The sequence below is a fragment of the Lentzea sp. CA-135723 genome (assembly GCF_050936595.1).
Lineage (GTDB): Bacteria > Actinomycetota > Actinomycetes > Mycobacteriales > Pseudonocardiaceae > Lentzea.
The window spans coordinates 961405-1071885 of sequence record NZ_JBNJMK010000002.1; the positions used below are offsets into that span (position 1 = coordinate 961405).

The 110481-nt window shown below is 69.8% G+C and carries 108 protein-coding genes, 6 tRNA genes and 1 pseudogene (2 of these 115 cut by a window edge); 67 read left to right on the top strand and 48 right to left on the bottom strand.

Annotated features, from left to right (window positions below; translation table 11 throughout):
* Window positions 1–221, top strand: partial view of a DNA-methyltransferase gene (locus ACQEU1_RS40320; protein ID WP_433214512.1) — the 3' end only. Its footprint begins 616 nt before the window's first position; only the last 221 of its 837 coding nucleotides appear in the window; the start codon falls outside the window, past its left edge; it ends in the stop codon at window positions 219–221.
* Window positions 222–356: 135 nt separating this feature from the next.
* Here ACQEU1_RS40320 and ACQEU1_RS40325 read toward each other — a convergent pair whose 3' ends face one another.
* Complete coding sequence (locus ACQEU1_RS40325; protein WP_433214515.1) at window positions 357–632, bottom strand: helix-turn-helix domain-containing protein; 276 nt, start codon at window positions 630–632, stop codon at window positions 357–359.
* Between the two features lie 239 nt (window positions 633–871).
* Between ACQEU1_RS40325 and ACQEU1_RS40330 the strand changes: the two genes are divergently transcribed.
* Genes ACQEU1_RS40330 through ACQEU1_RS40340 form a run of 3 tightly spaced genes read left to right on the top strand, consistent with a single transcriptional unit; the run spans window position 872 to window position 2588 of the window.
* Window positions 872–1033, top strand: coding sequence for a hypothetical protein (locus ACQEU1_RS40330; protein WP_433214518.1), 162 nt, complete (start codon window positions 872–874; stop codon window positions 1031–1033).
* A 20-nt stretch (window positions 1034–1053) separates the two neighbouring features.
* The gene (locus ACQEU1_RS40335) at window positions 1054–1236 is read left to right on the top strand and encodes a helix-turn-helix domain-containing protein (protein ID WP_433214521.1); all 183 of its coding nucleotides are present in this window, start codon (window positions 1054–1056) and stop codon (window positions 1234–1236) included.
* Window positions 1233–2588: a tyrosine-type recombinase/integrase gene (locus ACQEU1_RS40340; protein ID WP_433214524.1), complete on the top strand. Its 1356-nt coding sequence runs from the start codon at window positions 1233–1235 to the stop codon at window positions 2586–2588. The genes ACQEU1_RS40335 and ACQEU1_RS40340 overlap by 4 nt, the downstream gene beginning before the upstream one ends.
* Window positions 2589–2708: 120 nt before the next feature.
* On the opposite strand, the gene ACQEU1_RS40345 is transcribed toward ACQEU1_RS40340, so the two are convergent.
* From ACQEU1_RS40345 to ACQEU1_RS40360, 4 genes are all read right to left on the bottom strand, one after another.
* A tRNA-Val gene (locus ACQEU1_RS40345) sits at window positions 2709–2780 on the bottom strand.
* Between the two features lie 57 nt (window positions 2781–2837).
* Window positions 2838–3260 (bottom strand): TIGR02611 family protein, encoded by a 423-nt coding sequence (locus ACQEU1_RS40350; RefSeq protein WP_433214527.1) that lies wholly within the window; start codon window positions 3258–3260, stop codon window positions 2838–2840.
* A gap of 21 nt (window positions 3261–3281) precedes the next feature.
* The gene (locus ACQEU1_RS40355; RefSeq protein WP_433214530.1) at window positions 3282–4064 is read right to left on the bottom strand and encodes an anti-sigma factor domain-containing protein; all 783 of its coding nucleotides are present in this window, start codon (window positions 4062–4064) and stop codon (window positions 3282–3284) included.
* On the bottom strand, window positions 4061–4681 hold the full coding sequence (locus ACQEU1_RS40360; protein ID WP_433214533.1) for an RNA polymerase sigma factor: 621 nt from the start codon (window positions 4679–4681) through the stop codon (window positions 4061–4063). Before ACQEU1_RS40360 ends, ACQEU1_RS40355 begins: the two co-directional genes overlap by 4 nt.
* Window positions 4682–4937: 256 nt before the next feature.
* Here ACQEU1_RS40360 and ACQEU1_RS40365 point away from each other — a divergent pair, with 256 nt between their 5' ends.
* The 10 genes from ACQEU1_RS40365 (at window position 4938) to ACQEU1_RS40410 (ending at window position 12159) form a co-directional block, all read left to right on the top strand.
* On the top strand, window positions 4938–5363 hold the full coding sequence (locus ACQEU1_RS40365) for an SsgA family sporulation/cell division regulator (RefSeq protein ID WP_030477975.1): 426 nt from the start codon (window positions 4938–4940) through the stop codon (window positions 5361–5363).
* Window positions 5364–5470: 107 nt separating this feature from the next.
* Window positions 5471–5543, top strand: a tRNA-Gly gene (locus ACQEU1_RS40370).
* A gap of 42 nt (window positions 5544–5585) precedes the next feature.
* Window positions 5586–5657 (top strand) — tRNA-Cys (locus ACQEU1_RS40375).
* Between the two features lies 1 nt (window position 5658).
* Window positions 5659–5730, top strand: a tRNA-Val gene (locus ACQEU1_RS40380).
* Window positions 5731–5938: 208 nt separating this feature from the next.
* A tRNA-Gly gene (locus tag ACQEU1_RS40385) sits at window positions 5939–6011 on the top strand.
* A gap of 1 nt (window position 6012) precedes the next feature.
* Window positions 6013–6084, top strand: a tRNA-Val gene (locus ACQEU1_RS40390).
* Window positions 6085–6248: 164 nt separating this feature from the next.
* Entirely contained in the window at window positions 6249–6839 is a 591-nt protein-coding gene (locus ACQEU1_RS40395) for a TIR domain-containing protein (RefSeq protein ID WP_433214537.1), read from the top strand.
* Entirely contained in the window at window positions 6839–8476 is a 1638-nt protein-coding gene (locus ACQEU1_RS40400) for a KGGVGR-motif variant AAA ATPase (protein WP_433214540.1), read from the top strand. The genes ACQEU1_RS40395 and ACQEU1_RS40400 overlap by 1 nt, the downstream gene beginning before the upstream one ends.
* 12 nt (window positions 8477–8488) lie before the next feature.
* Window positions 8489–9091, top strand: coding sequence for a hypothetical protein (locus ACQEU1_RS40405; RefSeq protein ID WP_433214543.1), 603 nt, complete (start codon window positions 8489–8491; stop codon window positions 9089–9091).
* Window positions 9088–12159 carry an ATP-binding protein gene (locus tag ACQEU1_RS40410; protein WP_433214546.1) on the top strand — a complete coding sequence of 1024 codons (3072 nt, stop codon included), beginning with the start codon at window positions 9088–9090 and terminating at the stop codon, window positions 12157–12159. Before ACQEU1_RS40405 ends, ACQEU1_RS40410 begins: the two co-directional genes overlap by 4 nt.
* Before the next feature lie 48 nt (window positions 12160–12207).
* Here ACQEU1_RS40410 and ACQEU1_RS40415 read toward each other — a convergent pair whose 3' ends face one another.
* The gene (locus ACQEU1_RS40415; RefSeq protein WP_433214549.1) at window positions 12208–12789 is read right to left on the bottom strand and encodes a hypothetical protein; all 582 of its coding nucleotides are present in this window, start codon (window positions 12787–12789) and stop codon (window positions 12208–12210) included.
* Window positions 12790–13006: 217 nt separating this feature from the next.
* Between ACQEU1_RS40415 and ACQEU1_RS40420 the strand changes: the two genes are divergently transcribed.
* Complete coding sequence (locus tag ACQEU1_RS40420) at window positions 13007–13183, top strand: hypothetical protein (RefSeq protein ID WP_382443006.1); 177 nt, start codon at window positions 13007–13009, stop codon at window positions 13181–13183.
* A 104-nt stretch (window positions 13184–13287) separates the two neighbouring features.
* Window positions 13288–14481, top strand: a complete 1194-nt coding sequence (locus tag ACQEU1_RS40425; RefSeq protein WP_433214552.1) for a helix-turn-helix domain-containing protein — start codon at window positions 13288–13290, stop codon at window positions 14479–14481.
* Window positions 14482–14485: 4 nt separating this feature from the next.
* Here the strand turns inward: ACQEU1_RS40425 and ACQEU1_RS40430 are convergent, their stop codons facing one another.
* Window positions 14486–17377: a tetratricopeptide repeat protein gene (locus ACQEU1_RS40430; RefSeq protein ID WP_433214555.1), complete on the bottom strand. Its 2892-nt coding sequence runs from the start codon at window positions 17375–17377 to the stop codon at window positions 14486–14488.
* Between the two features lie 120 nt (window positions 17378–17497).
* Between ACQEU1_RS40430 and ACQEU1_RS40435 the strand changes: the two genes are divergently transcribed.
* Window positions 17498–18070, top strand: a complete 573-nt coding sequence (locus ACQEU1_RS40435) for a vWA domain-containing protein (RefSeq protein WP_433214558.1) — start codon at window positions 17498–17500, stop codon at window positions 18068–18070.
* A 79-nt stretch (window positions 18071–18149) separates the two neighbouring features.
* Window positions 18150–19079: a hypothetical protein gene (locus tag ACQEU1_RS40440; RefSeq protein WP_433214561.1), complete on the top strand. Its 930-nt coding sequence runs from the start codon at window positions 18150–18152 to the stop codon at window positions 19077–19079.
* On the opposite strand, the gene ACQEU1_RS40445 is transcribed toward ACQEU1_RS40440, so the two are convergent.
* Window positions 19074–19475 carry a PPOX class F420-dependent oxidoreductase gene (locus ACQEU1_RS40445; RefSeq protein WP_433214564.1) on the bottom strand — a complete coding sequence of 134 codons (402 nt, stop codon included), beginning with the start codon at window positions 19473–19475 and terminating at the stop codon, window positions 19074–19076. The two genes, ACQEU1_RS40440 and ACQEU1_RS40445, sit on opposite strands and share 6 nt — an antisense overlap.
* A 32-nt stretch (window positions 19476–19507) precedes the next feature.
* Window positions 19508–19999, bottom strand: coding sequence for a hypothetical protein (locus tag ACQEU1_RS40450; RefSeq protein ID WP_433214567.1), 492 nt, complete (start codon window positions 19997–19999; stop codon window positions 19508–19510).
* A gap of 46 nt (window positions 20000–20045) precedes the next feature.
* On the opposite strand from ACQEU1_RS40450, the gene ACQEU1_RS40455 reads away from it, so the two are divergent.
* From ACQEU1_RS40455 to ACQEU1_RS40480, 6 genes are all read left to right on the top strand, one after another.
* Window positions 20046–20447 (top strand): hypothetical protein, encoded by a 402-nt coding sequence (locus ACQEU1_RS40455; protein ID WP_433214570.1) that lies wholly within the window; start codon window positions 20046–20048, stop codon window positions 20445–20447.
* Window positions 20448–20536: 89 nt separating this feature from the next.
* Complete coding sequence (locus ACQEU1_RS40460; RefSeq protein WP_433214573.1) at window positions 20537–21658, top strand: ABC transporter substrate-binding protein; 1122 nt, start codon at window positions 20537–20539, stop codon at window positions 21656–21658.
* A complete protein-coding gene (locus ACQEU1_RS40465) occupies window positions 21655–22578 on the top strand; it encodes an ABC transporter permease (RefSeq protein WP_433214576.1) in 924 nt (307 codons plus the stop codon). Before ACQEU1_RS40460 ends, ACQEU1_RS40465 begins: the two co-directional genes overlap by 4 nt.
* A complete protein-coding gene (locus ACQEU1_RS40470; protein ID WP_433214579.1) occupies window positions 22566–23348 on the top strand; it encodes an ABC transporter permease in 783 nt (260 codons plus the stop codon). Before ACQEU1_RS40465 ends, ACQEU1_RS40470 begins: the two co-directional genes overlap by 13 nt.
* 4 nt (window positions 23349–23352) lie before the next feature.
* A complete protein-coding gene (locus ACQEU1_RS40475; protein ID WP_433214581.1) occupies window positions 23353–24384 on the top strand; it encodes an ABC transporter ATP-binding protein in 1032 nt (343 codons plus the stop codon).
* A complete protein-coding gene (locus tag ACQEU1_RS40480; RefSeq protein ID WP_433214584.1) occupies window positions 24381–25511 on the top strand; it encodes a low temperature requirement protein A in 1131 nt (376 codons plus the stop codon). The genes ACQEU1_RS40475 and ACQEU1_RS40480 overlap by 4 nt, the downstream gene beginning before the upstream one ends.
* On the opposite strand, the gene ACQEU1_RS40485 is transcribed toward ACQEU1_RS40480, so the two are convergent.
* Window positions 25493–26611, bottom strand: a complete 1119-nt coding sequence (locus ACQEU1_RS40485) for a hypothetical protein (RefSeq protein WP_433214587.1) — start codon at window positions 26609–26611, stop codon at window positions 25493–25495. The two genes, ACQEU1_RS40480 and ACQEU1_RS40485, sit on opposite strands and share 19 nt — an antisense overlap.
* A 70-nt stretch (window positions 26612–26681) precedes the next feature.
* On the opposite strand from ACQEU1_RS40485, the gene ACQEU1_RS40490 reads away from it, so the two are divergent.
* Window positions 26682–27077, top strand: a complete 396-nt coding sequence (locus ACQEU1_RS40490; protein ID WP_433214590.1) for a VOC family protein — start codon at window positions 26682–26684, stop codon at window positions 27075–27077.
* Window positions 27078–28238 (top strand): MFS transporter, encoded by a 1161-nt coding sequence (locus ACQEU1_RS40495; RefSeq protein WP_433214593.1) that lies wholly within the window; start codon window positions 27078–27080, stop codon window positions 28236–28238.
* Between the two features lie 12 nt (window positions 28239–28250).
* On the opposite strand, the gene ACQEU1_RS40500 is transcribed toward ACQEU1_RS40495, so the two are convergent.
* Window positions 28251–29522 carry an LVIVD repeat-containing protein gene (locus ACQEU1_RS40500; protein WP_433217021.1) on the bottom strand — a complete coding sequence of 424 codons (1272 nt, stop codon included), beginning with the start codon at window positions 29520–29522 and terminating at the stop codon, window positions 28251–28253.
* 422 nt (window positions 29523–29944) lie between these two features.
* Between ACQEU1_RS40500 and ACQEU1_RS40505 the strand changes: the two genes are divergently transcribed.
* Window positions 29945–30550 carry a DUF305 domain-containing protein gene (locus ACQEU1_RS40505; RefSeq protein WP_433214596.1) on the top strand — a complete coding sequence of 202 codons (606 nt, stop codon included), beginning with the start codon at window positions 29945–29947 and terminating at the stop codon, window positions 30548–30550.
* 6 nt (window positions 30551–30556) lie between these two features.
* Here the strand turns inward: ACQEU1_RS40505 and ACQEU1_RS40510 are convergent, their stop codons facing one another.
* Window positions 30557–30883 carry an antibiotic biosynthesis monooxygenase family protein gene (locus ACQEU1_RS40510; RefSeq protein ID WP_433214599.1) on the bottom strand — a complete coding sequence of 109 codons (327 nt, stop codon included), beginning with the start codon at window positions 30881–30883 and terminating at the stop codon, window positions 30557–30559.
* A gap of 80 nt (window positions 30884–30963) precedes the next feature.
* On the opposite strand from ACQEU1_RS40510, the gene ACQEU1_RS40515 reads away from it, so the two are divergent.
* The gene (locus ACQEU1_RS40515) at window positions 30964–31554 is read left to right on the top strand and encodes a TetR/AcrR family transcriptional regulator (protein ID WP_433214602.1); all 591 of its coding nucleotides are present in this window, start codon (window positions 30964–30966) and stop codon (window positions 31552–31554) included.
* Here ACQEU1_RS40515 and ACQEU1_RS40520 read toward each other — a convergent pair.
* Window positions 31547–32371, bottom strand: a complete 825-nt coding sequence (locus ACQEU1_RS40520) for an SDR family NAD(P)-dependent oxidoreductase (protein WP_433214605.1) — start codon at window positions 32369–32371, stop codon at window positions 31547–31549. The two genes, ACQEU1_RS40515 and ACQEU1_RS40520, sit on opposite strands and share 8 nt — an antisense overlap.
* Complete coding sequence (locus ACQEU1_RS40525; RefSeq protein WP_433217024.1) at window positions 32368–33276, bottom strand: SDR family NAD(P)-dependent oxidoreductase; 909 nt, start codon at window positions 33274–33276, stop codon at window positions 32368–32370. The genes ACQEU1_RS40520 and ACQEU1_RS40525 overlap by 4 nt, the downstream gene beginning before the upstream one ends.
* Before the next feature lie 74 nt (window positions 33277–33350).
* On the opposite strand from ACQEU1_RS40525, the gene ACQEU1_RS40530 reads away from it, so the two are divergent.
* The 7 genes from ACQEU1_RS40530 to ACQEU1_RS40560 all read left to right on the top strand — a co-directional run bounded on the left by ACQEU1_RS40530 (window position 33351) and on the right by ACQEU1_RS40560 (window position 38296).
* Window positions 33351–34283 carry a LysR family transcriptional regulator gene (locus ACQEU1_RS40530; RefSeq protein WP_433214608.1) on the top strand — a complete coding sequence of 311 codons (933 nt, stop codon included), beginning with the start codon at window positions 33351–33353 and terminating at the stop codon, window positions 34281–34283.
* Window positions 34284–34340: 57 nt separating this feature from the next.
* Window positions 34341–35234: an ABC transporter ATP-binding protein gene (locus ACQEU1_RS40535; RefSeq protein WP_433214611.1), complete on the top strand. Its 894-nt coding sequence runs from the start codon at window positions 34341–34343 to the stop codon at window positions 35232–35234.
* Window positions 35218–35943, top strand: coding sequence for an ABC transporter permease (locus ACQEU1_RS40540; protein ID WP_433214614.1), 726 nt, complete (start codon window positions 35218–35220; stop codon window positions 35941–35943). Before ACQEU1_RS40535 ends, ACQEU1_RS40540 begins: the two co-directional genes overlap by 17 nt.
* 9 nt (window positions 35944–35952) lie before the next feature.
* On the top strand, window positions 35953–37104 hold the full coding sequence (locus tag ACQEU1_RS40545) for a sensor histidine kinase (RefSeq protein ID WP_433217027.1): 1152 nt from the start codon (window positions 35953–35955) through the stop codon (window positions 37102–37104).
* Window positions 37101–37226, top strand: coding sequence for a hypothetical protein (locus tag ACQEU1_RS40550; protein ID WP_433214617.1), 126 nt, complete (start codon window positions 37101–37103; stop codon window positions 37224–37226). Before ACQEU1_RS40545 ends, ACQEU1_RS40550 begins: the two co-directional genes overlap by 4 nt.
* 174 nt (window positions 37227–37400) lie before the next feature.
* Window positions 37401–37673 (top strand): hypothetical protein, encoded by a 273-nt coding sequence (locus tag ACQEU1_RS40555; protein ID WP_433214620.1) that lies wholly within the window; start codon window positions 37401–37403, stop codon window positions 37671–37673.
* Complete coding sequence (locus ACQEU1_RS40560) at window positions 37670–38296, top strand: response regulator (protein WP_433214623.1); 627 nt, start codon at window positions 37670–37672, stop codon at window positions 38294–38296. The genes ACQEU1_RS40555 and ACQEU1_RS40560 overlap by 4 nt, the downstream gene beginning before the upstream one ends.
* Window positions 38297–38380: 84 nt before the next feature.
* On the opposite strand, the pseudogene ACQEU1_RS40565 reads toward ACQEU1_RS40560, so the two are convergent.
* The 9 genes and pseudogenes from ACQEU1_RS40565 to uraH all read right to left on the bottom strand — a co-directional run.
* Window positions 38381–38698, bottom strand: a pseudogene (locus ACQEU1_RS40565) (allophanate hydrolase-related protein); the annotation flags it as partial.
* The gene (locus tag ACQEU1_RS40570) at window positions 38595–39677 is read right to left on the bottom strand and encodes an XdhC family protein (RefSeq protein WP_433214626.1); all 1083 of its coding nucleotides are present in this window, start codon (window positions 39675–39677) and stop codon (window positions 38595–38597) included. The gene ACQEU1_RS40570 and the pseudogene ACQEU1_RS40565, both read right to left, overlap by 104 nt.
* Before the next feature lie 59 nt (window positions 39678–39736).
* A complete protein-coding gene (locus tag ACQEU1_RS40575) occupies window positions 39737–41143 on the bottom strand; it encodes an NCS2 family permease (protein WP_433214629.1) in 1407 nt (468 codons plus the stop codon).
* Between the two features lie 95 nt (window positions 41144–41238).
* The gene (locus tag ACQEU1_RS40580) at window positions 41239–41700 is read right to left on the bottom strand and encodes a nucleoside deaminase (RefSeq protein ID WP_382442978.1); all 462 of its coding nucleotides are present in this window, start codon (window positions 41698–41700) and stop codon (window positions 41239–41241) included.
* A 21-nt stretch (window positions 41701–41721) separates the two neighbouring features.
* Complete coding sequence (locus tag ACQEU1_RS40585; RefSeq protein ID WP_433214633.1) at window positions 41722–43908, bottom strand: molybdopterin cofactor-binding domain-containing protein; 2187 nt, start codon at window positions 43906–43908, stop codon at window positions 41722–41724.
* Entirely contained in the window at window positions 43905–45257 is a 1353-nt protein-coding gene (locus ACQEU1_RS40590) for an 8-oxoguanine deaminase (RefSeq protein WP_433214636.1), read from the bottom strand. Before ACQEU1_RS40590 ends, ACQEU1_RS40585 begins: the two co-directional genes overlap by 4 nt.
* On the bottom strand, window positions 45254–45715 hold the full coding sequence (locus tag ACQEU1_RS40595) for a (2Fe-2S)-binding protein (protein WP_045312948.1): 462 nt from the start codon (window positions 45713–45715) through the stop codon (window positions 45254–45256). Before ACQEU1_RS40595 ends, ACQEU1_RS40590 begins: the two co-directional genes overlap by 4 nt.
* A complete protein-coding gene (locus tag ACQEU1_RS40600; RefSeq protein WP_433214640.1) occupies window positions 45706–46566 on the bottom strand; it encodes an FAD binding domain-containing protein in 861 nt (286 codons plus the stop codon). Before ACQEU1_RS40600 ends, ACQEU1_RS40595 begins: the two co-directional genes overlap by 10 nt.
* 2 nt (window positions 46567–46568) lie before the next feature.
* Entirely contained in the window at window positions 46569–46883 is a 315-nt protein-coding gene (uraH, locus tag ACQEU1_RS40605) for a hydroxyisourate hydrolase (protein ID WP_433214643.1), read from the bottom strand.
* A 128-nt stretch (window positions 46884–47011) separates the two neighbouring features.
* On the opposite strand from uraH, the gene ACQEU1_RS40610 reads away from it, so the two are divergent.
* The 3 genes from ACQEU1_RS40610 (at window position 47012) to ACQEU1_RS40620 (ending at window position 50897) form a co-directional block, all read left to right on the top strand.
* Window positions 47012–48451: a PucR family transcriptional regulator gene (locus ACQEU1_RS40610; RefSeq protein ID WP_433214646.1), complete on the top strand. Its 1440-nt coding sequence runs from the start codon at window positions 47012–47014 to the stop codon at window positions 48449–48451.
* A gap of 87 nt (window positions 48452–48538) precedes the next feature.
* Complete coding sequence (locus ACQEU1_RS40615) at window positions 48539–48862, top strand: hypothetical protein (protein WP_433214649.1); 324 nt, start codon at window positions 48539–48541, stop codon at window positions 48860–48862.
* Window positions 48863–48911: 49 nt separating this feature from the next.
* Window positions 48912–50897, top strand: a complete 1986-nt coding sequence (locus ACQEU1_RS40620; RefSeq protein ID WP_433214652.1) for an ATP-binding protein — start codon at window positions 48912–48914, stop codon at window positions 50895–50897.
* Between the two features lie 73 nt (window positions 50898–50970).
* Here the strand turns inward: ACQEU1_RS40620 and ACQEU1_RS40625 are convergent, their stop codons facing one another.
* Window positions 50971–52041, bottom strand: a complete 1071-nt coding sequence (locus ACQEU1_RS40625) for a hypothetical protein (protein WP_433214655.1) — start codon at window positions 52039–52041, stop codon at window positions 50971–50973.
* On the bottom strand, window positions 52038–53243 hold the full coding sequence (locus tag ACQEU1_RS40630; RefSeq protein WP_433214658.1) for a nucleotide sugar dehydrogenase: 1206 nt from the start codon (window positions 53241–53243) through the stop codon (window positions 52038–52040). The genes ACQEU1_RS40625 and ACQEU1_RS40630 overlap by 4 nt, the downstream gene beginning before the upstream one ends.
* Window positions 53244–53508: 265 nt before the next feature.
* Between ACQEU1_RS40630 and ACQEU1_RS40635 the strand changes: the two genes are divergently transcribed.
* The 7 genes from ACQEU1_RS40635 (at window position 53509) to ACQEU1_RS40665 (ending at window position 62864) form a co-directional block, all read left to right on the top strand.
* Window positions 53509–56397, top strand: a complete 2889-nt coding sequence (locus tag ACQEU1_RS40635; protein ID WP_433214661.1) for an AfsR/SARP family transcriptional regulator — start codon at window positions 53509–53511, stop codon at window positions 56395–56397.
* A 676-nt stretch (window positions 56398–57073) separates the two neighbouring features.
* Window positions 57074–57913 carry a helix-turn-helix domain-containing protein gene (locus ACQEU1_RS40640; RefSeq protein ID WP_433214664.1) on the top strand — a complete coding sequence of 280 codons (840 nt, stop codon included), beginning with the start codon at window positions 57074–57076 and terminating at the stop codon, window positions 57911–57913.
* 108 nt (window positions 57914–58021) lie between these two features.
* Window positions 58022–58921 carry a superoxide dismutase gene (locus ACQEU1_RS40645; protein ID WP_433214666.1) on the top strand — a complete coding sequence of 300 codons (900 nt, stop codon included), beginning with the start codon at window positions 58022–58024 and terminating at the stop codon, window positions 58919–58921.
* Between the two features lie 224 nt (window positions 58922–59145).
* A complete protein-coding gene (locus tag ACQEU1_RS40650; protein WP_433214669.1) occupies window positions 59146–61509 on the top strand; it encodes a nitrate- and nitrite sensing domain-containing protein in 2364 nt (787 codons plus the stop codon).
* Entirely contained in the window at window positions 61506–61937 is a 432-nt protein-coding gene (locus ACQEU1_RS40655) for a roadblock/LC7 domain-containing protein (RefSeq protein WP_382442966.1), read from the top strand. Before ACQEU1_RS40650 ends, ACQEU1_RS40655 begins: the two co-directional genes overlap by 4 nt.
* Window positions 61937–62302, top strand: coding sequence for a DUF742 domain-containing protein (locus ACQEU1_RS40660; protein ID WP_433214672.1), 366 nt, complete (start codon window positions 61937–61939; stop codon window positions 62300–62302). The genes ACQEU1_RS40655 and ACQEU1_RS40660 overlap by 1 nt, the downstream gene beginning before the upstream one ends.
* Window positions 62283–62864, top strand: coding sequence for a GTP-binding protein (locus ACQEU1_RS40665; RefSeq protein WP_394617450.1), 582 nt, complete (start codon window positions 62283–62285; stop codon window positions 62862–62864). Before ACQEU1_RS40660 ends, ACQEU1_RS40665 begins: the two co-directional genes overlap by 20 nt.
* On the opposite strand, the gene ACQEU1_RS40670 is transcribed toward ACQEU1_RS40665, so the two are convergent.
* From ACQEU1_RS40670 to ACQEU1_RS40695, 6 genes are all read right to left on the bottom strand, one after another.
* Window positions 62861–63088, bottom strand: coding sequence for a hypothetical protein (locus ACQEU1_RS40670; RefSeq protein WP_433214676.1), 228 nt, complete (start codon window positions 63086–63088; stop codon window positions 62861–62863). The genes ACQEU1_RS40665 and ACQEU1_RS40670 overlap by 4 nt on opposite strands.
* Window positions 63089–63179: 91 nt before the next feature.
* Window positions 63180–64043 (bottom strand): 3-hydroxybutyryl-CoA dehydrogenase, encoded by an 864-nt coding sequence (locus tag ACQEU1_RS40675; protein ID WP_433214679.1) that lies wholly within the window; start codon window positions 64041–64043, stop codon window positions 63180–63182.
* The gene (locus ACQEU1_RS40680; RefSeq protein ID WP_433214682.1) at window positions 64036–64347 is read right to left on the bottom strand and encodes a hypothetical protein; all 312 of its coding nucleotides are present in this window, start codon (window positions 64345–64347) and stop codon (window positions 64036–64038) included. Before ACQEU1_RS40680 ends, ACQEU1_RS40675 begins: the two co-directional genes overlap by 8 nt.
* The gene (locus tag ACQEU1_RS40685) at window positions 64344–65054 is read right to left on the bottom strand and encodes an RNA polymerase sigma factor (RefSeq protein ID WP_433217030.1); all 711 of its coding nucleotides are present in this window, start codon (window positions 65052–65054) and stop codon (window positions 64344–64346) included. The genes ACQEU1_RS40680 and ACQEU1_RS40685 overlap by 4 nt, the downstream gene beginning before the upstream one ends.
* A gap of 99 nt (window positions 65055–65153) precedes the next feature.
* Window positions 65154–66017, bottom strand: a complete 864-nt coding sequence (locus ACQEU1_RS40690; RefSeq protein WP_433214685.1) for an NAD-dependent epimerase/dehydratase family protein — start codon at window positions 66015–66017, stop codon at window positions 65154–65156.
* A 14-nt stretch (window positions 66018–66031) separates the two neighbouring features.
* Complete coding sequence (locus ACQEU1_RS40695; protein ID WP_433214688.1) at window positions 66032–67570, bottom strand: amino acid permease; 1539 nt, start codon at window positions 67568–67570, stop codon at window positions 66032–66034.
* Between the two features lie 126 nt (window positions 67571–67696).
* Between ACQEU1_RS40695 and ACQEU1_RS40700 the strand changes: the two genes are divergently transcribed.
* From ACQEU1_RS40700 to ACQEU1_RS40725, 6 genes are all read left to right on the top strand, one after another.
* Window positions 67697–69037, top strand: coding sequence for a glutamine synthetase family protein (locus ACQEU1_RS40700; RefSeq protein WP_433214691.1), 1341 nt, complete (start codon window positions 67697–67699; stop codon window positions 69035–69037).
* Entirely contained in the window at window positions 69024–69716 is a 693-nt protein-coding gene (locus ACQEU1_RS40705; protein WP_433214694.1) for a gamma-glutamyl-gamma-aminobutyrate hydrolase family protein, read from the top strand. Before ACQEU1_RS40700 ends, ACQEU1_RS40705 begins: the two co-directional genes overlap by 14 nt.
* On the top strand, window positions 69713–71065 hold the full coding sequence (locus tag ACQEU1_RS40710; RefSeq protein WP_433214697.1) for an aldehyde dehydrogenase family protein: 1353 nt from the start codon (window positions 69713–69715) through the stop codon (window positions 71063–71065). Before ACQEU1_RS40705 ends, ACQEU1_RS40710 begins: the two co-directional genes overlap by 4 nt.
* 26 nt (window positions 71066–71091) lie before the next feature.
* On the top strand, window positions 71092–71859 hold the full coding sequence (locus ACQEU1_RS40715) for a 3-oxoacyl-ACP reductase (protein WP_382442955.1): 768 nt from the start codon (window positions 71092–71094) through the stop codon (window positions 71857–71859).
* A 3-nt stretch (window positions 71860–71862) separates the two neighbouring features.
* On the top strand, window positions 71863–72561 hold the full coding sequence (locus tag ACQEU1_RS40720) for a FadR/GntR family transcriptional regulator (protein ID WP_433214700.1): 699 nt from the start codon (window positions 71863–71865) through the stop codon (window positions 72559–72561).
* Between the two features lie 187 nt (window positions 72562–72748).
* Window positions 72749–74392, top strand: a complete 1644-nt coding sequence (locus ACQEU1_RS40725) for an AMP-binding protein (protein ID WP_433214703.1) — start codon at window positions 72749–72751, stop codon at window positions 74390–74392.
* 138 nt (window positions 74393–74530) lie between these two features.
* Here ACQEU1_RS40725 and ACQEU1_RS40730 read toward each other — a convergent pair whose 3' ends face one another.
* Together ACQEU1_RS40730 and ACQEU1_RS40735 are read right to left on the bottom strand one after the other, a co-directional pair.
* On the bottom strand, window positions 74531–75127 hold the full coding sequence (locus tag ACQEU1_RS40730; RefSeq protein WP_433214706.1) for a hypothetical protein: 597 nt from the start codon (window positions 75125–75127) through the stop codon (window positions 74531–74533).
* Window positions 75124–75438 carry a hypothetical protein gene (locus tag ACQEU1_RS40735; protein ID WP_433214709.1) on the bottom strand — a complete coding sequence of 105 codons (315 nt, stop codon included), beginning with the start codon at window positions 75436–75438 and terminating at the stop codon, window positions 75124–75126. Before ACQEU1_RS40735 ends, ACQEU1_RS40730 begins: the two co-directional genes overlap by 4 nt.
* Window positions 75439–75540: 102 nt before the next feature.
* On the opposite strand from ACQEU1_RS40735, the gene ACQEU1_RS40740 reads away from it, so the two are divergent.
* The 8 genes from ACQEU1_RS40740 (at window position 75541) to ACQEU1_RS40775 (ending at window position 84478) form a co-directional block, all read left to right on the top strand.
* Window positions 75541–76032, top strand: a complete 492-nt coding sequence (locus ACQEU1_RS40740) for a GNAT family N-acetyltransferase (RefSeq protein WP_433214712.1) — start codon at window positions 75541–75543, stop codon at window positions 76030–76032.
* A 76-nt stretch (window positions 76033–76108) separates the two neighbouring features.
* Window positions 76109–78115, top strand: coding sequence for a threonine--tRNA ligase (gene thrS, locus ACQEU1_RS40745; RefSeq protein WP_433217033.1), 2007 nt, complete (start codon window positions 76109–76111; stop codon window positions 78113–78115).
* Complete coding sequence (locus tag ACQEU1_RS40750) at window positions 78112–78657, top strand: HIT family protein (RefSeq protein ID WP_433214715.1); 546 nt, start codon at window positions 78112–78114, stop codon at window positions 78655–78657. The genes thrS and ACQEU1_RS40750 overlap by 4 nt, the downstream gene beginning before the upstream one ends.
* 370 nt (window positions 78658–79027) lie before the next feature.
* On the top strand, window positions 79028–79867 hold the full coding sequence (locus ACQEU1_RS40755) for a helix-turn-helix domain-containing protein (RefSeq protein ID WP_382442948.1): 840 nt from the start codon (window positions 79028–79030) through the stop codon (window positions 79865–79867).
* 1053 nt (window positions 79868–80920) lie between these two features.
* Window positions 80921–81523 carry a phosphatidylinositol phosphate synthase gene (gene pgsA / locus ACQEU1_RS40760; protein ID WP_382442947.1) on the top strand — a complete coding sequence of 201 codons (603 nt, stop codon included), beginning with the start codon at window positions 80921–80923 and terminating at the stop codon, window positions 81521–81523.
* Window positions 81520–82422, top strand: coding sequence for a phosphatidylinositol mannoside acyltransferase (locus ACQEU1_RS40765; RefSeq protein WP_433214720.1), 903 nt, complete (start codon window positions 81520–81522; stop codon window positions 82420–82422). The genes pgsA and ACQEU1_RS40765 overlap by 4 nt, the downstream gene beginning before the upstream one ends.
* Entirely contained in the window at window positions 82419–83531 is a 1113-nt protein-coding gene (locus ACQEU1_RS40770) for a glycosyltransferase family 4 protein (protein ID WP_433214723.1), read from the top strand. Before ACQEU1_RS40765 ends, ACQEU1_RS40770 begins: the two co-directional genes overlap by 4 nt.
* The gene (locus tag ACQEU1_RS40775) at window positions 83528–84478 is read left to right on the top strand and encodes an NUDIX hydrolase (RefSeq protein WP_433214726.1); all 951 of its coding nucleotides are present in this window, start codon (window positions 83528–83530) and stop codon (window positions 84476–84478) included. Before ACQEU1_RS40770 ends, ACQEU1_RS40775 begins: the two co-directional genes overlap by 4 nt.
* Here the strand turns inward: ACQEU1_RS40775 and ACQEU1_RS40780 are convergent.
* The 8 genes from ACQEU1_RS40780 to ACQEU1_RS40815 all read right to left on the bottom strand — a co-directional run bounded on the left by ACQEU1_RS40780 (window position 84475) and on the right by ACQEU1_RS40815 (window position 93437).
* Complete coding sequence (locus tag ACQEU1_RS40780; RefSeq protein ID WP_433214729.1) at window positions 84475–86529, bottom strand: tetratricopeptide repeat protein; 2055 nt, start codon at window positions 86527–86529, stop codon at window positions 84475–84477. The genes ACQEU1_RS40775 and ACQEU1_RS40780 overlap by 4 nt on opposite strands.
* 16 nt (window positions 86530–86545) lie before the next feature.
* Entirely contained in the window at window positions 86546–87538 is a 993-nt protein-coding gene (locus ACQEU1_RS40785; RefSeq protein WP_433214732.1) for a TIGR03842 family LLM class F420-dependent oxidoreductase, read from the bottom strand.
* A gap of 14 nt (window positions 87539–87552) precedes the next feature.
* A complete protein-coding gene (hydA, locus tag ACQEU1_RS40790; protein ID WP_382442942.1) occupies window positions 87553–88938 on the bottom strand; it encodes a dihydropyrimidinase in 1386 nt (461 codons plus the stop codon).
* Window positions 88935–89777 (bottom strand): nitrilase-related carbon-nitrogen hydrolase, encoded by an 843-nt coding sequence (locus ACQEU1_RS40795; protein ID WP_433214736.1) that lies wholly within the window; start codon window positions 89775–89777, stop codon window positions 88935–88937. The genes hydA and ACQEU1_RS40795 overlap by 4 nt, the downstream gene beginning before the upstream one ends.
* A complete protein-coding gene (locus tag ACQEU1_RS40800) occupies window positions 89774–91282 on the bottom strand; it encodes an NCS1 family nucleobase:cation symporter-1 (RefSeq protein ID WP_433214739.1) in 1509 nt (502 codons plus the stop codon). Before ACQEU1_RS40800 ends, ACQEU1_RS40795 begins: the two co-directional genes overlap by 4 nt.
* 260 nt (window positions 91283–91542) lie before the next feature.
* Complete coding sequence (locus ACQEU1_RS40805; RefSeq protein WP_433214742.1) at window positions 91543–92052, bottom strand: hypothetical protein; 510 nt, start codon at window positions 92050–92052, stop codon at window positions 91543–91545.
* 47 nt (window positions 92053–92099) lie between these two features.
* Window positions 92100–92711, bottom strand: coding sequence for a class I SAM-dependent methyltransferase (locus ACQEU1_RS40810; RefSeq protein WP_433214745.1), 612 nt, complete (start codon window positions 92709–92711; stop codon window positions 92100–92102).
* Window positions 92712–92729: 18 nt separating this feature from the next.
* Complete coding sequence (locus ACQEU1_RS40815; protein WP_433214748.1) at window positions 92730–93437, bottom strand: MerR family transcriptional regulator; 708 nt, start codon at window positions 93435–93437, stop codon at window positions 92730–92732.
* Between the two features lie 129 nt (window positions 93438–93566).
* Between ACQEU1_RS40815 and ACQEU1_RS40820 the strand changes: the two genes are divergently transcribed.
* Window positions 93567–94025, top strand: a complete 459-nt coding sequence (locus ACQEU1_RS40820; protein WP_433214751.1) for a hypothetical protein — start codon at window positions 93567–93569, stop codon at window positions 94023–94025.
* A gap of 33 nt (window positions 94026–94058) precedes the next feature.
* On the opposite strand, the gene ACQEU1_RS40825 is transcribed toward ACQEU1_RS40820, so the two are convergent.
* Entirely contained in the window at window positions 94059–95651 is a 1593-nt protein-coding gene (locus ACQEU1_RS40825; RefSeq protein WP_433214754.1) for a PucR family transcriptional regulator, read from the bottom strand.
* Window positions 95652–95755: 104 nt separating this feature from the next.
* Between ACQEU1_RS40825 and ACQEU1_RS40830 the strand changes: the two genes are divergently transcribed.
* Entirely contained in the window at window positions 95756–97039 is a 1284-nt protein-coding gene (locus ACQEU1_RS40830) for an aspartate aminotransferase family protein (RefSeq protein ID WP_433214757.1), read from the top strand.
* On the top strand, window positions 97036–98517 hold the full coding sequence (locus ACQEU1_RS40835) for a CoA-acylating methylmalonate-semialdehyde dehydrogenase (RefSeq protein ID WP_433214760.1): 1482 nt from the start codon (window positions 97036–97038) through the stop codon (window positions 98515–98517). The genes ACQEU1_RS40830 and ACQEU1_RS40835 overlap by 4 nt, the downstream gene beginning before the upstream one ends.
* Window positions 98518–99065: 548 nt before the next feature.
* On the opposite strand, the gene ACQEU1_RS40840 is transcribed toward ACQEU1_RS40835, so the two are convergent.
* Window positions 99066–101120: an elongation factor G-like protein EF-G2 gene (locus ACQEU1_RS40840; RefSeq protein WP_433214763.1), complete on the bottom strand. Its 2055-nt coding sequence runs from the start codon at window positions 101118–101120 to the stop codon at window positions 99066–99068.
* 236 nt (window positions 101121–101356) lie between these two features.
* On the opposite strand from ACQEU1_RS40840, the gene pdxS reads away from it, so the two are divergent.
* Together pdxS and ACQEU1_RS40850 are read left to right on the top strand one after the other, a co-directional pair.
* A complete protein-coding gene (gene pdxS, locus ACQEU1_RS40845) occupies window positions 101357–102250 on the top strand; it encodes a pyridoxal 5'-phosphate synthase lyase subunit PdxS (RefSeq protein ID WP_382442927.1) in 894 nt (297 codons plus the stop codon).
* Window positions 102251–102458: 208 nt separating this feature from the next.
* Window positions 102459–102713: a hypothetical protein gene (locus ACQEU1_RS40850; RefSeq protein ID WP_433214766.1), complete on the top strand. Its 255-nt coding sequence runs from the start codon at window positions 102459–102461 to the stop codon at window positions 102711–102713.
* Here ACQEU1_RS40850 and ACQEU1_RS40855 read toward each other — a convergent pair.
* From ACQEU1_RS40855 to ACQEU1_RS40875, 5 genes are all read right to left on the bottom strand, one after another.
* Window positions 102700–102837: a hypothetical protein gene (locus ACQEU1_RS40855; RefSeq protein ID WP_433214769.1), complete on the bottom strand. Its 138-nt coding sequence runs from the start codon at window positions 102835–102837 to the stop codon at window positions 102700–102702. The two genes, ACQEU1_RS40850 and ACQEU1_RS40855, sit on opposite strands and share 14 nt — an antisense overlap.
* Window positions 102838–102949: 112 nt before the next feature.
* Window positions 102950–103489, bottom strand: a complete 540-nt coding sequence (locus ACQEU1_RS40860) for an LppU/SCO3897 family protein (protein WP_433214772.1) — start codon at window positions 103487–103489, stop codon at window positions 102950–102952.
* A 414-nt stretch (window positions 103490–103903) separates the two neighbouring features.
* A complete protein-coding gene (gene helR, locus ACQEU1_RS40865) occupies window positions 103904–106075 on the bottom strand; it encodes an RNA polymerase recycling motor ATPase HelR (protein WP_433214775.1) in 2172 nt (723 codons plus the stop codon).
* 231 nt (window positions 106076–106306) lie between these two features.
* Window positions 106307–106465 (bottom strand): hypothetical protein, encoded by a 159-nt coding sequence (locus ACQEU1_RS40870; RefSeq protein WP_433214778.1) that lies wholly within the window; start codon window positions 106463–106465, stop codon window positions 106307–106309.
* Window positions 106466–106873: 408 nt separating this feature from the next.
* On the bottom strand, window positions 106874–107428 hold the full coding sequence (locus ACQEU1_RS40875; RefSeq protein WP_433214781.1) for a helix-turn-helix domain-containing protein: 555 nt from the start codon (window positions 107426–107428) through the stop codon (window positions 106874–106876).
* 58 nt (window positions 107429–107486) lie between these two features.
* Here ACQEU1_RS40875 and ACQEU1_RS40880 point away from each other — a divergent pair, with 58 nt between their 5' ends.
* The 3 genes in view from ACQEU1_RS40880 to ACQEU1_RS40890 are tightly spaced (at most 53 nt apart) and all read left to right on the top strand, a layout consistent with a single transcriptional unit that may run on beyond the window.
* Window positions 107487–108185: an AzlC family ABC transporter permease gene (locus ACQEU1_RS40880; protein ID WP_433214784.1), complete on the top strand. Its 699-nt coding sequence runs from the start codon at window positions 107487–107489 to the stop codon at window positions 108183–108185.
* The gene (locus ACQEU1_RS40885) at window positions 108164–108472 is read left to right on the top strand and encodes an AzlD domain-containing protein (RefSeq protein WP_433214787.1); all 309 of its coding nucleotides are present in this window, start codon (window positions 108164–108166) and stop codon (window positions 108470–108472) included. The genes ACQEU1_RS40880 and ACQEU1_RS40885 overlap by 22 nt, the downstream gene beginning before the upstream one ends.
* A gap of 53 nt (window positions 108473–108525) precedes the next feature.
* A protein-coding gene (locus ACQEU1_RS40890; RefSeq protein WP_433214790.1) for a helix-turn-helix transcriptional regulator crosses the window boundary here: on the top strand, window positions 108526–110481 show its 5' portion. The gene runs 438 nt beyond the window's last position; the window shows 1956 of its 2394 coding nt (coding positions 1–1956); the start codon lies at window positions 108526–108528; its stop codon lies off the right edge, out of view.

Below are 110481 nucleotides of genomic sequence, written 5' to 3' on the forward strand. Positions count from 1 at the left end.
TTCGCGGCCACACAGCAGTGGGGCCGGTCGAGATCGCGCGGCGAGCGATCGAGCTCGGGTGTCCACAGGGCGGCGTGGTGCTCGACCCATTCAGCGGAACAGCGACGACAGGCCTTGCCGCTCGCCAGCTTGGACGTTCCTACGTCGGGGTCGACCTCAACCGCGCGTTCCACGACCTCGCGATCGCTCGCTTCGCCAGGCAGGAAGAGGGGTCACGGTGACAGCGAAACCGTTGACCGTCGCCGAAGTCATGGCGCTCTCCCGGCCGTCTGCGACATCGTTCTGGCCAGCTGAGCCTTCGGTCTCGGACGCACTGCTCGACGTTGAATGTCGAGCTCGTGTGGGGCGGACTGCTTTCAGTCGGGGGGCGACGAAGCTGCCGAGTCGTCCGCCAGTGACACCTCGCGCGGCGAGGTCACGCCGTACAGCTCGTTCGGCGTACACCGCAGTGCGGTGCACAAGGCTTGCAGGGTCTCGGTCTTCACCTGGGCCGGCTCTTTGTTCAGCAGGGCGTACACCGACGGGGGAGAGATGGAGAAGTCGGCGCGTTGGGCCAGCAGCTCTCGAAGCTCCTTGCCCGTCCACACCTCGCGGGAGGCCATCACCTGCCGGAGGCGCCATCGAAGCTCCACCGTCACGCCCTTCGTCTTCGCGTGTGAGGTGCTCTTCCTGAGCGCCACGTGCCGCTCAGTCTTCCCGATGAGCGCCTAGAACCTCGTCACGCCAGGCCACCTCGATGTCCACGGTTAGCTCGCCGCTGCCTGAGTAATGTAATGACTTATCCAGTTAGGTGCTACCTTACTGGGTGTGCGGCGTTCGGCTCCGACGCAGGAGCCATCGCCACTTCGATCAAGAGGGATGGTTCAAATGAATGGAACTGCAGGAGATCGAGACGGCCTGTCTGTCGCCCGCTTTGCGAGGACAGCTGCACGAGCTGGTGATGGTGCTCGCCACGGCGAGGTTCGTGAGCTGTCAGCTCTCGGGGTTGCGGCTGATCGTGCGCATAGCCTTGACGCGGAGAGCGCCTCGGTGAGCGATCGGGGGCCAGCTCTCGTGTCGGTTCCGGAAGCGGCACGGATGCTCGGCATCAGCAGGGCATCGGCCTACCGGTACGCCGATGCCGGCCTGTTGCCGGGTGTCCGTCGGCTGGGGCGGCGGGTGTATGTCGTGCGCGCTCGGCTCATCGAGTTCCTCGAGGCCGAACAGGATGGCGTTGCTCGGGATGTAGCCGCATGACCGGCAAGAGCAAACGGCGGCGCAAGCCACCCGCTCCCGAAGGTTCGGTGTTCCAGCGGGGCCGTAAGTGGGCGTATGCGTTTCCAGGGCCGCCGCACCCTCTGACTGGGGTTCGGGACCGCATCACCAAGAGCGGCTACGAGACTGAAGACGAGGCGTACGAAGGGATGGCGGAGGCCCGCAAGGATCTCGTCACCGAGACCTACGTGAAGCCGTCTCGCGCCACGATCAACGACTTCTTCGAGGCCTACTTCCCCTACATCCGTCTTACCGTCGAAGCCACGACCGCTTCCAACTACGAGGTGGCGGCGCGGACCTACGTGATGCCGATCGTGGGGAAGCGTCTGATGCAGGACTTCGTGCCGTCGATGGTGGCTGCCCTCTACGAGTACCTGCTCGCCGAGGGACGTCAGAAGCGCGACACTAACGGTGAGATGTACGCCTTGTGGAAGGCAGCCCAAGCCGAGGGGCGGGAGATCCGGCCGCGGGAGATCGCGGACAAGGTCGGTCTGACGTATGCCGCTGCGCGGCGCGCGGTTCGGCGCTATGAAGTCGGCCGAATTCCCAAGCCGTACGAGCCGGGGCTCTCGGCGAAGACGGTCAAGACCGTGCACATCATGCTCGGCGCTGCGATGAACGTGGCGGTGGTGTGGAAGTACATCAGCGTAAACCCGATCCGGAGTGTCAAGGCTCCGTCGGTGCCGAGGCGGAACCACAACACGTGGACGCCGGAACAGATGGTGGTGTTCCTCGACTACGTGCAGCACCACCGCTGGTACGCGCTGTGGGTTCTTGAAGCCTCGACCGGCGTGCGGCGTTCAGAGCTGTGCGGTGTGGAGCTCGCGGCGTTCGATCTCGCGAAGAAGCTCGTGCGCATGGCTATCACCACGCGGGTCATCGCCGGAGGGAAGGCAGTCAAAGGTACTGGCAAGAGCAAGAAGAGTCGTCGACCCATGGCGCTGGACAGCTTCACGTGTGGCGTACTGGCCGTCCACTTTCACCAAGTGGAGAGGGAGAAGGAGGAGTGGGGCGACTCCTATCAGGACCACGGTCTGGCGTTTTGCTGGGCGGACGGGCGGCCGATCTACCCGGACACCATCACCGAGGAGTTCAATCGGATCGTCGATTTCCTCGGGCTGCCGAAGATTCGATTTCATGACCTGCGCCACACCTACGCGACGATCGCGCTTCGGACGGGCGTGCACCCGAAGATTGTCAGTTCCCGCTTGGGGCACGCGACCGTGGCGTTCACGCTCGACACCTACTCCGCGGACATCGAGGACCTCGACCGCGACGCTGCCGAGGCAGTGATTGGTCTGTTCCTGCCGTCCTCGGCGAGAGGGCTGATCTGACGTGCGAAAACACCGATCTGCTACCAGATCTGCTACCGATGCACCCAAAACAGGTGTTTCACGGTATGCAAAAAACCTGAAAGCCCCCGACCTTCGCAGGTCAGAGGCTTTCAGGTTGTGTGGGCGATACTGGGATCGAACCAGTGACCTCTTCGGTGTGAACGAAGCGCTCTCCCGCTGAGCTAAACGCCCGTGTTCTGTTGTGTTGCTTGCCCCGCTCTCGCGGTGTGGGGATAGCTTACAACATCATCAACGAGAACCAAAAATCGGGCTCTGCAACCAGGGCCAGTCGACGCCTAGCCAGCCTCCTACCAGGGCGAACACGTTGAGGAGGTAGCAGGTGACCAGGACGATGGCGCAGACGCCTGCCATCACCAGGCCTCGGACCCAGCCCGGCTGGCGCTTGAGCCACTCGACCCAGCGGTCGTAGTAGCGCTTGGCGAACTTGAGGACCTTGCCCGCCCACTCGAACTCCGTGGCGAGGATGGCGAGGCCCGCGAAGACGACCAGCCAGCCCGGGCCCGGGTACGGGATCATGATGATGCCCGCGATCAGCACGATGCCGCCGATCACGCCCACGCCGATGCGGTAGGCCAGGTTCAGCGCCGGGTTGCGGTGGAACCAGTGGCGCCAGCCCTTGTGTTCGTCGGGCTTCGCCTTGGGCTTCGTCATGTGTCGATCATCCTGGTTGGACTAGGCGGGTGCCACCTGGCCGCCTGCCAGCACTTCCGACGGGGTTGTCGGTGCTTGGCGGCCTGGTTCCAGGGACACCGCGAAGGTCGTGTGTTTGTGGGCGTCGGCGGACCAGGCCAGCAGTTGCGGGTCTGTTGAGCCGGCTCGTACGTCGAACACCGCCAACGGTACCGGCGCTTTGGTGCTCGCACCCCAAACTACGTAAACGTGGCCCTGGTCGTTCGGTTTCAGGTTCATCGGCATCACCGCGCCCGAGGTGGGGTTGGAGAGGATGACGGCCACCTCGTTGCCCGCCGTGGTGCGGAGGATGGCCCTGTTGGTGGCCGGGTTGGCGGCCAGGGAGAGGGCCTTGTTCAGGTCGTCGGTTCTGGCTTCTGAGGCTGCTACCTCGGTGGAGAGCTGGTTCACGCGCACGGTCAGGTAGCCGCCGCCTGCCAGGACGAGGGCTACTGCTGCCGCGGCCAGGAGGGCCCTGCCTGTGCGGCGGCGGTGTTGGGGGCGTAGCGGGGTCACGACCGCGTGGCGTGGCGTGTGGGCGATCGGTGGGTCTTGGGGGATGTGCTGGATCTGGTCCATCAGCCTCGCGCGGAGGTGTGGTGGTGGTTGCTCCTGGCGGACGGCGCCGCCGATGCCCGCTAGTACCTCCTCCGTTGCCTGCACGGTGTGTTGGCACGTCGTGCAGGTCGGCAGGTGGTCGCGGACCAGTGCTTCCTCGTCGGGCTCCAAGGAGTGCATCGCCCAGCCGACGGCGAGCTCCTCGTGAGCGCACAGGTCGCCGTTCACCGGTGGACTCCTGTCGTCTCGCCGGTTTCTCCGGCCCACAAGTTCCCCAACGTGCCTCTCAGACGTCTTATCGCTGCGAACGTGCGCGATTTCACAGTGCCGAGGGGTACGCCTGTCAGTTTTGCCACTTCGCACTGCGTGTAGCCACCTAGATAGGCGAGGGCTATCACCTGGCGCTGTTCTTCCGGCAACGTGTGGAGCGCCGCTCTGACCTCGGCGCTCACCACGCTGACCAATGCCGCGTGGTCCGATCCCTCCGCCGGCGGGGAGACGTCGTCGGTGAGGGGAACAGTCCGGCGGCGTTGGGTGTTCTCCTTACGTACGGCGTCTACCGCGCGGTGGTGCACCAAAGTCATCAACCAGGTGCCGAAACTGCCGCGGGCGGGGTCGAACCTGGCGGGGTGCCGCCAGAGCGCGAGGAAGGCCTCCTGGACCACGTCCTCGGCGAGTTCCGGGTCCACGCAGATGCGCCTGGCCAGGGAATAGGCTGGTGTGCCGTACCTGTCGTACAGCTCACCGAACGCCGTCCGATCGCCCTGTGCGAGTCTGTGCACGAGCTCGATGTCGGTCGGCCGGCCGTCGCGCGACGCAACGGCTGGGCCGGGCGAGTCAGCCACCAGAGATGTCCTCACGTCCAACATTCGCGCAACAGCCGGTACCGGGTTCAGGTTAGACCCAGCAAGATGGGGGGCGCTGGACATCCGCCGAGGAGCGAGGGGGGCACGGAGTGCGTGCACGCGGTCGCGTTCCGGAGTCGAACTGACCCGATGGGGTGATCTGACCCCGTTTCGCGAGCGTTCCTCGCCACAGGCACGTCACAACTGAGGTGCTCGGTCGTTTCACTGACCGGGAAGGGAGAAGAGGGTAACGACGATGCGCAACGATCACGTGACGCTCCGCTCGACAGCGGTCTTCGACCTGCTGGCGCCGAGGACCCCCGCGGTCCCGGTTCAGGTGGAGCTGCGATATGACACAAAGGACCCGTACGCGGTCGTCGCCGCGTTCCGCACCGGCCGCGCCGGTTGGGTCGAGTGGGTTTACGCCCGCGACTTGCTCGCCGACGGCCTGATCGCCGACGCCGGTGACGGTGACGTCCGGATCCGCCCCGCCGCCGACGACCCCGAGGTCGTCGTGATCGAGCTGAGCTCGCCGTCCGGACACGCCATGTTCGAGGCGTCCGCCCAGGAGCTCGCCGACTTCCTCGACCGGACCTACGACGTCGTCGTGCCGGGCAACGAGCACCTGTGGGTCAACGTCGACGAGGCGCTCACGCACCTCATCTCCAACGACCTCAGCTGAATAACCCGAGGTAGGGGGCCCGCGAAGGCGAAGCGGGTACCCCCGGTGAAAACCGCTTGAACCCCTCGTATAAGGTTTGTTTCAACATCACGAAGTCAGTGATGTACGCGGATGTAGCGCAGTTGGTAGCGCATCACCTTGCCAAGGTGAGGGTCGCGAGTTCGAGTCTCGTCATCCGCTCTGTGGTTCCACGGCGTTCACGCGTCGTGGGGTCATGCTCCTGGCGGAGTGGCCGAGTGGCTTAGGCAAGGGCCTGCAAAGCCCTGTACACGGGTTCGATTCCCGTCTCCGCCTCGGACGATTAGCTCAGCGGGAGAGCACTACCTTGACACGGTAGGGGTCACAGGTTCAATCCCTGTATCGTCCATGTGGGACTCGGGGCGAGTTGTGTTCGCGGAAAGCGCGAACCAGCTCGCCCCGCAGTGTTTTCTGGGGGTGCAACCCCCAGACCCCGCCCGGCGGGCTCCGCCCCCGGACCCCCGCAGGTGCGCCTCGGCCTCAAGATCAGCCGATTTGGAACTTCGGGGGACCGTCGGATAAAGTTCACCTCGCACCACGGGAAACCGGGGAGCAACGCGGATGTAGCGCAGTTGGTAGCGCATCACCTTGCCAAGGTGAGGGTCGCGAGTTCGAGTCTCGTCATCCGCTCGGACGATTAGCTCAGCGGGAGAGCACTACCTTGACACGGTAGGGGTCACAGGTTCAATCCCTGTATCGTCCACTCAGGACAAGAAGCCCTCGATCATCATGATCGGGGGCTTCTTGCTGTGCGGGGACAAAGGGCGCCGGCCGCCCAGTTATTGTCCATTTTTTGGTCCGAAGCCCCGAAAATGCCCACTTTTTTGTCTTTTATCGACGGTGTGGTCGCATCTACCGTGATGCGCTGTGTCCTACAAGTACGATTTCTTCATCAGCTACAGCCGCAAAGGCACTGTGCAGAAGTGGCTGTTGACGCACTTCCACAAGAAGCTCGTCGAGTACCTCGCTGACGAGTGCGCTCCTGCGCCGCGGGTGTACGTGGACCGCACCATGCCGAGGGCCGTGGAGTGGGCGTACAACCTGGAGAACTCGCTGCGCTACAGCAAGATCATGATCCAGCTGCTGACGCCGCCGTACTTCGAGTCCGACTGGTGCATGGCGGAGCTGGAGAGCATGCACCAGCGCGAGGCGATGCTCGGCCTGGCCGGCGCGGACATCTCCCAGGGACTCATCTACCCGATCCTCTACTCGGATTCCGACAACTTCCCGGACATCGGGCGAATGCGTTCCTGGCAGGATTTCAAGGAATACGCGCACCCGGACGCCGTTTATCAGGACTCCGTCGACTACCTCGCTTTCTGCCGCCAGGTGCGGGTGCTGGCACGCGACCTCGTGCAGCTGGCGAAGCAGGTGCCGCCGTGGAGTCCTGACTGGCCGATCGTCGAACGGCCGAATCCCGTGATCATCCCGCCGCCCCCGTTACCGAGGTTCGAGTGATGACCGGAACCGTGATCACGTTCTACTCCTACAAAGGTGGCGTGGGACGCAGTTTCACGCTGGCCAACACCGCGGTCCTGCTCGCGCGCTGGGGATATCGCGTGCTCGTCGTCGACTGGGACCTCGAAGCGCCCGGCCTGCACCTCTACTTCGGACCTCACCTCGCCACGACGCCGCGCAGCGGGGTCGTCGACATCGCGCAGGAGTTCCTCAACGGCGTGCGGACGCCGAGCGCGCACGAGGTCAGGGTCCAGGTCGACGGCGTCCTCGACCTCATCGCGGCCGGCGGCGTCGACGAACGCGGCCTCGACGACTCCTACGCCCGCCGGATGCAGGCGCTCGACTGGGAGGAGCTCTACCGCAGGGGGTTCGCGGCCCACCTGGAGGAGTACCGCGAGGAGTGGACCGCCAAGTACGACTTCGTCCTGATCGACAGCCGCACCGGCGTCTCGGACATCGCGAGCATCTGCACGGCCCAGCTGCCCGACCGCCTCGTCGTCGTGTTCACCGCGAACGACCAGAACCTCAACGACGTCGTCGGCGTCGCGCGCCTCGCCGACCGGGCCAGGGACCGGCTGCCCTACGACCGGCCGCGGCACCAGGTGATGCCGGTGCTGTCCCGGCTCGACAACCGCATGGAGTACGAACGCGCCGAGACGTGGCAGAAGAAGTGCGCCGAGGTCGTCACGCCGCTGTTCCGCAACTGGCTGGTCAAGTCGGTGACCCCGGAGCAGATGCTGCGGCACGTCACCGTCCCCTACATCTCCTACTGGAGCTTCGGCGAGCTGCTGCCGGTGCTGGAGGAGCTGCAGCCGTCGTCCGACCAGATCTCGTACGCGCTGGAGACGGTCGCCGCGGTGATCGCGCAGGAGTTCGACCGGACCGACCTGCTCACCGACAACCGCGACGCCTACGTCACGGCCGCCCGCTCCCAGCGCCGCAAGTTCGACCTGGAGCTCCTCGTGTCGAGCCCGCGGACGTTGTGGAGCACGGGGACCGAGCTGATCACCGAGCTGCGGCTGCTCGGCGTCAAGGCGGACCGGTCGGTGTCCGGCGACCCGGAGATCCTCGACCAGGCCGAGGACGTCGCCGAGCACCTCTGCCTGGTGGTGGCCGGCGAACTGAGCCGCTGGCAGCTGACCGAGGCCGAACGGTTCGTGCGCCGCACGCTCGGGCCGGACGGCGCGCAACGGCAGATGTTCTGCCTGCTCACCCGCGGCACGGACCGCGACCGGCTGCCCGGCTTCCTGCGCAGCCTCCAGCACCTGGAGTTCGACCCCGCCATCAGGCCCGTGCGGGTCGCACGGGCGTTGCACGACCTCATCAAGACCACCCCGGCGGCCGAGACCGAACCCGACCACGAGGCGTTGCTCAGCGCTGAGGCCGCCCTGCGGGAGCTGCCGGAGCAGCTGCCGTACGCCGGGCGGTTCGCGCTGGTCGAGGAGACGGTCCGGGGGATGGCCGGGGCGCTGGACGACGGCGACATGGAACTGCTGCGGGACCGGTCCGCCGACCTGCTGCTGCTCAGCAAACCCCATCGCAACGGGTCGGGGGCGACCGTGCCCGCCCGGTTGCGCGGCGAGGCGAGCGCGTTGCTCGCCCGCATCGAGCGACGAATCACCGCGTTCACCGACTGAAAGGGCGGCGTGATGCCGGAGACGTACGCACCCAGCGCCAGAGCGGCACTGGTGCAGCTGATGCTGGAGGACCGGATGGTCCCCAACGTCGAGCTGCTGAAGGAGCACAAGATCGAGCTCGGGAAGGACGACCGGGAGGCCCTCAACGACGACGGTCTCATCGAGACGGTCAAGGAGGGGCGGCGGCTCGTCCACCGCATCACGGACAAGGGCACCGCGTGGTGCCTGAACGACCTCATGGAGGGGGAGGCGTCGGTGCGGGGACCGCTCGCGAGGGTGCAGGCCGCCGTGTTGAAGCGGGTGCTGCGGTTCCTGAACGGCAGGGGGTCGCTCGCGGAGGCGGTCAGGACCGAGCAGGACCTGGAGGACGTGATCCGGGGGGTCTACCTGGAGCTGGGGGACGGCTACCAGGACTGGGTCCGGCTCGCGAAGTTGCGGCCACGGCTCGAAGCGGGCCGCGACGAGGTCGACGAGACGCTGCTGAAGATGGTCAAGGGCGGTGACGCCCACCTGGTTCCCGACTCGAACCGCAAGGTGCTGACGGAGGAGGACCACCAGGCCGCGATCCGGATCGGCGACGAGGACAAGCACCTGCTGGCGATCGAGGAATCATGACCGAGCACCTGCGCGAGGCGCTGGCGGTCGTGCGCTTCAACTCCGCCGAGACACCCGACGACGTGTGGCACGCCTCGCCCTTCCACGTCGAGGGCTTGCACACCAGGGCCGAACACCGCCTGAGAGCCGGCATCGCCGACGCCAGGGCGAGTGCGGGGCCGAGCATCGGTGGGCTGGTGCTGCAGGGGGAGAAGGGCGTCGGCAAGACGCACCTGCTCGGGTCGGTGCGCAGCACCGTCCAGGAACACGGCGGCTACTTCTTCCTCGTCGAGGTCACGTCGGGCAAGGCGTTCTGGGACGACATCGCCGACGCCATGCGCAGCGAGCTGCGGCGTGCCAACGACGGGGGCGACATCCAGCTGGCCGTGTTGCTGAGGCAGCTGTGCACGGGGGCCGACGTGTCCGCGGACGTCGCGCGGGCGGTGACGGGCGAGGCGCCGCTGACGCCCGAGCACCTCCGGACGTTCCTGCACGCGCTGAGGACGGTGGACAGCAGGATCGCCGTCGAGTGCGGGGACGCGATCCGGGCACTCGTGCTGTACGCGTCGGAGTACTCCGACGTCGGCAGGTCCTACCTGAAGGGCGTGGACGAGTCGAGCGACGAGCGGCGGCGCTGGGGGCTGCCGGTCGAGGCCAACCCGTCCCGGACGCTGGTCAGGGACATCTCGCGGGTGCTCGCGATGACGGGGCCGTGCGTGATCGCCGTCGACCAGCTGGACACACTGGTGAACAAGGGCCAGGACGTGACCGGGGAGGCGGTGACCAACCCCGAGCTCGTGCAGGAGATCGCCGAGATCGCGGACGGCCTGATGCAGCTGCGCGAGACGACCAGGCGGACGATCACCGTGGTGGCGTGCCTGCCGAACACGTGGAAGCTGCTGAAGTCGATCGCGAGCGACACCGTCGAGGACCGCTTCACCACCACGCCGATCCTCGCGTCGATCGCGGATCCCGTGCTGGGCAAGCGGTTGCTGGAGAAGTGGCTCGGCGTCATGTACCAGCGCAACGGCATCACGCCGCCGCACCCGACCTGGCCCGTGGCGCCGAGCGCGTTCGAGCCGGCGAACTGGTCGGCGCGCACGCCGCGGCAGCTGCTCAAGCGGGTGCATCAGCACGCGGAGGCGTGTCTGTACGGGGAGATCCGGGAGCTCGTATCGTTCGACGAGCCCCAGCAGGCCGAGGTCGTCGCCCCGGTGGTGGTTCAGACCGGGCCGGAGCCGGACTACCTGGCCGAGTTCGACGCGCGGTTCGCGCAGCTGAAGAAGACGGCCGGGATCTCCGCCGCGGACGTCAGGCCGCACAACGAGGACGAGGTCGTGCCGGCGTTGTTGCTGGCCGGGCTGAAGTCGTGGATCACGGAGGTGGGCAACGACGAGCTGAAGTGGCATCCGGAACCCCATTCGGACGACATGGGGTTGCACGCCGGGTTGCGGCTCACGGTGAACGAGGAGCTGGACACGCAGGAACGGTGGGGGTTGCGGTTCATCGCCAGCAGCCACGGGAACCGGGTGCTGCGGAAGCTGCGGGACGCGCGCGCCGCCGCCGAGGGATCGCACGGCGCGAGGGGACGGCATCTCGTCATCATTCGCAACGGCGCCAAGGGGTGGACCGGGGCGGTGACGCGCCGGCAGGTCGCCGAGTTGGAGGAGGCGGGCGGGCGGTGCGTCGACATCACGGACGACGACCTGCGGACGTTCAGCGCTCTCAAGGAGATCTGCGCGGTGCACACGCATCAGCTGCTGGCGTGGCTGGTGGCGCGGAAACCCGCCAGTGGCACGACTTTCCTGCGCGCGGTGCTGCCCGACCAGGAGCGGACGGCGGCGGGTCACCAGGAGACGCGGCCGCCGCCGCGGGCCGGCGAGATCGTGCTCGGGATGGACGGGGAGGTCCGGATCGAGCTGGAGTCGTTGCGCAAGCACGTGATCGTGTTCGCGGGGTCGGGGAGCGGGAAGACGGTACTGCTGCGGCGGATCGTCGAAGAGTGTGCGGTGCAAGGGGTTTCGGCGATCGTGCTGGACCCCAACAACGACCTGGCACGGCTGGGTGACGCGTGGCCGGAGGCGCCGGGGGACTGGCGGGACGGGGATGCGGAGCTGGCCGCCGAGTACCTCGCCGGCACGGAGGTCGTGGTGTGGACACCGGGACGGGCCAGTGGGCGGCCCTTGAGCTTTCACCCCCTGCCCGATTTCGCTTCGGTGCGCGGGGATGAGGACGAGTTCGAGGCCGCGATCGAGGCCGCTGTCGCGAGATTGGTGCCGCACGCTCGCATCGCTAGTGGGACGAAGTTCGCGGTGCGTGCGCGGGCCGTGCTCAAGGAGGCGTTGCGGTACTACGCGCGCAAGGACCGGCGGGACCTGAACGGGTTCGTGGACCTGCTCGCCGAACTGCCGGAGGGTGTCAGCAAGCTGCACTCGGCGGAGGCCACGGCGGCCGATCTCGCCGAGACGCTCCGCGCGGCCACGGTGAACGATCCTCTCCTCGCCGGAGAAGGGGAACCGACCGATCCCGGTGAGCTGTTCCAGCCGCGGCAGGGGAAGAAGGCGCGGATCTCCGTCGTCAGCTTCGTCGGGTTGCCGTCCGACGAGCAGCGGCAGGGGTTCATCAGCCAGCTGCAGCTGGAGGTCTTCGCCTGGATCAAGAGGAATCCCGCGAGTGATCGGCCGCTCGGCGGGTTGATGGTGATGGACGAGGCGCAGACGATCGCGCCGTCGGGGCAGGCCACGGCGAGCACGCAGACGACGATCCTGCTGGCGTCGCAGGCCCGCAAGTACGGGCTCGGGCTGGTGCTCGCCACGCAGGCGCCGAAGGGCGTGCACAACCAGGTGACGGGCAACGCGACCACGCAGTTCTTCGGGCGGCTGAACAGCCCTGCGCAGATCGCGGCCGCCACGGAGATGGCGCGGGCCAAGGGAAGCAGCATCGCGGACATCTCCCGGCTGGAGCGCGGGCAGTTCTACGTCACCGGTGACGGGTTCGGGTTCCGGCGGATGCTCGCGCCGCTGTGCCTGAGCCATCACCCGCCCAGCCCGTTGCGGCTGGAGGAAGTGGTCGAGCGGGCCAGGAGATGAGCAAGGGCGGTGTCCCCCGGGCAGAAGGGGGACACCGCCCTTTTCGCGTCAGAGCGACGAGAGCATGGTCTCGATCCGCTGCCACAGCGCCGGGAGCTGGACGTCTCCCAGGACGACGAAGTTCACCGGTTCGTCGTCGCGGACCTCCACCGCGTAGACCGCGTTGTCCGCGCGGTCGACGCTCACGGTGACGGTGCTGCCACCGAGGTGCACCGTGCCGGCCAGGCCGCGCCGGGTGAGCGCGGGTGGTGCGGCGGCGAACTGCTCCGCCAGCTGCCGCAGCGAGGTGTCCGCGGTGCCGATGGACACGCGGTCGCGGCCCTCGGTCTCGGCGGCCTCCACCCGCGACACCAGGATGTCGACCAGGTGCTCGTCCGCCCGCAGGTAGGCGACCTGCGGGTTGTCGGGCTCCGCACCGGTCAGGACGGGCAGGACGTGCCCGTCACCGTTGCGCACCTCGTCCACAGTGGACACGAACGGGACGACGAAGCGCACCTGGGCCGGTGGCGGGTTGTTGCCCTCCAGCACGGTCAGGCCTCGCTGACGGCACGCCTCGGCCACCTCGGCGGCCACGGCGCGCTGGTCCTCGGCGAACGACACGGCGATGTCGTAGGTCGCGGATTCGATCACTCCACCCTCCTCGCGGAAAGCCGGCCGGCGGCCGGGTGCGCGCAGCCTCCGGCACGGGTGTTGACCAGAAGTGGATGAGGAGTGGACGTGTTGACCACTTCGGTGGGCAACGGGAAACACCTGGTTCGGGGCTTTTCGAAGACGAATGCTCGAAGGGTGCTCGCAAACGGCGAGCGAAATCCGGAAATCAATTCCGAACACCTTCGGGAGATTCGCCATGTCCAAAATCGTGTCCTCTTTCGTCGCGGGTGGCGCCACCCTGGTGACCGCGCTGGCCGTCGCCGCCTCCCTTTCCGGTGGTGTCGCGGCCAACGCCGACGACACCCCGCCGCCGCCCCCCACCACGACCACCACGGAGACCCAGGACGGCCACGGCAACCCGTGGTTCGGCTGATCCGACGCGGAATGCGCCCCGGCCATTTCCAGGAATGGCCGGGGCGCATTGCGGAGGAACATGCGGGATGATGTACTCGGTGGACGCCGGAGCGGGAGGCAATCGTGTCCGAGAGTTTTGGTGAGCTGCTGCGCGCGCACCGCGTCGCGGCGGGGTTGTCGATGGGCCAGCTGGCCAAGCTGATCCATTACAGCAAGGGTTATCTCAGCAAGATCGAGAACGATCTCAAACCGCCCACGCCGACGGTGGCACGACTGTGCGACGGCGTGCTCGACGTCGGTGGCCTGCTGGTCGAGGCCGCCACCAGGGGACCGCTCCCGGGCGACGTCAGGGGACTGGGCCGGCGCCAGGTGCTGGTGGCCGGAACGATGCTCGGCGTCGGCGCGTTCACCGGCGGCGCGCGCACGGTGCCGGACGAGCAGGTGATCGTCGGCATGCGCACGTCGTTCGAACAGCTGCGGGGCATCGGGCTGCACGCCAGTCCGCACGTGGTGCTCGACCCGTTGCACGCCCTGCAGCAGACGGTGCACGGCCTGGCGCGGGAGAACTCCGGCCCCGTGGGCGACCGGCTCTTGCAGCTCGCCGCGCGCATCGCCGAGTACACCGGCTGGATGTGCCAGGAAGCCGGCGACGAGCAGGGCGCGCTGTGGTGGACCCGGCACGCGTCCGAACTCTCCCGCGCCGCGGGGGATCCGGACATCGCGAGCTACGCGTTCGTGCGGGAGGCGGGCCTCGCGCTCTACCGGCAGGACGCGGCCGCGACGATCAACCTCGCTCAGCAGGCGCAGTGGATCGGACGGGCCGGCTCGCGCGTCCTCGCCCTGGCCGCGCGGCGGGAGGCGCAGGGCCACGCGCTCGCGGGCGACCGCACCGCGGCGGAACGCGCGTTCGGCCGTGCCGCCGACCAGATGGAGTCCGCTGTGGACGGTCCGTACCCGGTGCTCGGGTCGACCGCGCCCGACCCGCTGGAACTCGCCAGGGGGTGGGCGCTGTCGGACCTCGGGCTCAACACCGAGGCCGCGGAGCTGCTGGAGCGCCAGCTCGCCCTGGTGCCGGCCACGTCCCGGCGCACCCTCGCCCGGTTCCGCGTGCGGCAGTCACTCGCCCTCGCGTTGTCGGGAGAGGTCGACGAGAGCTGCCGCGCGCTCGCCGCGGCCCTGGACGACGCGGCCCACGTCGACTCCGCGACGGTGCGGACCGACCTGCGGCAGCTCGCCAGGACCCTCGGCCGATGGCACAACCACGGCGCCGTGCGCGAGATCTACCCGGACCTGAGGCGCCAGCTCAGCCACCGCTGACCGGTCACCCCTGACCGCACCCGCACGTCAGCGCCTCCCGTTCCCGCCGCACCTGCTCGGCCTCCGGCTGTTCCAGGTCGCGGAACACCGCCTCGGCCGCGTCCCAGTGGGGCGCGGCCCGCGTGTGTTCCCCCATGGCGTGCAACGTTCGTGCGGCACCGATCTCCGCGTCGGACTCGTGCGTGCGGTCGCCGGTCTTCGTGGCCAGGTCCAGCAACGACCGGTAGAGCCGCAGTGCCACGCCGAGGTTGCCGCGGTCCCTCTCCGTGGCGGCCCGGTCGCGCAGCAGACCTCCCCGCAGGATCATGTCGTTGAGTCCCGCGGCGGCCTGGTCCGCCAGGTCGTGGTGGTGCATCGCCTCGGGGAACCGGCCGGCGAGCCGGTGCGCGTCCGCGATGTTGGTCAACGCGTAGGCGGCCACGCAGTCGTCCTCCAGCTCGACCGCGATCTCGTGCGCCTCCAGGTGGTGGGGGATGGCCTCGTCGAACTTCCCGAGGTGCTGCAGGTTCGCGCCGAGGTTGTTCAGCGCGTGGGCGAGTCCCTGGTGGTGCCCGATCTGCCGCAGGAATCCGGTCGCGGCCGCCTGCTGCCGCATCGCTGCCTCGTACCTGCCGTGCAGTTCGTTGAGGTAGCCGAGCGAGCTCAGCGCGTGCGCCTGGCCGCGCAGGTCCCCGCACTGCTCGTACTTCGCCCGTGCCGCCTCGAACACCTCCAGGGCGTCGTCGTGCGCACCGAGCTGCATCGTCGGGAGACCGATCGCCAGCAGCGCCGCGGCTTCACCGGCCACGTCACCGACGCGCGTCCAGCACGCCAGCGCCTGCTCGGCGAGGTCGCGGGCGACGGCGTGCCGGCCGCGCCGGCAGTGGGCGAACGAGAGCCGGTACGACACGTGGGCGCGGCCGTGGTCGTCCTTCGGCTGCACCGGACCGACGGCCTCGATCCAGTCGTCGAGCCTGTTGGCGGTGTTGAAGTACCGCCAGATCAACGAGGCGAGCAGCCACCCGCGGTCGGAGTCCGCCTGGCTGATGGCCGCCATCAGGTTGTCGCGTTCGGCGGTGATCCACGCCAGCGCCTCGTCCTCGTCCGCGAACCGCAGCGCCTGCGGGCTCGTGGCCTCGACGGCGGGCAGCGCGGCGCGGTCGAACGGGTACGCGACGCGCACGGCGTCCGCCAGCGTCACGAGGTAGAAGTCGAGCAGCCGCTCCAGTGCCCCGGCAGCGGGAGGTTCGAGCGAGGCGAACTCCTTGATGGAGTCCAGCATCTGGTAGCGCTCCGGTGCGACCTCCTCGAGCAGGCATACCTCGTGCAGGTCGTGCAGCAGCCTGCGGGTGACAGCGATGTCGCGGCCGATGAGGGCGGCGGCGCCGACGAGGTCGACGTCGGGGCCCGGCAGGTGTCCGAACAGGCGGAACACCAGCTGCTGGCCGGCGTCGAGCTGCCGGTAGGAGGCGTGGATCGCGGCGCCGTCGCCCTGCCACGACCCGGTGTCGTCGAGCTGGCCGAGCAGGTAGTCGAGCGACCACCTGTCGTGCTTGCGCAGCATGGCCGCCGCGACCGTGATCGACACCGGCAGGTAGCCGCACCGGGCGACGAGCCCCGCGACGTCCGCGGACCTCGCCCGCACCCGCGACGACGGGCCGATGAGCCGCTGGAACAGCGCGGAGGCGTCGTCCGCGGGCAACGGCGCCAGCCGCACGTGCTCGGAGATGTCCGGCTCGCCCATCCTGCGGCTCGTGACGATCGCGAAGCAGTCGGGGTTCTCCGGCAGCAACGGCCGGATCTGCTCCGGCGACAGCGCGTTGTCCAGCACCACCAGCGTTTTCGTGCCGTAGAGGTGGGTCTGGTAGACGGTCGCCTTGCGTCCCACCGTGTCCGGGATCTGCTCGGCGGGCACGCCGAGCTCGGTCAGCAGCTGGGTCAGCGCCTCCGAGACCGACAGCGGCGCCACGCCGGGCGTGAAACCGTTGAGCCGCACGAGGAGCTGCCCGTCCGGGAACCGGTGGCGCAGCTGGTGCGCCGACTCCACGGCCAGGCCCGTCTTGCCGACGCCGGGCGGGCCGCTGATCCACACGGCCCGTCGTTCGTCGGATCCCGCCGCGGCCGCCGCGATCGTGGCGAGCTCCTCCGTGCGGCCGGTGAACCCGCCGGGACGCGACGGCAGCGAGCTGCCCGGTTCGCCTCGCCGGGCGCGTTCCGCGAGGTTGCGCAGCACGGTTCCCGGCTCGAGCCCGAGACCGGCGAGTGCGGCGGAGGCGACGTCGAACGCCTTGATCGCGCCCACCCGGTCGCTGCCCGCGATCAGCGCCCGCATCAGCAGTTCCGCGTACTTCTGGTTCTCCGGGGTGGTGCGCACGGCGCGGCGCATGCGGTCGCGCGCGGAGCGGTGGTCGCCGGAGAGCAGTTCCAGTTCGGCGAGGTCGCCGAGCGCGTCGAGGTAGGTCTCGTCCGGCAGGATGACGTCGGCGCCGCCGACCCTGTCGATGTCGATGTCCGCGAGGAAGTCGCCGCGCCACAACGCCACCGCGTCGCGCAGCAGGTCGATGGCCCGGCGCTGGTCGTTGTCCTGCAGGGCCTGCGCCGCCTCGGAGCGCAGGCGCTCGAAGCGCCGCACGTCGACCGCGTCCTCGTCGACCCGCAGCACGTACCCGGTGGCGGTCCGCTCGATCTCCGCGTCGGTGCCGTCGAACGCCTTGCGCAGCTTGTTGATGTACCCGCGCACCAGCGTCCGGCGTTCCGGCTGATCGGGCCAGACGACCTCGGTGATGCGTTCGGGTGACACGGGTCTGTTGGCGTTGAACAGCAGTACGACGAGGATGAAGCGTTGTTGCTGGTCCCCCAACGGTACGGCGGTGTGGTCGTGCCACGCCTCCAGCGGTCCCAGCATCCGAAATTCCACGCCGCCTCCTGGTCTGAAGCTTCCGTCTTGGGGGGAATGTCGCGCAAGGCCCCGTTGGTGTGTCAGCGAATCAGCTTTTTGTCCACGTTTGATCAACGCGATTCCGTAACGGTGCACGTCATGGAACCGGACGTGTTGCCGTGCTACCTGGTGTGCGACGTGTCGTTCTCGATGGGCGACCACCTCGACGAGGTCAACGCGGGCCTGCGCGAGTTCCGCGGTGTGGTGCACGCGGACCGGCGTGCTCCCGCGCAGGTCCTGCTGTGCGTGGTGGTGTTCGCGGACAGTCCGCTCGTGGTGCGTCCGTTGCGGCCCGCGCTCGATCCGGCGACCGATATTCGCCCGCGCCAGGAATCAGGTTCCGACTTCGGTTCCGCGTTCACGTTGCTGCGGACCGTCATAGAGACAGATGTGCGGTTGCTCAAGTCCGAACGCGTGCGGGTGCGGCGCCCGATGGTGTTCTTCGTGTCCGACGGCAGGCCGACCGATCCGGCGTGGCCCGCCGCGCTGGCCAGGCTGACGGCGACCGCCGCGTGCCCGGAGATGATCGCGTTCGGGCTCGGCACCGTCGACCAGCCCACCCTCGGCCGCATCGGCACGTCGCGGGTCTTCCTCGGCGGCGACGGCGTCCGGCTGGGCAACGCGCTGGCCTCTTCGGTCGCGCGGACCGTCCGGCGACCGGAGCACGTGTGACCGATCCACGGCGTGTCCACTTCTCGTCCACACGCCCGCCGCACGCTGCCCGCGCCGCACCGGAGAGGGGAGACCCGAGATGATGACGAACCTGGTCAGGGAGCTGAAGACGCTGCGCAAGGGACGGGGTGTGCACGCGGGCCGGATCGTGGACCGCATCGGCCCGTCGCTCGCCGCCGCCTGCGGGATCACCAGCGCCGACGGGTCGGTGGCCGCGAAGCAGAAGCTCGTCACCCGGCTCACCGAGCTGGTCGAGCAGCTGCCGGAGGACCTGCAGTTCGCGGCGCGCGCGGCGTTCGGCCTGATCCCCGACGTCCGCCAGCCGCTCTACCAGGAACGCGTCACGTGGGTGGCCGCGCGGATCGACCGCGACTCCCGCACCGTGCGGCGTCGTGTGGACGAGGCCGTCGACCAGCTCGCGGAACTGGCCGCGACGACGGCCCCGCGCACCGACGGCAGCTGGCACACCGCGGAGCTGAGCGTCGCCGTCGTGCTCGACCAGGGGCAGCCGGAGGTGATCGAGCGCTACCAGGTCGTGGTCGACCAGGACGGCGTCGAGGCGCTGGACTTCGCCTCGGTCTTCCCGGTGCGCCGCCGCGACGTGGACGTGCACCTGCTCTACGGCGGCACGCTGCGGGACCGCTCCGACGCGGACCGGCCGGGGTTCACGCTCGTGCCCGCCGAGCCGCTGACCCGTGGCGTCACGCACGACTTCGCGTTGCGGTACCGGCTGTCGCACCGCGACGCGATGCACCCGTGCGTGCTGCACGTGCCCGAACGGCCGTGCGAGGTGTTCGACCTGCGGGTGCGCTTCGAACACGACCGCAAGCGTTTGGTGCGGGCGTTCGACGGCGTGCTGCGGTCCGATGCGGAGCCGAACGGCGTGCAGCGGACCGTGGACCGGGCGGGGGAGATCCACCTGCGGTTCCGGCGGCTGCTGCCGGGGCTCGTGTACGGGGCGCGGTGGGGGTCGGCGACGGCGGTGTGCTCGACCCGCAGGGCGTCATGAGCGGCGGGGTTCGTACCAGGTCTCGCCGGCCGGGGCGCCCGCCATGTTCCACGCCCAGGCGCGGGTCGGCGTGATGCGGCTGTAGAGGCCGGGGCCCATCATGCCGACCCGTTCGGCCGGGTCGTCCGCCGTGCCGTAGACGCGGATCGCCCGCGCGACGAACGGGGTGAACGACACCAGGTCGTCCACGACCAGCGACACCTGGCGGCGGCCGGCGGTGATGTTGCGGAACTTGCGGGTGCCCAGGACCTGCTCGCCCACGCCGCCGACCCAGAAGTGCGTGCCGTCGTACTCGAACGCCAGCGGCACCACGTCGGGCCACCCGTCCTCGTTGATCGTGGCCAGGCGGGCGAGGGGCTGTTCGCGCAGGTAGGCGATCTCTTCGTCGGTGAACATGCCCCTATACGAACAGGAACGCGCGCTTTCGACTACTGGTGCGGGTAGAACGGCGGCGGCATGCGGCGCCGTCGGGTGCGGCGCACGAGGAACACGATCAGGACGATCACGCCGATGACGAACAGCACGAACACGACCGCGGCCACGATCAGCCACGTGACGATCGTGCGGCCCACGTCGGCGTCGTCGTCCGCCTTCTCGGTGACCCCTCGCTCACCGAAGGTCGCGCGCAGTTCGTCCTCGGTGTAGTTGCCGTAGATGCCGTTCACGGACACGGACAGCTCGTCGACGTGGCGCGGGTAGGTGTCCCAGACGATCTCGGCGACGTCGTCGGGGACCTTCGTCTCGTCCTGCGCGGTCGCGCTGACGTCCACGCGGTCGACGCCGTTGGTCGAGCTGTGGTTGGTGGAGACGCTGCTGAAGCCCGCGTCCGTCAGGCGGGTCTGCAGGTCGGCGATGTCGCCGAGCACGCCGCAACCCGCCAGCGCGGCGCACAGGAGGACGAACAATGCGAGGCGTCTCATGGATCGAGGTTAGGGAAGGTCCGGCCGGTCCGCTCGCTCTTCCGGCATGCCGGTCGGCTGGAGGCGCAAGCTCCGGGTCTGGCTCGACCCCGGACACGGGCACCAATTGAGACAGCTGGCGGAAGACACCGGCGCCGAACTCGCGTGGGCCACGACGTGGCTGCACCGCGCGAACACCGAGATCGGACCGCGTCTGGGGCTGCCGGAGCTCAAGGTGGTCGAGTTCCATGACGAAACCGGCTGGAAGTACCCCGCGGTGGCGCGCTACGCCTGGGAAAGGCCCCTCGTGTGGTTCGACGACGACTTCGGTCTGCACCCGGCCCGTCGCGATGCGTTCGTCCACAAGCGACGGCACCTGACCACCGCGCTCGTCCACGTCGATCCCGGTACCGGGATCTCGGTACAACATCTGAGCGAAGCTCGGGAAGCATTCGGCCGCAACCCTTAGGACGCCAAGAATTCATGCTTGGAGTCGAGAAGGTCTCAACCGGCGCGGCTGGCTTGACAACGAAAGCGGTCCGAGCCAATCCTCCGCTCGTGCTGAAGCGAGGGAACGTCACCACGAAGATCATTGGTGTCGGTGCGTTGGTGCTGGCGATGGCCGCTTGTGGCGCCCCGCCCGCCAAGGAGACGCCGGCCGGTGCCGCCGGGACCGCCAAGTCGGCGAGTGAGCTCGGCGGCATGGACAAGCTGGTCGAGGCGGCCAAGAAGGAGGGCAAGCTCAACGTCATCGCGCTGCCCCCGGACTGGGCCAACTACGGCGAGATCATCAAGGCCTTCGAGGCCAAGTACGGCATCAAGGTCGACTCGGCCCAGCCGGACGCCTCCAGCCAGGAGGAGATCAACGCCGCGAAGCAGCTCAAGGGCAACGACCGCGCGCCCGACGTGTTCGACCTCGGTCTGAACGTCGCGCTCGCGAACAAGGACCTGTTCGCCCCCTACAAGGTCAGCACCTGGGACGACATCGCCGCGGAGCTCAAGGACGCGGACGGCGCCTACTACGGTGACTACGGCGGCTTCATGTCGATCGGCTACGACGCCGCCAAGGTGCCGGCGCCGGCGAGCGTGAAGGACCTGCTCAAGCCCGAGTACAAGGGCAAGGTCGCGCTGAACGGCGACCCGACGCAGGCGGGCGCCGCGTTCTCCGGCGTCATGATGGCGGCGCTCGGCAACGGCGGTTCCGCCGACGACGTCGCGCCCGGTGTCGAGTTCTTCAAGCAGCTCAAGGCCGCCGGCAACTTCCAGCCGGTCGACCCCTCGCCCGCGACGATCGAGTCGGGCCAGACGCCCGTCGTCATCGACTGGGACTACACCAACGCCGCCCAGACCGAGAAGCTCAAGGGCAAGCTCGACTGGAAGGTCGTCGTCCCGGCAGAGGCCCAGATCGGCGCCTACTACAACCAGGCCATCAGCAAGGACGCCCCGCACCCCGCGGCGGCGCGCCTGTGGCAGGAGTTCCTCTACTCCGACGAGGGCCAGAACCTCTACCTGAAGGGCATGTCCCGCCCGGTCCGCCTCGACAAGATGGGTGACAAGGCGGACAAGGCCGCCAAGGACAAGCTGCCCAAGACCGACGGCAAGCAGGTCTTCCAGACGCAGGCCCAGGCCGACAAGGCCAAGGCCGTCCTGACCGCGACGTGGGCTCAGGCCATCGGATGACCGCGGTCGCTCCCGTAGCGACGACGCCCGGCGGCTCCACTCCTTCTGCCAAGAAGGGTGGGGCCGCCGGTCGGCCATCTGCGGCCGCCTGGCTGGTCGCGGTGCCGTTCCTCGCGTTCGTCGGCATCTTCCTCGTCTACCCCACGGTGCTCGTGCTGGTCGGTGCCTTCCAGGACACCAACGGCGCGTTCACGTTCGAGAACCTCTCGTCGCTGTTCACCGGTGTCGTCTTCGACGCCTTCGTGCGCAGCATCGAGCTCTCCGCGCTCACCGCGGTCATCGGCGCGATCTTCGGAGCGCTGCTCACGTGGGCGATCGCGGTCGGCAACCCGGACGGGATGCTGCGCCGGATCGTCGTCGCGGGTAGCGGTGTGCTCGCCCAGTTCGGTGGCGTGCCGCTGGCGTTCGCGTTCCTCGCGACGGTCGGCTTCGAGGGCCTGGTCACGAAGTTCCTGCGTGACAACGTTGGCATCGACCTGTTCGCCGGCAGCGCGTGGCTGTTCGACCTGCCGGGCCTGGTCCTCGTCTACACGTTCTTCCAGATCCCGCTGATGGTGATCGTGTTCCTGCCCGCGCTCGACGGCCTGCGCCCGCAGTGGCGCGAGGCCAACGCGTCGCTCGGCGGCACGAGCTGGACGTACTGGCGGCACGTCGGCGGCCCGATCCTCACGCCGCCGTTCCTCGGCGCGCTGCTGTTGTTGTTCGCCAACGCCTTCAGCGCGTACGCCACGGCCGCGGCCCTCGTCTCGCAGGGCAGCCCGATCGTGCCGCTGCAGATCCGCGGGTTCCTCACCGGCGAGGTCGTGCTGGGCCAGGAGAACCTCGGCAAGGCGCTCGGCCTCGGCATGGTGATCGTCGTGAGCATCGCGATGGGCGTGAACGTGCTGCTGCAGAAGAGGGTGGCCAAGTGGGTTCGCTAGTGAAGCAGCGCGTCCTGCGCACGATCATCCTGCTGGTCCTCGGCGTCTACTTCCTGCTGCCGTTGGTCGCGATGGCCGAGTTCTCCACGCGGGGGATCGGCGGTTCGCGCAGCCTCGACTCGTGGACGTCCATCGTCGACGACGACGGGCTGATGGAAGCGCTCGTCAACTCGTTGTTGTTGTCGGTGACGTCAGCCGTGCTGATGCTCGTGCTGCTGGTGCCGACCATGGCGTGGATCCGGTTGCGGCTCCCGCAGTTGCAACGGTTCGTGGAGTTCCTCTGCCTGCTGCCGCTGGCGATTCCCGCGATCGTGCTCGTCGTCGGCATGGCGCCGTTGTACGCGTGGGTGAACTACTTCTTCGGCAACTCGGCGCTGACGCTGACGTTCGCGTACACGATCCTCGTGCTGCCGTTCGCCTACCGCGCGATCGACGCCGGTCTCGCCGCGATCGACCTGAAGACGTTGTCCGAGGCCGCGCGCAGCCTCGGTGCCTCGTGGGTCACGGTGCTGTGGAAGATCGTGGTGCCGAACATCCGCGTGGCGCTGATCGGCGCGTCGTTGCTGTCGGTCGCGTTGGTGCTCGGCGAGTTCACCATCGCGTCGTTGCTCAACTTCGACACGTTGCAGGTGCAGGTCAACCTCCTGGGCAAGCGCAACGCGGGCGTGTCCGTCGCGGTGTCGCTGCTGTGCCTGCTGTTCGCGTTCGTTCTCTTGTTCGCACTCTCGTATGTCGGCCAGCGGCGCCGTCAGACCGTGGTCGAGGAGTAATCAGATGGGTCACCTGGAACTCAAGGGGCTGCGCAAGACGTTCGGCGGCAACACCGCGCTGGACGGTCTTGACCTGGAACTGGCCGAGGGCGAGCTCGTGTCGCTGCTCGGCCCGTCGGGCTGCGGCAAGACGACGGCGCTGCGCATCGTGGCGGGCTTCGAGACGTCCGACTCGGGCACGGTCACGGTGGGCGGCAAGGACATCACCGGTGTGCCCGCGAACAAGCGGGACATGGGCATGGTGTTCCAGGCCTACAGCCTGTTCCCGAACATGACCGCGGCGCAGAACGTCGCGTTCGGCCTGAAGATGCGCAAGGCGGACGCTCGGAAAGCCGGCGAGCTGCTGGAGCTGGTCGGGCTCTCGCACCTGGGCGGCCGGTTCCCGCACCAGATGTCGGGCGGTCAGCAGCAGCGCGTCGCGCTGGCACGTGCTTTGGCGATCCAGCCGCGCGTGCTGCTGCTGGACGAGCCGCTGTCCGCATTGGACGCCAAGGTCCGCGTGAACCTGCGCGACGAGATCCGCCGCATCCAGACCGAGCTCGGCATGACGACCCTGTTCGTCACGCACGACCAGGAGGAGGCGCTCGCCGTCTCCGACCGCGTCGGCGTGATGTCGCACGGCCGCCTGGAACAGCTCGACTCGCCGTCCGTCGTCTACCGCGAGCCGAAGACGGCGTTCGTGGCGCAGTTCGTCGGCGTCACCAACTCGGTCGAGGCGAAGGCGGAGGGGCAGACCGTCGTGGTCAACGGGGTCACCGTGGCCGCGACGCACGACCAGCCGTCCGGCAGCGACGTCAGGCTGATCGTCCGCCCGGAGGACATCGGTGTCTCCGCGCACGACGGCGACGCCGGTGGCAAGATCGTGGGCGACGTGCTGACCCAGTCGTTCCTCGGGCCGGTCACGCGGATCTCGGTGAGGGTGGGTGAGCAGGTGCTGCGGATCGACCAGCCCTCCAACACCGCGTCCGCGTACCAGCCGGGCACGCGGGTCGCACTGGACCTCAGCGAATCACGGATCATGGTGGTGCCTGGATGATCAGGAAGCTCCTCGCGCGCGACACGGCGGAGGCCCACCGGGTCGCGACGCCGTTGGAGCTGTTGTTCGACCTGAGCTTCGTGGTGGCGGTCGCCCAGGCCGCCGCCTCGTTGCACCACGCCGTCTCCGAGAACCACGCCGGGGCGGGCGTGCTGGCGTTCTGCATGTCGTTCTTCGCGCTCTGGTTGCCGTGGCTCAACTTCACGTGGTTCGCCAGCGCGTTCGACAACGACGACACGCTGTACCGGGTCATCACGATGGTGCAGATCGCCGGTGTGCTCGTGGTGGCGGCGGGCATTCCCGCCGTCTTCGAGCACCAGGACTACCGGATCGTGGTCGGCGGGTACGTCGTCATCCGGCTCGCGATGGTGGCGCACTGGCTGCGGGCGTCGATGGACAACCCGGACCACCGGGCCTGCACGCGCCGGTACGCCGGTGGCATCGCGTTCATGCAGGTGCTGTGGATCTTGTGGGTGCTGGTGGCGCCGCCCGCGCTGCAGGTGCCGCTGTGGGTCCTGTTCATGATCGGTGAGCTGCTGGTGCCCGCGTGGGCGGAACGCGCGTCGGCCACGACCTGGCACCCGCACCACATCGCCGAACGGCACGGGCTGTTCACGCTGATCGTGCTCGGCGAGTCGATCCTCGCGGCCACCCTGGCGTTCCAGAAGGGCTTCGACAGCGGCGAGAACCTCATCTCGCTGGCGGCCGCGTCGCTGATCATCGTCTTCTCGGTGTGGTGGATCTACTTCGAGGCGCCGGCGCACCTGCACAACCTGAAGAAGGCGTTCCTCTGGGGCTACGCGCACCTGTTCATCCTCGGCGCGATCGCGGCGCTCGGGGCGGGGCTCGCCGCCTCGGTGGACTACGACCTGCACATCTCGCACGCGCCGGGGATGACGGTGGCGGCGTTCACGACGGTGCCGCTGGCCGTGTTCCTCCTGTGCGTCTGGTACGTGCAGGACTGCCCCGGGCAGGACGGGCTCCGCAAGTACCTGCTGCCGATCGGGGCGGCGCTGGTGCTGGCGGCGACGTTCGGGCCCGCGCCGATCCACGTCACGGCGGGGATCACGTTGCTGCTGGTGGTGGCGACCCGGCTGACGCTCGGAGCTCAGCGCGTCGAGGTGTAGTCGCGCAGGGCGGCGGGTGAGGTGGGCAGGCCGTGCCTGTCCATCAGGTTCATGAAGCTCGCGAAGTTCCGCCCCTCGATGAGCCACGTGCCGGGGGAGTCGGCCAGCGCGTCCAGGAGGCGGCGTCGGCGTTCGCCCGGGCCGTCGGGGAACGCCAGGTGGAGCGCCTCGCCCACGACGTGCAGCGCGCTGTAGCCGGAGACGGTGGGGATGCGGGAGAGGATCGTGTCGAACGTCCGGTCCGCGTCCCGTTCCCCTGCCAGCCGCAGCACCCTGGCCGCGTAGGCGGCCAGGTCGCCGTTGAGGAACGGGATCCTGTCGTCCGCGGGCAACGCGGTGGCGGTGATCAGGTCGTCGGCGGAGGCCAGCGCGATCGCGGCGCCCCAGCGGGCGAGCGGGCGCGGGTCGTCGAGCGCCACGGTCGGACGGCCGCCGAGCAGGCCCGTCGCGACCGACGCGGTGGCGGCGAGCACGCCGTCTTCGCCGCCGGTCACCTCCGCGAGCGCGGGCAGGCTTCCGGCCGCGTCCTCGGGGAACCAGGCCAGGGTGTACGCGGCCATGCGGGCGACCGGCGGTTCCCGGGTCAGCAGTTCGCGGAAGACGGGGACGCCGGCCCGGACGGCGTCGTAGACCCGCACCCAGATGTGCAGGTACAGCCGGTGCTGGTCCTCCTCGTCCAGGTCTCCGACGTAGGCGAGGTCCGCCTCGTCCTCGTCGTAGTCGTCGTCGCCGGGGTGAGGTGCGGCGGCCAGCAGGGCGTCGCCGCCGACGGCCTGGGCGCGGTGCCGCGCGACGGGAATCCCTTCCGGCAGCCACATCCCGTCGTAGCCGGTGACGATGCCGCTCAGCAGGGCCAGCAGCTGCGGCTGCTCGGCGCACTCGGGGGCGGTCAGCGCCTGCACCAGGAACGGGACCGCGGCGGCGGTGGCCTCGTAGATCGTGCCCTGGTGGTAGAGGTTGCCGTACATGCCGGACAGGGCTTTCCGGCGCAGCCGTTCGTCCGGCGACACGAGGTCGCGGAGTTGGTCGGGCACGTCGTCGGCGGGTCCGTAGGCGTGTGAGAGCCGCGCCCAGTCCACTCGGTCGAGTCCGGTCAGCACGGACACATCCTGGCAGGCCGGTTTCGCGGCTTCTCTCCTTTCTGACACCGGTGCTGGAATGATCGTCGCCATGACCGGTGTCCGTGAACTCCGCTTGGTCGTCACCGCCGACGACTACGACGAGGCCCTGCGCTTCTACCGCGATGTCCTCGGGCTGGAGCAACGGGCGGCGTTCTCGTCCGACGGCGGGCGGGTCACGATCCTCGAGGCCGGGCGGGCGACGCTGGAGATCACCGACCCGCCGCACGCCGAGTTCATCGACTCCGTCGAGGTCGGCAGCAGGGTCGCGGGGCACATCCGGGTGGCCTTCGAGGTCACCGACTCCGAGGGCACGACCCGGCGGCTCGAGGCGGCAGGCGCCGAGGTGATCGCGGAACCCACGCGCACGCCGTGGAACTCGCTGAACGCGCGGTTGAAGGCTCCCGCCGGGTTGCAGCTGACGTTGTTCCAGGAGCTGGGCGAGTAGATGACGATCTCCGCAGCCGGGTACCGCGACCTCGCGAACCGGGACGTGCTGGCGTGCGCCGTGGTGACGGTCGCCGCGAAGTTACCGATGTCGATGACGCCGCTGATGATGGTGTTCCTGGTGAGGGGACTGCCAGGCGGGTACGTGCTGGCGGCGTCGCTGGTGGCGGTGTACGTGCTGGGCGAGGTGCTCGGCGCGGCGCTGCTCGGGTTGTTCCTCGACCCGTCGCGGATGCGCGGGCAGCTGTCGATCGGGCTGGTCGTCGGGGCGGTGGCGTTCACGACGCTGGCCCTCACGCAGAACGTGACGGTGCTGGCGATCGCGGCGTTCGTGGCCGGTGCCGGGCCCTCGACGACGCCCGGCGGGTTGCGGGCGATGCTGCTCGGGCTGGTGCCGGACGCGTTGGTGCCCAAGGCGATGGGCTTCGACGCCATGATCACGCAGGTGGTGTGGGCGGTGGCGCCCGCGCTCGTCACGGTGCTGGCGCTGAGCGTCGACCACCGGGCGCCCGTGGTGGTGTCCGTGTCGTTGATCGTCGTGGCGGCGTGGCTGGTGTTCATCCTGCCGCGCGGGCACGTCACGTCGCGGTCCGGCACGGCGAAGCCCAGGGTCGTGGCGTCGGCGTGGCCGATCTACCTGGTGAGCGCGGCGGCACTGGCGCAGCTCGCGGTCGCCGAGCTCGTGCTGCCGGCGTTGCTGGAGCACCGGGGGATCGGCATCGGCTGGATCGGGCCGCTGCTCATGGGGTTCGCGGCGTGCAGCGCGCTGGGTGCGGTGCTGTACGGGTTGCGGCCGTGGCCGGGCACGTTCCGCACGCAGGGGCTGGTGCTGCTGGTCATCACGGCGACGTGCGTCGGCGCGCTGGCGTTGTTCCCGAACCTGCCGGGCATCGCGGGCGCGTTGCTCGCGGCCGGGCTGTTCCAGTCGGGCGTGCTGGTGACGCGCAGTCTCGCGTTGCGCGAACGGCTTCCGGTCGGCGCGCACGCGGCCGGGTTCTCGATGATGTACGCGGTGACCGGCGCGGGCTACGGGCTCACGGCCGTCGTCGCCGCGTGGGCGATGGACGCGGGCAACCCCGTGTGGGCGGTTTTCGGTGGTGTCGCGGTGACCCTGGTCCTGACAGCGATCAGCGCGGCTGCCGAACGACGGCAGCCGCGCTGATGCGGGAACTGACTAACCGCGGTAGAAGTTGCCCTGCGTCTGGACGTTGAGCTCGTCCGTGCGGAACAGCTTCGCGATGAACGTGCGCGGGTCGCGCATGTCGATCACGTCGAAGCCGCGGCCCATCTCCGAGGAGTAGATGTAGCCGTTGTACCAGTAGGTCGACCAGGTGCCGCCGCCCCCGCCGTTCGGCATCGGGCCGCGCTCGAAGAAGCCGATCTCACGCGGCTTGGCCGAGTTCGTGAAGTCCCACACCGAGATGCCGCCCTGGTACCAGGACTGCACCATGATGTCCTTGCCGGGCACCGGGATCAGCGAACCGTTGTGCGCGACGCAGTTCTCCGTGTCGGTCTGCATGCGCGGGATCTTGTAGTAGGACTTGAACACCAGCTTGCGATTCTTGCCCTTGCCGACGATGTCGTAGATGCCGTTGGCACCGCGCGTCGGGCCGATCTTCTCGTTGCACGTCGCCGCGCCACCGCCACCGAGCTCGTCGGTGAAGACGACCTTGGTGCCGCTGTTGTTGAACGTGGCGGAGTGCCAGAACGCGAAGTTCTTGTCGTCCTGCACGCGGTTGATCTCGACCAGGTTCTCCCGGTCGGTGATGTCCCACAGGACGCCGTCGCCCATGCAGGCGCCGGCCGCGAGGTCGAGCTGCGGGTACACGGTGATGTCGTGGCAACCCGTGGTGGCCGAGGTGTAGCCGGTCTCGATGTCGCCGCTGCGACCGGGGTTACCGCCGTCCGGGAAGAGGACCGGTGCCTTGAGCAGCGAGGCAGCGGCCGGGTTCTTCACCGGCACCTTGACGATGGAGATCTTGTCGTGCGGCGGCTGGCAGTCCGGGAACGTGGCGCTCGGCGAGTAGGAGGAGACGTAGAGGTAGACGTCCTTCTTGTTCTTGCTCGGCACCATCGTGTGGGTGTGCGAACCGCAGGCGGTCTCGACGGCGGCGACGTAGCGCGGGGCGCTCTTGTTGCTGATGTCGAAGACCTTGATGCCCTCCCACGACTCCTTGATCGTCGCGGGCTGGGAGACGCTGTTGCAGGAGTTGTCGCTGCGCGAGGAGTCGGTCGACAGGAACAGCAGGTTCCCGTACACCGAGATGTCGTTCTGGGAGCCGGGGCAGAGCACCTGGCTCTTGATCGTCGGCTTCCTCGGGTTGCGGACGTCGTAGATGACGAAACCGTCGTAGTTGCCGACGAACGCGTAGTTGTCCTGGAACGCGATGTCGGTCTGCGTCGAGCTGAGCGGAGCCTGCTTGTCCAGGTGGGCGACCGGGACCATGTTGCGGCTGCGGCTGATCTCGTCGACGCCGGGAAGCGCGGCGGAACCCTCCGCCCGTGACTCGAGCTGGGCCTCGCTCAGTCCGGCGCCGTCGGCGGGCAGGTCGGGCTCCGCGTACGCGGGCCCGGTCGCCGTCGACAGCGTCAGCGCGAGCGCCCCCAGAACCGCGAGTGACGCTTTGCGTCGCCGGGTCGTTGCGCGTGAAGACACAGCTTTACCCCCTCTATACGGGTTGGTGGGGGCGAGTATGACCCTTTCGCCTTGCTAAGGGCCAGGTTCTTTCGGAGGGTTCCGCACTCTTTGTCCATTCGTGCGCAAGTGGACAGTCGGCATGGAGTGATTGTCCGGTTTCACCGCGTCACCAGCGGTGCGCCCGCTCGCGAGGCCTGGACCGGCGGGCGGTGGACTGTATTGTCCGAAGCATGCGTTCTGGGGTCCTGGCCGTCATCGCTGCGGCCGCACTGCTCGCCGGCTGCACGTCGTCCGAACCCGCCGCTGCGCCGGTCATCGCGCCGGACACCCCCGGCGGTTCCGCGCCGACCGTCAACCCCTCCGACGTGACGGGCAGGACCCCGCCGCCGCCGAACGACGCCGACCGCGAGTACGTGGCGATGATGATCGCCCACCACGAGCAGGCGATCGCCATGACGAGGTTCGCCCCCGAACGCGCGCAGAACGAGACCCTGAAGGGACTGGCCGACCGGATCAGGTTCAGCCAGGAACCCGAGATCGGCGCCATGAAGCAGTGGCAGCGCACGTTCAACGCCATCGGCACGCACGGCGACCACTCGACGATGCCGGGCATGGCCACCCAGGACCAGCTCACCGCCCTGGGGGCCGCGCGGGGCAAGGACTTCGACCGGATGTTCCTGGAGCTGATGATCAAGCACCACGAGGGTGCGATCAAGATGGCGACCGACGTGCGCGGGGCCGGGAACAACGTCCAGGTCGAGGAGATGGCCGACGACGTGGTCGCCACCCAGGACGACGAGATCAACCGGATGAAGAAGCTGCTGGCCGAGCTCTGAGCGCCGCTATTCGGTGCGTTGCAGGGGAAGGATCATGTCCTCGGCGTGCGTGAAGCGTTCCGGGTCGTTGCCCGTGACGAGGCGTGCGATCGTGCGGTGGCCCTTGTGCGCCTCGCGGAACGCGTCGGAGGCGACCCACGCGCGGAAGGCCTCCTCGGACTCGAACTCGTTGACCGAGACGTACGGCTGGTCGTCCTGGGTCGGCTTGAGGAGCGTGCTGCGCAGCAGGCCGGGGACTCCGGGCAGGTGGGTGCGCATGTTGCCGCGGAAGTAGCGCTCGAACTCCTCGGACATGTCCGGGTTCACGAACATGCGGTTGGTCGCGATGAACATGCAGGCCTCCCTGATACCGACGCTCTGTCGGGAACTATTCCAACTCCCCGTCGGGAAATCAAGCGCGATACGATCCCGATGTGCCGAGGATCAGCGCAGACACCGTTGCCGAGCATCGCGCCAACCGGTTGCGCGCCCTTCTGGACGCCGGTCGGGACATCGTCGCGACCGAGGGAGCGGAGGCGCTGACGCTCGCGTCGCTGGCCAGACGGGTCGGGCTGTCGCGGCCGAGCCTCTACGAGTACTTCCGCTCGCGGGAGGAGCTGGTCGCCGCGATCGTCTCGGACGCGCTGCCGGAGTGGGCGGACAAGCTGGAGGACGCGGTCAACGGCGCGTCGTCGGTGCCCGCGAAGATCGAGGCGTACCTGCGGACCGAGCTCGCGATCATCACCGACGGCAGCCACGGCGCGGTGGTGGCGCTGTCCGCGCACACGTTGCCGGACGCGGCGCGCGAGCAGATCAGGGCCGAGCACGAACGGCTGCTGGCGCCGCTGGTCGGGGTGTTCAAGACCGCCGGGGTGGAACGGGCGCAGCTGCGGGCGATGCTGGTGCACGCCATGGTCGAGGCGACGTCGCGGATGATCACGCCGGGGCGTGGCGAGCACAACGAGGCGGTCATCCGGACGTTGCTCGACCAGGTGGTGCACGGGCTGGACAAGCCCATCAGCTGAACGGCACGACCTCGCCGTGGCGGACGAGCTCGCCGTACCGCGCGGGATCGAGCGGGCTCAGCGCGAGGTCCAGCAACGCCGTCGCGGCCTGGGCCGGGGTCGGCGCGGCGCTGACGTCCCACCACAGCGCGGAGGTCGGCGTGTTGATCATGCCGGGACACGCTGACGCGAGCAGGATTCCCCTGGCCAGGTCGGATTCGCGGCGTTCGCTCGCGAGCACGCGCACGGCGGCGACCTGGCCGATCTTGGACGGGATGTTCACGAAACCCGGCCAGGCACCGGCTTTCGCGCGCCCGTCCTTCACCTCGTCGCGCCACCGGGCGACCTGCGCGTCCAGCTCGTCCAGAGTGGACGGTGCGGTGAACCGCCTGTGCAGCACGGGCGCGAGGGAGTTCAGCGTGCCGAGCGAGCTCGCGACGACGATCAGGCTGCCGTTGTCGTTCAGCAGCGGCGCGAACGCCCAGAGCAGCCTGGTGGTGCCGAAGTTGTTGACCTCGGCGTAGGCGTCGATGATCTCCTCGGGGGCGTCGTCGGGGCCGACGCGCATGACCGCGTTGCCGAACACGACGTCGACGCCGCCGTGGCGTTCTTCCAGCTGTGCGGCCAGTTTCGCGGCTCCGCCGGGGTCGGCGACGTCCAGGAGCTCGCCGCGGACCCTGGCGCCTCCGCCCGGCATCGACTGCACGGCGTCGGTGATCCTGTCGATGTCCCTGCCGGTCAGGTAGACGGTGTCGGCGGGGGTGAGGCGTGCGGCGAGGCCTTCCACCAGGGCGAGTCCGAGGCCCTGGGTGGCCCCGGTGACCAGCGCGATGCTCATGCCTTGGCCAGCAGGTTCTCGGAGTAGGCCCAGAGCCTGGCGGCGGCGTCCGGGTCGAGGGCGTAGCGGGCGACGCCCTGCAGCCGGGGGAGTTCCCCGCGGCGGTCGACGGTCTGCGCCTCGTCGCAGTCGTTGAAGTAGCGGCCACCGATGCCTTCGAGCAGCGGTGAGGTGGCGACCAGGACGGACGTCGCGGCGCCCTGCTCGACGGTCTTGAGCAGTTCGGCGGGCATGGTGCCGCTGCCCTGGCCCTCAGTGTGGCGCTGGAGGTTGGTGAGGATCGCGCCGGGCATGACGGCGTTGGCCGTGATGCCGTCCTCGGCCCATCGGCGCGTGGCTTCGACAGCGAACAGGACGTTCGCGGTCTTGCTCTGGCCGTACGCGCTCCACGGGTCGTACGGGCGGAACGCGTAGTGGATGTCGTCGAACACCACGGGCGAGATCATGTGGCCGGTCGAGGTGAGGGACACGATGCGCGCGTTGCCCGCTGCCTTGAGGGCTTGGTGCAGGTTCGTGGTCAGTGCGAAGTGCCCGAGGTGGTTGGTGGCGAACTGCCACTCCCAGCCCTGCTCGGTGTGCTGCTGTGGGGTGGCCATGACGCCCGCGTTGTTGACGAGGACGTGCAGCGGGCCGGTCCACGCGCTGGTGAACGCCTCGACGGACGCGAGGTCGGTGAGGTCGAGCCTGGCGACGTGGACGTTGCCGCCGATGTCCCGCGCGGTCCTCTCGCCGGCCTCGGTGTCGCGGACGGCCAGGGTGACCTCGGCGCCCCTGGTGGCGAGGGCGCGGGCGGTCTCCACGCCGATGCCGGACGACGCGCCGGTGACCACGGCCCGCCTGCCGGTGAGGTCGATGCCCTCGCTGACCTCGAGTGCCGTACTGCTGAAACCGAACTCTGTCTTCATCACGTCTTCGACGTTAGGCTCCTCGGAGGTATGCGGGTAGCGAGAGTTTGGTATCTAGGACATGCGGATCTGTCATGGCTCTGAGTGACGCGTCGCTGGTCGCGCTGCGGGTGTTCCGCGAGGTGGCCGAGCGGGGCACGCTGACGGCGGCGGCGTCCGCGCTGGGGTACACGCAGTCGGCGGTGTCCCGGCAGGTCGCCGCGCTGGAGAAGGCCGCCGGGGCCCCGTTGCTCGAACGACGCCATGACGGCGTGCGGCTCACGGCGGCCGGTCGGCTCGTGTTGCGGCGTGCGGCCGTGGTGGTCGATCAGGTCGATGCGGGCGCACGGGAGCTTGCCGGGCTGCCGGACGAGGACGCGAGCACCGTCCGGCTGGGATGGTTCGCGACCGGTGGGGCCTGGCTCGTGCCGCAGGCGTTGCTGGCGTTGGGGCGGACGCATCCGTCGATCACGGTCGTCACGCGCGAGGGCAGCTCACCGGCGTTGGTCAGGGCGTTGCGGGCGGGGACGCTGGACGTCGCCGTGATCGCGGCGCAGCCACCGTTCCGCGCGCCGGACGACGAGATCCCGGCGCTGGAGATCGAGACCCTGGCCGAACGCAGTCTGTGCGTCGCGGTGCCGTCCGGGCATCCGCTGGCGCGCAACGACTTCATCGACATCGCCGATCTGCGCGGGCAGCGCTGGATCGCCGGGCCCGGCGACCAGCTGACGATGGGGGTGTGGCCGGGGCTCGACGAACGGCCCGTCGTCGCGCACACCGCGCGGGACTGGCTCGCGAAGCTGCACCTCGTCGCGGCGGGGTTCGGCATCACGACGGCGCCCGCGGCGCTGACGGCCCTGGTGCCCGCCGGGGTGCGGATCATGTCGGTGCGGGGAGGGCCGGCGGAACAGCGGCGGATCCTGCTGGCGCGGCTGCCGGGGCCCGCGCCGGAACCGGTGGTGCGGCTGGCGGGTGCGTTGCGCGCCGTCGCTCTGGAGGATGACGCGCAGCATCAACCGATCGGTTGATCCTGGTCGCGCTCGTTGTTCGATGATCTTCCCGTGGCGTTCTCGGACGCTTGGGGCATGGCAATCATCGAAGTGCGCGACCTGGGCAAGAGGTACGGGCCCCGGGTCGCCGTGGACTCCGTGTCGTTCGAGGTCGCCGAGGGGGAGATCTTCGGCGTGCTCGGGCCGAACGGCGCGGGCAAGACGACGACGGTCGAGTGCGTGGCCGGGCTGAGGACGCCGGACTCGGGGACGGTGTCGGTGCTCGGGCAGGCGCCGGGGGACGTGCGGGCGGCGATCGGTGTGCAGCTGCAGGCCTCCGCGCTGCCGGAGCGGATGCGGGTGCGCGAGGCGTTGGAGCTGTTCTCGTCGTTCTACCCCTCGCCGGTCGACTGGTCCGCTCGGCTCGGGCTGGGTGGGCACCTGCGTGCGGAGTTCGGGCAGCTGTCGGGCGGGTTGAAGCAGCGGTTGTCGATCGCGCTGGCGCTGATCGGGTCGCCGCGGATCGCGATCCTCGACGAGCTGACGACCGGGCTCGACCCGCAGGCGCGGCGGGACACGTGGTCGGTGATCGAGGAGGTGCGGTCGTCCGGGGTGACGGTCGTGCTGGTCACGCACTTCATGGAGGAGGCGGAGCGGCTCTGCGACCGGGTGGCGGTGTTCCGCGACGGCCGGATCGTGGCGCTGGACTCGCCGTCCGCGCTGGTGTCGCGGGTGGACGGTGCGACGCGGGTGCGGTTCGTGCCGTCGGTGGCGCTGGACGTGGCGTTGCTGGAGGCGTTGCCGGAGGTCGCGTCGGTAGCTCTGGTGGGGGAGCAGGTGGTGGTGTCCGGGGCGGATGACCTGGTGCACGCCGTGACCTCGTTCCTGGCACGGCGGTCCGTGGTGGCCCGGCAGCTCCGGGTCGACCAGGTCTCGCTGGATGACGCGTACGTCGAACTCACCGGGGGTCGTGATGTGGAAGATCGTTGAGATCGAGGCTCGGCTGTTCCTGCGGGATCGGCTGAACTCCTTGTTCGCCGTCCTGTTCCCGTCGCTGCTGTTGCTGGTGCTGGGGGCGATTCCGACGTTGCGGGAGCCTGATCCGAAGTTCGGCGGGCTGCGGTTCATCGACAGCTACATGTCGTCCTTGGTCGTGTTCACGTTGGTGTTCATCGGGTTGCAGAGGTTGCCTGCTGTTGTGGCGACCTATCGGGAGACCGGGGTTCTCCGGCGGTTGTCGACGACGCCCATGCACCCCGGGCGGTTGCTGGTGGGGCAGCTGATCGTGAACTTCGTGGCGACGATCTTGTCGGTGCTCCTCCTTATAGTCGTGGGGTACGTCGTTTTCGGCGTCGACCTGCCTCACCATCCACTCGGCCTGGCGTGTGCCGTGGTGCTGGGAGGCGCGGGCACGTTCGCGCTGGGCCTGGTGATCGCCTCACTGGCACCCACCGCGCGGGCGGCCGGTGGCGTGGCGACGGTGGTGTTCATGCTGCTGATGTTCTTCGGCGGCGTGTACCTGCCGCGGTTCATGCTGCCCTCGGTGATCCAGACGATCGGTTCGTACACGCCTCCCGGTGTGGAGGCACTGCAACAGGCGTGGCTCGGCAGCGCGCCGGACTGGGGGCATCTCGCGATCATGGGGCTCGTGGGCCTAGTGGCGGGTACCGTCGCGGCCAAGACGTTCCGCTGGGAGTAGCTCGTGGACATGGCCGCGTTGGACAGGTGGGAGCGCAGGCTCGTCTCGATCGCCCGCGTGATCCCGTACTTCGTGCTGACGGTGACGACCGTGCTGTACTCGATCTTCACCGAGCAGTCGGCGGCCGAGCGCTGGTTCACCTACGGCGTCGTGGCGTTCGGCTTCGTGTGGATGACGTGGTGGTTCACCCTGCATCCCGCGTGGCACAAGCGCTCCGGCCTCATGGCCGTGTTCATCGGCGGCATGGTCGTGTTCTACGCGGTGCTGGGTCTGCAGGAGCACTGGTTCGGCGCGGTGTCCTACGTGGTCTACGTCTACGCGAGCGAACTGCTGCGCGGCCGCTGGATGTTCATCGTCGTGGCGCTGACGGCCGTGCTGGCGACGCTGTCGTTGTTCGGCGGCTACCCGTGGGACGCGCAGGCGGCGTTCTGGCTGCTGCTGCTCGTCTTCGTCGTGCTCGCGTGCACCTTCACGTACGTGGGCCACGTGACGACGGAACAATCCAGACTGCGCAAGGAACTCCTGGACGAGAACGAGGGCCTGCACGCCCAGCTCCTGGTGCAGGCGCACGAGGCAGGCGTGCAGGACGAACGCCACCGCCTGGCGGGCGAGATCCACGACACCCTCGCCCAGGGCCTGGCCGGCATCATCACGCAACTGTCCGCGGCGTCTGCCGAGGACTGGGAACGCCGCGTGGCCGTGGCGACCGACCTGGCCCGCTCGAACCTGACCGAGGCCCGCCGCTCCGTCCACGCCCTGCGCCCACCGGCCCTCGACTCCGCGGCCCTGCACGAGGCCCTGGACGACGTCGCCAGCGGCTGGTCGACCATCAACGGCGTGCCGGTCTCCGTCACGCTGACCGGAGCCGTGCGCTCCATGCACCCCGAGGTGGAGGTCGCCCTGCTGCGCACGGCCCAGGAGGCGCTGTCGAACGTGGCCAAGCACGCCGCCGCCTCCCGGGTCGGCCTGACCCTGTCGTACATGGAGGACGTGGTGACGTTGGACGTGCGCGACGACGGCGTGGGCTTCGACCTGACGTCGCCGTCCGCGGGCTTCGGCCTGCCGGCGATGCGCCACCGGGTGCACCGCCTGTCCGGCGCGCTCTTCGTGGAGTCGGAGCCGGGGGCGGGGACGGCGATCTCGGCCAGGGTGCCGGCGTGAGGGCAGGCGCGGCGGAGACGCCGGTGGGGGAGATGCGGGCGGGGGAGACGTCGGTGGGGGAGATGTCGGTGGGGCAGACGCCGGCGGGGGAGACGCGGGTTGGTGAGATGCGGGCGGGGTAGACGTGGGTTGCTGAGACGCGGGTGGGCCAGACGCGGGTGGGCCAGACGCGCGTGGGCCAGACGCGGGTGGGGCACCGTTTGGCGGGCGGTTTGCGGGTGGGAGTCGGCTCGGTGGGCGGCGTGCGGTTCGTGAGGCCGACGCCGGGTGGGGTGATGCCGGCGGGAGGTGGCTTGGTGGGTGCGGTGCGGTCCGTTCGGGACGCGGCACGTCCGGCGCGCGGCGGTCTCGGTCTGCCGGCCGGTCTCGGTCGGCGTGCCGGTGTCGGTGTGCCTGGCGGTGTTGGCCTGCGTGCCGGTTTCAGCCCGCCCGCCGGTGTCGACGAGCTTGGCGGCCTGCCCGCCGGTCTTGCCCTGTCCGCCGGCTTCAGCCCGCCCTCCGGCATCGGTCTGCCCTCCGGCATCGGCCTGCCTTCCGGGCTCGGCGGCCTGTGCGAGGTGCCGGCGTGATCCGGCTCGTGATCGTGGACGACCACCCCGTGGTGCGGGACGGGCTGCGCGGCATGCTGGCCGCGGCCGCCGACTTCGAGGTCGTCGGCGAGGCCGCGTCGGGGGACGAGGCCGTCGCCGTGGTGACGGCGGTGTCGCCGGACGTCGTGTTGATGGACCTGCGCATGCCGGGGTCGGACGGGCTGTCCGCCATCGAGCGGTTGCGCGGGCATTCGTGCCGCGTGCTGGTGCTGACCACCTACGACACGGATCGGGACGTGTTGCCCGCCATCAAGGCCGGCGCCACCGGGTACCTGTTGAAGGACACGCCTCGCGACGAGTTGCAGCGGGCCATCCGGGCCGCGCACGCCGGGGAGGCCGTGTTGTCGCCCGCGGTGGCGACGCGGTTGCTGGGGCAGGTGCGGGAGCCCGCGCTGGAGCCGTTGTCCACGCGGGAGCTGGACGTGCTCGGGTTGGTGGCCAAGGGGTCCACGAACCGGGCGGTGGCGGCGGCGTTGTTCATCAGCGAGGCGACGGTGAAGACGCATCTGCTGCACGTCTACGCGAAGCTCGGGGTGTCGGATCGGGCGGCGGCCGTCGCGGTGGCGTACGAGCGCGGGCTGCTGAAGGGCCGGTCGCGCTGAGAAGGATCCGCGGCGGGACCGAATCGGTCCCGCCGCCTGCGGCAACTCCCCCTTGCCGGCGGCATCCCCCCGGTGCCGCTTCCCTCACCCCTCGCGATGTAGGAACTCGCGCCAGTCGCCCAGATACGAGATGTCTCGGATGTCACCCGATTGGAGCAACGGGTCGACCAGGTCGTCGCGCAGGACGGTGGCGAGGGCCGCGCTGCCGTCCTCCAGCTCGATGACGCCGATCTCCAGTTCGGCGGGTTCCGCGGGGACGAGGTGGTCGCGCAGGATCTTCAACGGCAGGTCGTAGAGCTCACCTGCCACCGAGGCCGAGCCCGACTCGTGCATCGCGGGGAACTTCCCCCGCACCGAGAAGTAGCGGTACTTGGCCGCACTGCGCGCCCGGCACACCATCGGGGTGCCCTGGAGCTGCGAGTGCAGCGGTCCGTCCTTCATGCCGCCGCCGTTGAGGAAGATCAGGGCCATGACTCTCCAGGGTTCGGTGGATGGGGGTGGACAGCGCGGTCAGGGGCAGGCCGGTGCCTCCGTGCCGGACGGCGACGAGTTCGGCGGCGATCGACACCGCCGTCTCCGCCGGGCTGCGGCCGCCGAGGTCGAGGCCGACGGGGGAACGCAACCGGGCCAGCGACGCTTCGGGAACATCCTCGGCACGAAGCCTGGCCAGCCGCTCGCGGTGGGTGCGGCGGGAGCCGAGGGCGCCCACGAACGCCAGCGGGCGGGACAGCGCCTCCACCAGGACCGGGATGTCGAACTTCGGGTCGTGGGTCAGCACCACGACAGCGGTGGAGGAGTCGGTGTGGGTGGAGGCGAGATAGCGGTGCGGCCAGTCGACGACGACCGAGTGGGCCGCCGGGAAACGGGCCGCGGTGGCGAACACGGGCCGTGCGTCGCACACGGTCACGTGGTAGCCGAGGAAGCGGCCGATCTCGGCGACGGCGGCGGCGTGGTCGATGGCGCCGAACACCAGCAGGCGCGGCGGGGGCAGCCACGACTCCGTGAACACAGAACCCTCGGCCTCGAAGCGCACCGAAAGCGGAAAGCCGGAGACCGACGCCGACAGGGCCGCGCGCAACGCGGGCGTGTCGCGCTGGACCAGCACGTCGAGCGAACCGCCGCAGGTCAGGCCGACGGCGAACGCCGTGTCGTCGGAGTAGCCGAACGACGCGAGCGCGGGCACCCCCGACGCCAGCACCTGGCAGGCCAGGTCGTAGACCTCTGCCTCCACGCAGCCGCCGGACACGCTGCCGATCACCTCGCCGGACGGTCCCACCGCCATCGCCGCGCCGACCGGGCGGGGCGCGCTGCCCCGCACCGCGACGACGGACGCGACGGCGAACCGGTCCCACGACAGCAAGGTCGGTGCCAGGTCACGCATGGAGGTCCTCCAAGGGGAAGTGGGGCTCGGCCGGATGGCCGCCCGGCCGAGCCCCGCGGTCACTTGCCGCTGATCAGGTCCACCGCGAAGTACACGGCGAACATCAGCGCCAGGCCGGTCATCAGCCAGCCTGGCCAGCGGCCCTTGCAGATGCGCAGCACGACGAACGACACGAGGCCGGCGCCGATGCCGTTGGTGATCGAGTAGGTGAACGGGATGATCGCGATCGTCAGGAACACGGGGATCGTGTAATCCGTTTCCTGCCAAGGGATCCGGCGGATCTGGGTCATCATCAGGCCGCCGATCACCACCAGCGCGGGCGCCGCCGCCTGGGCGGGCACGACCGTCGCGAGCGGCGTGAAGAGCAACGCCACCAGGAAGAGCCCGCCGGTCACCACCGAGGCGAGGCCGGTGCGGGCGCCTTCGCCAACGCCCGCTGCCGACTCCAGGAACACGGTGTTCGGGGCGGACCCCGTGACGCCACCGGCGATCGCGCCGGCGCCGTCGACCATGAGGATCCTGCCCATCCCCTCGACCTTGCCGTCCTTGCGCAGCCCCGCCTCCTCGGCGACGGACGTGATCGTGCCCATCGCGTCGAAGAACCCGGACAGCACCAGCGTGAACAGGAAGATCGTCGCCGCGATCACGCCCGCCGACACGAAGCCGCCGAACAGGTCCACGCGCCCGAACAACCCGAAGTCCGGCGTGCTCACCACCGACGACGGCAGCGAGGGCGTCACGAGACCCCAGCCCTGCACGTCGAACGCGGCGTTCACGCCGATCGCGACGAGCGTGGCCACCACGATGCTGATCAGCACGGCACCGGGCACGCCCCGCGCCATCAGCACGATCATCAGCAGCAGGCCGAGGCAGAAGATCGCGATCGGCCAGCCGCTCAGGTGGCCGTCGACCCCCATCCGCACCGGCACCGTCGAGTGCGCGGCATCCGGCGTGCGGGTCACGAACCCCGCGGAGACCAGTCCCACCAACGCGATGTAGAGACCGATGCCGACGGTGATCGCGATCTTCAACGGCTCCGGGATCGCGTTGATGATCCGCTCGCGGACCCCGGACACGGCCATGATCACGATGCAGACGCCTTCCAGCACCACGAGACCGAAGGCCTGCGCCCACGTCATCTCCGGTGCCATCTGGAAGGCCACCACGCCGTTGACGCCGAGCCCGGCGGCGATGGCGAGCGGAGCGTTGCCGACGAGTCCCATGAGGACGGTCATCACGCCGGCGGCCAGCGCCGTGGCGGTGGTGATCTCGGCGATGGTGAGCTTGGCGCCGGTGATGTCCGCGGACGCGCCGAGGATCAACGGGTTCAGCAGCACGATGTACGACATCGCGACGAACGTCGTGATGCCACCGCGCACTTCACGGCCTAAGGAGCTGCCGCGTTCGGTGATGCGGAAGAACTGATCGAGGGCCGACGCCGATTGTCGGCTCCGCAACTGGGTCATGGAGGACGGCCTTTCCCATGCCGGTGGGCGCGTTCCAACGCCGGAACGCGTTTAAGCAAGTGCAAGCTCCGGTCAGCTAGACAGGCTTGTGGCCGTCAGTAATCGATTCGGGTCGCGAGTGACGTCCACGCTGTGAACGGGGCGTTGTCCTCGCCTGTGGAGACCTGAAGTACCGGGAGTTCCCAGTCGTCACGCGACTTGCTGAACAGCTCGTAGAACTCCCGGTCGTCGAAACCGGCGGCCGCCGCGTCGTGGCGGTCGGCCGCGTAGATCACCTTGTCCACCCGCGCCCACAGCGCGGCGGACAGGCAGAGCGGGCACGGCTCGCACGAGGAGATCAGCGTGCAGCCGGTCAGGCGGAAGTCGCCGAGCACCTGGCAGGCCGCGCGGATCGCGACCACCTCGGCGTGCGCGGTCGGGTCCAAGGTCGGCGTCACCTGGTTCACGCCGGTGGCGATCACCTCACCGTCGCGGACGATCATCGCGCCGAAGGGACCGCCTCCCGAGGCCACGTTCTGGGTGGCCAGGTCGATGGTGGCGAGCAGATGTGCGTTCACAGCAACAAACTCCAAGAGAACTCAGGTACCTGTGAGGTGTTCCGGGCGGACGGGGACGCGGGTGAGCGCCAGGCCGGTCGCCGCGCGGATCGCCGCCACGATCGCCGGGGTCGACGAGATGGTGGGCGGTTCGCCGACGCCGCGGATGCCGTACGGCGCGTGGGGGTCGGCGAGTTCGAGCACGTCGATGCTCATCGGGGGCATGTCGAGCACGGTCGGGATGAGGTAGTCGGTGAACGACGGGTTGCGCACCTTGCCGCCGGAGGTCTGGATCTCCTCCATCACCGCGAGGCCGAGGCCCTGGGCGGACCCGCCCTGGATCTGGCCCACGACGGCCTGCGGGTTCAGCGCCCGGCCCACGTCCTGCGCGCAGTCCAGCGACACCACGCGCACCAATCCGAGGTCGACGTCCACGTCGACCACCGCGCGGTGGGCCGCGAAACCGTACTGGACGTGCGCGTTGCCCTGGCCCGTCTCGGGATCCAACGCCTCGGTCGCGCGGTGCCGCCACTCGGTGGTCTCGTCGATGATCTCGTCACCGATGTCGGAACGACCGTCCAAACGCGACTTCACCAGCGCGCAGGCGGCCTTCACCGCTCCACCGGTCACGTACGTCTGGCGCGACGCCGACGTCGAGCCGCCGTTGCCGATCGTGGTGTCCATCGGCAGCACGGTCACGCGCTCGATGCCGAGCTCTGTGCGCACGATCTGCTGCATGATCGTCACCAGGCCCTGGCCGACCTCGCACGCCGCGGTGTGCACGGCGGCGGCCAGCTCCCCGTTGACCATCGAGACGCGGACCCGCGCGGTCGAGTAGTCGTCGTAGCCCTCGGAGAAGCAGATGTTCTTGATGCCGACGGCATATCCGACGCCCCGCACGACACCCTCGCCGTGCGTGGTGTTCGACACGCCACCGGGAAGTTCGCGGATGTCCGTCGACGTGCCGGCGGGCAACGGCTTGTCCTGCACCAGCTTCAGCAGCTGCGCGACGGGCGCGGCCGAGTCGACCACCTGCCCGGTCGGCATCACGGAACCCTCGGTCATCGCGTTGCGCACCCGCACGTCGACCGGCGACATGCCCAGTGCCTCGGCCAGTTTGTCCATCTGGGACTCGTAGGCGAAACCTGCCTGCACAGCACCGAATCCGCGCATCGCGCCGCACGGCGGGTTGTTCGTGTAGACGCCGTAGCAGTCCACCGTCACGTTGTCGACCTCGTACGGACCGACGCCCAGCGTCGCCGCGTTCGCCACGACCGCGGGCGTGGAGGACGCGTAAGCGCCGCCGTCCAGGTACATCCGGGTGCGGACGTAGACGAGCTTGCCCGTGTGGTCGGCGCCGTGCTCGTAGTACAGCACGGCCGGGTGCCGGTGCACGTGCCCGTAGAACGACTCCTCGCGGTTGTAGACCATCTTCACGGGCTTGCCGGTGTGCAACGCCAGCAGGCACGCGTGCACCTGCATCGACAGGTCCTCACGGCCGCCGAACGCGCCACCGACACCGGACAGCGTCAGCCGCACCTGTTCCTGCGGCAGCCCCAGGGCGGCCGCGATCTGGTCGCGGTCGACGTGCAGCCACTGCGTCGCGATGTAGAGGTCCACCGAACCGTCGGTGGCCGGCACCGCGAGCCCGGACTCCGGCCCGAGGAACGCCTGGTCCTGCATGCCGACCTCGTACCGCCCGGTCACCACGACGTCGGCGGTGACGTCCTGCGAGCCGCGCCGGATCGGCACGTGCCGCACCAGGTTCCCGCCGGGGTGCAACGGCGTGTCGTCGGCCGCGGTCTCCATGTCCACCACGGGTTCGAGCACGTCGTAGGTCACGACGATCTTCTTCATCGCCCGCAGCGCGGTCTCCGGGTGGTCCGCGCCGACCAGCGCGATCGGCTCGCCCTGGTAGCGCACGACGTCCACGGCGAGCACCGGCTGGTCCTTGTGCTCCAGCCCGTACAGGTTGCGGCCGGGCACGTCCTCGTGCGTCAGCACCGCGTACACGCCCGGCACCTTCAGCGCGTCGGTCAGGTCGATCGACGTGATCCGGGCGTACGGGTGAGGTGAACGCAGCGTCGAACCCCAGATCATGTCCTCGTGCCACAGGTCGGACGCGTAGGCGAACTCGCCGCGCACCTTGAGGTTGCCGTCCGGGCGCTGCGGTGACGTGCCGATGCCACCCGACACCGCGGAGGTGAGTTCGGCGGGAGTGAGGGTCATCGCGCTGCCTCCTGGAGCTTCACACTGGCGGCGGTGAGGTCACGCGCCAGGTCGTCGGTCGACGCCGTGAGCAGGACGCCGTCCCGCACCACGACCTCTCCGCCCACGATCAACAGTTTCAACGGCGGGGGAGTGCCGAGCACCAGCGCCGCCACCGGGTCCGCGATGCCCGCGTGGTCCAGGCCGGACAGGTCCCACACCGCGAGGTCGGCGACCTTGCCGGGTTCGACGGACCCCAGCGCGTCGGCGCGGCCCAGCACTTGCGCGCCACCCATCGTGCCCATCCACAACGCCTTGCGGGCGTCCATCGCACCTGGCCCGCCGCGCTGACGTGCCTGGTACAGCGCGGAACGCAGCTCGACGACCAGGCCACCGTCCTCATTGGACGCCGCTCCGTCGACGCCGAGACCGACCGGCGCGCCCGCGTCCAGCAGGTCGCGCACGGGCGCGATCCCGGTGCCCAGCCGCCCGTTGGACGTCGGGCAGTGCGCGGACCCGGTTCCCGTCGCCCCGAGCCGTTTCACCGCGTCGGAGTTGAGGTGCACGGTGTGCGCGAGCCACACGTCCGGCCCGAGCCAGCCGAGCTGCTCGGCGTACTCCGTCGGCGTGCAGCCGTTCTCCGCCTGGCACTGCTCTTCCTCGTCCAGCGTCTCGGCGAGGTGCGTGTGCAGCCGGACGTCGTGCCGCCGCGCCAAGGCAGCCGCGCCGGTCATCAGTTCGCGTGACACCGAGAACGGCGAGCACGGCCCGACGGCGACGCGCACCAGGGCGTCCGGCGCGGTCGAGTGGTAGTCGCCGATGGCCTGCTCGGTCGCGATCAGCGCGGCCTCGGTGTCCTCGACCAGGTTGTCCGGCGGGAGACCTCCGGACGACTGGCCGCGGTCCATCGACCCGCGGATCGCCTCCAGGCGAATGCCGATCCTGCGCCCGGCCGAGACCAGCGCGTCGAACACGTCACCGCCACCGGACGGGAACACGTAGTGGTGGTCGGCGGCGAGCGTGCAGCCCGTCAGCGCCAGCTTCGCGAGGCCCGCCGACGCCGCCGCGTGCGTCACGGTGTCGTCCAGGCCGCGCCACACCGGGTACAGCGTGGTCAGCCACTCGAACAGGGTGGCGTCGGTCGCGAGCCCGCGCGTCGCCCACTGGTAGAGGTGGTGGTGGGTGTTGATCAGGCCGGGCGTGACCAGGCAGGACGACGCGTCGACGTACGTGTGCGACCCGTACGGGCGGGGCGCGGGACCGGCACCGACCGAGGAGATCCGGCCGCCGTCGATCACGACGTGCCCGGACGCGTGCTCGGTCCCAGCCTCGTCCACAGTGGACACAGCGCAGCGGTCGAGGACGATCATCGGCGGGACGCCGCCAGTCGCACGGCGTCCAGGATCTTCTCGTACCCCGTGCAGCGGCACAGGTTCCCGGCGAGCGCCTCGCGGATCTCCGGGTCGGACGGGTTCGGCACGCGGTCCAGCAGGTCGTGCGCCTGCACCACGAGACCGGGCGTGCAGAAGCCGCACTGCACCGCGCCCGCCTCGACGAACGCCTCCTGCACCGGGTCCAGCGAGTCTCCGTCGGCAAGACCTTCGACCGTGCGCACGGAACGGTCCTGCGCCTGCCCTGCGGCGACCAGGCACGCGCACACCGGCACGTCGTCCAGGTACACCGTGCACGAACCGCACTCGCCCTGCTCGCAGGCGTTCTTCGAACCGGGCAGGCCGAGCCGTTCGCGCAGCATGAACAGCAGCGACTCGCCCTCCCACACGTCGTCGGCCTGGCGCTGCTCGCCGTTGACCGTCACGTTCACGCGCATGCCCGCTCCCCGTCCAAGTACTCCTGCCAGGCCCAGCCCAGCGTCCTGCGTGCCATCACTGCCAAGGCGTGCTTGCGGTACGCGGCCGACCCGCGCACGTCGTCGATCGGCGACGCGGCCTGCGAGACCAGCTCGCCGAACTCGCGCTTCACCGAGTCGAGCAACGGCCTGGGGTCGCGGAAGTCCAGCGCCGAGGCCAGGAACTGCTCCGCGTCGACCGCGTGCCGGGGCGTCGGGGCCGCCGAACCCACGGCCGCGCCGACGCGGTTCTCGCCGGGGAACAAGGAGATCCCGAACGAGCACACCGCGATCACCATCGCGTTGCGGGTGCCCACCTTGGAGAACTGCTGCGGTCCAGGAGCAGGCTTGAGGTGCACGGCCGTGATCAGCTCGTCAGGCTCCAGCGCGTTGCGCTTGACGCCCAGGTAGAACTCGGCGGCGGGGATCATCCGGGTGCCGCGCACGGACGCCACCTCGATCACCGCGCCGGACGCCAGCAGCACGGGGTGCGTGTCCCCGGCGGGCGAGGCCGCGCCGAGGTTGCCGCCCACGGTGCCGCGGTTGCGGATCTGCGGCGACCCGACCGTTCGTGCGGCCATCGCGAGCCCGGGCAGCTGCGCGCCCAGCTCGTCGATGATCCGCACGTACGGCACCCCGGCGCCGACCCGCAGGCCCTCGGTCCACTGCTGGAGCTCGGCGATCCTGGTCAGGTCCAGCAGCGCGGACGGCCTGCGGTGGTCGTAGTTCATCTCCACCATGACGTCCGTGCCACCGGCGATCGGCACGGCTTCCGGGCGCTGGGCCTTGAGCTCCAACGCCTCCGCGAGCGTTTCCGGTCGAAGGAAGTCCATCGTCAGCTACCTCGGTAGGTGGAGTAGGCGAACGGCGACAGCAGCAACGGCACGTGGTAGTGCTGCGCCGGGTCGGCGTAGTCGAAGGTGAGCACGACCTCGGGGAAGAACGGCGCCGCCTCCGCCGTGTCGAACACCAGCCGGTACACCCCGGCCGCGAGACCTTCACCCCATCCGGTGATCCGGCCGTCGGCGTTCGTCTCGGCGTTCGCCACCTCGGTCCCGTCGCGCCGTTGCAGCGACACGGCGATGCCGGCGAACGGCCTGCCGCGGGCCGCGTCCAGCACGTGCGTGGAGATCGTCACTCGCCCTCCCATCTGGTTGTGAGCCAGTACACAGAGCGCATGTGTCCCTGAGCTACGGCCGCATTACATGAATCGTCAGGCTCCTACAGAGGGTCGATTTGTGCTTTCCTACAAACACGAATGGACGAAAGTGACCTCTCATGTTGCTACTGCGGACGTTGCTGCAGATGCCGGAACTGCGGCTGAGCCTGCACACCGGTGAGGACCAGCTCGACCGCACGGTCACCCGCGTGTACGGAACGGAGCTGCCCGACCCCAGCCGGTACCTGTCCGGCGGGGAGCTGGTGCTCTCCGGCCTGCTGTGGCACCACGGCCCCGGCGACTCCGAGACGTTCGTCCGCTCGCTCGCCGCGGCCCGCGTGGCCGGGCTCGCCGCGTCCGACACCGGCTACAAGGACCTCCCCGACGACCTGGTCGACGCTTGCGAACGCCACCACGTGCCGTTGCTCGAAGTGCCCGTCGACCTCTCGTTCGCGACCATCACCGAACGCGTGTCGATGGAGCTGGTCGGGCTCTCGCGGCACCGCAGGCTGCTCAACGTCGTCGCGGAGGGCTCCGGCCTGCCCGCGCTGCTGCTCGCCGGCGGCCACGAGCTGAACGCGCCGTGCTGGGTGCTCTCCACGACCGGCCGGGTGGTCGGCGGCGGCGAGCTGCCGGACCGCGTGGCCCTGGTGAAGGAGTTCCTGCAGGCCGACCGGCTGCCGAAGACGGTGCGCGGCATGACGCTGGTGCCCGTCTCCGAACGCGGTGGCAACCGGCTGACGAGCTGGATCCTCGTCGTCGGCGGGTCGGTGCAGCCCGAGGCGGCGGCGGAGCTCGCGTCGCTGGTGGGCCTGGAACGGCTGCGCGAGGCCCAGGGCAGGCAGATCGAGAACCGCACGGCCGCACCGCTGGTCGCCGCCGTGCTGAGCGGCTCGGCGGACGTGGAGTCGCGGCTGGCCGCGGCCGGGCTGGAACGCGCGCGGCTGCGGGTGATCAGTGCCGTCACGTCCGACCAGCGCTGCGACCTCGCCGCCGCCGTGCTGGAGGAGACGCTGCCGCAGGCGCTCGTGACCCCGGTCGGCGACACGGTCTACGCGGTGGCGAAGGCGGACGACGCGCTGCCCGACGACGTGCGCGACGCGATGCGCGTGATGGAACCGGGCCTCGGCTCGTCGCGCGTGCTCGTCGGCATCAGCTCACCGGTCACCTCGCGCGGACTGCGCGGCGCTGCGGAGGAAGCCACGCACGCGCGTCGGCTGGGAGAGCGCCGTGGCGGTCGCACGTGCGTGGTGGCGGGCGAGGAGATCGCACTGCACCAGCTGCTGCTCGCGGGCGTGCCGGAGGAGTTGCGCACGTCGTTGCGCCGCCGCCTGCTCGGCCCGGTGCTGGACTACGACGCCGAGCACGGATCGGACCTGGTCGGCACGCTGAAGGTGTTCCTCGACTGCTCGGGATCGTGGACGGCGGCGGCCGGGCGGCTGCACGTGCACGTCAACACGCTGCGGTACCGGGTGGGACGCGTCGAGGAGCTGCTGGGTGCCGACCTCGCGGAGTTCGAGGCGAGAGTCGACCTCTTCCTCGCCCTTCAGGCGGGCTGACGGCCGTCCGTTGTCAGTCTGACGGCTGATGCCGGCAGAGCCTTCAGGCTGATGCTTCGTCGCAGGGTCTGTTCCTACAGTTCGGCCATGAAGACAGCCGCCTTACTCGTGGGCCTGCTGCTGGCCGGAAGCGCCGGCTGCGCGGCAGCGCCCAGCATCCGCGTGGTGGTGGAGGGAACCGGCACGACCGACCGGCTCACCTACACGTTCCCCGGCGAGGAAGAACGCACGCTGCGCAACCCCGACCTGCCGTTCGAGCGGCGGGGCAAGCGCAAGGGCCGGGTCGTGATCCGGCTGGAGGGCGTGCACGGCGAGCTCACCTGCAAGATCATCGTCAACGGCCGCCAGGTGCGGTCCTCGACCTCGCGGACCGGCGCCGCGCTCACGTGCGATCACTCGATGGCCGTCTGATGAAAGCCCGTGAAAGACCGTAGCTTCAGGTGTTCGGGGAGGTACGGGGATGAAGAACGTCGTGAAGGGCAGTGCGGGGAGCGTCGTGCAGGCGGAGGCCGTGCGGGACGTGCACATCCACCCGTCGCACCGGGAGGTGCCGCCGCCGTTCCAGCTGCCACCGGTGCCGCGGTGCTTCGTGCGCAGGCAGGCCGAGCTGGCGGCACTGCGGCCGGGGGAGCTCGTGGTGCTGAGCGGGCCGGGCGGGGTCGGCAAGACGTCGCTCGCCCTGCGCTGGTCGCAGGACCGGAGGTCGGCGTTCCCGGACGGGCAGCTCTACGCGGATCTCGGGGCGCACTCGCCGGCGGGGCCCGTCGCGCCCGAGGACGTGCTGGAGGGGTTCCTGCACGCGCTCGGCGTCACCGACGTGCCACCGCAGCTCGCCCGCCGTGCCGCGTTGTTCAGGTCCGTCACGGCACGGCGGCGCATCTCGCTGCTGCTCGACGACGCCGTGAGCGTGGCCCAGGTCCGCGCGCTGCTGCCGACGTCGGGCACCGTGATCGTCACCAGCCGGTGGCGGCTCAGCTCGCTCGGCCTGGACGGCGCGCGGTTCGTCGACGTCGCGCCGCTGGGCATCGAGGACTCGGTCGAACTGCTGGAGACCGTGGTGGGCAGGGGAAGGCTCGCGCTGGAGCCGGACGCGGCGCACGAGATCGCGCGGCTGTGCGGCGGACTGCCGATCGCGTTGTCCGTCGTGGGGGCGCGCCTGTCGACGCGGCCGCGCAGGACGTTCCTGCGGGAGGTGGCGGAGTTGCGCGACGACCGGTTGCCCGCGCTGGGCGGCGACACGTCGGTCGGCTCCGTGCTCGACCTGTCCTATGTGGACCTCCCGGAGCGGCAGGCGCGGCTGTACCGCCTGTGCGCCTGGTTGCCCGGCGGCCACTTCGACGTGTCCGTGGCGGCGGCGATGATCGAGGAACCCGAGTACGACGTCGAGGACGCGCTGGAGGACCTCGTCGAGAAGTCGTTGCTGAGCGAGGCGGGCGACGACCGGTTCCGCTACCACGACCTGTTGCGGGTGCACGCGCGGGGAAAGGCGGATCCCGGCAGGGAGGCCGCCGTGCGCAGAGCCGTCGAGTGGTACCTCGCGCGGGCCGTCGAGGCGGATCTCGTCGTGGCCCCCGACCGGGTGCGGACGGGCCCGGCCTACGCGGTGGCGCGCCGGGACGCCTACTCGTCGCCGGAGGAGGCGATGCGGTGGCTGCTCGGCGAACGGGAGAACCTCGTGCGCGCCGTCGAGATCGCCCCGGCCGAACTGCGGTGGCAGCTCTGCGAACCGTTGTGGCAGCTGTTCACCCGGTACCACCTGTACCACGACTGGATCCTGACGCACCGGCTCGGCGTCGCGGCCGCGGGGGAGTGCGGGCAACTCCTCGCCCAGGCGCGACTGCGGACGCGGCTGGCGTTGGCGCTGCTCAACACCGGCGCGACCGACGAGGCCGCGGCGGAGCTGGAACCGGTGCTGGCGCTCGACGATCCACCGAGCAGGTCGACCGCGCTCACCCTGCTCGGCCGGGTGAGCAGGGAGCGCGGCGAGCCGGAACGGGCGCTGGAGCTGTACCGGCAGGCGCTGGCGATGCGCACCCGCGACCGGGGCCGCGGGCAGGCGCGGCGCCGCATCGGCGAGGCGCTCGTCGCCCTGGGCCGGCACGAGGAGGCGGTCGCCGAGCTGGAGCTCGCGGAGTCGTTGCTGACCGACGCCACCGAGCAGGCCCGCGCGCGGACGTTCCTCGCGCGGGCCCACCGGCTCGCCGGTCGCCCTGCACAGGCGAAGGTGCTGCTCGACTCGGCGTTGGCGGGACTGCTCCGCTCACCGGTGCACCTGGCCGACGTGCACCTCGAACTCGCCGAGCTGGCCGACGACCCGCGCCCGCACCGGCTGGCCGCGCTCGCGTGCTACCACGACCAGACCGACCCAGAGGCCGTGCGCGTCCAGGCGTTGCTCGACCAGGACGGCGGTGCACCCGGGGTGGTCCCGCAGCGCCGCGAGGGGTGAGGTGCCCGGCGGGCAGAGCAGCACGTCCGCCAGGCCGGCCGCCGGGGTCCCGGCCCGCGCGACGATCCACCGGTCAGACATGGTGTGCCGCAACGGGTTCCGCGCGCGCCTCGGAAGCGGGCTCCGGCAACCGCAGCAGCCGGTACATCGCGGCCCGCAGCAGCCCGGCCGCCTGGTCGAGCCGTGAGCTGAGCGCCGACGCGATGTCCGGCACGCCGCGGGCGACCAGGTCCGCGAGGCTGCCCGGCCGCACCGGGGCCCTGGTCCCGAGGTCGACGGGCACGCCGACCGCGGCCGCGTACTGGGTGACGCTGCCGTGGTCGCCGAGCACCCGGTCGCTCGCGATCACCGCCGCCCTCCAGCCCTCCTCCGGCGGGATGACGATCAGATCGGGACGATCCGCCAGCCACGCACGCACCTGCCACGGGCCGTGCACCGACCACGTCGTCGGATGGATCACCACCGCCGTGCGGTGCGCGTCCGTCCGATAGAGCTCCGGTCTGCTCCCGAACACCGACTCGGGCCGCCACGTCGAGCTGACCGTCACGAGCACCTCGTCCGGTCCGACGCCCAGCGCCCGCCGGTAGGCCTCCCGGTGCGGCAGGCTCGCCCGCATCCGGTCCAGGCACAGGTCACCGGCGACCACCGCGTGCGGCACGGCCTCCGGGCACGAGCGGGTCAGCGCCCGCAGTTCGTCGTCGTGGCTCAGCACCAGGGCGGCCGCGGTCACCCTGCCGCCGCGCATCAGCTCGTGGCGGTCGAGTCCGTGTCCGTCGAGCCGCCGCGACTTCAACGCTCCTGCGCCGTGCGGCAGCACCAGCACCGGTCCGAGGACGTGCTCGACGTCGCGGCGGCTCGCGGCCAGCACGAGGTCGAACTCCACCCCGGCCGCCTGGTGCCACGGCAACGTGAGCACGCCCTGCCGCTGCAGGAACTCGTGCGTGCCCCAGGAGATCCCCCGCGTGTCCGGCACCGTGCAGACGACCTGTACCCGCCGGTCCGCCTTGAGCAGCTCCAGCACGTCGAACAGCCGCGTGGCCGCGACCACGTGCGGCACGAGCACCAGCACGGTCTGGCACCCCGCCACCGTCACCCGCCGACCGGCCCTGGGACCGACCGGCGCGTCCACCCACACCCCGCTCACGCGGCCGGCACCGCGTCGCCGGCCGTGCAGTCGAACACCGGCGAGGACGTCCGCGGCGACACCGAGGCGTGCCGCGTCATGATCAGCACGACGTCCGCGCTGGTGTCGACGGGCTGGCTGGTGAGCGTGCTCCCGTCGTCCAGCACCAGGTCCGGCACGAACGGGTCGTGGTAGCTGACGACCGCCTCCCGGCTCAGCTCGTTGAGCACCCGCAGCGCCGGCGACTGCCGGACGTTGGCGACGTCGGGCTTGTAGGTCACCCCGAGCACGTGGACGCGCCGCATCGGCACGCCGAGCTCGGACAGCTTCGTCCGCACGCGGTGCAGGGTGTGCGAAGGCATCGAGTCGTTGACCGCGATGGCGGCGTCGACCACCGGCGAGTGCAGGCCGTGCCGCCGCGCGCTGGCGACGAAGAAGCCCGCGGACACCGGGACGCAGTCGCCACCCGCGCCGGGACCCGGCCGGTGCCGCAGGAACCCGAACGGCTTGCTGCCGGCCGCGTCCAGCACCTCGTGCACGTCCACGTCCTGCGCACGGCACAAGCTCGCGAGCTCGTTGGCGAGAGAGATGTTCACCAGACGGAAGGTGTTCTCGAATACCTTCGTGAGCTCCGCGGTCCGCAACGTGCTGACGGTGACGCATTCGCAGGAGAGGCGCCGCAGCAGCGAGGCGGCGCGCACGGTGCACTCCGGGGTCAGGCCGGCGACGACCCTCGGTGCCGCCGCGGGGTTGCCGGGATCCGTGCGCACCGGCGAGTGCGCCAGGTGGAAGCCGGTGCCGGCCCGCAGCCCCGACGCGTTCTCCAGGCGGGGCAGGAGAATCCGCTCGACCGTGCCCGGTTCGCAGGTGCTCTGGACGATCACCAGCGCACCGCGCGGCAGGACCGTGCCGACGCGTTCCACGGCGTCGGCGAGCATGGTCGTGTCGAGCGCGCCGTGCCGGTCGGGCGGGGTCGGCACGCACACGACGTAGCTGTCCGCGGGGACGATCTCGTTGTGCCGCACCGACAACCGGCTCGACCTGACGGCGTCGGCGAGCGCTCCCTCGTCGACGGTGGTGAGACCGCAGCCGGGTGTGCCCGCGGTGATGTGGCCGACGCGGGCGGCACTGGCGTCCACGCCGAGCACCCGCAGACCGGCGGTCGCGGCGGCGACGGCGACGGGCAGACCGGTGAATCCGAGCCCGATTACCACGGTGTCCATATGGCCTCCTCCAGGCGATGTGACACCAGGCTCTGGCGCGGTTCTGTCCGAACCGCTTCCGCCCGAACCGCCTTCCGCTGAACGCGCAGGTGAACCCAGCCCGAATGATCGTCTTCCACTCGCAATGGACTGGATGCGCTTTCCGGGGGCAGTCCGCGATTTGTGGACAATAAGTGACTCGAAACGACAACAAAGCTGGATCGACTCGCGCGATGGCGGCAGACTGCAGAGCGGGAGCAGTGCGCCCGGGGGAGGGGTGGCGCCGGTGGAGATCGCATTCAGGATCCTCGGCCGGACGCGCGTGCGCGTCGACGGCGAGTTCGTCGCGGACTGGGGAAAACCGAAGGCCCGCGCGGTGCTCGCGGTCCTGTTGCTGAACGCGGGCAACGCGATTTCGGTGAACACCATCGCGGAATGGGTGTGGGCGGATCGCCGCCCGGCCAATCTGCACTCGACCGTGCAGACGGCCATTACGAGTGTCCGCGCCGCATTGCAGCGCACGGGTGTGCGGTTCGCGCTGCGCAACGAGGACCGCTCGTACCGGCTCGAGATCGACCCGTCGCTGATCGACCTGCACGTCTTCCGCAAGCTCGTGTACCGGGCCCGCGCCATCGGCGGCACCGACCACCAGGCGGCCTGCGAGCTGGTGGAACAGGCCCTGGAGCTGTGGGGCGACGAGCCGCTGGCCGACCTGGAGGGCGAACTCGCCGCACGCCGGCGCGAGCACCTGGTCCGCAGCTACTACCTGAGCGCGTCGCACGCGTTGCTCTACGGTCTCGGCAAGCTCGGCGAATACGCGCGCATGCTCGACCACCTGGACGAAATCCCGCCGGAACACGATCTGGAAATCCTGCTCGCGAAGCACCGGCTGACCGCGTTGTACGGACTTCGCCGGGCGCAGGAGGCGTTGAGCTATCTGGTGCGGATCCGGCGCCGGATCGTGACGGAGATCGGTGACGGTTCCGAGGCGGAACTGAACTCGTTGCACGAACGGTTGCGGATCCGCCACGAACAGTCCAATGCGACCAGATCCGCCGGGCCGCGTTATTTGCCGCACGACGTCGACGTGTTCGTCGGACGTGAGGACCTGTTGGCGGAGCTGGACTCCCTCGTGGCGCCGGGAAGCGCGCCGCGACTGATCACTCTCGACGGTCAGCCGGGAATGGGCAAGACGGCTCTCGCCGTGCATTGGGCACATCGGGTCCAACGACGTTTTCCGGACGGCTACTGGTTCGCCTCCCACGTGGACGGCGGTGAGGTGGTCGCGGATCTGCTCGTCGCGCTCGGCGTGCCGATCGAACCCATCCAGTCGATGCCCGCGCGCGTCGCCCGGCTGCGCGAGGAGCTGGCGCCGCGCCGCATGCTCGTCGTGCTGGACGACGTCACGGGCGTGGAACCGCTCCTGCCCGCGTTGTCGACGAGCGTCGTGCTCGTCGCGAGCCGGGCGCGGATGAGCGACCTCGTGCTGCGGCACCGGGCGCGGGCGTTCACCGTGCTGCCGCTGGGCAACGAGGAGATCGCCCGCCTGCTGACGACCCTGCTCGGCGATCGCGCCGTCGTGGCACCGGACGTCGTGGCGCACCTCGCGACCCGCGCCGGCGGCATGCCGTTGGTGATGCGGCTGATGGCGGAGCAGATCGCCGCGCAGCCGGACAGGTCGCTGGCCGACCTGGTGCCGATGCTGTCCGACGGCAGGACGCTGTTGTCGTTGCAGGACAACGGCATCCGCGTCCAGTTCGAACTCTCCTACCGCGCGCTGAACCCGGCGCAGGCGCGCCTCTTCCGGTTGTTCGGGCTGCACCCGTCGCACGAGGTCCCGCTGCCCGTCGTCGCGGCACTGGCCGGGCTGCCGGTCGACCAGGCCCGCGTGCTGGCCGACGAGCTGGTGTGGAAGCGGCTCGTGGACACCGTCGACGGCGGCCGCTACCGGACGCACGACCTGCTGCGCGAGTACGCGGCCGACCGCCTGGCGCAGGACGAGCCGGAGCAGGAGCGGGAAGCGGCGGCCGTCCGGCTGATGAGCTGGTACCTGCACACGGTCAACAACGCGGACCGCCTCGTGTTCGGCTACCGCGACGAGGTGCCGATGCTGCCGCTGCCCGACGGCGTGCACCCGGAGGAGTTCGCCGGCGAGGACGACGTCGCGCGGTGGATCGCGAAGGACAAGGCGAGCATCGTCGGCGTCCTGCGCGGCTCACCGCAGCCGGGTTACGTGTGGCGGATCGCGAACGGCGCGGGGGAGCTGTTCGCGCGCTACGGCCACTACGAGGAGGTCGTCGCGGTGATGACCGCGGGAGCCGAGGCGGCGCGGATCAACGGCGACGTCCACGCGGAGACGGACACCAACTCGAACCTGGCGCACTTCTTCATCGAGCGGCACGACTACGCGGCCGCGGAACGGCTCCTCGAACGCGCCCAACGGGTCTTCGGCGACCGCGACGACCCCGAGACGCTCGCCGTGCTGCTGCGCAACAAGGCCGACTGCCTGCGCGGCGCGAGCAACGTCCCGCGCGCCCTCGAGCTGTACCAGGAGGCCCTCGCGCTCGCCGAGGGGTTCGAGGACACCCGGAGCGGAATCCTGCACCGCATGGGCGCCGCCTGCCGCGTGGGAGGCAGGCTCGAGGAAGCGGCCGTCCACCTGGTGCAGGGGCGCCTGATCCGGCAACGCACCGGCGACTACAAGGGCGAGGCGGACTCCCTGGTCGAGCTGTCGTGGCTCGCGAGGGAGAGCGGCGACGACTTCTCCGCGCGCACCAACTGCCACGAGGCCCTCGCTCGGTACACCCAGGCCCACCACCAGCCCGGCCGCGCCGCCGCGATGATCCTGCTCGGCCTCATAGCCAGGGACAACGACGACCCCGCGCTCGCCCTGACCTACGCGACCGACGCGCTGGAGCTCTGCACCGGCCTCGACCGCGAGCTGGAGGCGCGGGCGCACGACCTGCTCGGCCAGCTGGCGTGGAAGGCGGGCGAGCACGACACGTCCATCGAGCACCTCGAACAGGCCTACCGGGCGTTCCGCGACATCGGGGACGACCGCGCCCGGTCGGTGGCGGCGCAGCTCGACGAGCACGTGGCGCAGAGCGGCCCGGTGCTGCCCTCGTCACGGGTGGAGGGCAGCGGCGCCTGGTTCGAGACCGGCCTGCTGGAATAACTTCACCCTTCCGGCGGATCGTCTACCGAACGTGGGTGTTCGGCGGCGTGGCGACCTGGACACCCGACGATCGGGTCGAGATGGTTGGCCGAACCGGTTGCTCCGATGGGTGGCGGTCGCTCTGCGCTACCCCGGTGACGAAGGTCTCCTTGGGCTTGGTGCAAGATCGCGGCCATGCACAAGCGCGCGCTGCTCAGCAGCGCTCTACTAGGAGCGGCAGTGGCCGCTGGAGTACTCGGTAGCACGCAGGCGAACGCTGCGGCTACCGAGCAGGCGGGCGAGCCCGCCGTCCGTGCACTCGTCCCTGAGTGCGGCACGGACTCCATGAAGTGGGGATCGACGCCAGCAGTACTCAACTAGCCAGTGCTTCACCCACGACCTGTCCTGGCGGCAACCGGGACAGGTCGTTTTACATTAGCGCGCCGTTGAGTCGTCAGAGCCGATCTGGTGTCTCAGGTTGGCGTCGAATCAATATCCGCTTTTTCTATAGCGCTCGTGTGTGTCCTTCTGCCGGTGTGACGTGTTGATGATGATGGCACGTCCCATAAGTCGTGAACGACCTTTGCGGTGCTCTAAAACAGCAGGTGAGGCGCCGAAGACCCGAATGGGGGGTCTGAACGGTTGTCCACATGGGTCTCACCCTGAACCCCTCCGCAATTCGTCTAATCTCCGGCTCATGCCGAAGGATTTCCGTGCGACCACGCTCGAGCGCGCGATTGGTCGCAGCCTGGCCACATGGCGCAATGAGCGCGGGTTCAGCCTCACCGAGGCGGGCATGCGCGTGGGGTTCAGCAGCGCGAAACTGTCGACCATGGAGAACGCGGTGCAGCCGTCGGCGCCCGTGGACATCATGGCGCTGGGGTACGTGTACCGCGTGCCGGCCGAGGCGTGGCAGGCCGTGGTGTTGCAGGCCCAGCAGGCCGAGCGCGAGCGGTCTGGGCCGCGCCGCCCCCAGCTGTTCGACCCGGCCGCGGACTTCGCGAACCTGGTGTTCGAGGCGACGTCGTTGCGCGTGTTCACGCTCGACCTCGTGCCGGCCATCTTCCAGCTCGGCGACTACGCGAACGCGGTGACGCGGGTGGACGACCTCGACCGGGACGGGGCGCTCGCCCGCGTGCGCGAGTCGTGGTCCGCCCGGCGGCGCGACAGGGATCCGCTGGAGGTGGAGGCGGTGTTCCCCGAGGCGGTGCTGCGGCAGGTCGTCGGCGGGCCGCGGGTGATGAAGGCGCAGCTGCTGCACCTGATGGAGGTGAGCGAGCAGGCGTCGGTGAGCCTGCGGATCGTGCCGCGCGCGGCGGGGGCGTACCCGGCGATGGGGTCGCCGTTCACGTTGCTCGGGTTCCCGCACCGCCAGCACAGCGACGTCGTGTACTTCGAGTCGGTGCTCAAAGGCGAGTACGTGGAGGACCCGGCGTTGTGCGAGCGGTTCGCGCAGCGGTTCGCCCGGCTGCGCCAGCTCGCGCTCGGGGAGGGGGAGTCGCTGGAGCTCATCGCGGAGGCCGCCGCCGAGATCTGAGACGGGCCCGCCGCTGACCTGTGGAGATGTCGGATTCCTGAGAAAACTCCTGTTCGCCGCCGATCAGGAGAAGGATCTGGGGCGCACCCCAATCCGAGGAGGAGCGGCATGTACCGCAGATTCGGTGTCCTGTTCGCGGCGGTTCTGGGCGTCACGCTCACCGCTGCCGCGCCGGCCACCGCAGGCGCGTCCAAGCACTTTCCGACCGAGTTCTCCCTGCCCAACGGGTGGCAGCCCGAAGGCATCGCGATCAGCGGCACCACGGCGTTCTTCGGGTCGCGGGCCGACGGGTCGATCTACGCGGCCGACCTGCGCACCGGCACGGGCAAGGTGCTGGCCAAGGGGCCCGGCACGCCGTCGCTCGGCATGAAGGTCGATGAGCGCAAACGGCTGTGGGTTGCCGGTGGTGTCGGTGGCGACGCACGGGTCTACGACACGCGGTCCGGCAAGTTGCTGGCCACGTTCCAGTTCGCCACGGCCGACACGTTCGTCAACGACGTGGTGCTGACCGAGAAGTCGGCGTGGTTCACCGACTCGCGCAAGGCGGTGCTCTACGAGGTGCCGCTGAGCCTCAAGCCGCACAGGACCCTGCCGCTCACGGGCGATCTCGTGGTGACGCCGGGCGCGACCAACCTCAACGGCATCGTCACGGGTCTGGACGGCGGTCTGATCGTCGTGCAGAGCAACACCGGAAAGCTGTTCAGGATCGATCCTCGGAGCGGCAAATCCACCGAGATCAATTTGAACGGTCAAACACTCACCAATGGTGACGGTCTGTTGCGTGAGGGGCGGCAGTTGTACGTGGTGCAAAACCGCCTCAACAAAGTCGCGCGCTACACGCTGGGACGGGACGGCGCGACCCTCGCGGCGGAACGCACGGACGCGCGGTTCGACGTGCCGACGACGGTCGCCGCGTTCGGCAAGCGCCTCTACCTGCCGAATGCCCGGTTCAACACGCCGCCGACGCCGGAGACGACCTACACCGTCGTAGCGGTCGAGAGGCCCTAGAACCGCAGCGACAGAACTAGCCCGTACGGGGGTTCTCCAGGGGCAAGAACCCCCGTACCGGGTGTTGCTCCAGTCACTCGACTGGGTAGCCTGCCCACGCATACTGCGTGTGATCGCTGTCATTGGGTAACGAAGATCCCCCGCCGTAACCTAATTACAGCCGAAGGAGTTACTTGAGTAACCCGCAGCGCTAGCCGTGGGCAACCGGAGACCGTGAGAGCGCTGTGAACGAGAAGAGCGGTTACACACCGACCAACTACCGGACCATTCGGTCCCGGCTGGCCGGTGTCGTGGTCGTTCCCAGCGTGGTGCTGCTGGTCATGTGGGCCGTTTTCTCCTCTTACACCCTTTTCGACGGTTTCTACATGCGGTCGGTCGCGGCCGGCGTCAAGGGCGCGGCGATCCCGTCCGTCGAGGCGCTCGCGGGGCTGCAGAAGGAACGTCAGCTGAGCCTCGAGGTCCTCAGCAAGGCCGCCGGCGTCGACGCGGGCGGACTCGGCCGCCAGCACGCCGTCACCGACGAGGCGGTGCGCAAGATGCGGGAGGCGTTCGCGGAGCTCGCGGACAGCGCTCCGCAGGACACCACCGACCGGATCAGCGCGCTCAACTCCGTCCTGGACGAGCTGCCGCAGCAGCGGAAGAACGTCACGTCCGGGTCGGCGAACCCGCAGGCGGTCTACGACTACTACAACAGCCTCCTCGACTCGGGCGTCGCGCTGCTGGCCCGGCAGGCGCGCCTCGTGCCCGACTCGGAGGCGAGCCAGGCCAACGTCCAGGCCGTCACGATCTTCCAGGCCTCCGACTGGCTGTCCCGTGCCGCCACGATCGGTTCGCGCGGGCTGCTCAACGGCAGCTTCACCCCGGCCGAGCGGGTCGAGTTCGCCCGGCTGTCCGGCGCGTACCACGGCAGCCTCGACGCCACGATCCCGTTCGCACTGGAGCAGCCGCGCGCGCAGTACGACGGGCTGCGCGGCAGCACCGAGTACCGGACGCTGGTCGACCTCGAGGGCAAGATCGTCAACGGTGAGCAGGGCGTCACCGACCCGCAGTGGCGCGGGGTGGCCGCGCCGGTGCACGACAACCTCGTCGGGCTCGCCGTCACGCAGGCCCGCAACGCCGCCGACCTCGGCCTCGACAAGGCCGACAGCCGGGTCGCCGCGGTGCTCATCGGCAGCCTGATCGCGTTGCTCGCGGTCGTCGTCGGCATCGTGCTGGCGTTGCGCATCTCGAACCGCCTGGTGTCGCGCGCCCTGGTCACCCGCCTGGCGTCGCTGCGGGAGGACACGCTCCGGCTCGCGCAGGAACGGCTGCCGCACATCGTCGCCCGGCTGCGCGGCGGCGAGCAGGTCGACGTGCACCGCGACATGCCGCCGCTCGACTACGGCAACGACGAGATCGGCCAGGTCGCCGACGCGTTCAACGCCGCCCAGTACACGGCCGTCGCGGCCGCGGTGAAGGAGACGCAGGCACGCGAGGGCGTGAACCGGGTGTTCCTCGACATCGCGCACCGCAACCAGGGCCTCGTGCACCGCCAGCTCAAGATCCTCGACAAGCTCGAACGCGAAGAGGAACACCCCGAGCAGCTCGACTCGCTCTTCCAGCTCGACCACCTGGCGACCCGCGCCCGCCGCAACGCGGAGAACCTGATCATCCTCGCGGGGGAGCAGCCGGGCAGGCAGTGGCGCAAGCCGGTGCGCCTGAGCGACGTGATCCGCTCCGCCGTGGCCGAGACCGAGCAGTACGTCCGGGTGCGGGTCAACCCGGTGCCCGACCGCGCACTGGTGGGCGTGGCGGTCGCCGACACCATCCACCTGCTCGCGGAGCTCGTCGACAACGCGACGGCGTTCTCGTCGCCGCGCTCCGAGGTCGTCATCCACTCCAGCTCGGCGCCGCACGGCCTGGTGATCGAGATCGAGGACCACGGTCTCGGGCTGACCCAGGAGGAACGGCTCCAGGCCAACGCCAAGCTCTCCAACCCGCCCGACTTCGAGACGATGGCGTTCCGGGGCGAGTCCCGCCTCGGCCTGTTCGTCGTCGCGAGGCTCGCCGCACGGCGGGGCATCAAGGTGGAGCTGCGCGACTCGCCGTACGGCGGCACGGTCGCGTTGTGCGTGCTGCCGCCGAACATCGTCGCCCCGCACAGCAAGGCGGGCGACATCACCGAGACCACCCAGATGCCGGTGCGGTCGTTCCACGACCAGCACCACGGCCACGTCGAGGACCACCCGAGCCTTCCGGTGAAGGTGAATCCCGAAGTGCTGGAAGCCGTGAACGCGGGCCTGCACGCGCTCGTAGACCCTGACGTGAACACAATCGCGCCCACGGCCGTGCCCGCAGCATCGGTGGACGACAGGACCCCCGCGGCCCCTCCGGCCCAGGACGGGAAGGCACCCCTTCCCCGCAGGAAGAAGCGGCAGAGCCTCGCGCCGCAGCTCATGCAGCCCTCGGAGGAGCCGCCGCACGCCGAGCCGGTGACCGGCGAACGGTCGGCGGAGCGGACCCGGGACGGATTCGCCGCGTTCCAGCGCGGTACCCGGGACGCTCGGCTGACCGACGACTGGAGATCAGAAGGAGCCCCCTCGTCATGAACAACGCAGCCCAGCACGGCGAACTGAACTGGTTGCTGGAGGACCTGATCCAGCGCGTGGTCGGAGCCCGCCACGCGGTCGTGCTGTCGGCGGACGGACTCCTGCTCGGCCGCTCGGCCGGACTGTCCCGCGACGACTCGGAACACCTGTCCGCGATGGCGTCCGCGTTCCAGTCGCTCGCACGGGGGACCGGCCGCCATTTCGGTGGTGGCGCCGTCCGGCAGACCATCGTGGAGATGGAGCACGCATACTTGTTCGTGACCGCCGCCGGCCACGGAGCCTGCCTGGCCGTGCTGGGTGAGGAGGACGCGGACATGGGCATGATCGCCTACGAGATGAACATGCTGGTCAAGCGCGTCGGCACGTACCTGTCGTCGGCCCCTCGCGCGGAGACCGCGACCGTGCCTTCGGCGCGTGAGTCGCGCTGATGACCGGGCGCGACGACTGGTGGTACGACGAGGCCGCGGGACCGTTGGTGCGGCCTTACGCGATGGTGCGCGGCCGCACTCGGCCGAACGCGCCTGACCTCCACCTCGTCACGCAGGTCCGCTCGTCCGCGTTTGCGTCCGACCAGACGTCGCTGACGGTCGAACATCGCGAGATCATGGCCCTGTGCGCACGCCCGCTCTCGGTCGCCGAGGTCGCCGCCTACCTCGACGTGCCGCTCGTCGTGGTGAAGGTCCTGCTGTCGGACCTCATCGAACGGGGCGACGTGCTCGTGCAGAACTCCTCCCCCAAGGTTCCCGACCGGAATCTCCTGCAGGCCGTACTGGATGGTGTTCGTGGGATCTGACGACCAGCTGACCGTGCCGACCGCGGTCAAGATCGTCATCGCGGGCGGGTTCGGCACCGGCAAGACCACCATGGTCGCGTCGGTGTCCGAGATCCCGCCGCTGCGCACCGAGGAACTGCTCACCGAGGCCGGTGTGCACGTCGACGACCTCGCCGGCATCGAGGGCAAGGACACCACCACCGTCGCCCTGGACTTCGGGCGCATCACCATCAACACCAAGGTGGTGCTGTACCTGTTCGGCACGCCGGGCCAGAACCGGTTCTGGTTCATGTGGGACGAACTGGCGACCGGCGCGATCGGTGCCGTGGTGCTCGTCGACACCCGCCGGCTGGACTCGTCGTTCCCCTCGATCGACTTCTTCGAGCACCGCGGGATCCCGTTCATCGTCGCCGTGAACTGCTTCGACGGGTCGCAGATGTACACGGTGGACGAGGTGCGGCACGCCCTCGACCTGGACGAGGCGATCCCGGTGGTGCTGTGCGACGCGCGGGACCGCGAGTCGTCCAAGGCCGTGCTGGTGGCGTTGATCCAGCACTCGATGAACCGGCTGGCCGCGGTCTAGCGGTCGCTGACGTGGTGCGCGTCCGGGGTGGTGGCGTGCTCGCCTGGGTCGCCCTCGCCGTTCAGCAGCATGAGCATGGCGCTTTCGGTGTTGGTGACGAAGGCGAGGGAGCGGCCGGACTCGCTGGTGAGCCACGTTTCGAGGTGACCGGCGGCGATTCGCGCGCGCAGCAGTTCCGCGATGTCGGTGACCGGGTTGTCGTCGTGCGTCCAGGACTCGGTCATGCGGTCGGCTTGTCGTAGTCGTTCAGGACCCCGGTCATGTGATCAATACAAGCAGAAGGCCCGCTCCGGGGAGCGGGCCTTCTGCTTGGAGCTACTTGGCGTAGTCGTGGAAGCCGCGGCCCGACTTCTTGCCGAGCAGGCCCGCGTCCACCATGCGCAGCAGCAGCGGCGGCGGGGAGAAGAGCGGCTCCTTGAACTCGTCGTACATCGACTCGGCGATGGCCTTGGTGGTGTCGAGGCCGATCAGGTCGGTGAGGCGCAGCGGGCCCATCGGGTGCGCGCAGCCGAGCACCATGCCGTTGTCGATGTCGTCGGCCGAGGCGAAACCGGACTCCAGCATGCGGATCGAGGAGAGCAGGTACGGGATCAGCAGCGCGTTGACCACGAAGCCGGCGCGGTCCTGCGAGCGGATGACCTCCTTGCCCAGCACGCCGCGCACGAACGTCTCCGCGCGGTCCTGGGTGGCGGCGCCGGTCAGCAGCGACGGCACGATCTCGACCAGCTTCAGCACGGGCACCGGGTTGAAGAAGTGCACGCCGATGACGTGTTCGGGCCTGCCCGTGGCCATGCCGAGCTTCATGATCGGGATGGACGACGTGTTGGACGCGAAGATGGCGTCCTCGTCCTTCACGACCTTGTCGAGGGCGGTGAAGACCTCGGTCTTGACCTGCTCGTTCTCGGCGACGGCCTCGACCACGAACTGGCGGTCGGCGAAGTCGCCGATGTCGGTCGTGAACCGGATGCGCGCCAGGGCGCCGTCGCGGTCCTCCTCGCTGAGCTTGCCCGACTTGACGCCCCTGGCGAGCGAGGTGGCGATCCGCCCCTGCGCCGCCTCGGCCGCGCCCGCGTTGACCTCGACGACGATGACGTCGAGACCGGCACGAGCGCTCACCTCGGCGATTCCGGACCCCATGAGGCCGGAACCGACGACTCCTACACGCTGAATGTCACTCACCCGCCCGATCCTGCCATGAGCTGCTCGACCCGAGGTGGTGCTCGTCCTCGAAGGGCAGGTCGAAGCACAGTTCCGGGGAACCGTCGAGTGAGCCGGAAGGCACCGGATCGCCCGAGTCCACGGCGACCTGACGCCACGCGGCCGCTCCCGCGAGATCGTCCGCGGCCACTCGGAGGTCGCTGAGCAGAGAGGCCGTCTCGGCGACCATCGAGTCGACCAGGTCCTCGTCCAGGCCGGCTGCCAACTCGTCGTCGGTTGCCAGGAAGTCGAGCAGTCGTTCGTAGGTCTCGTCGCGCATGGTCACCTCTGCTCCCATCCGTGGAGTGCCAAGCGCAGCCTCGCCCGCGCCTTGTTCAGCTGGGCTGCGACGGTGCCGGGGCTGATCTTGAAGAAGGCGGCGATCTCCTGATAGCTATTCCCCAGGAGGTGCTGGGTGAGGATCGCCCGCATCCGTGGGGGCATGGAGGCCATGGCCCGCTTCAAGTCAGCTCGGAGCTCCGCCGCTTGCAGGCTCTGCGCCGAGTTGACGTCTTCGGCGTCCGCGACGTTGTCAGACGAACGGAGTCGGCGTTCGGCCTGGACAGCTTTCAGGACGAGCCTGATGGCAACCCTGATGACGTAGGCACGCGGGTTTGAGATCTCGTCGTTCTGGCTGGCGCGCTGCCAGACGATCGTGATCGCCGCATCGACTGCTTCTTCGGCTTGGGCGCGGCGGCAACCGAGGACCTGCTTGACCACCACGCGGACCAAGGGATCCCGAACTGCGCGCTTGAACGCGGTGAAGTCCTCGGCGGGCGACGGCTCGTCGGTGGTGGGCAGATCGTATTGGGCGCAGAGCCACGCCGCGTAGTCGACGACAATCGTGGTTCGGGAAGGTACATAGCGCAGTTCTTCGACCAGCCGGAACAACATCGAGCTCTTTCCCCTTCCCGAGTAGGTCAGGAGGTGGTCCGCCGAAGCGTCGTCAGGCACGGCGGCCTCCGGCTTCGGCGGTTGATGCTGCTTCAGCATCACGGGGCATGTTGCTGCTCCTTGATCGCGAAGTGATGTCACCTGAGTAGTGCGCTCAGGAGGCAGCCTTCTTTACTCGGAGATCAGCCACGTTCGCATTCACTTCGAAACGAGGTCGCGGAGCGTCTCCTGCACGGTCGCCTCGTAGTCGCCGACCGGCCGGTAACCCAGCGCCAGCGCGGCAGACGTGTCCAGCACGAACCCCCGGCGCCACGGGTGCAGGCCCGCCTCCGAGTGGTCGAGCAGGATCTCGTGCCACCGGTGACCGAGGGAGCGCGCGATGATCCGCGAGATCTCCAGGCCGTTCGGCGCGTCCGGGTCGGCGGCGTTCAGCACCCGCGCGCCGGGAGCGTCGGCGGCCGTCTCGATCAACGCGGCCAGGTTCGCGGCGGCGGTCGGGTGGTCGACGCCCTCGCCGCGGGCCGCCAGCACGACCACCTTGTGGCCGTCGAGGATCCGGTCGACGAAGTAGGACTCCAGCGGCCGCCGGTTGCCCGGACCGTGCACTTTGGACGGTCGCAGCACGGTGACCGGGAGGCCGCTGTCGAGCAGCGTCCGTTCCGCCGCCACCTTGTTCGGGCCGTAGCCGAAGCGGGTGAACGGGTCCGAGTCGAGCGGCGCCAGGGTCGGCTGGTCCTCGGTCACCGGGCCGTCGAAGCGCGGTGCCTCCTCCGAGTTCGCGTGCCGGCCGCGCGAGTCGACGTACACGGCCTTGGCCGAGATCATCACGACGGAACGGGCCTTGCGCGCCAACGGCAGCAACGTCCGCGCGTCCGCCGCCGAGTAGCAGAGGCAGTCGACCAGCAGGTCGGCGCCATCGCCCATCGCGGAGGCCAACGCCTCCGGATCGGCCCGGTCCACCTCGCTGCCGACCGCGTCCACCGTCCACCCGGACGACCGCAGACGCCGGGCGGCGGCACGGCCGATGAGGCCCGTGCCGCCGAGGATCAACGCTCTTGGCATTCTCCCGACAGTACTCAGATCGAGTCGAGCTCCTTCTCGATCGCGGCCAGTTCCTCCGGCGTGCCCTGGACCTTCGGGCCGGTGAACCACTTCCGCGCGGACACGAGCCACCAGATGCCCGCGAACCCGAGGACGACGAGCACGGCGATCGGCGTGTAGTTGAACGTCTTCGCCGTCACCGGACTGGCCTGCGGCAGCATGAACAGGATCGTGATGAACACGACCCACGTCACCGCGACGATCCCGATGGGCCTGCTCCACTTGCCCAGGTGCCACGGCCCGCGCTGGAACCGCTCGCCCTGCAGCAGTCGCAACAGGGTCGGCAGCACGTACGCGATGTAGAGGCCGATCACCGCGATCGACGTGACCGCCGCGTACGCCGTCGCGTTCCACAGGTACGGCAGGCCGAGCACGAACGCGCCACCGGCCGCGAGCCAGATCGCGTTGGTGGGTGTCCGGGTGCGCTTGTTGATCTTGTGCCACACGCGGGACGCCGGCAGTGCGCCGTCACGCGAGAAGGCGTAGATCATCCGCGAGTTCGCGGTGACCGAGGACATGCCGCAGAACAGCTGCGCGCCGATCGCGATCAGCAGCAACAGCTTGCCGCCGGTCACGCCGAGCGCGTCGATGAAGATCTGCGCCGGGGGCACGCCCGTCGAGCTCGCGATGGCGCCGTCGTAGTCGCGGATCGCGAACGTGATGCCCACCAGCAGCACCCAGCCAGCGATGAGCGACACCACGATCGACATCACGATGCCACGCGGTCCGCTGCGGGCCGCGTCGTGCGTCTCCTCGGTCATGTGCGCCGAGGCGTCGTAGCCGGTGAAGGTGTACTGCGCCAGCAGAAGCCCGAGCATGCCGACGTAGAACGCGGACGACCAGCCGGTGTTGTTGACGAAGTGGGTGAAGACGAACGAGGCGGACTGGTGCTCCGACGGCACGATCACCAGGGCGCCGACGATCACGAGCACGCCGACGATGTGCCACCACACGCTGATGTCGTTGAGCAGCGAGACGAGCTTGACGCCGAACGTGTTGAGCAACCCGTGCAGCACGAGGACGATGCCGAAGATCAGGATCGTGTGCGGGGGAGTGGCCGCGAAGCCGAACTGGAGGTCGAGGAACGCGTTGATGAAGAACGCCGCGCCGAAGTCGATGCCCGCGGTCACCGCGACCTGGCCGAGGAAGTTGAACCAGCCGGTGAACCACGACCACGCGGCGCCGTTGCTCGGTGCGAGCTTCGCCGCCCAGTAGTACAGCCCGCCCGCGGTCGGGAAGCTGGAGCAGACCTCCGCCATCGCGAGGCCGACGAGCAGCGTCATCAGACCGACGAACGGCCAGCCCCACACGATCATCGCGGGGCCACCGGTGTTCATGCCGAAGCCGTACAGCGTCAGGCAGCCGGAGAGGATCGAGATGATCGTGAACGACACCGCGAAGTTGGAGAAGCCGGACATCGTCCGGGAGAGCTCCTGCGCGTAGCCGAGCTCGTGCAGCCGCTGCTCGTCGGCTGACCGTGAGGGGGTGGGGGGACTGTCTGCTTCGTGACTCATCGGCGTCCTCCTCAATTGGACTCCGTCCAGTCCTTTAGACGGTGGTCGAGGGTGGCGCTCGTCACCCGGCGGTGTCAAGATGGTGCCGCCAATGGCTCGCAGACATACCTTTGGAGGAACGCGGAGATGCTGACCGTCGAGGAGTTGCGCGAGGCCGTGGACGCCGGTGAGATCGACACCGTCCTGGTCGCGATCGTGGACATGCAGGGACGCCTGCAGGGCAAGCGTTGTGCCGCGCGGTACTTCCTCGACGACGTCCTCGGGCACTCCGCGGAGGGCTGCAACTACCTGATGGCCGTCGACGTCGAGATGAACCCCGTCAGCGGGTTCGAGATGTCGAGCTGGGAACGCGGGTACGGCGACTTCGTGATGAAGCCGGACGTGGACACCCTGCGGCGCGTGCCGTGGCAGGAGGGCACCGCGCTCGTCATGTGCGACGTCGTCTGGGAGAACGGCGACCCGGTCGTCGCGTCGCCGCGCCAGATCCTGCGCAGGCAGCTCGACCGGCTCGAAGCGCTGGGCCTGGACTGCTACGTCGGCACCGAACTGGAGTTCATCCTCTTCGACGACAGCTACGAGCAGGCTTGGAACGCCGGCTACCGCAACCTCACGCCGTCCAACCAGTACAACGTCGACTACTCCTTGCTCGGCACCGCGCGCGTGGAACCGTTGCTGCGCGCCATCCGCAACGGCATGACGGGTGCGGGCCTGACCGTCGAGTCGGCCAAGGGCGAGTGCAACCCCGGCCAGCACGAGATCGCGTTCAAGTACACGACGGCGTTGCGCACGTGCGACCAGCACGCCATCTACAAGAACGGCTCCAAGGAGATCGCGGCCCAGCAGGGCAAGGCGCTCACGTTCATGGCGAAGTACAACGAACGCGAGGGCAACTCCTGCCACATCCACCTCTCCCTGCGCTCCAAGGAGGGCGAGCCGGTCTTCGCCGAGGGCCACGGCATGTCCGAGCTGATGAAGCACTTCCTGGCAGGGCAGCTGGCCGGGCTGCGCGAGCTCACCTACTTCCTGGCCCCGAACATCAACTCCTACAAGCGTTTCGTGGCGGGCTCGTTCGCGCCGACCGCCGTCGCGTGGGGGCGGGACAACCGCACGTGCGCGCTGCGGGTCGTCGGCCACGGGCAGTCTTTGAGGTTCGAGAACCGGGTACCCGGCGGTGACGTGAACCCGTACCTCGCGGTGGCGGCGCTGATCGCGGCCGGTCTGCACGGCGTGGAGCAGAAGCTGGAGCTGGAGGACGAGTTCGTGGGCAACGCCTACGCGTCCGACCGGCCGACCGTGCCCACGACGTTGAAGGAGGCGGCATCACTGCTGGCGGGCAGCAAGATCGCGCGCGACGCGTTCGGCGAGGACGTCGTCGCCCACTACCTGAACGCGGCCGAGGTCGAGCTGGACGCGTTCGAGGCGGCCGTCACGGACTGGGAGAAGGTACGCGGTTTTGAGCGCCTCTAAGCCACTCATCGGCATCAGCACCTACCTGGAGCGCACGCGCTTCGGGCTCTGGGACGTGGAAGCGGCGGTGCTCTACCGCGGCTACCTCGACTGCGTGGTCAGGGCGGGCGGCAACCCCGTCATGCTGCCGCCGGTCGGCACCTGGAACGCCGAGACGATCGGGTTCCTCGACGGCCTGGTGATCGCGGGCGGCGCGGACATCGACCCCGCCGCCTACGGGGCCGAGAAGCACGAACGCACCGGCCCGCCGAGCCGCGACCGCGACGACGCCGAGCTCGCGCTCGTCGAGGCCGCGCTGAAGCTCGACCTGCCGGTGCTCGGCGTGTGCCGGGGCATGCAGGTGCTCAACGTGGCGCTCGGCGGCACGCTGCACCAGCACATCGAGGGCCACAACGAGGCGCCGGGCGTGTTCGGGCACACCGAGATCACCGTCGCGCCGGACACGGTGCTGCACGGCATTCTCGGCGATCGAACGACCGTTCAGTGCCATCACCACCAGTCGCTGGACCGGGTCGCGGACGGGCTCCGCGTCACCGCGCAGGCTCCCGACGGCACGGTCGAGGCCGTCGAGCTGGAGGGCGCGCGGTTCGTCGTCGGCGTGCAGTCGCACCCGGAGCAGGACATCGAGGACCTGAGGCTGTTCGACGCACTTGTCGACGTGGCAAGGAGAAAAGCGTGACCTTTGACGTCATCAACCCGGCTACCGAGAAGGTCGTGCGGTCCGTGCCGCACACCACGCTCGGCGACACCGACGCGGCGATCGGCCGCGCGCAGAAGGCGTTCGAGACCTGGCGGCACGTGGCCCCCGGCGATCGCGCGCGGCTGCTGCGCGGGTTCGCCGAGGTCGTGGACGCGCACGTCGAGGAACTGGCGTTGCTGGAGGTCGAGAACTCCGGCCACACCATCGGCAACGCGCGGTGGGAGGCGGGCAACGTCCGCGACGTCCTGCAGTACTACTCGGCCGCGCCGGAACGCCAGTTCGGCAAGCAGATCCCGGTCGCGGGCGGCCTCGACGTGACGTTCCACGAACCGCTCGGCGTCGTCGGCGTCATCGTGCCGTGGAACTTCCCGATGCCCATCGCCGGCTGGGGTTTCGCCCCGGCGCTGGCCGCCGGCAACACGGTCGTGCTGAAGCCCGCCGAGGTGACGCCGCTGACCGCGATCAGGCTCGCCGAACTGGCGCTGGAGGCGGGCATCCCGGAGGGCGTCTTCCAGGTGCTGCCGGGCAAGGGCAGCGTCGTCGGCAACCGGTTCGTGACGCATCCGTTGGTGCGCAAGGTCGTCTTCACCGGCTCGACCGAGGTCGGCAAGCAGATCATGGCGGGCTGCGCGAGCCAGGTGAAGCGGGTGACGCTGGAGCTCGGCGGCAAGTCCGCGAACATCGTCTTCGCCGACTCGGACCTGGAGAAGGCCGCCGCCACCGCGCCGTACGGGGTGTTCGACAACGCCGGGCAGGACTGCTGCGCCCGGTCGCGGATCCTCGTGCAGGCCGGCGTCTACGACCGGTTCATGGAACTGCTGGAGCCCGCGGTCAAGGGCGTCAGGGTCGGCGAGCCCGGCGACGAGGCCACCGAGATGGGGCCGCTCATCACCGCGACGCACCTCGACAAGGTCGCGTCTTACGTCCCAGACGACACCCACGTCGCGTTCCGCGGATCGTCGCCGGACGGACCTGGCTTCTGGTTCCCGCCGACGGTTCTCACGCCGCCCGCCGACCACGTGACGGTCACCGAGGAGATCTTCGGCCCGGTCGTTGTGGTGCTGCCGTTCACCGACGAGGCCGACGCGATCAGGATCGCGAACGACTCCGAGTACGGCCTGTCCGGGTCGATCTGGACGAACGACGTCGGCCGCGCGATCCGGGTGTCCCGCGCCGTCGAGGCCGGGAACCTGTCGGTGAACTCGCATTCGTCCGTCCGCTACTGGACCCCGTTCGGCGGCGTGAAGCAGTCGGGGCTCGGCCGTGAGCTCGGACCCGACGCGCTCGACGCGTTCACCGAAGTCAAGAACGTCTTCATCGCTACCTGATCCGGCAAATCTGAGGAGAACAAGAGATGGTGCAGCGACTCGAGGGCCGCGTGGCCGTCGTGACGGGTGGCGGCAGCGGGATCGGACTCGCGACCGCGCGCCGGTTCGCGAGCGAGGGCGCGAAGGTCGTCATCGCGGACCTGGACCCGACGAGCGGCAAGGCGGCCGCGGACGAGGTCGGCGGGCTGTTCGTCCAGGTCGACGTGACCGACGAGGAACAGGTCAAAGCCCTCTTCCAGACCACTGTGGACACTTACGGCAAGCTGGACATCGCGTTCAACAACGCCGGTATCTCGCCGCCCGACGACGACTCGATCCTGACGACGGGCATCGAGGCGTGGGACCGCGTGCAGAAGGTGAACCTCACGTCGGTTTATTTGTGTTGCAAGTACGCCATCCCGCACATGCAGGCCAACGGCAAGGGATCCATCATCAACACGGCGTCGTTCGTGGCGACGATGGGCGCGGCGACGTCGCAGATCTCCTACACCGCCTCGAAGGGCGGCGTGCTCGCCATGTCGCGTGAGCTCGGTGTGCAGTTCGCGCGCGAGGGCATCCGCGTCAACGCCTTGTCTCCCGGCCCGGTGAACACCCCGCTGTTGCAGGAACTGTTCGCGAAGGACCCGGAGCGCGCGGCACGGCGGCTCGTCCACGTACCGCTCGGTAGGTTCGCCGAACCTGAGGAAATCGCCGCAGCGGTCGCGTTTCTGGCCTCCGACGACGCGTCGTTCATGACCGCGTCGAACTTCCTCGTGGACGGCGGCATCGCCGGCGCGTACGTGACACCGCTGTAGAAGATGATGGAGCACGCGCAGGACGCGTTGTTCCGCCCCGTGCGGGCGGGCAACGCGTTCGAGGAGACCGTCGAACGGCTCATGCAGTCCATCCGGCTCGGCGTCGTCGCGCCGGGGGAGCGGCTGCCGTCCGAACGAGACCTGGCCACCCGGCTCGGCGTGAGCCGGGTGACCGTGCGCGAGGCCATCAGGTCGTTGCAGGAGAACCATTACGTAGAGTCCCGAAGGGGGCGCTACGGCGGCACGTTCGTCAACGAGGTGCTGCCGAAGTCCGCACCCGGCAAGGACTTCGGCGACCTGCACGACGTGCTGACGCTGCGCCGCGTGCTGGAGACCGGCGCGGCGGAGACGGCCGCCGGAAGGGCGCTGGGACCGGCCGAACGCAGGGGGTTGCGCGCTCGCCTGGAAGAAGCGTCCACTTCAACGCTCGCCGAATATCGCCGCAAGGACTCGCGACTGCACCTCGCGATCGCCGAGGCCACCGGGTCCGCCGCGCTCACCGCGGCCGTCGCCGAGTCCCGGATGCGGGCCAACGAGCTGCTCGACCACATCCCGCTGCTCGAACCGAACCTCGCGCACTCCAACGCCCAGCACGAGCGCATCATCGCTTCCATTTTGGACGGAGACCCGGCGACGGCCAGGCAGGCGATGGCCGAACACCTCGACGGGACGGCGTCGTTGTTGCGCGGCTTCCTGGTCTGACCGGTCAGACTCCCGCGAACGCAGCAGTGTGGCAGGCTGCCCCTGCGGGTACACAGGACGTGTAAACGTTTACACGTCCAAATGTCCCGTTGTCATGCGAATTCCGCATGGAACAAGGCTTGGCTTGGGTCTTGCGGACAGTTACCGTCCGAATACCTCGGGGGACTTGCAGCGCGAGGAGCTGTTGATGCCAGGGTTGCGCAAGGTGTTTCGCGACGCCATGGGCCGGGTGCACTCACTCCGTGTTCTCTCCGCCGCGGGCATGGTGAGCCTGACGAACATCAAGATGTCCGTGGAGGCGTTGCGAGAGGTCAAGATCTGGGGGCCGAACGTGACGGCGCTCCGGCGTTCCGTCCGGCTGAACCCGGACGGCGTCGCGATCGTCGACGAACGCGGTTCGGTGACGTACCGGCAGCTCGACCGGCGTTCCAACGCGATCGCGCAGGGGCTGCGTTCGCTGGGCGTCCAGCACACGCACATCGTCGCGTTGATGTGCCGCAACCACCGCGGCATGGTCGAGTCGCTGCTGGCGTGCGCGAAGCTCGGCGTGCGGGTGCTGCTGGTCAACACCGGCTTCGCCGCCCCCGTCGTGCTGGACCTGCTGCAACGGGAACGCGCGTCGCTCGTCATCCACGACGAGGAGTTCACGCCGCTGTTCCACCAGCTGCCGCCGTCGATCCCGCGCTGGCTCGCCTGGTCGCGCGACGGGCTGGACCGCCGCACCCCGACGCTGGACCAGCTGGTCGCCAAGGCGCCCCGTGGTGAGCTGGAGCCGCCGCGCGAACCCGGTGTGGTGATCCAGCTGACGTCCGGGACGACCGGTACGCCGAAGGGCACGGCCCGCGAGATCAAGTCGGTGCTGACGGCGTCGGACTTCCTCGACCGCATCCCGATGCGCTCCGGCGAGTCGACGTTCATCGCCGCGCCGATCTTCCACTCGGTCGGCTACTCGCACCTGACCCTGGCGATGTCGCTCGGGTCGCGCGCGGTGCTGCACCGGCGGTTCGACCCGCGCAAGACGCTGTGGTCGGTGCAGGGCCAGCGGTGCACGACGCTGGTGCTGGTGCCGACGATGCTGCAACGGATCATGGAGCTCGACCGGCACGTGCTCGCGTCGTTCGACCTGTCGCACCTGAACGTCGTGTTCTCCTCGGGCGCGCCGATCTCGCCGGACCTCGTCGAACGCACCCAGGCCGTGCTCGGGCCCGTGCTCTACAACCTCTACGGCTCAACGGAAGTCGCCGTCGCCACCGTCGCGACGCCGGAGGACCTCGCGGCCGCGCCGTCCAGCGTCGGCCTGCCGCCGCACAACTGCCTCGTGCGGATCTACGACGACGAGGGCAACCGCATCACGCGTTCGTTCGTGACCGGGCGCATCTACGTGCGCGGCTCGTTGACCGTGGACCTCTACACGGACGGCACGCAGAAGGACTCCATCGACGGTCTCGTGTCGACCGGCGACCTGGGCCACTTCGACCCCAGCGGCCGGCTGTACTTCGACGGCCGCGAGGACGACATGATCGTCTCCGGCGGCGAGAACGTGTACCCCGTCGAGGTCGAGAACCTGCTGATGACGCACTACCGGGTGCGCGACGCGGCGGTGCTCGGCGTGCCCGACGCCGAGTACGGGCAGCGGTTGCGCGCGTTCGTGGTGCCGGTGGCGGGGACGCGGATCGACGTGCGCGAGCTGCGCGAGTTCGTGCGGACCAGGCTGGCGCGGCACAAGGTCCCGCGTGAGGTCGTGGTCGTGCCGCAGCTGCCGCGCAACGCGACCGGCAAGGTCGTGCGGCGGCAGCTGCTCGCGATCCGGCTGGGACCGCATCCCCACTAGTGCTTTTGGGCGGAACGCACGTCACGGCAGAACGAGGGGGACTAATCCGGCCGTGACGCGCGTTCCTGGCTTTGGGGAGCGCACGGCCCGCGTCGGGCGTCGGGGATCGGCAGGACGCGGTGCCGTGCGCTCGGTCGGTCACCGCTCGAAGCGGTCGCCTGGCCGGCCCTCGCCGAAGGGGCCGCGCTGGTCGAAGCCCGGGCCCCGGTTGGAGTCACCGCGATCGGGGCCGCGTTCGCCGCGCTCGTACATCCGCACGTGGCCGGGGCCGCCGCGGTGGTCGCCGCGGTTGGCCGCCACCGCACCCACGATGCCGCCGCCCAGCACCAGGCCGAGGAGGCCGACGGCGACGAGCTGGGTGGCCCGGTGGCCGGCGACTCTCCGCACGCGGCCCGGCCGGCGCGGGGGCAGTGGGGCCGAGGGGAACCCGGCCGCGGCGGGAGGTGGTTCGGCGGCGGTCGCGGCCGGCTGACTCGGGTCCGGCTGACCGGTCGTGCCGGGTGCGGGCTGCTGGCCCGGTGCGGTGGGCTGCTGGCCTGCTGCGGCCGGTGTTGGTTGCTGGCCCGGCGCGGCCGACGTGGGCTGCTGGCCCGGCGCGGCTGCGGGCTGCTGGCCAGGCGTGGCCGTGGCGTCGGCCGGCAGCGGGGTGGTTGCCTGGTCCGGTGCGGGCTGGGCGGCCCGCGGTGTGTCTCCTGACGGCTCCTGCGGCGGAGGCGTCCGTCCCTGCTCGCTCATGTCCTCAACGATGCGCCGCCCTGCTGAGCTGGGCCTGACAGCCACCTGTTCGTTTCCTGAAGCTCGCCCGGACTTTGCGCGGAGTTCAGGACGGGCCTCGTACCAGCGAAAACGTGCCGCTGGTCGGCGAAGGTCGCGCCGAACAGCTCGTCGTCGAGCTTGCCCGACCACAGGAAGTGCAGGGCCGTGCGCGTGCCGTTGCGGGCGTCGCGGCGCGTGTAGTGGTCGCGCAGGTCGGCGTACAGCAGGCGCAGATCGTCCCGGTTGGACTCGGTGAGGCGAACGGGGCACTTGACGACCAGGTCGGGCATGACGACCAGGGTGCTCGCCCCTGTGGCCGCGTCGCATCCGAAAAACCACTCAGAAGCGTGTGCGTAGGTAAAGCGGTTGCGTGGACCGGCTTCAATCGGGGCATGGAACTCGTACCGCTCCGCAAGGAGTTCGCCCCGGCCATGCTCGCCGGTGGACCGGCGAACGACGAGGTCAACCGGTTCACCGGTACTCACGCGACGTTCGAGCTGGCGGACTACGAGGCCTACATCGAGCGGACCCTGAACGACCCGGACCGCTACACCCGTGCCATCACCGAGGACGGGAGGTTCCTCGGCGAGGTCGTGCTCACGATCAACCCGCACAACAGGTCCGCCGGCGTGCGGATCGCGCTGTGGGACGGGTTCGGCAAGGGCTACGGCACGATCGCTCTGCGGCACGTGCTGGACCACGCGTTCAACGAGCGCGGCCTGCACCGGGTGGACCTCGAGGTGTACGACTTCAACGAGCGGGCCATCCACCTCTACAAGAAGCTGGGCTTCCGCGAGGAGGGCCGGTTGCGCGACGCCCTGCTCTGGGACGGCGTCTTCCACGACGCGATCGTCATGTCCATCTTGAGCACCGATAACATCTGATCCGCACACCATCTTCTTCGATCTAGGAGTCACCGTGTCCGAGTCGCGCCCAGCAGTCGCCCAGAACCCGCCGCGCGTGGTGGTTCCGGCTGGGACGACGGCGGGCACGGCCGTGCGCGAAGCCGGTCTGCCGGGCAAGGGTTCCGACGCGATCGTCGTCGTGAAGGACGCCGAGGGCCACCTGCGCGACCTGTCGTGGACCCCGCAGGTCGACGTCGAGGTCGAGGCCGTCGCCGCCGACACCGAGGACGGCCGCAGCGTCATCCGCCACTCCGCCGCGCACGTGCTGGCGCAGGCCGTGCAGCAGCAGTTCCCCGAGGCCAAGCTCGGCATCGGCCCGCCCGTGAAGGACGGCTTCTACTACGACTTCCAGGTCGAGAAGCCGTTCACGCCAGAGGACCTGCAGGCGCTGGAGAAGCGCATGAAGCAGATCATCAAGTCCTCGCAGCGGTTCTCCCGCCGCGTCGTCGAGTCGATCGACGCCGCGAAGACCGAGCTGGCCTCCGAGCCGTTCAAGCTGGAGCTCGTCGACATCAAGAGCGACGTCGACACCAGCGAGATCATGGAGGTCGGCGGCGGCGAGCTGACGATCTACGACAACCTCGACCCGCGCTCCGGCGACCTCGTCTGGGCCGACCTGTGCCGCGGCCCGCACGTGCCGACCACCAAGCACATCCCGGCGTTCAAGCTCACCCGCGTGGCCGCCGCGTACTGGCGCGGCAACGAGAACAACCCGCAGCTGCAGCGCATCTACGGCACCGCGTGGGAGTCGCAGGAGGCCCAGGACCTGTACCTGGAGCGCCTCGCCGAGGCCGAGCGCCGCGACCACCGCAAGCTGGGTGTCGAGCTCGACCTGTTCTCGTTCCCGGACGAGATCGGCTCCGGCCTCGCGGTGTTCCACCCCAAGGGCGGCATCATCCGCAAGGCGATGGAGGACTACTCCCGCCAGCGGCACACCGAAGAGGGCTACGAGTTCGTCTACTCGCCCCACATCACCAAGGGCAACCTGTTCGAGGTCTCCGGCCACCTCGACTGGTACAAGGACGGCATGTACCCGGCGATGCACCTCGACGCCGAGCTGAACGAGGACGGCACCGTCCGCAAGCCGGGCCAGGACTACTACCTCAAGCCGATGAACTGCCCGTTCCACGACTTGATCTTCAAGTCGCGCGGCCGTTCGTACCGCGAGCTCCCGTTGCGCATGTTCGAGTTCGGCGGCGTCTACCGGTACGAGAAGTCGGGCGTGGTGCACGGCCTGACCCGCGTGCGCGGCATGACGCAGGACGACGCACACATCTTCTGCACCCGCGACCAGGTCCGCGACGAGCTGAAGTCGCTGCTGACGTTCGTGCTGGACCTGCTGCGCGACTACGGCCTCGACGACTTCTACCTGGAGCTCTCGACCAAGAACCCCGAGAAGTACGTGGGCGCGGACGAGATCTGGGACGAGGCGACCGAGACGCTCGCGTCCGTCGCGCAGGAGTCCGGCCTGGAGCTCGTGCCCGACCCCGGTGGCGCCGCGTTCTACGGCCCGAAGATCTCCGTGCAGTGCCGTGACGCGCTCGGCCGCACCTGGCAGATGTCGACCATCCAGCTGGACTTCAACCTGCCGGAGCGCTTCGAGCTGGAGTACACCGGCCCTGACGGCTCGCGCGTGCGCCCGGTCATGATCCACCGCGCCCTGTTCGGCTCGGTGGAGCGCTTCTTCGGCGTGATGACCGAGCACTACGCGGGCGCGTTCCCGGCGTGGCTCGCTCCCGTCCAGGTCATGGGCATCCCGGTCACGTCCGAGAACGCCGACCACCTGTTCGCGGTGCGCGACGTGCTGCGCCGCAAGGGCATCCGGGTCGACGTGGACGCGTCCGACGACCGCATGCAGAAGAAGATCCGCAACCACACCATGCAGAAGGTGCCGTTCATGCTCCTGGCCGGCGCCAAGGACGTGGAGGCGAACGCGGTGTCGTTCCGGTTCCGCGACGGCACGCAGATCAACGGCGTGCCGGTGGAGCGGGCCGTGGAGCAGATCGTGGAGTGGGTCGGCCGTCGCGAGAACGCCTCGCCCACGGCGGAACTGCTCTCGTGACGCCTGAGTACTCCGCTCAGGACGGTGTGGGGGTCCCGGACGCGTTGCAGCGCCTGTGGACCCCGCACCGCCTGTCGTACGTGCAGGGCGCGGGCAAGGCCGCGGGTGACGAGCCCGCAGGCTGCCCGTTCTGCCGGGTGGTCTCGCTGTCCGACGAGGACGGGCTGATCATCGCGCGCGGGGCCGAGGTGTTCGCGCTGCTGAACCTGTACCCGTACAACCCGGGCCACCTGATGGTGCTGCCGTACCGGCACGTGGCCGACTACACCGACCTCTCGTCGTCGGAGGTCGCCGAGCTCGGCGCGTTCACGCAGAAGGCGATGCGGGTCGGGCGGCACGTGGCGGCGCCGCACGGGTTCAACATCGGCATGAACCAGGGCGTCGTCGCCGGCGCCGGGATCGCCGCCCACCTGCACCAGCACGTGGTGCCGCGGTGGGGCGGGGACGCGAACTTCATGCCGGTGATCGGGCACACCAAGGTGCTGCCCCAGCTGCTGGGCGAGACCCGGCAGCTCCTCGCCGACGGCTGGAAGGCCGTCTGACCGTTCCGCGCTCTCGACCGCGATGGCGTCCTTCGGGATGTCGTCGCGGTCTTGTTGTTTTCGGGGTTTTGCGCGCTAAACCTGGCGTTTAGTCGACCTCACTGTGATTGAACCTCGTACTAATTGTTGGACAAAAGAGTGACAAAAAGCACTCACCTTGTCCGGTGCGGACAATTCGCTGAGTTTCCACGTGGCCAGGAATAGCTTTCGGTTACATCTTTCGGGTGCATTTCTTCGGTCGATCGAGACGTAACACCAGCACAGAGCGATTCCAGGTAGGTGAGATCACCCACCTGGAGGTGTCAACTGCGAGTCAAGTCCCCGCCTATGGCCGATCGTCTCACTGTGCGCGAATGGTTACGGTGCGAACATGACCGCACCTGAGCGTTCGCGATTAGCGAGAGAGCGGCTTTCGCGTGAACTACGCCGGTTGCGCACCGAGGCGAAGATGACCGGCACGGCCACCGCCCGTGCCACCGGGATGAGCCAGTCAAAGCTGTCGAAGATCGAGAACGGCATGCTGCTCCCGTCCGTGACGGACGTGGAGCGTCTCGTGGCGGAACTGGCCGCCGCGAGAGAGACGCGCATCGAACTGGTCGAACTCGCCAGGTCGCTGCACGCGGAGGCGGAAACCCGCCGCGTCGTGCTGCACCGAGGAGCGCACCGCCACCAGCAGACGATCACCCGCGTGGAGGCAAGGGCAGCCACTTCGAGGTTCTTCCAGGTCAACCTGGTCCCCTCGCTGCTGCAGTCCGAGTCCTACTTACGGGTCGTGCTGGGGACGATGCCGCATTCGGAGCAGGAGGCCGCGGTAGCCGCCCTGCGCACCCGCCGAGCCCGGATGGACGACCTGGCCAAGCAGTTCGTGTTCGTGCTCTCCGAAAGCGCCCTGCGCTGGCGGATGGGCTCGGCCGACCTGATGGCAGAGCAGGTGGAACACCTGGCCGCCCTGCAACGCCGCCCGAACGTCCGCCTGGGCGTCGTGCCGTGGTCCGTGGACGCGAACATCGTCGCGCTGCACGGCTTCCACATCTACGACGAGCGAGTGGTGACGGTCAGCGTGCTGACCGGCAACGCCACCATCACCGATCCCTTGGACGTGCGGGAGTACCTCGCGCTGTTCGGGCGGCTCGAGAGGCTGGCGGTGCGAGGGGAGGAACTGCAGGCGCTGCTGAAGCGCATCGCCGAAGACCACCGCCGGCTGGGATAGCCCGGAGTGTCGGCCGCCGGCCCGGTGGGAGCTGGCCGCGGCTCGAGTTGTCCGGCCCTGTGGGAGAGGGTCGAGAGTTCCGCCGGCTCGTTTGCTGGGGCCGGTTTGATGTGTTCGGCCCCGTGGGAGCGGGCCGGCCTGAGATATCTGCGAGGGGGTTGGGCGGGCTGACCGCGAGCGCCGCAAGGCGTTCGCCCGGCCCGTCGCCCGTGCCGCGGCCAGACCGCGCGCCCCGTGCCGCGGCCAGACCGCGCGCCGCGTTCCGCGCCTGCCGGAATCGCGGGTGGGCTGCGGTTTCGGAACCGTGGGTGTGAGCGGTCCGTTCGAACCGGGGGCGCGTGAGCGGTCCGATCGGCGAGTGTGGGTGCGTGAGCGGTCCGTTCAAGCCGCTGCCTCCGCCCGCCCGCGCACCACGCCCCGCCACCTCCGCGCGCCCATGCCCGTGCCGCCGCAGCCCGCCCGCCGAGCCCCGCCATTCACCCCTGCCGGCCCGCCCGCACCCGAGCCCCGGACGTCGCGCCTCACCCGCCGAGCCCCGCCATCCCGCGCGTAACCCTGCCGCCTCCGTCCGCGCTTACCGAGCCCTCGCGCGCTCAGCCCGCCACCCACTCCCGCCCGCGTGTCACCCCGGGCCCGCCCGCGCCCGGCCCACCGAGCCCTCGCGTGCTCAGCCGGCCGCCCTCTCCCGCCCGCGTGTCACCCCCGCCGCCCGCGCCCGGCCCACCGAGCCCTTGCGCGCTCAGCGCGCCGCCCTCTCCCGCCCGCGTGTCACCCCCGCCGCCCGCGCCCGGCCCACCGAGCCCTTGCGCGCTCAGCCGGCCGCCCTCTCCCGCCCGCGTGTCACCCCGCCGCCTCCGTCCGCGCCCACCGAGCCCTCGCGCGCTCAGACCGTCACCCTCTCCCGCCCGCTTCACCCCGCCCCGCTCACCCCCGCGCGCGACCCCCGCCCACCCCGCAACCCACCCCCGCAGGCCCGCCCGCGCCCGAGCCCCGGACGTCCCGCCTCACCCGCGAGCCGTGCGTTTCAGCAGTCCAGCTAGGCTGCGACCTGCCATGCTGAACATCTTCGCTCGCGCGTCCGTCTCGCGCGTCACCGATCCGATCGGGGCGTGGCTGCTGGCGCGTGGCCTCACGCCCAACGCCGTGACCGTCGGCGGCACGATCGGCGCCGTCGCCAGCGCTCTGTGGTTCATCCCTCGCGGGCAGCTGTTCCTCGGCTGTGCGCTCGTGACGTTCTTCGTGCTCCTCGACCTCATCGACGGGGCGATGGCGCGCGCTCAGGGGCCCACGCGGTTCGGGGCCGTGCTCGACGCCACCTGCGACCGGATCGCGGACGGGGCGTTGTTCGCGGCGCTCACCTGGTACGCGTTCGACACCGGGAACCGGTGGACCGCGGCGGCCGGGTTCATCTGCCTGGTGGCCTCGCAGGTCATCTCGTACGTCAAGGCGCGGGCCGACGCGTCCGGGCTCAACGCGGACGGTGGGTTGGCCGAGCGCGCCGAGCGGTTCATCGTCGCGTTGGTCGGTGCCGGGGTGCAGGGGCTCGGTGTGCCGTACCTGATGGACATCTCCTTGTGGCTGCTCGCGGCCATGACGGTCGTGACGGTGTTGCAGCGGATCCTGGCGGTCGCGAAGTCCGCCAAGGAGGCGGCGTGAACCTCGCGACGCTCGGGTACGGCGCCGGGTGGCGGTTGATCAGGTTGCTGCCCGAGTCGTGGGCCAGGGGGCTGTTCCGGGCGGGCGCGGACTACGCGGCCAAGAAGAACGGCACGAGCATCCAGCAGCTGCGGAAGAACCTCTGCAGGGTCGTGCCGCAGGCCGGCGAGGAGGAGTTGGACGAGCTCGTCCGGGACTCGCTGCGGTCGTACGCGCGGTACTGGTGCGAGGCGTTCCGGCTGCCTTCGATGGACCTGAAGAAGGCGTACGAGAAGTGCGACTCGCAGGTGTCGGGGGTGGAGAACCTCGACGCCGCGATCAGGAACGGCACCGGCGCGGTGGTGGCCCTGCCGCACAGCGGCAACTGGGACATGGCCGGCATGTGGCTCGTCGGGCACTCCGGCACGTTCACGACGGTGGCCGAACGGCTCAAGCCCGAGTCCCTGTACCGGAAGTTCGTGGAGTTCCGCGAGACGCTCGGCTTCGAGGTGCTGCCGCTCAGCGGTGGCGACCGTCCACCCGCGACGGTGCTCGCCGAACGCCTGCGCGACAACAAGGTCGTGTGCCTGCTGGCAGACAGGGACCTGACGTCGTCGGGCGTGCCCGTGACGTTCTTCGGCGAGCAGACGTTGATGCCCGCCGGTCCGGCGCACCTCGCGGCCACGACGGGGGCGGCGCTGCTGCCGGTCGGGTGCTGGTTCACCGACGACGGCTGGCACTTCCGCATCCACCCGCCGATCAAGGTCAGCACGGTGCAGGCCGCCACGCAGGCGATCGCCGACGTGTTCGCCGCCGACATCGCCGCGCACCCCGCCGACTGGCACATGCTGCAGCAGCTCTGGCTCGCCGACCTGCCGGAGAAGCGCCGCGCGGCGCTCGCCAGGAGGCTCGCCCGGTGAAGGTCGGGATCGTCTGCCCGTACTCCTTCGACGTGCCCGGGGGAGTCCAGGCGCACGTCGTCGACCTCGCGCGCGCCCTGATCGGCCTCGGCCACACCGTCAACGTCCTCGCGCCCGCCGACGACGACCACGAGCTGCCGCCGTTCGTCACGTCCGCGGGCCGCGCGGTCGGCATCCCGTACAACGGGTCGGTGGCGCGCCTGAGCTTCGGGCCCGTCTCGTACGCGCGGGTGCGGCGCTGGATCGACGAGCACCAGTTCGACGTCCTGCACCTGCACGAACCGACGGCGCCGTCGCTGTCGATGCTCGCGCTGATGGTCGCGGACGGCCCGATCGTCGCCACCTTCCACACCTCGACGCCGCGCTCCAAGATGCTGTCGGCGTTCCAGGGCGTGCTCCAGCCGTTCCTGGAGAAGGTCACCGCCCGCATCGCCGTGTCGGCACTGGCGAGGCGCGTGCAGGTCGAGCACCTCGGCGGTGACGCGGTGGAGATCCCGAACGGCGTCGACGTCGACTTCTTCGCCTCCGCGTCCACTGTGGACGGCTACCCGAAACCGGGCGGCACCATCGGTTTCGTCGGCCGCTACGACGAACCGCGCAAGGGAATGCCGGTGCTGTGGGAGGCGTTCGGCCTGATCGCCGACGAGTTCCCGGATCTGCGCCTGCTCGTCGTGGGCCGCGGCGAGAACCCGTTCGAGGGCCGCTTCGCCGACCGCGTCGACCTGCTCGGCCAGGTGAGCGACGAGGACAAGGCCCGGATGCTGCGCTCGGTCGACGTCTACGTCGCCCCGAACACCGGCGGCGAGTCGTTCGGCATCATCCTCACCGAGGCCATGTCCGCGGGCACCGCCGTGGTGGCGTCGGACCTCGACGCCTTCCGCCGCGTGCTCGACGACGGCAAGGCGGGCGTGCTGTTCCCGGTCGGCGACGCCCACGCCCTCGCCGACGCCCTGCGTTCCGTGCTGCACGACTCGGCCCTGCGCGCCGAGTACGTCTCCGTTGCGTCCCAACGGGTTCAGGCCTTCGACTGGTCCGTGGTGGCGAGCCAGGTCCTGCGCGTCTACGAGACCGCCATCGCCGCCGACCCGCGCCGGGTGAGCGAGGCATGACCACCGCGCTCGTCGTGGTACTGGCAGCACTGCTGCTCGCCACCTGGATCCTGCGCATCGCGAACCGCTTGGACCGCCTCCACGTTCGCACCGACGCCGCCTGGGCCGCGGTCGACGCCGCGCTGGCCCGCCGGGCCGTGGTCGTCCGCGCTCTCCTCGACCCGGCGCTCTCCGCCGCGGCCTCCAGGGCCGAGGCGGCTGGCCGCGCCGACCGCGAACAGGCCGAGAACGAGCTCTCCGCCCTCCTCGGAGCCCTGGACCGCTCGAAACTGGCCCCGGCACTGGCTTTCGAGCTCGCCGACGCCGAGGAACGGGTCGTCCTCGCCCGCCGCGTCCACAACGACGCCGTCCGCGACACGCTGCTGCAACGCCGCCGCCGCGTCGTCCGCTGGCTCCGCCTGGCCGGCACCGCCCCGCAACCGTCGTACTTCGAGATCGCCGAGCCCGCAGCCCCGTCCGACGCGGTGATGCTCAAGCCCCGCCCGTCCGCCCGCGTGGTGCTGACCGACAACGAGGGCAGGGTCCTGCTGTTCCAGGGCTTCGACCCGGCCCGCCCGCAGGAGTCGTTCTGGTTCACGGTCGGCGGCGGCGTCGAGGACGGCGAGGAACTCCGCGAAACGGCCCTGCGCGAGGCCTTCGAGGAAACCGGTCTCAAGCTCAGGACCGAGGACCTCGTGGGCCCGGTCTGGCGCCGCCGCGCGGTGTTCAGCTTCGACGGCGAGACGTTCGACGCGGAGGAGTGGTTCTTCCACGCCACCGTCGACGAGGCCCCGGCCGTCGACACCTCGGGCTTCAACGACGTCGAGGAAACGTCGATCACGGCGCACCGCTGGTGGAGTGCCGAGGAACTGGAAGCGGCCGAGGACACCGTGTACCCGGTGCAGCTGGCCGAACTTCTGCCGAGCCTCGAAACGCAGTGGGACGGCGAGACCCGCACGGTCCGCTAGCCGAGGGCGAGCCGGTAGCCGGCGACGTTCTCCTTCGTGAGCTCGAGTTCGGGACTACCGTCGCCGAGGACCCGGAGCTGAACCTCCAGCAGCTGCTCGGAGGCGGCGACCGCACCGGCCCTGTCACCCGAGACGTAGCGCCAGTAGGCGACGGTGGAGAGGCTGGACCAGGTCTGGGCGTGGCCGAGGCCGAGCACCCGCACGCGGTCCGCCAACAGCCGTTCGTGCTCGGCCAACGCGCCGGCCGGATCACCCGCGCCGCCGTGCCAGTCGGCCACGTTGTGGCGGACGAGCATCGTCTCCACGTCGTCGGGTCCGGTCGTGCGCAGCCTGTCGGCGAGCAGTTCCTCCCCGGCGGCGATCGCCCCCGCGAGATCTCCCGACAGCGCCCGCCAGAACGCGATGTTGTTCCGGGTGCCCGCCGTGTCGGAGTCGCCCACGCGATGGTGTTCGGCCAGCACCTGTTCCAGCAACGCCACCGCACCTCGCGGGTCACCGGCCCGGCCACACCAGTTCGCCATGCTCTGCATGCAGAGCAACGTGTCGCGGTGGTCAGGACCGAGAACCCGGAGGAGATCCTCCAGCAGCGCCTCGTGTTCGGCCAGCACGACGTGGGCGGGACTCCCGTGCTCGCCCCGCAGTTCCACCACGGCGGCCCTGGCGCGCAGGGTGCCGGCGTCGTCAGAGCCGAGCCGGTCGGTGGCGGTCCGGTAGAGCTCTTCCTGGTAGGCCAGGGCTTCCTCCAGCCGGCCCGAGTCGACGAGGCTGCGTCCGACGCAGAACAGCAGCTCGTGGCACCCGCCCGCCCACAGGTGGTCGACACCCGCCGCGATCAGGATCTCGGCGCTCGCGCGCAGGACCTGTCCCAGCGCGGTGCCGTGTTCCCACGGAGGCCACACGTGCGCCACGGCATCGGCGGCGGTCGTCACGACCGACCTCGTGTGCTCGTCCGACCAGGCATCGCGCGTCGCCCGCTGCACCAGCGCGTGCACCCGCACCTCGCGCGACGCCGCCAGGGTGACCAGGTTGAGGCGGTGCAGGCAGGCGAGCCCGTCCTCGGCGTCGGACTCGTCGACGGCACGGCCCCCAGCCGCCGAGAGCGCCGCGAGCACTGGCGGCACGGTGAACACGCCGATCGGGATTCCGTTGGGGCTCAACACACTCGCGATCTCCAGCAACGGCCGCGCCAAGCCGGCTGGTGCCAGCGCGTCGGCCCGCTCCACGGACAACGACCAGGTCGCCGCGACCGTCGTCCGGTGCTCGTCGGGCAGTTCGTCGGGAAGGACCGCGGCCAGCCGGCGTTCCGCGAACCGGACGCGGTACTGCGCGCACGACAGGTGCCGGTCGAGCATGTAGGCGCTCGCCTGGGCCAATGCCAGCGGCAGGCAACCGAGGTCGCGCACCAGTTCGGCGGCCTCCTCCAGGCCCTCCGGGAGGGTCGCCCGCAGGTACGCGAGGGCTTCTTCGGAACTGAACACGTCGACCTCGACAAGCCGTCGATCACCGCGCAACGCGGCATCGCGACGACGGGTCGTCACGACGACACGTCCGGACGCAGGCGGCCAGAGCCCGTTCAGGTCGGACGGTGCCTGCACGTCGTCCAGCACGACGAGCCACGGCTCCTCGATCGAGGCGAGCCGTTCCAGGAACGTGCGGGCGCCCCGTTCCTGGTCGGGGTTCTGGTAGGTGGTGAGCCGGGCGGCCGCGTCGGCGTAGCCGGAGACGACCGCCTCGCGGGACGTCGCCGTCACCCAGACCAGCAGGTCGATCTCACCCGCGGCCCACAGCCGTTCGGCGTGGTCGGCGGCCACCTGGGTCTTGCCGACCCCGCCCAGCCCCGACAGGACCGTGACCGGCGCGGCCAGTGGAACGTTCCGCTGCTGGAACGACGCGGCGCGAGGAGGAACCAGGCCGGCGCGCAGCGGCAGCGGGTTCGCGAGAGCGGCGGTGTGCACGGTGAGGTCGCCGTGCACGTTGCCGATCTGCACGACAGGCCCGGACGCGTCCTCCACGGTGTTGGACACGTCCGGCGCCGGTCGTTCGTCGGACACGGGGACCAGTATGGCCCTAGACGGCGGAGATGATCGCCGATCCGTAGGCGTCGCGCGTCTTGTCCTTCTCGTCGTGCATCAGGTACAGCGCGAAGTTGTCGACGCCGATCTCCTTCAGCTCCTGCAACCGCTCGATGTGCGCGGATTCCGGGCCCACCACGCAGAAGCGGTCCACGATGGCGTCCGGCACGAAGTCGGTCGAACGGTTGCCCGCCTTGCCGTGGTGGGCGTAGTCGTAGCCCTCGCGGTCCTTGATGTAGTCGGTCAGCGCCTTGGGCACCACGCCCGAGTCGCCGTACCGCGCCACGAGGTCCGCCACGTGGTTGCCGACCATGCCGCCGAACCACCGCAGCTGGTCGCGTTGGTGGGCTAGGTCCGTGCCGACGTACGCGGGCGCGGCCACGCACATCGTGATCGCCGACGGGTCACGCCCGGCCGCAACCGCCGCCTCGCGGACGGAGCCGATGGTCCAGCGGGCGATGTCCGGGTCGGCGGTCTGCAGGATGAAGCCGTCGGCCTGCTCACCGACCATCTTCAAGGCCTTCGGACCGTAGGCGGCCATCCACATCTCGAGCTTTCCGTTGCGCACCCAGGGAATCTGGACCGGGGTGCCGTGGTGCTCGACCTCCCGCCCCTCGGCCAGCTCCTTGATCACGTGCATCGCGGAGCCGAGAGTGGCCAGGGTGGCCGGTTTCTGGCCGATCACGCGGCGGGCCGAGTCGCCCCGGCCGATGCCGCAGACCGTGCGGTTGCCGAACATGTCGTTCAGCGTGGCGAACAGCGACGCCGTCACCGACCAGTCGCGGGTCGACGGGTTGGTGACCATCGGGCCGATGACCAGGTCGCGGGTCGCGGCGAGCACCTGCGAGTAGATGACGAACGGCTCCTGCCACAGCACACAGGAGTCGAACGTCCAGCCGTAGCGGAAGCCGCAGTCCTCGGCCGCGCGGAGGCCTTCCACCACGTCCCTGGCGGGCGGGTCGGTCTGGAGCACTACACCGAAGTCCACGGGTGGCGCCTTTCCTAGACGAGGTACTGGTTGAGGTCGCGGGTCACGAAGCGGCCGTGGCCCGTCGAACCGTGGTACGCGCCGTCGGCGATCACCTTGCGGCCGCGCGAGAACACCGTGTCGACCTTGCCGGTGAGGTCGAAGCCCTCGTAGGCCGAGTAGTCCACGGCCATGTGGTGAGTGTCGGCGGAGATCGTCTGGGACGCCTGCGGGTCGTAGATCACCACGTCCGCGTCGGCTCCCGGCGCGATCACGCCCTTGCGCGGGTACATGCCGAACATGCGCGCGGGCGTGGTGGCGACGATCTCGACCCACCGTTCGCGGGTGATCTCGCCCTTCACGACGCCCTGGTGCAGCAGGTCGACGCGGTGCTCGACGCCCGGCATGCCGTTCGGGATCTTCGAGAAGTCGCCGACGCCCAGCTGCTTCTGGTCCTTGAAGCAGAACGGGCAGTGGTCGGTGCTCACGACGGACAGGTCGTTGGTCCGCAGGCCCCGCCACAACGACGACTGGTGCTCCTTGGGGCGCAACGGCGGCGACGCCACGTACTTCGCGCCCTCGAAGCCCGGCCGGGCCAGGTCCTCCAGCGACAGGTACAGGTACTGCGGGCACGTCTCGGCGAACACGTTCTGGCCCGTGTCCCGCGCCGCCGTCACGGCGTCCAGTGCCTGGGACGCCGAGAGGTGCACGATGTAGAGCGGCGACCCGGTCACCTTCGCGAGCTGGATCGCGCGGGACGTCGCCTCGCCCTCCAGCTCCGGCGGCCGGGTCAGGCCGTGCTGCACGGGGTCGCCCAGGCCGGACGCCAGCGCCTGCGCGACGAGCTGGTCGATCGCGATGCCGTTCTCCGCGTGCATCATGATCGTGGCGCCGGTCTCGCGCGCCTTCTGCATGGCGCGCAGGATCTCGCCGTCGGTCGCGTAGAACACGCCGGGGTAGGCCATGAACATCTTGAAGCTGTTCACCCCGGCCGCGATGCACGACTCCATCTCCTTGAGCGACTCGTCGGTCACGTCAGAGATGATCATGTGGAAGCCGTAGTCGACGGCGCAGTTGCCGTCCGCCTTGGTGTGCCACTTGTCCAGGGTGGACAGCAGGCTGCTTCCCTTGGGCTGCACGGCGAAGTCGACGATCGTGGTCGTGCCGCCCCACGCCGCCGCGATCGTGCCGGTCTCGAACGTGTCCGCGGACTGGGTGCCGCCGAACGGCATCTCCATGTGCGTGTGCGCGTCGATGCCGCCGGGGATCACGTACTTCCCGGCCGCGTCGATCACCTCGTCGGCCTGCACCTCGAAGCCCGGCGTGACCAGGGCGGCGATGTGCTCGCCCTCGATCAGCACGTCGGCGGCGTGCGAGCCGGTCGCGTTGATGACCAGGCCGTTGCGGATCAGGACACTCACGGCGTCACCAGGCCCTCGTAGGTGTCGGGACGGCGGTCGCGGTAGAACGCCCACGTGTCGCGGACCTCGGTCAGCAGGTCCAGGTCGAGGTCGCGCACCACGAGCTCTTCCTCGGTGTCGGACGCCGCGTCGCCGACGAGCTGCCCGCGCGGTGACACGAAGTACGTCTGGCCGTAGAACTCGTTGTCGCCCAACGGCTCCACGCCCACCCGGTTGATCGCGCCGACGAAGTACTCGTTCGCGACGGCCGCGGCGGGCTGCTCCAGCTTCCACAGGTACTCGGACAGCGAACGCGACGTCGCCGAGGGGTTGAACACGATCTTCGCGCCCGCGAGCCCCAGTGCGCGCCAGCCCTCGGGGAAGTGGCGTTCGTAGCAGATGTAGACGCCGATGCGCCCCACCGCCGTGTCGAACGTCGGGTACCCGAGGTTGCCCGGCTTGAAGTAGAACTTCTCCCAGAAGCCCTTGACCTGCGGGATGTGGTTCTTGCGGTACTTGCCGAGGTACGTGCCGTCCGCGTCGATCACGGCCGCGGTGTTGTAGTAGACGCCGGGCTGCTCGACCTCGTACATCGGCACGATGAGCACGATGTTGTTCTGCGCGGCCACCTCCTGCATGAGCCGCGTGGTCGGACCGTCCGGAATGGACTCGGTGTAGGAGTAGAAGTCCGCGTCCTGCACCTGGCAGAAGTACGGCCCGTAGAAGAGCTCCTGCAGGCACAGCACCTGCGCGCCTTGCGAAGCGGCAGTGCGGATGTGCTCGACCGCGTTCGCGATCATCGACTCCTTGTCGCCCGTCCACTTCTGCTGGACGAGCGCCGCCCGGATGATGTTGCTCACCTGGTCGTCTCCTTTGCCGAGTTGTCCTTCAGAGCGAGGAAGACCAGGAAGCCGGCCGCGAAGCCGACGACCCAGTTGTAGTCGTAGAGGGGCTTGAGGAACCCGATGAGCCCGCCCTCGGGGAACGGCCCGCCGTGCGCGCCGCCGACCGCGAGCACCGAGCCCACGAGCGTCGCCACCACCGCGCGCCAGTTCCAGCCGCCGTTGAACCAGTAGGCGCCGCGGCCGTCCAGGTAGAGGTCGGCGAGCTCCAGCCGGGTCTTCTTCATCACCCAGTACCCGGCGACGAACACGCCGGCCACCGACGCGAGCAGGCCGCCGTAGAACCCGAGCCACGCGAAGATGTAGATGTTCGGGTCGGAGATCAGCCGCCACGGCTGGATCACGATGCCGATCACACCGGTGATCAGGCCGCCGATCGCGAACGAGATGCGCTTCGGGAACGCGTTCGAGAAGTCGTAGGACGGACTCACGACGTTCGCCGCGAGGTTCGCCGAGATCGTCGCCAGCACCAGCGAGATCAACGCGACGATCACCAGCAGCGTGCTGTCGAAGCGCGACGCGAGGTCGGCCGGGTCCCAGATCGCCTCGCCGTACAACGCCTGCGCGCCGGACGTCGTCAGGATCGCCACGATCGCGATGAACGACATCGTGGTCGGCAGACCGAGGATCTGCCCGGTCACCTGCTTGCGCTGGCTACCACCGAAACGCGTGAAGTCGGGCATGTTGAGGCTCAGCGTCGACCAGAACGCGATCATGCCCATCAGCGCGGGGAAGAAGACCTTCCAGAAGTCCGGCCCCCAGCCGAGGCTGCTGCCCTGGTGCAGGATCGGCCCGAACCCGCCCGCCTTCACCAGCACGTACCCGAGCAGGATCAGGAACCCGATGCTCACCAGCGGCGCCGTCCAGTTCTCGAACCGCCGGATCGCGTCCATGCCGCGCCAGATCACCAGCATCTGCACGACCCAGAAACCGAAGAAGCACAACCACAACGTCCACGGCTGCCCACCGATCGCGGACGCCTTCGTCCACCCGTCACCGGCCAGCCGCCCGATGATCACGTGCAGCGCCTTGCCGCCGACCCACGTCTGGATGCCGAACCAGGCGCACGCGATGAACGCCCGCAGCAACGCCACCAGGTTCGCGCCGCGGATGCCGTAGAACGCGCGGGCGAACACCGGGAACGGAATGCCGTACTTCGTGCCCGCGTGGCTGTTGAGCAGCATGGGGACCAGCACGATCAGGTTGCCGAGGGTGATCGTGAGGAACGCTTGGACCCAGTCCATCCCGATCGCGATCAACGACGCGGCGAGCGTGTAGCTGGGGATGTTGTGCGCCATGCCCATCCACAGCGCGAAGAAGTTGTAGGTCGACCACGTCCGCTGCTCGACGGGAACGGGGGCGAGCTCGGGGTTGAAGAACCTGCTGTTCTCGATGGGACCTGTGTCGCTCAGTTCGACGCGGCCATCAGGTGTGACCTGGGGCGGTGAGGACTCGACTGCCATCGGACAACCCCCTGTTACGCTGCTGAAACAACGTCAACCCGGTCGGATTCCACCCCGGAATCCTGGGTCCGCCGCCGCAGGTGTGGCAGTGTCAGAGTGTCCACGCTTGTCATGATCGGCGCACATTGTGTTCCGCCGGGGCATGGGGATGTCACGACGGGCGGTCTTGCTCGGGGGCGTGGGGGCGCTGGGAGCAGCGGGGACGTACGGCGCGCTGACTCCGCGCGGCCGTCGCCTGCTCGGCTGGACGGGCGCGCAGGTCATCGCGGCGAGCTCGTCACTTTCAGTCGCACCACGGCCGTGCCCGCCTTGCGGTCGTGCCACGTCCGCGTGCCGCGCAGGTCGAGCGCCTCCACGATGGACAGCACCAGCAACGCGAACCCGCCGACCAGCAGCAGCGACGACAGCCAGCCCGCCGAGCCCGCGTTCACGTGCTCACCGACGACGACCCACGGCTGCTGCCAGCCGAGCGTCGTCATCAGCGCCGGCTCCCGCCACCCCAGCCCGGTCAGCACGAGCACCGCGCCCGCGCCGGGCAGCGCGGTCGTGACGAGCGTGCGCGCCAGCACGCGTCTGAGGTTCAGGCCGGACGCCGGGCCCACGACCCGCAACCCCGTGAGGGCCTTGCCGACGGTGTTCAGGCGCAGCAGCAGAGTGTCGTACACCGCCGCGCAGAGCACCACGGCAGCGGGTTCGTGGACCAACGGCCACACCACGACCAGCACCAGGAGCCAGTCGAGCAGGCGGGCGATCAGCCGACGAACGAGCATGATTCACGCTAAGCGGCGGACGACCGTCATAAGTGGTCAGTTCATGGTCAGTTGTCGCGCGTGTACTCGGCCACCCACCTGCCGTTGTCCCTGGTGACCGAACGGGCGGTCAGGCCGTCGGCGGCGAACGCCCGGATCTCGGACGGCGTCAGCGGCCACGGCGGGCCGTCCGGGGCAGGGCCCTCGTCCCGCGCGACGGCGAGGACGAGCAACGTCGAGCCGGTGAGCCAGGCGACCCGCGCGGTGGCCTCGGCGTGCAGGTCCACGGGCAGCGCCTGGACCGTCATGTTCTCCACGACCACGTCGAACCCGCGGTGCCACTCGGACGGCGGGTTCAGCAGGTCGGCGACGACGTAGGTGACCTTCGAGTCCGGGTAGCGCGCCTGGACGGCCGCGACGGCGGTGGGGGAGATGTCGAACGCGGTCACCTCGTAGCCGCGCGAGGCGAGGAACTCGGAGTCGCGGCCGAGACCGCAGCCCACGACCAGCACGCGCTGGCCGGTGCCGTCGGCGGAGGCCCACTCGACGAGGTGCGGCTGCGGATGGGGGACGTCCCACGGGACGGAGGCAGTGCCGGCGGCTGCCTCCGCGTAGAGGTCCTCGAACCATCCGCTCGGATTGGCTGCTTGCAGTCGGCGGGTGTCGTCATCAGCGGACATGACGACCACCCTGTCAGGTCAGCGTGCCGCCCGCGCCTGAGTTACGTAGTCCACCAGGCCGTCGTCGGCGGGCCAGCCGATCTGGGAGCTGATCGACGTCTTGTTCTCGCTCCAAGACCGGGTGGCCGCGGCCTGGATCGCCGCGTCGCCGCCGGTGAACCGCGCGCCCAGCTCGTCCCACCGCCGGGCCAGGTCCACGACGCGCGGGTCGGCCGGCGGGGTGCCGTCCGCCATGTGCTGCCGCAGTTCTTGGACCAGCTCCAACCAGGACGCCTTGAGCGCCTCGACGGCCTCGGGGCCCATCTCGGCCGCGCGCGACCTCATGTCGTCGAGCTGGTCCGCGGTGAAGTAGCTCTCGTACACGGACATCATCTCCAAAGTGGACAGAAGGGACTCGGTGGTGTGCCCGTCGAGCAGCGCGGTGAGCCGCGACCGCAGCGCGTCCACCTGCCGCGCCTGGGCGGTCAGCGCGGCGAGCTGGGCCTCGAAGAGTGGCCTCAGGGAGTCCGAACGCGACAGTACCGATCGGACCTCCTCCAGCGAGAGACCGAGCTGACGCAGCGATCTCACCTGATAGAGGCGGCGGACGTCGTCCGGTGTGTACCGACGGTGACCGGAGGACGTGCGCTCGGAGGCGACGACCAACCCGATCTCGTCGTAGTGGTGCAGCGCGCGGACGGTCAGTCCACTCGCCTTGGCCAGGTCACCAACGCTCCAACGGGTCACACCGAAGACGGTAGGACCTCCCGTCGCGTGAGGTTCAAACCCTCACCACCCGATCGAGCGGGTCAATTCACGAACCGAACGCGCCGATGAAATCGAAGATCGGTCCCCAAAACCAGATTGAGGAAAACTGTGTCTCGTACCGGACTGTTCCGTGCCGCCGCCCTGCTCGCCGCCAGCGCCGCCCCGCTGCTCGCGGGCACGGCCGGTGCCGCCGAGCTCCCGCAGGTCGGCGCCGGCGTTCCCGAGGTCGGCGCGGACAAGCTGATCAGCGACGCCACGCAGCACGCGAACCCGCTGGACTCGGCGAGCGCCGTCCAGCTGCCGCACGTCGGCGCCCCCGTCGCCGCCGGCCTCCCCGTGCCCGCGCTGCCGGGCGCGGCGCTGCCGGGTGCCGCGCAGGAGCGCACCATCCCGAACCCGGTCGCGGCCGAGCTCGGCACCCTCCCGTCGGTGCCGCACGCGCAGGACCTGACCGGCAACTCGCACGTCGGCGACCTGAAGGCCCCGGCGCTGTCCGACCTGCCGACCAACAACGTCGTGCCGAACCCGAACGTTCTCTCGGGCACCCTCCCGACGATCAACGGCTGAGTTCTCGCACGTCGAAAATGGGCCCGTGCGCGCTCACGGGCCCATTTCGTGCACCAGCAGCGCGACGTAGAGCGAGAGCACGGACTCCGGGTCCTCCAGCGAGACGCCGAGAACCTGCTCGATCCGTCCCAGCTGCTGGTAGTACGCGGTGCGCGAGAGGTGCGCGGCCGCCGCGGCCGCCGACTTGTTGCCGCCGTTCTCGCACAGGCACCGCAGCAGCTCGACCAGCCGTGAGCCCTGGGCGTTGTCCCGGTTGAGCAACGGCCCCAGCTCGCGGTCCGCGAACGCCCGCACCCGTTCGTCCTCGCGCAGCAGGTGCAGCAGGCCGCGCAGCCGCACGTCGTCGAGCCGGTGGTACAGCTGGGTTCCCGGCGCCCGCAGCGCCGCCCCCGCCACGTGCGCGGCCTCTCCGAGCGACCTGCGAACGTCCGTTGTGGACGTCACGGTCGTGCCGACGGCGATCACCACGGCCGACGCCGCCGTTCGATGGACCTCCCTGGCGACCTTGCGCAGAACCCCTTCCACGCCAACGGTCATCGGCACCGACAGCAGCGCGCGCACCGAGGTGTCGTCGACGACGCCGACCAGCGCCGCGACCGTGACGCGCCGGGCGGCCAGTGCCGTGGCCTCGGCAAGATCACGCAGGACCTCTTGGGTGGCAAGCGTTTGCCCCTGCAGCACGGAGACGGGCCGGACCGCGACGCCGATGAGCTGGCGTCGTTCCAGGGGAACGCCCAGCGCCGCCGCACGCGCGCCCAGGTCCGGTGACTGCGGGGACTGGCCGAGGAGCTGGGCGAGCAACGTGCGGTGCGTCTGGCGTTCGAGCGACTCGCGGTCCCGTGCCACGAGCCGGTGCACGGCCAACGCCGAGGCGGCGCGTTCGGCGACGACGACGTGCCGGTGCGGCGGCGGTTCGGGGGAGACCATGACGAGCCGGCCCCAGTCGGCGCCGCGCGCCCCGACGATCGTGATCAGCCAGCCGGACGCGGTGTCGTAGGCGGTCCGCTCGGTGACGGTGACGGCCCGCGAGCGCGCCGCCCAGTCGTCGAGCAGCGTCACCGGGTCGTGCCCGGCGGCGTCGTAGGCGAGCACGTCGTGGCCGAGCGTCTCCAGCACGACCGCGAGCCCGGACGTCCGCGCGACCTCCCTGAGCACCTCGGCGGGTTCGGCACCTGCGACCGTGAGCGCGGTGAACGTCTCGTGCACCTGCTCGGCGGCCCGCAGCTCGGCGAGCTGGGCGTCCACGATCAGGCCCACGACGGCCTCGGTGACGGCGACGTACTTGGTCTCCTCCGTCAGCGTGACCAGCGGTAACCCGTGCCGTTCCGCCTCGGTGACCAGGGCCGCCGGCACGTCGTCGCGCCACCGGCGGCCCAGTTCGACGATGAGACCCGCGCAGCCGACCGCGGCCAGTTCCTCGACGTAGCGCGCGAGGCCCGACTCGGGCAGCATCACGCCGGTCGTGAGCACGAGCTCGCCGCCGCGCAACAACGGCGCGATGTCTGCGATCTCCGCCACATGGACCCAGCGGACCCGGCGGTTCAGGCCCGCCGATCCGGCGACCAGACGGGGCTTTCCCTGCCGGATCACCGGCAGAGCGACGACTTCGGCGACCGTCGGGTACATGGACACAACGTAATGCCAACCAGCCGATCCGGGTACACGTTGTGCATGGCGGCCCGGGTCGTCCGCCAGCAGACTTCGAGCCAGGTGACGACTGGGAGGACGAGATGGCCCACAAGGAGCTGCTGGCCCGGCACCGCGCGGTGATGCCGAAGTGGCTGGCCCTCTACTACGACGAGCCCATCGAGATCGCGAGCGCGTCCGGACGCCGGGTGACCGACCGCGAGGGCACGACCTACCTGGACTTCTTCGCGGGCATCCTGACCAACGCCATCGGCTACGACGTCGCCGAGATCAGCGACGCGATCCGGTCGCAGCTCGACACCGGCGTGCTGCACAGCTCGACCCTGTACCTGATCAGGTCGCAGGTCGAGCTGGCCGAGAAGATCGCGGAGCTCTCCGGCATCCCGGACGCCAAGGTGTTCTTCACGAACTCCGGCACCGAGGCCAACGAGACCGCGCTGATGCTCGCCACCCAGGCCCGTCGCAGCGAACAGGTGCTGGCGCTGCGCAACAGCTACCACGGCCGTGCGTTCGCCACGGTCGCCATCACGGGCAACCGCGGCTGGTCGGCCTCCGCGCTGTCCCCGATCAAGGTCAGCTGGGTGCACGGCGGCTACCGCTACCGTTCGCCGTTCAAGTCGTTCTCCGACGCCGACTACATCAAGGCGTGCGTCGACGACCTGCGCGAGATCATCGAGACCACGACGTCCGGCGACGTGGCGTGCATGATCGCCGAGCCGATCCAGGGCGTCGGCGGCTTCACCTCCCCGCCCGACGGCCTGTTCCGGGCGTTCAAGGACGTGCTCGACGAGTACGGGATCTTGTTTGTGTCGGACGAGGTGCAGACCGGCTGGGGACGCACTGGCGAGCACTTCTGGGGCATCCAGGCGCACGACGTGGTGCCGGACGCGATGACGTTCGCCAAGGGCCTTGGCAACGGTCTCGCGATCGGCGGCGTGGTGGCGCGCGGCTCGTTGATGGACTCGATCAACGCGAACTCGATCTCGACGTTCGGCGGCAACCCGGTCTCGACCGCCGGCGCCCTGGCGACCGTGAACTACCTGCTGGACCACGACCTGCAGGCCAACGCGGCCAAGCTCGGCTCGCGGCTGCTGGGCGGTCTTCGTTCGCTGGCCGAGAAGTACCCGGTGATCGGTGACGTGCGCGGCAAGGGCCTGATGGTGGGCGTTGAGTTCGTCGGCCCCGAGGGCGAACCGAACGCGGCCGCCGCTTCCGTCGTGCTGGCCGAGTCGAAGGCGCGCGGTTTGTTGGTGGGCAAGGGCGGGCTCTACGGCAACGTGATCCGGCTGGCGCCCCCGATGACGCTGACCGAGGACGAACTGGAAGAGGCGCTGGGGATCCTGGCTCAGGCGGTGGAGCGCGCATGATCAAGCACTGGATCAACGGCAAGCCCTGGGATGCTTCGCCTGCACGGGTGGGCGACGTCTACGACCCGACGACCGGCAAGGTGGCGTCCCAGGTCGCCTTCGCTTCGGTGTCCGAAGTGGACGCTGCCGTCTCGTCTGCTGCGGAAGCGTTTGCGTCGTGGCGCAACGCTTCCCTGGCGCAGCGCTCTTCGGTGATGTTCAAGTTCCGCGAGCTCTTCAGCGCCCGCAAGGACGACCTGGCCCGACTGGTCTCGTCCGAGCACGGCAAGGTCGTCTCCGACGCGGCCGGCGAGATCCAGCGCGCTCTGGAGTCGGTCGAGTACGCGTGCGGCATCCCTTCGTTGCTGAAGGGCGGCTTCAGCGAGAACGCCTCGACCCGCGTCGACGTCTACTCGATCCAGCAGCCGGTCGGCGTGGTCGGCGTGATCTCGCCGTTCAACTTCCCGGCCATGGTCCCGCTCTGGTTCGTACCCACCGCAATCGCTTGCGGCAACACCGTCGTCCTGAAACCGTCCGAAAAGGACCCCTCCGCCTCGTTGTTCATCGCCGAACTCTTCGCCGAGGCGGGCCTGCCCGACGGCGTCCTGAACGTCGTGCACGGCGACAAGGTGGCCGTCGACCGCCTGCTGGAACACCCCGTGGTGAAGGCGATCTCGTTCGTAGGATCGACCCCGATCGCCCGCTACGTCTACGAGACGGGCACTTCGCACGGCAAGCGCGTGCAGGCGTTGGGCGGCGCCAAGAACCACATGGTCGTCCTGCCCGACGCCGACCTGGACCTGGCAGCCGACGCGGCGGTATCGGCAGGCTTCGGCTCCGCGGGCGAACGCTGCATGGCGATCTCGGTCGTCGTGGCCGTGGGCGACGTGGGCGACGCGCTCGTGGAGAGGATCAAGTCGCGCATCGCCGACGTGAAGGTGGGCTCCGGCGCGTCCTGCGAGATGGGACCGCTGGTCACGGGCGTGCACCGCGACAAGGTGACGTCCTATTTGGACGCTGGTGTCTCGGCCGGCGCCGTGCTCGCCGTGGACGGCCGCGACCACCCGATCGACGGCGACACCGGCGGCTTCTGGCTGGGCCCGACCCTGTTCGACCACGTCGGCACCGACATGACGATCTACACCGACGAGATCTTCGGCCCGGTCCTGTCGGTGGTCCGCTGCTCGGCCTACGAGGAGGCCGTCGAACTGGTCAACTCGAACCGGTACGGCAACGGCACCGCGATCTTCACCAACGACGGCGGAGCGGCGCGGCGGTTCCAGAACGAGATCGAGGTGGGCATGGTCGGCGTGAACGTGCCGATCCCCGTGCCCGTCGCCTACTACTCGTTCGGCGGGTGGAAGGAATCGCTGTTCGGCGACGCACACGCGTACGGCCCGCACGGCGTGCACTTCTTCACCCGTTCGAAGGTCGTCACGTCGCGCTGGCTGGACCCGTCGCACGGCGGCGTCAATCTCGGGTTCCCGCAGAACACCTGAGCGGCCCGCTGAGCACTCGGACACGCTGACGCAGGGGTACCCCCGAACCGGGAACCCCTGCGTTTCAACGTACTCGCGGGGTCCGACAAGATCGTCCGCGTGCGTTGGGGGCCCTGTTCGAGAGCCTGTGGGAGCCCGTCGTGCACGTCAGCTGCGGCCTCGGCCACGATGGCCCTGCCTGGACCAGCGCGTAGCCGTGGGGCATGTCACCGAAGACTTGCGTGCCCGCCGAGGCGCCCGCCTGCGCAGGCGGCACGGCGGCGTTGCCCATCCGCTCGGGTTCGGTCTCCGCATTCGTCTGCTTGTGCGTGACTGTCCACGCTCCCCAGCGAGCGCGCGCTGAAGCCGGGCGGACCCGCGCTGGTCGCGTTCCACGTGCGGGACGCACGCGAGCGATCGCTGCTACCTGCTCGTGCGGGCCGACTGATCAGTCCATTCGGGATACCGCCGCCGAACGGGTTTGTGGCGGAGACTCGGTCGAGGAGCTCGCGGCCGGCGGGCACGCGTGACCGTTCGGGAGAGCCCCGCCCGAGGGCTCTCCCGAACGTCTACCTCGTGCGGGCCGCCAGCGCTTCCGGCAGCGGGTCGTAGCGGGAGAAGCGGCGGCTGAACGTGCCCGTCCCCGACGTCAGCGACCGCAGTTCGATCGCGTACCGCAGCAGCTCCGACGAAGGCACCTCCGCCCGGATCACCGTGCGCCCGCCTTCGCCCGCCTCGGTGCCCAGCACCCGCCCACGCCGCCCGGACAGGTCGCCCAGCACCGTGCCCAGGTGTTCGTCCGGCAGCCGGATCGCCACCTCGTCCATCGGTTCCAGCAGCTGGGTGCGCGCGGCGGAGGCGGCTTCCTTCAGCGCCAGCGCGCCCGCCGTCTGGAAGGCCGCGTCGGACGAGTCGACGGAGTGCGCCTTGCCGTCCACCAGAGTCACCCGGACGTCGACGACCGGGGTGCCGTCGTGCAGGCCTCGTTCCAGCTGGGCGCGCACGCCCTTCTCCACGGACGGGATGAACTGGTGCGGGACGGAGCCGCCGACGATCTTGTCGACGAACTCGAAGCCCGAGCCTCGGGGGAGGGGTTCGACCACGATGTCGCAGACGGCGTACTGGCCGTGGCCGCCGGACTGCTTGACGTGGCGGCCGTGGCCCTTCGCCGATCCGGCGAACGTTTCGCGGAACGGGACGCGCACGGGTTCGGTGTCGATCTCGGCGCCGCCGGCCCTCAACCGCGCGAGCACGACGTCGGCGTGGGCCTCGCCCATGCACCACAGGACCATCTGGTGCGTTTCGGCGTTGCGGTCGAGGCGCAGGGTCGGGTCGCTCGCCACCAGGCGGCTGAGGTTGCGGGCCAGGTTGTCCTCGTCGCTGCGGGTGCGCGGGACGACGGCGATGGGCAGCAACGGTTCCGGCATGTTCCACGGCGCCATCAGGAGTGGCTGCTCGGGCGCGGACACGGTGTCGCCGGTCTCGGCGGTGGTGAGCTTCGTCAGCGCGCACAGGTCGCCGGCGACGCAGTACGGGACCTCGCGCAACGAGGAGCCCAGCGGTGAGTAGATGTGGGCCACGCGTTCGTCGGCGTCGTGGTCCTCGTGGCCGCGGTCGGCCATGCCGTGGCCGGAGACGTGCACCGGGCGTTCGGGGCGCAGGGTGCCGGAGAAGACGCGGACCAGCGACACGCGGCCGACATAGGAGTCCACGGCGGTGCGGACGACCTCGGCGACGAGCGGGCCGTCCGGGTCGGGGGCCATGCGGGGCTGCGGGATGCCGTCCACGGAGGTCACGTCGGGGACCTGGTGTTCGAGCGGTGACGGGAACGCGCGCGCGATGCCGTCCAACAGCTCGACCAACCCCATGCCGGTCGCGGCGCACACGGGCATCACGGGGTGGAACGAGCCGCGCGCGACGGCGGTCTCCAGGTCGCTGATCAGCGTGTCCTGGTCGATCTCCTCGCCCCCGAGGTAGCGGTCCATGAGGGACTCGTCCTCGCTCTCGGCGATGATGCCCTCGATCAGCGCCGCCCGTTCGTCGGGGTGGTTGTCACCCGACGTCAGCAGCCCGACCAGCGCGTCGCCCTCCTGCATGTACAGCGGCACGACACCGGCGCCGAACGCCGCCTGGCACTCGATGACCTCGTTGGCGAAGTTCGCGCGGTGGTGGTCCGTGCGCGCGATGACGACGGCACGCGGCATGCCGACGAGAGCGCACTCCTCCCACAACGCGACGGTGGCGGAGTCGACGCCCTCGAAGGCGTTGACAACAAAAAGGGCCGCGTCCGCGGCCCGCAGTCCTGCCCTGAGCTCACCCACGAAGTCGATGTAGCCGGGGGTGTCGATCAGGTTGATCTTGATGTCCCCGTGCTGGATCGGGGCCACGGCGAGGCCTACCGACCGTTGTTGTCGCACGGCCGCTGGATCGTGGTCGCAGACCGTGGTGCCCTCGGTGACCGAACCGGCGCGGTTCAGGACTCCGGTGGCGGCGAGCAGGGCCTCGGTGAGCGTCGTCTTGCCCGCGCCGGACGGGCCCACGAGCACGACGTTGCGGACCTTGGCCGGGTCGTTCACAGCGACCGCGCCTGCCGATGTGCCGTTGTCGGAGTTCTTGCTTCCCATGGCGACCTCCGTCAAGTCGTAGTGTTCGATCTCACACCCGTTCACCTCCCGGTACAACCCCGCAGACCCATCTGGTCGACGACCGGCATTTCCCACCCGGCTGAGTGAGCGGGCTCACTACCTGCGGTTGATCGCAAAGTGGCCTTCCGTTTTGCGGCTTCAGTGGCTTGGGCGGGATGGCCACGTCGGACGTACGGTGAGTTCACCAAGACTTCCCCTCGTGAAAGGTTGCCCAGGTGAGCACTGATCAGGTCACGGGTACCGCCCGCGTCAAGCGCGGCATGGCCGAGATGCTCAAGGGCGGCGTGATCATGGACGTCGTCGACGCCACCCAGGCGAAGATCGCAGAGGACGCGGGCGCCGTCGCCGTCATGGCACTGGAGCGCGTCCCCGCCGACATCCGCGCCCAGGGCGGCGTCGCGCGCATGAGCGACCCCGACCTGATCGACGGGATCATCAACGCCGTCTCCATCCCGGTCATGGCGAAGGCCCGCATCGGCCACTTCGTCGAGGCCCAGGTGCTGGCGTCGCTCGGCGTCGACTACATCGACGAGTCCGAGGTCCTCACCCCGGCCGACTACGCGAACCACATCGACAAGTGGGCCTTCACGGTTCCCTTCGTCTGCGGCGCGACCAACCTCGGTGAGGCCCTGCGCCGCATCACCGAGGGCGCGGCCATGATCCGCTCCAAGGGCGAGGCCGGCACCGGTGACGTCTCGAACGCCACCACGCACATGCGCAAGATCCGCCAGGAGATCCGCCGCCTGCAGAACCTCCCCGAGGACGAGCTGTACGTGGCCGCCAAGGAGCTCCAGGCGCCGTACGAGCTGGTTCGCGAGATCGCCCAGAACGGCAAGCTCCCCGTCGTGCTGTTCACCGCGGGCGGCATCGCCACCCCGGCCGACGCCGCGATGATGATGCAGCTCGGCGCCGAGGGCGTGTTCGTCGGTTCGGGCATCTTCAAGTCCGGCAACCCGGCCCAGCGCGCCGAGGCCATCGTGAAGGCCACCACCTTCCACGACGACCCGGACGTGATCGCCAAGGTCTCGCGCGGCCTGGGCGAGGCCATGGTCGGCATCAACGTCGAGGACGTGCCGGAGCCGCACCGCCTGGCCGAGCGCGGCTGGTAGTTCGCACCGCTCGAAAGGCGCACCCCCGGATGTTCGGGGGTGCGCCTTTTGCTTGTCTGGAAGCGAGAACGGTGGTGTCGGCAAGATCCTCGTCGGCGAAACTGGCGCTACGCCTTAAAATTGAAGAGCGGCGGAGGGGAGTATTCCCTCGCGTCGTTGTCGTCAGCACGGAGGCCGGTTCCGATCGAACGCGTGGGCGAGGTGTGCGATGGACGTCTCCTACCTGGGGCTGGGGATCGCGATCGCTGCCGCGATCCCCGGTCTGACCGTCGTGGCCGTGAGCCTGATCGCGCTGTGGGGGAGCACGCCCGCCCAGCGGCCGGAGATCATCCGTGCGCTGGCCGATCTGATCAGAGCCCAGCGACGCGGACGTGACTCGCAGCCTGGGTTGCGGGCGCGGAAGAACCGAAGACCCCGCGGCCGCGGGGGATCCGACGTGACGGCCGAGGTCAGCCGATCTTGAACGTGTGCGTGAGGCAGTAGGTCGTCTTGAGCTCGGGGTGGGCGAGTGCCGCCGCGAGTCGTTCGTCGGTGCCGCACGCCGCCTTGTCGACCGTGTCGGCCAACACCTTCGCCTGCACGACCATGTAGCCGCCGCACGCCTTCTTCGGGAACTCGGCCTGGAGCGCGGCGAGTGCGAAGCCGTAGCACTCGCCGTGCGCGGACGCTCAGGAATCCGGCGCGACTTGGGTTTCCACGTCACTCCGCCTGGGTGAAGCAGTAGGTCGTCCTGATCTCCGGGTACGCCAGGGCGAGCGCCGGGTCGGGGCCGCACGCCGCCTTGTCCGCGGTGTTCTGCAGGACCTTCACCCGCACCACCAGGAAGCTGCACTCGATCGGCTTGATCTCGGCGGTGAGGCCCGAGGCCGTGAAGTCGTAGCAGAGGCCGTCGGCGAACACCGGGATCAGGCACACGTTCGAGGACTTGCGGCCGTTCCAGCCGCTGTACTTCGTGTAGGCGTCGGGGTCGTCGCCGCACTTCTCGCTCTGGCCGCCGAGCACCTTGCTGACCGTGTAGTTGTGCTGCCCGGAATCGCAGGGGACCTTCTCGTAGTCCACCTTGATCGAGATGCCGGTCAGCTTCACGCAGTCGCCGACCTGCGCCGGCGCCGGCAACGGCGTGGGGTTCGTGGTCGGGACGGCGTAGGTCATCGTCGGGGTGGTGGTCGCGATGGGCACGTTGCGGCCGATCGCGATGAAGAAGGCCGTGGCGAGCGCGACCACCAGGAGGAGGCCCATGACCAGGCCCACCACCAAGGGTGCGTTGGACGTCCTTTGTGGAGGGACGGGTTGCGGCCCGTACGGGGAGGCGGGCGGAGGGTAGGACTGAAGTGGTGCCGCCCAGGGGTTGTGCGGCTCGCCGGATGCGGGAGGCGGGCCGATGGTGGTGGCGGAGTAGCCGGGGAGGTCGGCGATCGGCACGGCAGGCGCGCCGGTTTCCCCGGCCGGCGCAGCGGATCCGCCGGGGGCGGTTGGGGAAACCGGCGGAACGGCGGGCTCGTCCGGCGCGGCGGGTGGGATGGGCGGAGTCGTCATGGAATGCCCCCAATGCGGCTGAGACGCGAGATGTGTCGTCTGGCCGACGCGAGCAGTCCCCCCAGACTTCCGCCCATCCTAAGGCCCGGTCAGGCCTTCACGGGACCCCTCAGCGGGTCATGTGCGCACCGTCTCTGCCAAGTCGGACAAAGCGGCCGGCAGCGGTTCGTGGTGCAGCACCCCGAGTCGTTGCGTGGCACGGGTCAGCGCCACGTAGAGCTCCGCCGCGCCGCGCGGGCCCTCGGCCAGGATCCGTTCTGGCGCAACGACCAGCACCGAGTCGTACTCCAGGCCCTTGGTCTCCGCGGCGGGCACGGTGCCGGGCACGCCGGGCGGCCCGATCACCACGCTGGTGCCCTCCAGTTCGGCCTCCGCCGCGACGAACTCGGCGATGGCCTCCGGCAGTTCGGCGGTGGTCAACTGGCGCGACCACGGTTGCACACCGTTGGCACGCACCGACTCCGGCGCGCGGACGTCCGGTGCGAACTCGGCCAGCACGCGGGCCGCCACGGCCATGATCTCTGCCGGGGTGCGGTAGTTGACGGTCAGCGAGCGGTACTCCCAGCGGCCTGCCACGTACGGGTCGAGCATCTGGCCCCACGACGTGGCGCCGGCCGGGGCGCGGCGCTGGGCCAGGTCGCCCACCACCGTGAAGGAACGGCCCGGGCAGCGCCGCATCAGCACGCGCCAGTCCATTTCGGACAGTTCCTGGGCCTCGTCCACCACGACGTGGCGGTAGGTCCAGGCGCGGTCGGCCAGCGCCCGCTCCACCAGGGTGCGCTGGTCGTGGTCCTCGAAGCGCTCGGCCAGGTCCTCCGCGAACAGCATGTCCGACGCGAACAGGTGGTCCTCGTCGTCCATGTGGTCGAAGCGGCCGACCATGCCGTCGAGCACCTCCGAGGCGTACCGGGCCTCGGCCGCGCGTTCGGCGGCGGCCGCGGCGTCGGCGGCCTGCTCGCGGCCGTCCTTGCCCAGCAGGTCGTGCAGCTCGTCCAGGAGCGGCACGTCCGAGACCGTCCACGCCGAGCCGTCCGGGCGGTGCAGCGACGGGTCCGCGCCCGCCGCGGCCAGCTCGCTGACGGACGAGTAGAACGACGACAGCAGCTCGAACGGGGTCATGATCGGCCACAGCGCGTCGAGCGCCGCGAGGAAGTTGTCGTCGTCGCCGAGGTCCTTGACGAGGCCGGCGCGCATGTCCTCCCACGCCTGCTTGTCGGACCGCGACATCCAGCCCTTGCCGATCCGGCCGATCGCGCGTTCGGTCAGCACGTACGTGACGATCTCGCGGAACACCGCGCGCGCCTCGTTGTGCGGCAGACCGCTGTCGCGCGCCTCCTGCCGGGCCCACTCGGCGACGTCCGCGCCGATGTGCACGACGACGTCCTTCATCGTGATCGGGATCGGCTCCTCCGGCACCCGCTGGCGCGCCGCCACGGCCGCCTTCAGCACGTCCACCATCGCGCGCGAGCCCTTGAGCCGTGCGACGTCCGGACCGTCCTCCGCCGTGACCGACAGACCGGGCAGCAGGTCGCCGGCGGTCGTGAAGACCACGTCGGACTCGCCCAGCGACGGCAGCACGCGCGAGATGTGGTTGAGGAACGCCGGGTTCGGGCCCACGACGAGCACGCCGTGCCGTTCCATGCGCTCTCGTTGCGTGTACATCAGATAGGCGACGCGGTGCAGCGCCACGACCGTCTTGCCGGTGCCGGGGCCGCCCTCGATCACCAGCACGCCGGGGTGGTCGAGCCGGATGATGGCGTCCTGCTCGGACTGGATGGTCGCCACGATGTCGCGCATGCCCTCGCCGCGCGGCGCGTTCAACGCCTCCAGCAGCGCCACGTCGCCGCGCTCCTCGCCGAGCTGACCGAACACCTCGTCGGTGAACCCGGCCAGGGAACGGCGGCGCGTGAGGAACTGGCGGCGGCGGCGCATGCCCTCGGGGGTGGCACCGGTCGCGGTGTAGAACGGCCGCGCCGCCGGTGCCCGCCAGTCGAGCAGCAACGGCTCGAAGTCGTCGAACTCGTCGAACAGGCCGATCCTGCCGACGTAGGAGATCGCCCCGTCGACCGTGTCCAGCCTGCCGAAGCAGAGGCCGTAGTCGGCGACGTTCAGGCGCTTCATCTCGCGGTGCCGGGCGCGCACCTCGTTGTCACGGTCCATCGCGGTCTCGCCGGTGCCACCCAGCGCTGACTGGTACGCGGCCTTCACGCGCGCACGTTCGCCATCGAGCCGTGCGTAGAGACCGGCCACGTACTCGCGCTCGGACTGCAGTTCTTCTTCGTAACCCACGTGCTCCCCACAGCGCCCTTGACTTGGCATAGGTCGATGAGTGTGAACGATGCCCGGGGCCTTGTGGCAAGGCCCCCCATCTGCTATACGGTTAAAGGGGCAGGGAGGATCAAATCCATCCCATCCGCGCCGTGGGTCAACGCGCCGATGGGCTGCCGCATTCCCCTTCACGAGCTGAACGTGCGACAGCGCCGGGGCAGGCGCTGCCCCGGCGCTGTTTCGAACTCCGTCTTACGGGTGCGCGATCTTCCAGACCTTGTAGTAGGCCGACGACACGGCCTTGTCGGCGGGCTGCAGCGCGGCCCAGCTCGCGTCCCAGTCACCCGCGCGCAGCTCCGCGACGCCCGTGTCGATGCCGGCGATCGCGGCGTCCACCTCGGCCTTGACCACGCGGTCGAACCCGGCGCACGCCGGGCCCAGCAGCCTCGTCCTGGCCGTTTCCAGCTCGGTGTAAATGAATCCGTGGTTGGGGAATGGACCCTGTTCCGCGCCGAATTGAACGGCGTACGCGGTCTAGCTCAGCGGGATGCTCGCGCTGCTCAGCTGAGAGGCGCAGGCGCCGGCCGAGGAAGCCGCGTTCGCAGGCGCGGCGAAGGCAAATGCGCTGGTAGCGGCCGCGATGGCGATCGCAGCGCTCAAGGTTTTCTGCATGATCGCATTGAAGCGATGAATGCGTTACCAACGCAACCGAAAAGTATTTTCCGGTCCTGAAGTTGGACTGTTTCGTGCAATTGGGTACCGGAATTGCCGCGCCGTTGAACCTTTTGAATCCCGTTGGCGTAGTAGTTCCTCCGCTCGCTAGACCGTGTGCTCCATGACCATCACGGCGGTCGTGCCGGGTTCCAGCGCCTTGCACACGTGCGGCACGTCGCCGGGGTAGACGATGTAGTCGCCGGGCCCGAGTTCGACCGGGTCGTCGGCGAGACCGGCCAGGCACCGCCCGGTGGCCACGATCATGTGCTCGATGCTGCCCGGCACGTGCGGCAACGACTCGCGCGCGCCGCCGGGTTCCAGCGCCACCCAGTAGAGGTCGTGCTTGGTGCCGGGCCGGCACGCGGCGAGCAACGTCGCCGAGTAGTGCGCGCGCTCGGAGTGGATGACCGGCCCCTCGCCCGCGCGGATCACCTGCACTCGGGGCACCGCGGGCTCCACCAGTTGGCTGAACGGCACCCCGAGGGCCACTCCGAGCGCCCACAGCGTCTCGACGCTGGGGTTGCCGGCGCCGGATTCCAGCTGGGACAGCGTCGACTTGGCGATGCCCGCCTTCTTGGCGACCTCGCTGAGCGACATGCCGGTCCGGTCGCGCTCGCGCCGGAGGTTGGCGGCGATGAGGTCGAGTGGTGCGTTCGACACAGAAGTACATCCGTTCGTCTTGACGAACACCAAGAGCAGGTGTTCATCTTAATGGGTGGTGCGTTCGATCTGGCGAACTCTTGACGCGGCCCTCCTCCGCGACGTCGCCGCGGTGGCTCTCGGCGCCGCGGTGACCGGTGCGAGCTTCGGGGCCATCTCGGTGGGCACCGGCATGCCCTGGTGGATGCCGGTGCTGATGTCGTTGCTGATCTTCGCGGGCGGCTCCCAGTTCATGGCCGTGGGCATCGTCGCCGCAGGTGGCAGCCCTGCCGCTGCCGTGGTGGCCGGGCTGGTGCTGAACGCCCGGCACCTGCCGTTCGGGCTGGCGGTCGGGGACGTGCTGGGCAAGAGCCCGCTGGCGCGCGTCGTCGGCAGCCACCTGCTGATCGACGAGTCGACGGCGTTCGCGATGGCGCAGAAGGACCCCTCGAGAGCGCGTGCGGCCTACTGGGCGTGCGGCGTGGCGTTGTTCTTCAGCTGGAACACGGGCGTGTTGCTGGGTGCACTGGCCGGTCAGGCCATCGGCGACCCGATGACGTTCGGCCTGGACGCGGCCTTCCCGGCGGCCATGCTCGCGCTGACCCTGCCCGCCCTGAAGGACGCCGCTACCCGCAACGCCGCCCTGACCGGCGCGGCGATAGCGCTGGTCGCCACCCCGTTCCTGCCCGCCGGCGTGCCGGTGCTGCTGGCCCTCGGCGGTCTGCTCGTGTTCAGGAAGAAGAAGGAGGAGGAGCCGTGCCCGTCACCGCAGTCCTGATCCTGGCGGCCGGCACCTTCGCCATCCGCATCGCGGGCCCGCTGCTGCGCGACCGCGTCACGCTGCCGGACAAGGTGCGCGACCTGATCTCCGCCAGCGCGACCGTGCTGCTGTTCGCGCTGGTAGCGGTGTCGGCGCTGACCAACGGCAAGTCGTTCGGCGGGTGGGCGCTGGCGGCCGGGGTGGCCGTGGGCGGGCTCGCGGCGTGGCGGAAACTGCCGTTCGTGGCGGTCATCGTGCTGGCCGCGGCGACCACGGCGGGCCTACGTCTGATGGGTCTGGCATAACGCCAATGTTTCCGCGATAGGGGGCCGATGGCGGCTAGGCCTCAGATGGTCACATGGGCGCAAGAGCTGGACTGGTCGGGCGGGACCGGGAGACGACGCAACTCGAGGCGGCACTGATCGCCGCCGCCACCGGTGACGGCCACCTGATAGCCGCCACCGGAGGCCTGGGTTCCGGCAAGACCGCACTGCTCACGACCGCGCGGGAGCTGGCCGCGCGGCACGGGTTCACGGTCCTGGCCGCACGCGGCAGCTTCCTGGAGCGCGAGCTCCCGTTCGGCCTGATCAGCCGCCTGTTCGTGTGCGTGCCACCGGGCGACGCCCTCAACCAGCCCCGCATCGCCGCCGCGCTGGGCCAGTCCGACGCGCTCGCGGAGCCGGGCCCGGTGACGCTGCCCGAGCTGCACGTCCTGCACCGGGCGCTGGCGAAGATGGCCGACGAACGCCCCGTGGCCGTCGTGGTGGACGACGTGCAGTGGGCCGACCTGCCGTCCTTGCAGTGGCTGAGCACCCTGCCGCACCGCATCGAGCACCTGCCGGTGTTCGTGCTGGCCGGCGTCGGCTCCGGTGAGATGTGCACGGGCCCGCAGACGCTGGAGGAGCTGCTCGCCGCGGCGACCGGCGAGATCCGGCTGGACGAGCTGTCGCAGCACGCCACCCGGACGCTGCTGGAGAACGAGCTCGGGCCGCTGCCGGACGACTTCGTGGCCGCTGCGCGCAAGGAGGCCGGCGGCAACCCGTTGTTGTTGTTGAACCTCGCACGCGCGTACACGGACTACACGGAGGGACTCACCGCACCGGCACTTCTGCCCACTCTGAACGTGAGGTTGCGCAGGCTCGCCACGCACGCGCCCGACGCCGTGCACGCGCTGGCGGTGCTGGGTGGCGAGGTGACGTTGCCGCGAGTGGCGGAACTGATCGGCATCGAACCGTGTGAGCTGGCGGGGACCATCGCGTCGTTGCATCGCATGGGGCTGTTGCAGGCCGGAGGCGCGTTGGTGCATCCGCTGGTGCGCAACACGCTCAGGGAAGAGCTGACCATCACCGAGCGGCAGGACCTGCACGCCGCGGCGGCACGGCTGCTGACGGAGACGGGCGCGTCGGCCGAGGCGGTGGCCGAGCACCTGGTCGAGACGCGACCCCAGGACGAGGAGTGGGCCACCGAGGTGCTCACGATGGCGGCTCAGCGGGCGCGGTCGCGCAACAGGGTGGTCGACGCCGTCCGGTACCTGCGCCGGGCTCTGACCGAGCCCGGCGCCCACGGCCTGCTGGCGGAGCTCGGCGAGGTCGAGTCCTACGTGGACGTGCCGGCCGCGGTGGACCACCTGGCGGAGGCCGACCCCGCGCACCCCGCGTTGCCGGGGCTGCTCGCGTTGCTGGGGGAGGAGCCGGAGTTCGAGGCCGACGTGATCGGTGACCCGGACGTGGTGCCGTCGCAGCCCTCGGAGTTCGAGGCGTACTTGAAGGCCGTTGGCTACGTGAGGATGCGTGGCGAACTCACGGCGGCATATGCGCGGGTGGACCGTGCGTTGACCATCGCGCGTAGGTGGCAGCACAGGCCGTGTACCGCGGCGGCGCTCACGGCCAGGTCTGCGTGTCTACGAGACCTTGGCCGGCTCACGGCCGCTGAGGCTGACGCGCGCGAGGCGCTCCACACGCTGGAGAGCTGCGGGGCGGCACGCCTGTCGACGCCGGTCTTCAACGCGCTGACGGAGCTTTCGCTGGCACTCCTCGAAATGGGCGACGTCGAGACGGCGTCCGCGGTGTTCGAGGTGCTGCCGAGCGAGGTGCCGGACCTGTTCGGGGCGCCGGCGCTGCTGGCCGCGCGCGGCAGGGTCCGAATCGCCGCGGAACGGCGCAAGGACGGCGTGCGCGACCTCCTCGACTGCGGCGAACGGCTGCACGCGCGGCACAACGACGCCATGTCGTGGCGGTTGCACCTCGGAGGAGAGCACCTCTACGCCGAGGAACGGTTGGCGCGCTCCCTCAACGCCGTGTTGCCGTTGGCGGCT

What these genes read in the sequence shown, in the direction of transcription:
- ACQEU1_RS40340 (WP_433214524.1), top strand. Translation starts at nt 1,233, where the DNA reads ATGACCGGCAAGAGCAAACGGCGGCGCAAGCCACCCGCTCCCGAAGGT.
- ACQEU1_RS40720 (WP_433214700.1), top strand. Translation starts at nt 71,863, where the DNA reads ATGATGGAGCACGCGCAGGACGCGTTGTTCCGCCCCGTGCGGGCGGGC.
- ACQEU1_RS40735 (WP_433214709.1), bottom strand. Translation starts at nt 75,438, where the DNA reads ATGCCCGACCTGGTCGTCAAGTGCCCCGTTCGCCTCACCGAGTCCAAC.
- ACQEU1_RS40540 (WP_433214614.1), top strand. Translation starts at nt 35,218, where the DNA reads ATGTGGAAGATCGTTGAGATCGAGGCTCGGCTGTTCCTGCGGGATCGG.
- ACQEU1_RS40350 (WP_433214527.1), bottom strand. Translation starts at nt 3,260, where the DNA reads ATGACGAAGCCCAAGGCGAAGCCCGACGAACACAAGGGCTGGCGCCAC.
- ACQEU1_RS40850 (WP_433214766.1), top strand. Translation starts at nt 102,459, where the DNA reads ATGGACGTCTCCTACCTGGGGCTGGGGATCGCGATCGCTGCCGCGATC.
- ACQEU1_RS40545 (WP_433217027.1), top strand. Translation starts at nt 35,953, where the DNA reads ATGGCCGCGTTGGACAGGTGGGAGCGCAGGCTCGTCTCGATCGCCCGC.
- ACQEU1_RS40475 (WP_433214581.1), top strand. Translation starts at nt 23,353, where the DNA reads ATGGGTCACCTGGAACTCAAGGGGCTGCGCAAGACGTTCGGCGGCAAC.
- ACQEU1_RS40330 (WP_433214518.1), top strand. Translation starts at nt 872, where the DNA reads ATGGAACTGCAGGAGATCGAGACGGCCTGTCTGTCGCCCGCTTTGCGA.
- ACQEU1_RS40740 (WP_433214712.1), top strand. Translation starts at nt 75,541, where the DNA reads ATGGAACTCGTACCGCTCCGCAAGGAGTTCGCCCCGGCCATGCTCGCC.
- ACQEU1_RS40685 (WP_433217030.1), bottom strand. Translation starts at nt 65,054, where the DNA reads ATGCTGAAGCAGCATCAACCGCCGAAGCCGGAGGCCGCCGTGCCTGAC.
- ACQEU1_RS40480 (WP_433214584.1), top strand. Translation starts at nt 24,381, where the DNA reads ATGATCAGGAAGCTCCTCGCGCGCGACACGGCGGAGGCCCACCGGGTC.
- ACQEU1_RS40595 (WP_045312948.1), bottom strand. Translation starts at nt 45,715, where the DNA reads ATGCGCGTGAACGTGACGGTCAACGGCGAGCAGCGCCAGGCCGACGAC.
- ACQEU1_RS40575 (WP_433214629.1), bottom strand. Translation starts at nt 41,143, where the DNA reads ATGACCCAGTTGCGGAGCCGACAATCGGCGTCGGCCCTCGATCAGTTC.
- ACQEU1_RS40450 (WP_433214567.1), bottom strand. Translation starts at nt 19,999, where the DNA reads ATGAGACGCCTCGCATTGTTCGTCCTCCTGTGCGCCGCGCTGGCGGGT.
- ACQEU1_RS40465 (WP_433214576.1), top strand. Translation starts at nt 21,655, where the DNA reads ATGACCGCGGTCGCTCCCGTAGCGACGACGCCCGGCGGCTCCACTCCT.
- ACQEU1_RS40525 (WP_433217024.1), bottom strand. Translation starts at nt 33,276, where the DNA reads ATGAAGACAGAGTTCGGTTTCAGCAGTACGGCACTCGAGGTCAGCGAG.
- ACQEU1_RS40810 (WP_433214745.1), bottom strand. Translation starts at nt 92,711, where the DNA reads ATGTCCGCTGATGACGACACCCGCCGACTGCAAGCAGCCAATCCGAGC.
- ACQEU1_RS40655 (WP_382442966.1), top strand. Translation starts at nt 61,506, where the DNA reads ATGAACAACGCAGCCCAGCACGGCGAACTGAACTGGTTGCTGGAGGAC.
- uraH (WP_433214643.1), bottom strand. Translation starts at nt 46,883, where the DNA reads ATGGGAGGGCGAGTGACGATCTCCACGCACGTGCTGGACGCGGCCCGC.
- ACQEU1_RS40490 (WP_433214590.1), top strand. Translation starts at nt 26,682, where the DNA reads ATGACCGGTGTCCGTGAACTCCGCTTGGTCGTCACCGCCGACGACTAC.
- ACQEU1_RS40600 (WP_433214640.1), bottom strand. Translation starts at nt 46,566, where the DNA reads ATGGACTTCCTTCGACCGGAAACGCTCGCGGAGGCGTTGGAGCTCAAG.
- ACQEU1_RS40800 (WP_433214739.1), bottom strand. Translation starts at nt 91,282, where the DNA reads ATGGCAGTCGAGTCCTCACCGCCCCAGGTCACACCTGATGGCCGCGTC.
- ACQEU1_RS40610 (WP_433214646.1), top strand. Translation starts at nt 47,012, where the DNA reads ATGTTGCTACTGCGGACGTTGCTGCAGATGCCGGAACTGCGGCTGAGC.
- ACQEU1_RS40830 (WP_433214757.1), top strand. Translation starts at nt 95,756, where the DNA reads ATGGCCCACAAGGAGCTGCTGGCCCGGCACCGCGCGGTGATGCCGAAG.
- ACQEU1_RS40365 (WP_030477975.1), top strand. Translation starts at nt 4,938, where the DNA reads ATGCGCAACGATCACGTGACGCTCCGCTCGACAGCGGTCTTCGACCTG.
- ACQEU1_RS40410 (WP_433214546.1), top strand. Translation starts at nt 9,088, where the DNA reads ATGACCGAGCACCTGCGCGAGGCGCTGGCGGTCGTGCGCTTCAACTCC.
- ACQEU1_RS40420 (WP_382443006.1), top strand. Translation starts at nt 13,007, where the DNA reads ATGTCCAAAATCGTGTCCTCTTTCGTCGCGGGTGGCGCCACCCTGGTG.
- ACQEU1_RS40500 (WP_433217021.1), bottom strand. Translation starts at nt 29,522, where the DNA reads ATGGTCCCGGTCGCCCACCTGGACAAGCAGGCTCCGCTCAGCTCGACG.
- ACQEU1_RS40495 (WP_433214593.1), top strand. Translation starts at nt 27,078, where the DNA reads ATGACGATCTCCGCAGCCGGGTACCGCGACCTCGCGAACCGGGACGTG.
- ACQEU1_RS40440 (WP_433214561.1), top strand. Translation starts at nt 18,150, where the DNA reads ATGATGACGAACCTGGTCAGGGAGCTGAAGACGCTGCGCAAGGGACGG.
- ACQEU1_RS40840 (WP_433214763.1), bottom strand. Translation starts at nt 101,120, where the DNA reads ATGGGAAGCAAGAACTCCGACAACGGCACATCGGCAGGCGCGGTCGCT.
- ACQEU1_RS40400 (WP_433214540.1), top strand. Translation starts at nt 6,839, where the DNA reads ATGACCGGAACCGTGATCACGTTCTACTCCTACAAAGGTGGCGTGGGA.
- ACQEU1_RS40590 (WP_433214636.1), bottom strand. Translation starts at nt 45,257, where the DNA reads ATGATCGTCCTCGACCGCTGCGCTGTGTCCACTGTGGACGAGGCTGGG.
- ACQEU1_RS40695 (WP_433214688.1), bottom strand. Translation starts at nt 67,570, where the DNA reads ATGAGTCACGAAGCAGACAGTCCCCCCACCCCCTCACGGTCAGCCGAC.
- ACQEU1_RS40640 (WP_433214664.1), top strand. Translation starts at nt 57,074, where the DNA reads ATGCCGAAGGATTTCCGTGCGACCACGCTCGAGCGCGCGATTGGTCGC.
- ACQEU1_RS40445 (WP_433214564.1), bottom strand. Translation starts at nt 19,475, where the DNA reads ATGTTCACCGACGAAGAGATCGCCTACCTGCGCGAACAGCCCCTCGCC.
- ACQEU1_RS40855 (WP_433214769.1), bottom strand. Translation starts at nt 102,837, where the DNA reads ATGGTCGTGCAGGCGAAGGTGTTGGCCGACACGGTCGACAAGGCGGCG.
- ACQEU1_RS40825 (WP_433214754.1), bottom strand. Translation starts at nt 95,651, where the DNA reads ATGTACCCGACGGTCGCCGAAGTCGTCGCTCTGCCGGTGATCCGGCAG.
- pgsA (WP_382442947.1), top strand. Translation starts at nt 80,921, where the DNA reads ATGCTGAACATCTTCGCTCGCGCGTCCGTCTCGCGCGTCACCGATCCG.
- ACQEU1_RS40670 (WP_433214676.1), bottom strand. Translation starts at nt 63,088, where the DNA reads ATGACCGAGTCCTGGACGCACGACGACAACCCGGTCACCGACATCGCG.
- ACQEU1_RS40665 (WP_394617450.1), top strand. Translation starts at nt 62,283, where the DNA reads ATGGTGTTCGTGGGATCTGACGACCAGCTGACCGTGCCGACCGCGGTC.
- ACQEU1_RS40630 (WP_433214658.1), bottom strand. Translation starts at nt 53,243, where the DNA reads ATGGACACCGTGGTAATCGGGCTCGGATTCACCGGTCTGCCCGTCGCC.
- ACQEU1_RS40660 (WP_433214672.1), top strand. Translation starts at nt 61,937, where the DNA reads ATGACCGGGCGCGACGACTGGTGGTACGACGAGGCCGCGGGACCGTTG.
- ACQEU1_RS40570 (WP_433214626.1), bottom strand. Translation starts at nt 39,677, where the DNA reads ATGCGTGACCTGGCACCGACCTTGCTGTCGTGGGACCGGTTCGCCGTC.
- ACQEU1_RS40730 (WP_433214706.1), bottom strand. Translation starts at nt 75,127, where the DNA reads ATGAGCGAGCAGGGACGGACGCCTCCGCCGCAGGAGCCGTCAGGAGAC.
- ACQEU1_RS40715 (WP_382442955.1), top strand. Translation starts at nt 71,092, where the DNA reads ATGGTGCAGCGACTCGAGGGCCGCGTGGCCGTCGTGACGGGTGGCGGC.
- ACQEU1_RS40835 (WP_433214760.1), top strand. Translation starts at nt 97,036, where the DNA reads ATGATCAAGCACTGGATCAACGGCAAGCCCTGGGATGCTTCGCCTGCA.
- ACQEU1_RS40455 (WP_433214570.1), top strand. Translation starts at nt 20,046, where the DNA reads ATGCCGGTCGGCTGGAGGCGCAAGCTCCGGGTCTGGCTCGACCCCGGA.
- ACQEU1_RS40755 (WP_382442948.1), top strand. Translation starts at nt 79,028, where the DNA reads ATGACCGCACCTGAGCGTTCGCGATTAGCGAGAGAGCGGCTTTCGCGT.
- ACQEU1_RS40645 (WP_433214666.1), top strand. Translation starts at nt 58,022, where the DNA reads ATGTACCGCAGATTCGGTGTCCTGTTCGCGGCGGTTCTGGGCGTCACG.
- ACQEU1_RS40860 (WP_433214772.1), bottom strand. Translation starts at nt 103,489, where the DNA reads ATGGGCCTCCTCCTGGTGGTCGCGCTCGCCACGGCCTTCTTCATCGCG.
- ACQEU1_RS40530 (WP_433214608.1), top strand. Translation starts at nt 33,351, where the DNA reads ATGGCTCTGAGTGACGCGTCGCTGGTCGCGCTGCGGGTGTTCCGCGAG.
- ACQEU1_RS40435 (WP_433214558.1), top strand. Translation starts at nt 17,498, where the DNA reads ATGGAACCGGACGTGTTGCCGTGCTACCTGGTGTGCGACGTGTCGTTC.
- ACQEU1_RS40700 (WP_433214691.1), top strand. Translation starts at nt 67,697, where the DNA reads ATGCTGACCGTCGAGGAGTTGCGCGAGGCCGTGGACGCCGGTGAGATC.
- ACQEU1_RS40805 (WP_433214742.1), bottom strand. Translation starts at nt 92,052, where the DNA reads ATGCTCGTTCGTCGGCTGATCGCCCGCCTGCTCGACTGGCTCCTGGTG.
- ACQEU1_RS40585 (WP_433214633.1), bottom strand. Translation starts at nt 43,908, where the DNA reads ATGACCCTCACTCCCGCCGAACTCACCTCCGCGGTGTCGGGTGGCATC.
- ACQEU1_RS40520 (WP_433214605.1), bottom strand. Translation starts at nt 32,371, where the DNA reads ATGAGCATCGCGCTGGTCACCGGGGCCACCCAGGGCCTCGGACTCGCC.
- ACQEU1_RS40535 (WP_433214611.1), top strand. Translation starts at nt 34,341, where the DNA reads ATGGCAATCATCGAAGTGCGCGACCTGGGCAAGAGGTACGGGCCCCGG.
- ACQEU1_RS40505 (WP_433214596.1), top strand. Translation starts at nt 29,945, where the DNA reads ATGCGTTCTGGGGTCCTGGCCGTCATCGCTGCGGCCGCACTGCTCGCC.
- ACQEU1_RS40725 (WP_433214703.1), top strand. Translation starts at nt 72,749, where the DNA reads ATGCCAGGGTTGCGCAAGGTGTTTCGCGACGCCATGGGCCGGGTGCAC.
- ACQEU1_RS40690 (WP_433214685.1), bottom strand. Translation starts at nt 66,017, where the DNA reads ATGCCAAGAGCGTTGATCCTCGGCGGCACGGGCCTCATCGGCCGTGCC.
- ACQEU1_RS40615 (WP_433214649.1), top strand. Translation starts at nt 48,539, where the DNA reads ATGAAGACAGCCGCCTTACTCGTGGGCCTGCTGCTGGCCGGAAGCGCC.
- ACQEU1_RS40405 (WP_433214543.1), top strand. Translation starts at nt 8,489, where the DNA reads ATGCCGGAGACGTACGCACCCAGCGCCAGAGCGGCACTGGTGCAGCTG.
- ACQEU1_RS40510 (WP_433214599.1), bottom strand. Translation starts at nt 30,883, where the DNA reads ATGTTCATCGCGACCAACCGCATGTTCGTGAACCCGGACATGTCCGAG.
- ACQEU1_RS40620 (WP_433214652.1), top strand. Translation starts at nt 48,912, where the DNA reads ATGAAGAACGTCGTGAAGGGCAGTGCGGGGAGCGTCGTGCAGGCGGAG.
- ACQEU1_RS40775 (WP_433214726.1), top strand. Translation starts at nt 83,528, where the DNA reads ATGACCACCGCGCTCGTCGTGGTACTGGCAGCACTGCTGCTCGCCACC.